A 115,343-nucleotide genomic window follows, 5' to 3' on the forward strand; every position below is an offset into this window, starting at 1 on the left:
TCAAGGGAAGACTGTTGGCTTACAAGCATATGATGATCAACTATTCATTTATTATAACACGGAGTTAATTGTCCAACACCAAATTAGTCAATTAAAAATCAATTACAAGGATGAGCACTACAAAGCTGAGCTCAGCAGAGCTCTTCCATACTATCCTGATATTGATCATCTGGCAAAGAAAAATTTAGAGACAATTGGAGATGTGTATAAAAATGAATAACACCTATCAACAGTTAGTACGAAATTTAGAATATTTAAAGTTAAAGCAAATGATCCAGCATCTAAGTGAAACCATCGATTTTAGTGTTGGAAATCAAGTATCTTTTGTAGAAACACTTGTAAAACTCACAAATTATGAAATTGATGTTCGAGAGAAAAATATGATTCATTCAATGGTAAAAGTGGGGGCATTTCCCCACTTAAAAGAACTAAACCAATTTGACTTTGAATTTCAGCCGTCGATTAATAAACAACAAATTCTTGATTTTATCACTTTACGATTTATTGAGAGAAAGGAAAATATTATATTTTTAGGCCCTAGTGGTGTGGGGAAAACTCATTTAGCCACTGCTATCGGCATAGCAGCTGCTAAAAAGAGAACCAGCACTTATTTTATTAAGTGCCATGATTTACTCCAGCAGTTAAAGAGAGCTAAAATTGAAAATCGTTTAGAAGCAAGATTAAAGCATTATACCAAATATAAACTGCTTATTATTGATGAAATTGGCTATTTACCTATTGATCCAGAAGATGCGAAATTGTTCTTTCAACTCATTGATCTAAGGTATGAAAAGAGAAGTACAATTCTAACAACTAATATCAATTTCAAGTCATGGGATGAAGTCTTTCAAGATTCTAAACTGGCCAATGCGATTTTAGACCGGGTTTTACATCACGCAACAGTAGTAAGTATTGTTGGAGAATCTTACCGAATCAAAGATCATCTTGCGAAAGAAAATGAGTAGAATTTGTACATACTTAAACGATCAAAAGTGTACATACTTAGGTTGACATTTATACTGAAACTATCTCACCAATACTCCTGCATGCGTCATAGTAGACAGAACTATGGGGTGTGAAGCCAGGTAGATTCGGCAGAACAATGCTAACCCTCCTTCTCTCAAGTAGGTATTCTACGGATATGCCGCGTGGCTGAAAAACTAGATATGGTGAGAATATCTAATAGAAAAGAACTGACGAACTTCCGAAGGTACGGGTCTAAAGTTAGAACATAAGGAAACTTATGGCTCATCTAGCGATGAGGTGAGTGGTGTGGAGTAAAAATCTACCCTATGAAATACACTATATCGGACTACGGCGATATCCAGCTCACAGGCTTAGAGGAAGCACCTATGTTTAGAATAGATAGCTATATTGTAAGGAACTTGGAAAGCAAGAAACGTTGAATTAATGGCTGTCACCACAACGGTTGCTATAAGGCGCAAGCCGAAAAGTATTTATTCTTGTGAGGGTAGGGGCATGACTGATGAACATCTTGTAATGAGATATGAGGAACAGCCCCAAGTCTAACAATACACAACGATTATTTTTCAAAAGTGAGTTGCACCGATCGGGTAAGAATGTGGGAACATCACCTCAAAGAGGAGGATGCCACAGTGCAAGCGATAAGGTATTGGGATTACTACGACATGACAGAGACTTTTTCAGACTTATATACTAAATCGTCTAAACAGGAATCATTCCATCATTTATACGATATTATTACTTCTCGAAAAAACATCTTGTTGGCATATCGAACCCTTAAATCAAACAAAGGTTCAAAGACTCCAGGAACCGACAAGAAAACCATCGACGATGTGAAGAAACTTTCAGAGGACCAAATAGTTAAGGAAATCCAAACTAGGTTGAGAAACTACCGACCTAAAAAGGTAAGACGAAAGCTAATTGAAAAAGAGAATGGAAAATGGAGACCGCTAGGTATTCCTTGTATCATGGATAGGCTAATACAACAATGCTTCAGACAAGTGCTTGAACCAATAATGGAAGCTAGATTTTACAAACATAGTTATGGATTTAGACCTCTTCGGTCAACTCATCATGCGATGGCAAGAGTACAATTTCTGATAAATCAAGCCTCTCTTCATTACGTAGTGGATATGGATATTAAAGGATTCTTTGATAATATCAACCACTCACTACTAATTAAGCAATTATGGAATATAGGTGTCAAAGACCGTAGGGTCTTAGCCTGTATTTCCAAAATGTTAAAGGCGGAAATCGATGGGGAAGGTAGACCTTCAAAGGGTGCACCACAAGGCGGACTGTTATCTCCATTACTTTCAAACATCGTACTCAATGATTTAGACCAATGGGTAGGTGAATCAATGGGAATTCTTTCCCCTCAATAAACCATACAAAACGCGTGAAGGGGAAAGGTACGTGAAAAAGCGAACCAATCTCAAAGAAGGGTACCTCGTCCGCTACGCGGACGACTTTAAGATTCTCTGTCGAGATTGGAAAACAGCGCAAAAGTGGTATCATGCCGTAAGGTCATATCTTAAAGAACGTCTGAAACTAGACATCTCCCCAGAGAAATCACAGATAATTAATCTGAGAAAAAGGGAATCTGAGTTTCTTGGTTTCACCATCCGTGCAAACATTAAAGGAAAGAAGCCAGTAGCACATACTGGCATTAAAACAAGTAAAAGCCGAAAAATTAAAGCTGATATCAAGAGATATGTACAAAAAATCAAAACATCTCCAACTGCTCAAAATGCACTTCTTTTTAATAGCTTTGTTTTAGGAATCCATAACTATTTCAGTCGAGCAACACACGTCAACATTGAGTTCTCACGTCTTGCTTACGATGTACGCACGTTTATCTATAACTGTCTAAAGTCTGTTGGGAAATATGAACACCCTCTAAACCCACCACCAGCTTATAAAAACTTTTATAAATCGGGTTATAGAACGTTTAAAGTAGCGAATGTATACCTCTTTCCAATTGCTGATGTAAAAACTAAAAATGCAATGAACTTTAGCCAGTACATGTCACCATTTACAATTGAAGGCAGAGAACATATACATAAACAACTACGAGTAGACATACAGTTTCAAATTTCACTTTTAATGAAGTCAACCATTCCAACACGAAGTGTTGAATACATGGATAATCGAATTAGTCGATACAGTATGAAGATGGGACAATGTGAAATCACAGGTATCTTTCTCCAAGCAAGTGACGTACATTGTCATCATTACATCCCTCTCCATCTTGGCGGAGACGACTCTTTCAATAACCTTAGAATTATCCATAGAGATATACATATGGCGATTCATCAAACAGACAAACAAGCAATTAAATCACGTTTAATGGATTTTGCGAATGACAAATCGGTTATAAATAAACTAAACAAGTACCGTGAAAAATGCGGTTTGGAAACCATCAAGTAATCCAAATCTTGAAGTAACATGGAACTTATAATCTAGTAAGTAATGTTAAATGGAACGCGGAATGATAGGAAACTATCACGTTCCGTGTGGCGCAGGGGAAAAGCTGGAGATTACTTCAAATGCTTACCTATTGCAACCATTAGTGAAAGAGGGAAATAAATGATTTTATGATATAGAGCATATTTTAGTTATTCCATAATAGGGTGCAATCCTTGAATAAAAGGGATAGTGCTCTTTTACTTTTAAAGGGTAAAATAATGAATAAGAAGTGATATTAAGGGGCCAACATAAGGTGCAATTTAAGTGAGGTGATACTAATGATACTAGTAAGTTCTTGTTTAGCAGGATTAAAGGTAAGATATAACAGTACACATTGTTTAGATCATAAGATCAGTCAACTATTACAAGAGAATAAAGTTATACCTATATGCCCGGAATTGCTAGGGGGTTTTTCGACCCCTAGAGAACCTGCTGAAATTATCGGTGGTAACGGGGAAGATGTATTGGATGGGAAAGCTAAAGTTGTTGAAAAAACAGGTAGGGACGTTACGGAACAATATATAAAAGGAGCTTATACAACATTAAAAACGGCTATAGAGCTTGGAGCAACAATAGTTGTTCTTAAAGAATATAGTCCATCCTGTGGTAGTTCAATGATTTATAATGGTGAATTTAAAGGAAAAAAAATTGTTGGAAACGGAGTTACAACTGCTTTACTTAAAAGAAATGGATTACAAGTAATTTCAGAAGAACAGTTCTTTGATCTTCAATTATAGGGCCCGTTTATTGAGCAACGCGTCTTTTTGTATAGGGTCATTTAATTGGATAAAACGCAGATTAAATTGGAAGGTAAATGGAAAGGTACGAAGAATATTTACCATAATGAAGGCTATAAAGGAAACAAAAAAGACAGTAAGGTTTAAATTAACTACTGTCTGCTTAATCTTTCTATTTCTGATTCTACTTTGAAAACTCTCTTATTTAAAACTTCAGTTTTATCGTCAACATGGTCAACGATTTTTTCTGTTTAAACACCTAAACTATCAATTAGGTTTTTTTGCAGTCTTTCTTGGCCCTCTTCTAGTCTTTTTTGTCTCTGTTTTAGCTCATTTATATCTGTACGCATTTCTTTTATTTCATTAAGTATTTGTTTTAAAGTTTCTTCTATCATTATTTTCTCCTTTTCCAGAATTCATTCTAATTATAATATCGATTTGTGTGTGAATGAATCTAAAAATAGGATGAACTTTTTAGAGGTTTTGTACTATTCATAAAAGGTTTAATTAATTATCTAAAAAGTCATATTCTCCTTAGCGTGGTGAAATATAAAATGGGTCAATTTTGTCCTTAATGGTGTTCTGAAGAATATTATCCCCTTTTATGGAGATTTTTTTCATCAAATGTTCGAAAGGTAGTTGAAAGCACAAGATTAAAGTAGAAAAATAGATGAAGATCTTATAGAACATAATAAAAACTGAATATTGGAACTATTCACAATACATAAAATTTGTTATTATTTTTACCAATAAGACTCCCTTACTAATATTTAGCAATGCGAATTAGAAGTTAAATTAGTCCTAATATCCTAAGGATGAAGTCTATAAATAAAAATAATAAGTTCAAAGTTGTTTTCATTATCTGGCTGTTCTTGAGGGCCCGCCAACATTTTAGCGTAAACCCACGTAAAAAAAGTTAACTCATTCGTATAGTATAGGAAATATTATTTATAAATTTTAACATTCTGAAATTGGACTCAGTCCTCCCAAAATAACCAAAGGATTTTTATTTGTATTTTAAATATACAGAATATGCAGAATATTCCATTTCGAGAAATTTCGATGTAAAAAGAATCTGCAACTACAATTATATCTTTGGAGGGATAGCTATTGAATAACCTAATAGCTCTGGACCAGTATTCTTGCCCGAAAGTAGAAAAGCTAAAGCTTGAACATGAATGGGAAAAGTTTATTTCTGATTATAATTCAACTCCGATAATCCGCCCTATAATGTATGAATCATGGCAGCGTAGCTTGGAGCAAGGAATTAGTCCACTTCAAAGTAAGACTTCCATTAACCTCAGTGAAGAAGAAGTTAAGGAATATGTGTCAAGTAATCCTCTTTTTCGTACGATAAAACCAGTACTAACGAAATTAAAAGATATGTATATGGATTCCGGCTATTTGACAGCGTTTTGTAATTCTTCTGGTGATGTTGTTTATTTAGACGGAGATTTGTCTTTAATGCTCAAGGCTGAGGATATGAATTTTGTCCACGGCTCATCTTGGGCAGAACATAACGCAGGTACGAATGCCATTGGAACAGCAATTGTCACCGGTTCTCCGATTCAAGTGTTTGCTGGAGAACACTTTTGTCAAGAGTTACAAAAGTGGACATGTACAGCTTATCCTATCTGTGATCCGGCATCCCAAAAAATTTTGGGAGTCATTAACATGGCAGGGCTATGGATCGTCAACCATCCTCATGTTTTATCAGTAGTCACTTCATCGGGACAAGAAGTAAATGGGATGCTGCGCAAGCAGATAAAGTGGGAACGGTATAAGCTGCTAGAATATTACCAAAGCAAAAGTATTTCTTGGCAGTCAAAGACCTATTTAGCCGTATTAGATCGAGGAGGGAAGGTGATGAAAGCATCGCCTTTATTATATGAACAAGGGTTGATTGATTCGAACCATTCCTTGGTGGGCACACCTTCTCTATCGTTATCATTAACGTCAAAGACATATTGGGAATTTGAACATCCAAAAGGAATTTGGTGTTTTGAGCTAATCCCTTATATCTACGGAGGAATGCCTATTGGTGCCGTTGTTCATGTTATTCCTCCATCTATATCTAGTTTTAGGGACATATCCATTGCCTCAATATCTTCCTCCCCTACTGTTAAAGATGGAAGGCTTCCATTTTTAACAAGTAAACATGGATTAACCAGGAGGGCTATAATCCATAATCATAATGACAAGAAACAAGTTGTAGAGAAAAAATCGATTAAAATACCCGATTCTTATAAATCTCTTTTTGATCACAATCCTGATGGTATGTATTCTTGTGATTTACAGGGGAATTTATTAGATGCGAATCCGGCTTTGGAAAGAATAGTTGGATATAGGGTTGAGGAACTTCGAAAGATAGCACTTGAATCACTAGTTCTCCCAGAATATCTAGAAGAAAAATTGAAAAAATTAGAAAAAATAATGAATGGAAAGCCGCAAGAATATGAGGTGGCGATTAAGCACAAAAATGGATACCGAGTAGATTTAAAAGTAAAAAATTTCCCAATTATCATAGACAATGACATTGTAGGAGTTCATGGAATTGTAAAAGATATTACCAAAAATAAGCAAATGGAAGAAGATCTGCAATCGACCAAACAACAATTAGACTTATTTCTTAAAAATACAGTAGATTCTATTATTATTTCTGACTTAAAACATAACGTCATAAAAGTGAATAAAGCGTTTGAAGAAGTATTTGGTTGGACGGAACAAGAAATAATAGGAAGAAAAAAACCTATTATCCCAAACTTTTTAGTTGAAAAGTATACTGAAACCCTTCAAAAAATATTGAGTAACAGGCATGTAATGTCGTTTGAAACGATTAGGCAACGAAAAGATGGAAGTTTCATTGATGTAAGTAGCTTCGTCTCCCCAATTGTAAATGCGAAGGGCAATGTGACAGCTTTTGTATCCATCTTAAGGGATATTACGGAACAAAAACGAATGGAAGAAGCATTGAAAGAAAGCGAAATGAAATACCGTGTTCTTTTTGAACAAATACCTGATGCGGTATTCTTGGTAGAAATGAATGAAGATGGAACTCCATCTCGATACATTGAAGTAAACCCAGTTGGATGTGAAAGATTGGGGTACAGCAGGGAAGAACTTCTCTCGGTACCTTTTACCGATATTGTTTCTCAAGATTCAACAATATACCGGAAAATCATGGGGGGAATTGGAGAAGGAAAACGCTCTTTCACTATACAAAACGAATCAGTTTTTAGAACAGGAAAAAAAATGAATGTTGAGCTTAGTCTCCAAGTTTTTAACTTAAGCGGGAAGGAGGTTTTCCTAGCTATCTCTCGAGATATCACGGAACGGTTAAAAACAGAAGAATTATTACGAAAATCGGAGAAGCTTGCTGTTGTAGGACATTTAGCTACTGCTATCGCCCATGAAGTTAACAATCCTCTAACCGCAATGAAAGGTTTTATTCAATTACTTAAATCAACCGAAAATGAGAACAACCAGCAGTATATAGATGTGGTGTTAACAGAAATTGATCGAATAGAAGGCATTACAAATGAATTTATGGCGGCAGCCAAGCCACAGGCAGTAAAGGTTCAACCTAATGATATGTATATGTTAATTAAACAGGTTACACACTTATTCCAATCTCAAATGATTAACAACGTTCAAATTAGAACTGAGTTTGAATTGGGCATCCCTTTAATCCTATTTGAACGGAACCAATTAAAACAAGTATTTATCAATATTTTGAAAAATGCCATTGAATCGATGCCGCTGGGAGGAGAAGTTTTAATTCAAGTCAAAAAATCTGATGATCGCCATGTATGCATTAGCATAATAGATCAAGGGTGCGGGATCCCAAAAGAACGTATGCCATATCTTGGGGAACCTTTTTATAGTATTAAAGAAGAAGGAATCGGCCTAGGATTAATGATTTGTTACAAAATTATTGAAGCGTATGGAGGAGAAATATGTATAGAAAGTGAAGTGGGTAAAGGAACGATAGTTAATGTCATTCTTCCTATATATCCTTTTAAATATAGTTTTTAATCGATTCAGCAAGGTGACGCGGGGAAATTATCTTGTTCAAGTCGAGTAATCTACTAGATTGGACCCTTCATGCTTTCATTTATCAAGCAAAATTTGAAGAAAATACTCTTTTAGAAAGCCCAGATTTATTTCGTCTAGGCAATAAGGATGTATTACTCTTCTCAATCATGCCTTTACTGCTTTTTTACTGTCAATGTAAAATGGATACCATATAAAGTCACCTATTGGGAGCTTATCTTTAAAATGGATTAAGTGGCTTTTGGAGTAAGAGGTCATAAGATTATTAATTTGGAGCGAATATTAAATGAAGAAGTACACTTGTCCTTGTTGTGGTTATAAGACTCTTGCTAAGATAGTTATGAAATATGTAAAGTTTGCTATTGGGAAGATGATTCCGTACAGAATGAAGACCCCGACTTTGAAGGCGGAGCTAATGAAGTATTTCTGAGACAAGCACAAAGGAATTTCAAAATTTATGGAGCAAGTGAAAAAAGGTTTAAAGACAATGTTGAAGACCCATTCCTAAGAGGGTACGAAAAAGATGAGGATTTCAAACCTCTCTAAGTATTTTTCAGGGGATTACCACTAGTAATTAAATCTTTATTCTTATTAATGGGTAGCAAGAACATTATTAATTATTATCTTGAAATAAAGTCTTTAATGAAAAGGGCGCAATCCTTGAATAAAAGGGATAGTGCTCTTTTACTTTTGGGCCAGATTATTGAATAAAGTTTTTTAGCTTAAAAACGTCTTAAATCTCTGATAATATGGTGTTGAGACGTTTTTTTATTAGAGAATGAACGAAAGATAAGTGTTATTAACACGTATAGAGGGATGGAACCTAAGATAACTTATCTCTTTCTTCAGCAAACGGGCCATTTGTGGAAAAAGTATTAAAACTAATGATTTAATGTTTCGACGAATAATAGGGTGTATTGATATATGGCTTAAAAATATAGAAATGCTTGAAAAGATAATTGACAAATAAAATAGAAAAGTATACGATGTATATATCAGTTGTGAGCGCTTTCCTGAAAATAGTTTTAATAACACTAGTAATCTTAAAGTTTTGTAAATTTATAATAAATATATAAGATGTCAATTTTATTTAGAAGACATTTATGTATAATATCGAAAAAGGTGTATATATACGGTAGTATTTTCAAAAATTTGAAGAGAACGCAAACGTTTGCTAAGGTGAGATCAAAATCTTTTTTTGAAGAGAACGCAAACGTTTGCTAAGGTGAGATCAAAATCTTTTTTTGAAGAGAACGCAAACGTTTGCTAAGGTGAGATCAAAATCTTTTTTTGGAGAGAACGCAAATGTTTGCTAAGGTGAGATCAAAATCTTTTTTTTGGAGAGAACGCAAACGTTTGCTAAGGTGAGATCAAAATCTTTTTTTTGGAGAGAACGCAAATGTTTGCTAAGGTGAGATCAAAATCTATTTTTGAAGAGAACGCAAACGTTTGCTAAGAGAAAATAAAATATTGTTTTTGAAAAGAAAACACAAAGCGTATGCTATACCTCCTTAGAATTCAACGATTTTATTAAACAGTAAGTAAGGCTCAATTGTTTATTTGGGTAATCGCAAGAGTACTTAAATAAACATTGACATAAATTCAAAAAATACTAAAGGGTGGGAAATATGTTAAAAAAGCTTATTAATCTTTCTATAGTTGCATTGTTAACTTTCGTATTAGCAGCATGCAATAAGCCAGGACAAACTCAATCAACTAGTAAAGGTAAAGAATCTGGTAGTGAAGGTAAAGAGGTTATTACAGAAGAAATTGAACCAGAAGAGGGTGCTGAACTTGTAGTATGGGGTAACGGAAATGCCGAAGGTGAATGGATGAAATCAGTAGCTGAACAATTTACCGCAAAATATGATGTTCCCGTTAAATTTGAGGAAGTAGGACACGGAGATGCAGTAGGGAAGTTACAAACAGATGGGCCAGCAGGTTTAGGTGGTGATGTATTTATTGGTCCACATGATCGCCTGGGGGAAATGCTTTCATCGGGTCTAATATATGAAAATCCCTTTGTCGATGAATATAAAGAACGATTAGTAGATGGAGTAGCTGAGGCAGTATCTTATAAAGAAGAAAATGAAATTAAGTTGTACGGGTATCCTCTTGCAACTGAAACACTTGCAATGGCTTACAATAAAGATTTATTGGATAAAATGGGATTTAAACCGGCGGAAACATGGGACGAGTTAATTGAACAATCTAGGGAATTTATGAATCAAAACCCTGGAACTTATGGTTTTATGCTTGAACCTGGCAATTTATATGCTCTTTACTCTCTAATTGGTGGCTATGGAGGATATATTTTTGGAGATAATAATACAAATCCTAATGACATTGGGCTTAACAAGGAACCTTCTTTGAAAGCTGCTGCATTATTAGAAAAAATTCGTGATGAAATTGTTCCACTTAAAAAAGAGGATCTTACTGCCGATGTCATTAGCTCTTATTTTAATGAAGGTAAACAATTGTATACCATTGAGGGTCCTTGGGGTGTACAAGGTCGCCTTGATGCAGGTATCAATTTAGGTATTATGCCAATGCCAAAGCTTGATAATGGTGAAGTACCTACAACATTCTTAGGGGTTAAAGCTCTTTATGTAAATTCTTATAGTAAATATCCACAAGCAGCTGCATTGTTTGCGAAGTTTGCTACAAGTGATGAAATGTTATTAATACATTTTGAACAAACTGGTGATCTTCCTGTAACTAAAGCACTGCTTGAAAATGAAAAATTTAAATCTGATCAATTAAAAGTTGGTTTCATGGAACAAGTTAAATATGCAATTCCAATGCCTAATATTACAGAAATGGGATCTGTATGGGATGGTATTAATGCAGCATTTACAGCAATTTGGAACAATGATGCAGAACCTCAAGAAGCATTTGATAAGGGTGTTCAACTAGTTGAGGAGGCAATTAATTCTCAAACGAAATAGTTAGGGATGTATGGATGACACAAGTGTAGCTATTGTTCAAATGACTATAAATGAGTGGCTGACTCTTAGTGTCATCCTTAATAAAAATGGAGGTGTTTAAATGGGACTTGCTATCAAGGTTAAGAATGAAAAAGTTGATAAAGGTTACGGTTCTCCAAAAAAAGGATATAAACCACCTACTTCTTCATCCAATACTTCTTTAACTAACCCAAGAATAGCTGCTCTTTTATCGTTTATTTTTATGGGAATAGGTCAATTATATAACCGCCAATATTTTAAAGGGGTAAGTTTTTTATTACTAGAATTATATCTATTAATCTTTTGGACGGTACCATTTCAATGGGCAATGTGGGGATTAACAACATTAGGTGATACGCCACAGAAAAGAGACGGATTTACAATTGTTCAAGGTGACCATTCTATATTTTTGATGGTTGAGGGAATACTATTCTTGATTTCATTCCTTCTATTTCTCTGGTTTTATTACTTGAATATACGTGATGCATATAAAGTTGCAAATAAGAAAGAAAAAGGAATTAAACCAAATAGTGCTAAACAAATGTTTGTGAATATTTGGGAAAACGGCTTTCCGTATATTTTACTAACACCATCTGTGATGTTTACATCTTTCTTAACGATATTTCCACTACTATTTGGTATTTTAATAGCTTTTACTAACTATTCTGCACCAAATCACCTACCACCTAAGCATTTAGTAGATTGGGTAGGATTTGATACATTTTTACAGCTCTTTCAAATGAAAGCATGGAGCGCTACCTTTTATGGAGTGTTCTCATGGACAGTTATATGGGCTATTTTATCTACAATTACAACGTTTTTTTTAGGACTGATTTTCGCGGTATTAATTAATCAAAAGGGTATAAAATTCAAGAAGTTTTGGAGAAGTGTATTTATTTTACCTTGGGCAATACCTCAGTTTGTTTCGATTTTAATCATGAGAAATATCTTTAATGGACAATTCGGCCCGATAAATAGGTATTTAACAGACCTAGGATTAAATACAATTCCATGGTTATCTGACCCATTTATGGCTAAAATTACATTAGTAATTGTGAATATGTGGTTTGGCTTTCCATTTTGGATGGTATTAATGAGTGGAGTATTAACGAGTATTGACAAGGAAATGTACGAAGCAGCTGATGTAGATGGTGCTTCTTCATTACAGAAGTTCCGTAAAATAACATTTCCATTAATCATGTTTGCTACAGCGCCACTTGCAATCATGTCTTTTGCAGGAAACTTTAATAACTTTAATATTATTTACCTAATGACAGAGGGTGGACCGACCAATATTAATTATAGTTATGCAGGTTCAACAGATATTTTAATAAGTTGGATATATAAATTAACGTTGGATAATAGCCAGTTTGCTGTGGCTTCCGTTGTCTCTATTTTAATTTTTGTCGTTATTGCTTTCTTCTCTGTTTGGAACTTTAGAAAGACAAGAGCCTTTAAAGAGGAGGATATGATGTCATGATGAGTGCAAGTTTAAAAAATAAAATGGGCAGTGCAATTACTTATCTAATTTTAGTTATGACCACAATTGTTGTATTATATCCTGTTTTTTGGGTTGTTACAGGGTCTATGAATCCAGGAGACTCATTGTTCTCAACCAAACTAATACCCAAGTCATTATCATTTAAACATTATGTGTATTTGTTTCAAGAAACTGACTATTTATTATGGTATAAAAATACGTTAAAAATTGCATTTTGGAATATGATTTTCTCTACATTTTTAGTAGTAACTGCTGCTTACGCATTTTCACGCTTCCGGTTCCCAGGTAGAAAGCAAGGACTTATGGGAATGCTTATATTACAAATGTTCCCTGGATTCATGGGAATGATAGCAATCTATATTTTATTGTTACAGTTGAATTTATTAGATAATCATTGGGGCTTAATTTTAGTTTATGCTGGTGGATCAATACCATTTGGTGCATGGTTAGTGAAAGGATACTTTGATGGTTTACCAAGAAGTCTTGAAGAAGCTGCAAAAATCGATGGAGCAAATCATATTCAAATCTTTTATAAAATTATGATGCCACTTTCTAGACCAATGTTAGTATTTATTGCAGTAAACAATTTTATCGGGCCATGGATGGACTTTATCTTTGCTCGCTTAGTATTAAGATCCCAAGAAAACAAAACGCTAGCTATTGGTTTGTTTGAGATGGTAACAGGACGTACAAATACCGAATTTACCACTTTTGCTGCAGGTGCTGTTTTAGTTGCGATACCTATTACGATCCTATTCTTCCTATTTCAGAATCAAATGGTTGAAGGCTTAAAGGCTGGAGCAAATAAAGGATAACATTAGTTTTTTTGTCATAATAATGATTGGACGGGATTTAAACAACAATATATATTATATTTAAATTAACTAGCTTTAAAAGTTTTAAGGGTAGATAGAGTTTTAAAAAAATGTTTATTTATGAGGTTGGATAAATATGGCGGTAACTATTAAAGATGTGGCAAAAAAAGCAAATGTGTCTTACTCGACAGTTTCTCGTATTTTAAATAACTTACCAGGCTATTCGGAAGAAACAAAAAGGAAAGTAGAAAAAGTAATCGAAGAACTTGGATATCAGCCTAATGAGATAGCACGAGGTTTAATTAATCGGAAAACAAAAACAATTGGCGTGCTTGTTCCTGGTGTATCGGATTTATTTGTAAGTGAAATTTTAGATGGGATTGAGGAGCAGGCACGTAAGTCGGGTTATAGTGTAATGATTTGTAAAACAAAATATCGTACTAAAGATTATTTACAAACTCTTTATGAAAAACGTGTGGACGGAATCATTATGATTAGTGGATCGATTGATCAAGAGTCATATAAAGAGATTGAAATTAAGGATGTTCCAGTTGTAATTGTTGCAGGTAAATCAAAATATCCAAAGATTCCATATATAAATATAAACGAATATCAAGCTTCATATGATGCTGTAAAATATTTAGTAGAAAAAGGCCATTCCCATATAGGGATGATTGCAGGGACAAAAAACGATGACAGAGAAAAAGGGTTTAAGGATGCGTTAAATGACAATGGAATAAACGTTTCTAATCACATGATAACCTATGGAAACTATCATTTTGATAGCGGTGTTAGAGCAATGGAAGAATTAATAATTAATTATCCTTCCATTACCGGGGTTTTTTGTGCAAGTGATGAAATGGCTGTTGGTGCATTATCATGTTTATATAAACAGGGAATAAAAGTTCCAGAACAGATATCAATCATTGGTTTTGATAATACCGCAACGGCAAAAAAAGCAATTCCACCACTGACAACAGTAGCCCAACCTTTATACGAAATGGGGGAATCTGCAGTTAAGTTATTAATAGATCCTTCTTTAAAAGAAAACAAGAATTATCCTTATTTTATTGCGGAAAGGGATACGGTACATTCTTTTAATGAATAAGACTTAATTAGAATCTTAAATTCTTATAAAAGATGACTACAATGGACAATAAGTTGAAGGGAAAATTACTATGTCTTCTTTTACTTTTTGCTATTTCTACTATCTCAATGTGGTTAATATTTAAAATAAGTGGAGAGGAAAAACCTAAAGTTTTTGTGGTTTTAAAAGACCTAGACTCACAGTATTGGAATATTATAAAAGCGGGTGCAGAAAAGGGCTTTCGAGATTTTGAATTAGACGGAAAAGTAGTCGCACCTAGTTATAAATCAAAAAAAGATGTACAGGAATATATGTTAGAAAATATTTTCAATGAAAATCCAGATGTATTAATTGTTGCTCCAGAGGAAGCATCTTTACCTATATTAGATAAATATGCTGAAAAAAATATTCCTGTACTGTTTGTAGATACAGATTACTCTTGGAATAATAAAACAATTTTTATAGGTACAAATAATTATGAATTAGGTATAAAAGGAGGAATGTTAGGTTCGGAGTTATAGCCTGGTGATAAAGTGGCTTTTCCTATGAGTTTCGGTGAAATAAATCATCCAGTTTTAGGCGAACGTATAAAAGGAGCTAAAATTAGTTTAGAAGCTATAGGCATCAAAGTTGTAACAGAAACAGCAAAACAAAATGAACCTGACCAAGTTAAAAAAGCAATGAAATTGATTCTGAAGAATCATCCAGATGTTAAAGGTGCATATACAACAACTGATATTAATGCACTTAATGTTATAGTGATACTCGAGGAACAAGGTTATAAAATACCAGTTATTGGTGCTGATGGAATAACTGAATTGATTAAGTTAGTAGAAGAGTGAAAGATATCAGGAACAGTAGCTCAAAATCCTTATGATATGGGGTATTTAGGTGCTAAAACTGCAAAAGATATAGTAAATGGAAAAAAAGTTAATAATGCCATAGATACTGATGTAGATATCATTTTAAAAGGTAACAGTAATCTCAGATTAACTTTCATTAAAAGGATATTAAAGTAAACTATTTTTAAACTCAACCCAAAATATTATTCATCCTATTTTAGTTGATTATTTGGATTTGAAGTTTACGCAAACGTTTGCGTTAAAATAATTATTTCTTCCTAAAGTAACACACTATCCGGACGGGCAGTAAAGTTCAATTATAATTTCACATATTGGGGGGGAACACATTGAGGAATAACTTTGGGAGCCTTGAAATAACAACAGAGTATAAGCAAGTTCAACCAAGATTTAAGGATTTAAAAAGGGAGTTGAGCTTACGTGAAATTTTCTCTCCTCATTCACGTCTCCAACGATATTTGGATGTAGAAGCAGCCTTGGCATTAACACAGGCTGAACTTGGGTTAATTCCCAAAGCAGCTGGCGACAAAATTGCAATGGCGGCAAAAATTGAATTAATAGATGAAAAACGCTTGGATAGTGAACAGTCTATTACTGGTCATTTTTTGATGACACTAGTCTCAGAGTTGTCTCGAGTTGTCGGTGAGCCTGAAGGAGGATATGTTCATTGGGGGGCAACGACGCAAAATATTGAGCAAACCGGCGATGTTCTTGGCATTCGATCTGCTACACGTATTTTATCAAATCAGCTTTGCGACGTAATAGAAGCTCTGGCTGTTTTATGTGAAAAGTATGCTGATACTCTAATGGCAGGACGTACTCATTGGCAGCAAGCTGTACCTATTACTCTCGGTTTTAAAGTTGCTACTTGGACGGATGTAATGATACGACATTTAGAACGTTTTGAGCAGATTAAGCCACGCCTTTTTACCTCTATGACTGGGGGAGCAGCTGGTACTTTTGCCAGCTTGGGCAATATAGGACCAACTGTACAAGAAGGCGTTGCTCGAAGGTTAGGGTTAACTCCGATGAATGTACCTGCAAGAAATATTGTTGACCACTTTGCAGAGTATGTGATGCTGCTAGGAATGATTTCAGCCACATTAACTTCGATTGCAGAAGAAGTCTCACGTTTAATGTCCGTTGAATTTGGAGAAGTCAGCGAAAGCTTACCTGAAGGAGACATTGGCAGTTCAACAATGCCACAAAAAAGAAACGCTAAAAGTGCGGTGAGGTAGTTATCAAATCTGCTCAAATCAGAGCCTTGGTCCCTATCGCACTTGAGGCTATGATTCAGTCACATGAAGTTGATGGCACTCGATCGGCGATGATGAAGGATGCAGTAGAGAAGAGCTCGGTTTTAGCAAACGATATACTTAATGCTATTCATAAAGTGCTCACTGGTTTAGAAGTTTATCCTGAACGTATGAAAAGTAACTTAGAGCTTACTGGTGGTCTCATTAATGCCGAGGCAGTTATGATGAAACTTGCTAATATGATTGGTCGCCAAGTCGCTCATGAAGTGGTACATGATGCGGCACATCAAGTGGGGCAAAATGGATCTAAGATAACATTTTTTGACGTACTTTCTAAAGATCCTCGCGTTGTAGAACACCTTAGTTCAACCGAGATAAAAATGTTCCTCGACCCATCAACTTATAATGGTTTAAGTGCCGAGATTGCTCGAAAGGTTAGTTCTCGTGCCTATGCAGTAGCTAACGTTAATCGATGTTAATGGATTGAAAGCTGGTGCGAATAAAGAGTTATATCTTAAGGTTAGTAGAAGAAATAGAGATTAGAAAGTGCTCTGTTTCTTATTTAACATATATTTTTAGGAGGAAAGACAATGCAAGATACAAGCTTTGCGATACACCCAGGAAATAAAAAGTCGATAGTGGGTGTTCCATACCATGATATAGGGGATTTGAATCATTTTACACAGTTAGATCATACATTTTCATTTGTATGTGAACAAGGGTTTGTAAATATCATCTTCTACCGGGAAGAAATTGCAAGGGTGGTGATGAACCCATTTTCACCACCGACAATGGAAAGTAGCTTTGCACTTGTGGCGGAGCCAGAAAATGTAGACATTGTTGTTGTTGAATCTGAACAAATGATTGTACTTAATTCTTCGAAATTATCAATCAACATTTCTCGTAGTCCATTCCGTATAGCTGTCTATGATAAAGACAAAAATCTCCTTGTTCAAGAGACGAATCGTGGAATGGGCTATAACGAGAAAAAAGAAGTGATTTGTTATAAAGACATGGAAAAGGATGATCATTTTTATGGGTTCGGTGAAAAAACAAGCTTTTTAGATAAGCGTGGCGAGAAAATGACGATGTGGAATAGTGATGTCTATGCTCCACATAATCCAGAAACTAATGCGCTTTATGAGTCGATTCCATTTTTTATGACGATGCGTGGTGGAAATGCTCATGGAATATTCTTTGATAATACGTTTAAAACAGTGTTTGATATGAAGTCTGAAACAGAAGTATATTCGTTTTCTGCTGGGGGTGGGGAGCTTGATTACTTTGTGATGGCAGGTCCATCTCCCAAGGATGTGTTAACACAATATACGACACTAACTGGTCGAATGCAAATTCCTCCAAAATGGGCATTAGGATATCATCAATCTAGATATAGCTATGAAACAGAAGCTGAAGTTCGTGAGCTTGTTCAGACTTTCATAGATAAGGAGATTCCTGTCGATGCAATATATTTAGACATCCATTATATGGATGGATATCGTGTATTTACATTTGATCGTGACCGTTTTCCAAATCCGGATAAATTAATTAAGGATTTGATAGAGGCTGGAATTCATGTTGTCCCAATTGTTGACCCGGGAGTAAAAGAGGACCCAGAATATTCGATTTACCAAGAAGGAATTTATGATGACCATTTTTGTAAATATATAGATGGGGAAATTTATCACGGAGATGTTTGGCCAGGAAATAGTGCATTTCCTGACTTTACGAATAGTGAGGTTAGAAAATGGTGGGGAGAAAAGCACAAGTTTTATACTGATTTAGGAATTGAAGGAATCTGGAATGATATGAATGAGCCAGCCGTTTTTAATAAAACAAAAACGATGGATGTAAAGGTTATGCATAACCAGGATGGGAAGTTTAAAACACATCGAGAAATGCATAATCTATATGGATTTTATATGGGTGAAGCGACCTATAACGGTATGAAAAAGCTAATAAACGGAAAACGTCCATTTTTATTAACTCGCGCTGGTTATGCAGGTGTACAACGTTATGGAGCTGTTTGGACAGGTGATAATCGAAGCTTCTGGGAGCACCTGCAAATGGCCATTCCGATGTGTATGAATCTTGGAATATCTGGAGTACCATTAACAGGACCTGATGTAGGTGGCTTTGCACATGATACAACAGGTGAGTTATTAGCGCGATGGACTCAGTTTGGTGCATTTACCCCGTATTTCCGAAATCATAGTGCGATTGATGTGGTACGCCAAGAGCCATGGTCTTTTGGTGAAGAAATCGAGTCGATTGTAAAAAAATATATCCAGCTACGTTACGTATGGATGCCACACATATATACATTGTTCCATGAAGCAAGTCAAACAGGGGTACCAGTAATGCGCCCATTATTAATGGAATACCCTGAGGATGTTCACACAGTTAATTTATCAGATCAATTTTTAATCGGGAAGAATGTCCTTGTTGCACCTATTACGAAACCGTCTACATTCCATCGAGTCGTCTATCTTCCTGAAGGCAAATGGGTGAATTATTGGACAGGTGAGGTAAAAGAAGGTAGTCAGCATATTTTAGTAGAGGCCGATCTTGAAACATTACCTATTTTTATTAAGGCAGGATCGTTTGTAGCACAGGGTTCTGTAAAGCAATCTACTGAACAACCAGAGGATGATTTGCAAATTCATCTATATCCTGCTACCGAGGGTGAAGCGAACTATGTTTTATATGAAGATGACGGAAAAACGTTCTCCTATGAGCAGGGTGACTATTTAGAGAAGCATATTCGCTGTGAATTTAAAGAGGACAAAATTAAGTTTACAATTAAGAATCAAGGAAATTACCAACCAGAGTGGAAAGATTGGACATTAATGATTCATGGAATCGATCAAGAGAAGGTAATTATGGTTAATGGTAAATTGATTTCATCTGGAAGTCATATCAATAAGGTTGAGAATACGTTAAGTATAAAGCTAGAGGTATAGAAATAAGAATAAGCGGAATCTACGAGGAGGATTTCGCTTATTTTAATAGATAGTAGGTTTATATTTCACCGAGCTCGATAACAACGAGTTTGTAGTAGATAATAAATTGAGTCTAGTATTTGTTTAAGAAAGGTAAAATTATTGAACTATAGTTATAGTGGAATGAAATTATGTAGAGGAAAATAAACAATAGGAGGTATTATAGTGGAAACGAAATGGTGGCAAACTGCGGTGATTTATCAGATTTATCCGAGAAGTTTTCAAGACAGTAATGGCGATGGGATTGGAGATTTGAAAGGAATTATTAATAGATTAGATTATTTAGAGAAATTGGGTATTACAGCTATTTGGCTAAGTCCAGTATACAAATCACCGAATGATGATAATGGCTATGATATAAGTGATTATCAAGATATTATGACAGAATTTGGCACAATGGATGATATGGATGATCTAATTATACAGGCTGATAAACGAAATATTAAAATAATTATGGATTTAGTGGTTAATCATACATCAGATGAACACAAATGGTTTATTGAATCTCGTAAAAGTAAAGATAATCCTTACCGTGACTATTACGTATGGCGAGATCCTGTAAATGGCGGAGTACCAAATTCACTACGATCTACTTTCAGTGGTTCAGCCTGGGAGTATGATAAAAAAAGTGGTCAATACTATTTACATCTTTTTAGCAAAAAACAGCCAGACTTGAATTGGGAAAATAAAAAAGTGAGAAAAGAAGTCTGGGATATGATGAATTTCTGGTTAGAAAAGGGTATCGGCGGGTTTCGGATGGATGTGATTGATTTAGTAGGAAAGATTCCAGATCAAGAAGTAACAGGGAACGGACCGAAACTGCACGAATACCTGCAAGAAATGAATCGGGAAACCTTTGGTAAATACGATGTGTTAACGGTTGGAGAAACGTGGGGAGCAACGCCTGAAATTGCCAAACTATATTCGGATCCTAAACGCAATGAATTATCCATGGTCTTTCAGTTTGAACATATTGGTTTGGATCAGCAACCAGGTAAGGGGAAATGGGATACCAAACCGTTAGAGGTTAATGAGTTAAAACAAGTCCTTAGTAAATGGCAAACTGAGTTAGGTAATGAAGGATGGAATAGTTTATTTTGGAACAATCACGACTTACCAAGAATCGTATCTCGTTGGGGCGATGATACGACGTACCTAGTGGAAAGTGCAAAGATGTTTGCTATTTTACTACATCTTATGAAGGGTACACCGTATATCTATCAGGGTGAAGAAATTGGTATGACCAATTACCCTATAAAAGATATAAGCGAGGTTGAAGACATTGAAAGTATAAATATGTACCACGAACGGTTGGCAAACGGATATAAAAAAGAAGAAATTATTGCTTCTATCAATGCTAAGGGCCGTGATAACGCTCGAACACCGATGCAATGGGATGAAACAGAAAATGCTGGTTTTACAACAGGGACTCCTTGGTTACATGTAAATTCTAACTATACAGAGATTAATGTGGCAGCAAATCTAGAAGATTCAAACTCTATTTTCTTTTGCTATCAAAAATTAATTCAACTAAGAAAGGAAAATCCAATTGTTGTTTGGGGAGATTATGAACTAGTAGAGGATGTACCGGAACAAGTCTTTATGTACCAACGACATTATCAAGGGCAAACTTGGGTTGTGGTTGCAAATATTAATAAAGAGAACACAACATTACAACTACCTAATTTTGGTCAAAGTAATGAAGTAATTATTAATAACTACAAACGCCCCTCGGTTGACTTTAATCAAATTGATTTAATGCCATATGAAGCGTTCGCTGTAAAAATATGATTTGAAAAACTGGGAAAGTCAATCAAGTTTAAAAAAGAATAAAATAAGTTTGTTCTTTAAACCTGAAATTTGAATCTTCTCTTTTTGATGAAAGGGGGGGTGCCATGAAGGGATTTTAAGGGAGTATTTGGTTAGGAGTTTAGGTGTTGGTTTATCTTAGATTTTGGTTTGCTGCTTGTTTAAGTTCAAGTACAAAGGAAAGATCATTAAGTTCAAGTTCAAGATGTAAGAGCAAGAAAGTAGATCCATTATGGTCTTAGAAGATTTTGAGTTTTACTATTTTTATGTTTGATATTCTTAGTTTTGCATTTTTATAAGTAAAAGATGTTTGGTTTAAGGTGCATTTAGTGGTTAATGTAGTTAATGTATGAACTTTGTTTCAGGTAATTGGTTTTGAATTCGTGTCTGATTTGATTAGAATGGCTACACTATTGTTTTTACATCCTGGATCATTAATGCTTCTTTGTTTATGCCATCTTATACTGCCATGGTATATTGCTAAAGAGGAGAGCTATTTTTCTATTATCGCTGTAAAGATGAAGCTTTTGTCAATGTTTGAGAAAACGTTTACTAAATTAGGGTAGTTAAAACCATTGGTGTAGTTATTTGTTACAAAATTGGTAAGAAAGATTTTTGGAAGAACTAAGAAGTAAGATTCTCTGACTTAATATATCAAAAAATTATTAAATGTGAAAGCGTTTTAAATTGCGGGGGGTATGGGAGGTTTTTTATGTGAGTAAACAATTAAGTAAGAAAAATAAGAGTTTGCTAAGTAAGGTGAATAAGAGTTTGTTAAGTAAGGTTGGTGCTTTCTCTGTTCTTTCAACTCTGGCATTCACAACAGCAATTACAGGAACGGCTTCTGCTCAAGACAGCCAATTTACAAGGCAGGGAGCGGGGCCAATGTATTTTATGACTTATGAACATCAGTGGACGAAAAATACGTACATGCCAGAGAAACGATATAAGGAAAATATTGACTGGATGGTGAAAAATTTTCTACCATATGGTTATAACATGGTTTCACTGGATGGATGGATAGAGGGCGCCACTTTGCTGAATAAAAATGGCTATGTTGTGAGCCATAATGATAAATGGATGACCAATCCTTTAGGTTCTGAAGAAGAAGTCAAGCTCGGTCAGTTACAGAATGGTGATTTTGAAGAAGGCCTTGAGAGCGGGTGGAAAGTAGAAACGAATGCCATGTTTGGTGTCGATGAAAACGATGCAAATGAAGGTTCAAAATTGTGGGTGTATGACCCTAAGCCACATACGGCCAAAGTTTCTCAAACCGTCAAAGGGCTCGAAAACGGTAACTATACGGTGACAGCACGTGTGAAATTCCCAAATGGGGATGTTAAAGATTTTGTTAATGGAACAAGCAAGGCTAATATGAAGCTGAAGGACTATGAAGATGTAAAAGAAGGAGAAGACGCGCCTGAACAAGTAGTCGAGTTGAAGGATGGTTTGACCGATGAATATGGAAAAGCCCGCTATGGACTTTTTGAACTCCAAGCAGAGGTGAAAAATGGCACACTTACTGTTGAGTTTAATGTGGATGCCAAAGCGAACTATAGCTCCTTCCAGCTTGATAATGTCGAGCTTTATAAGACGGGAGAAAAGCCGCAGGAAGGTGGCGAGAATAACGAGCCGTTCCAGTATCCATCTGAAAAATATCCAGACGGACACACTTGGAAATTCTGGGGGGACTATCTTAAAGAACAAGGTATGGAATTCGGCATCTATTATAACCCTCTTTGGATAAGTCCTGAGGTTGTTAAAAATCCTGATAAATATATTGTCAAAGGTACGGAAGACAATCCAGGTGGTCCAACGTATGTAGTGGACTTGATTGATCAAGGTGATCCAATTGATCCGAAAGATGGAGATCGATTTAGCGGTGGACAACCTAATGCCCGTTCACTTTATTGGCTGAACGTGAATCATCCAGATGCTGAAAAGTATTTAAAAGGTTACATCGAATTTTTTGCAGAGCAAGGGGCAGAATTTCTCCGTGTCGATTTCTTGTCATGGTATGAAAATGGAAAAGAACGAGATAGAACTGTAGGACAAGGACATGAAGAACAATATGAAACAGCACTAAAGTGGATGTCAGAAGCGTCTAAGGAAAACAATATCTTCCTGAGTCTTGTCATGCCGAACCTATTTAATCATGGAGATCTCGAACAGAAATATGGTGATATGATTAGAATTAATGAAGACGTCTGGTCAGGCAGCTGGGATCATATCAGTGGCAGACGTCAAGAGTGGCAACCAAGTTGGTCGCAGTGGGCGAATTCATTCCAGGGGTTTACCGGATTCTCTGATATTGGTGGCCGTTCAAGCTTGATTTTAGATGGGGATTTTCTCAGACTTAATACGTTCTCAGGTGCTTTTAAGGAAAATGAGAAGAAAACAACCCTGGGTCTATATACACTGGCAGGATCTCCAATCGCAATTTCGGATCAGTACGATACAATTGGTGACAATTATAAGTACTATCAAAATACTGAACTGATTGAGTTTAATAAAATGGGGCTGGTTGGAAAGCCAATCTATGAAAGTGCCACTCATTATGCTGAGTCAAACGATAGCCGTGACAGCCAGCGCTGGGTAGGTCAGTTGCCAGACGGTTCATGGGTAGTCGGTTTGTTCAACCGCAATGATGAAAGCAAAACCTTCGATTTCAATTTTAAAGAAGAACTGGGTATTGATAAAGGGAAGGTCCGCGATGTATGGGCCCATAAAGACCTTGGCATCAAGTCCTCTCATTCAGTGACACTCGAGCCCCATGACAGTGTTGTCTTGAAAGTCGTGCCGACAACACCGGATAAAACATTTGAAGCAGAAGTCGCTTCTTATACTAAAGGTGTTGAATTCGCAAAGGCGACTAGAGGTCATGATGGATTTGGCTATCTAAATGGATTTAATAAGATGGGAGAAAGTGTCACGTATGCGATCAGTGCCCCAACAGAAGGAGTCTACCACCTGGATTTAAAATATTCTGCGGATGAATCTAGCGGAGCAACCCTTAATGTAAGAGATGTGAAAAGTGGTGAAACCACTTATTCAGAGTCGGTTTCAATGAAAGCGACTCATGGTAAATGGAAAAAAGCGAATGAAAAAGTGAAGCTTAAGGAAGGAACGAACCTTGTAACGGTTAATGTTGCTTCTGGTAACTTTGATCTTGACTCCATTACATTAGAAAATGCACAGGGTGATAAAACAATCATACAAAATGGTGATTTCAAAGAAGGGTTCGATAACTGGAGCCGTAGCAACATGGTTAATCAGTCCATTGTTGATGGGGTTGTCCAAATTGGTGGTACTGGTGATGAAGCGTTTAAATCTGATCTCTGGCAATATGTTGTTCCAAAAGCAGGCATCTATACTCTAATTGCTGATGTCAAACGAAAGGGCAATTTTGATGAAGCTTACCTTTATGTTGTAAACGGTAAAGATAAGCAAATAGTAGAGGTTCCTAAATGTAACGTCATGAAAACTGTTACGATTTCTGATATAGAAGTTTCCAAAGGTGAGGTTCTGAAAATCGGTAATATTGCCAATGCACAAGTGGGTGGTACGCTGTCAATTGATAATGTCCGACTCACCCTTCAGGATGATCAAGATTGAGCAAAAGAATAAAATGGAAATTACCCGTGACCTGGAAGTTCAAAAAAATGATGATACAGAGCTTGCTTCTTATATATTGAACTCTCTAATCAAACGAAACCAGGATTAATCCAAGCTACAAGCAGCAAGTATAAGGAATAAGTGGTTTCGGCGAATTGAGGGCCAATCGGGAAACGTATTTCTTTGATGAAAAAAACGGTATTCTGTATGTGAATGTTCCTGTTGACGAGGAGAAAATGGTAGAAATAAAATTCTAGTTCAACAGATAAACATGGTACCTATAGAAAGGTATTTGAAAATTCAGTCCAATGCAGAGTATTGCAACCGGTTTTCTGTTATGTGATAAAGCGTTAAACAGAAGAATGAAAAGGAGTTAATAGCTTATGAATACTTCAGCGATTTATCATCGTCCAGAAAGCGAATTTGCTTATCTTTACGACCAAGAAACATTGCATGTCCGTTTGAGAACAGCTCGAGGAGATGTAAGGGAAATTGCTTTACTTCACGGCGATCCATATTTATTACGAAAAGAAGAGTGGTACAACAAACCGCTTCGAATGATCAAAACTCTGACTACTGACTTGTATGATTTCTGGTTGGTTGAAGTGACAGCGCCTTTTAAACGATTATCATATGCGTTTACATTGGAAGGATATGATGGGATTTCAGTTTTTTATGGTGATCATGGTGTCTATCCTTTAAAAGAAGAATTTTTACAGAAGCCTAATAACTATTTTAGAATGCCTTATTTCCAAGAAGTCGATCGTTTCAAGGCACCTGAGTGGGTCAAGCAAACTGTTTGGTATCAAATTTTCCCAGAACGTTTTGCCAATGGTGATTCGAGCAACGACCCAGATGAAACACTTCCATGGGGATCAAAAGACCCAGATTGGCAAGACTTTTTTGGCGGTGACTTGCAAGGAGTAATCGATCACTTAGATTATTTAGAGGATTTAGGGGTTAATGGTATTTATCTCTGTCCAATTTTTGAAGCCTACTCTAATCATAAATACGACACAATTGATTATTTGAAGATCGATCCAGCATTTGGTGATGCAGCGACATTTAAAAAACTTGTAGATGAATGCCATAAACGCGGCATAAAAATCATGTTGGATGCTGTTTTTAACCATATGGGAGATACTTCTCCGCAATGGAAAGATGTTCTTGAACATGGTGAAAATTCGAAATATGCTGATTGGTTCCATGTCAATGAATTTCCTGCTTCTTATAAAGAAGCAGGAAATTTTGAAGATGCCTACGATATCACTTACGATGTTTTTGCTTTTACGCCGCATATGCCAAAATTAAATACAGCGAATCCTGAAGTACAAGAATATTTATTGAACATCACTCGTTATTGGATCGAAGAATTTGATATTGATGCTTGGCGATTGGATGTCGCAAACGAAGTAGATCATGCTTTTTGGAAAAAATTCCGTCAAGTTTGTGATACAGCCAAAAAAGATTTCTATATTCTTGGTGAAATTTGGCATTCTTCTCAAAGTTGGCTGCAAGGTGATGAATTCCACGCGGTAATGAACTACGCTTTTACGGATGCGATTATGGGGTATTTTGTAAAAAAAGAGTTGCCGATGAGTAAAATGGTTTCAGAAATGAATAACCAACTGATGCTTTATAGAAATCAAACCAATCAAATGCAATTAAACGTTTTGGATTCTCATGATACACCGCGTTTACTGACTGAAGCCAAAGAAGACAAGGACTTGATGAAGCAAGTCATGGCGTTTACTTACATTCAGCCAGGTGTTCCATGTTTGTATTATGGAGATGAAATCGGAATGACTGGGGGGATGGATCCAGATTGCCGAAAATGTATGGTTTGGGAAGAAGAAAATCAAGATCGCGATCTACATCAATTTGTTAAAAAACTAATTGGTTTTCGGAAAGAACATCAACAAATTTTTTCTGAAGGAACGGTCAATTGGCGACAAGTATCAGAAGAATCTGGTGTCATTATTTTTGAACGTATATTAGACGGGAAAGTCATTCGCGGTGCATTCAACACTGGCGAGTAGAGAACATGTTTCCTAAATGATCTCCAATTCTTTTTGAAACGAATAGGGAGATCAACCCAAGAATAAGAAGAAGAACACCAATAAAGAGGGAGTTTATTTCAATAAAGGCCAATAAGAATAAATAAAAACTAAAGGTTAAAAATAGCCACCCCACAATAAAGAAGATGTTTGAATAAACCTCACGCATAGGGTTCAACCTTTCTATTAAACTTTTATTATATTTTAATAAACTTTCCAAATTTTGTAAATGTTTTGTTGTGTTGTAATTGTTGTTCAACATATGTGTTAACTTTACTGAAGCTATTCAATCAGTTTAAACCTGATTTCAACTTGAGTTTGTAAATAAAAAGGCCACTCATGTAAGAGCAGCCATTTGCTGAGTTGATACTTTGGACAAAAGTAACATAATCTATTTAAGATACTTTTAAATATGCAAATTTGTCATACTTATCTATTGTATTAAGTATTAAATGAAGTGATTTCTTTGTTTCTTGTATTTCTTTTTCGATCCTCTCTAACATTTGGATCATTTTGTCTATTTCACGAAGATCCATTGTTCACACTCCCTTAAAAGCAGCAATTCACCGACAAGAAATTTAACCAGGAACAATCCCAACTTCAATTAAAATATTATACTCTAGACCTACTCTAAATTCATTTACCATGTTAGACAAGAATAATTTAAAAATTGTAACACTATTGTGAAAGTATTGTAATAAACAAATAATAAAGGCTAAGTGCCAACTTTGATCTGCCCCGTAAATGTTAGACACCGAACTCTAACATTTACGGGGCAGATCACTTCCGTTTAAGTTATTACTTAGCTTTTCAAATATGCTATCAAATACGTTTTTTCTTTTGACAAAAAAAGTGACCCTAATAGGTTTTTTAATATAGACGTCTGTATCACGATTACATTAAAAGAAACGGTCAAAATTCTTAATGAGTATTTTATGTCTATACAGAAGGGAGAATATTACACATAAGGTGGATTTTTAACAGCCTTAATGATGTTTTGAGGACAATAGGTGTTTTATTTGACTGGTTTAATCCATATAACGCATTTGTTGTATCGGTATCTGCCTTTGATGCATTTGGCAATTAATTATTGTAATTTGGAGAAATACATAAAAAAATTGAAAGAAAATGCTCTTAAATCACAAAAAGTAATAAAGCTGCCTAAATGGTGGCTTTTTATTTTCTGGCCAGGGTAAATATGTATGTGGACGACATTATTTATTAATAAAGTTACAGAAGCTAGAAGAATAGTTAGTAAGGTTGATGATTAATTAAAAGAATTGAATTGGACAGTATATGAATTTCAAGATAATACACAGGAAACAAACTGAAAACATCTATACTATTGTAAAATATCATAACAGTAAGAGTCGCGATTTAGATAATTCGATCGATCTACCTTAATGCAGCAAGTAAAATTTCCTCACCTGTATTCTTTGATAAACGTATTTAAAGTAACTTCTTGGCTTAACCCACCATATAATGGACAATTTATTTGAAGGTATTATTAAACTAATAATTCTTATTAAGTAACAATGGCAAATGTCATCTTTCCCTTTACTCAAGACACTTTATAGCGGGTAAGTATAAAATCGGAAATAATGTAAAAAAATAGAGTAAAAATAAAGGGGATAATATCTGATATGTTTAAGAAAAAACTTTTAAAAAATAAAAAAAAGAGCTCTTTAAATAGTCAGATCGATTCCCACTTTAGTGAAGGGCAAATCAATATCGATTTAAATGAGAATTTACATATCCTTAAAGATGAATTAGTAAACACTGATGACTTAATCATTCGGAAGTTCGCAATCAGCACTCAAATGCCAATTGAAGTAGCAGCGATTTACATAGAAGGTTTAGCAGATGATAAACTTGTCAACAAATTCATTTCTCATTCATTAATTATTGAATTAAATGAATCAACTGAATGCTTTGAAATAGAAAACGATTGTACACTTGATATCAAAAATATTTTTTATTTGACAAAAGAAATGGCTTCAACTGCTGGGAAGACAAAAGTTGTTAGTCATTGGGGAGATGTTATCTCAGCCATATTGGACGGAAATACAATTGTATTATTTAACGGTTATAATGATGCATTGAACATTAGTACAGTTGCGGGGGATTATAGAGCTATATCGGAACCCACCACACAGACTGTGGTTAGGGGTTCTAAAGAAGGTTTTATTGAATCTATTAGCTCCAATACGGTTATGGTTCGCCGGAGGATTAAAAATGGAAAACTAAGAGTAGAAAAAATGAAAATGGGTGACATATCTAATACGGATGTAGCCATTATGTATATAGATGGCATCGTAAAAAAGCGTACCATAGATGAAGTTAAGCAACGGCTGGCGGGAATTGATACCAATGCTATTTTAGAATCAAATCATATTGAAGAATTGCTTAAGGAAAAAACGTTGACTCCATTTCCTACTGTACTTAGTACGGAAAGGCCAGATCTGTTGTCTAGGAGTTTATTGGCTGGCAAAGTAGCGATTTTTGTAGAAGGAACGCCATTTGCCCTCCTTGTCCCTAGCGTATTTTCTGAGTTCTTCAAAACATCCGAAGATTACACTTTATTTTATGGGATCAGCAGTTTAATAAGGATATTACGTTACATCGCTTTTCATTTTTCTATTTTTAGTTCGCCAATTTATATTGCATTGATAACTTATCATCAAGAAATTATTCCGACAGATTTTTTAATCAGTTTAATTGCCCAACGGGAAGGAGTTCCTTATCCGGCTATGGTTGAGGCGATGTTATTAGAGTTCACATTTGAAATTTTGAGAGAAGCTGGAATTCGTATACCCCGTGCCATTGGACCAACGATTTCAATTGCCGGTGCACTAGTAATTGGTGAAGCAGCTGTATCTGCAGGCCTTGTATCTCCTACTATGACCATTGTTGTAGCACTAACGGCTATTTCAAATTTCGCTATACCTTCATACAGTTTGGCGAGTGCTGCTAGAATTCTTCGATTTATATTCATGATAGTGGCTGCCTTTTCTGGACTATATGGGCTCGCTTTAGGATATTTGATCATGATTGCCCATTTATGCAGCATGAGTTCATTCGGGATTCAATATTTATCACCGTTTGCCCCTTTTTATTTAACAAGGCATAAGGATGCAATTCTTCGTTTTCCATTTTCACTTCTTGATCAAGATAACAAGAAGAACGGCTAGGAGGAATGCTTACTAGATTTAATAAAAAGGGAACTCAATGATTAGGATACTGAGTATTTGCAAAGGGATGATTGATATGAAATATAATTGTTTAAAATTGATGTCCATATTTTTATGTTCCTTATTTCTTATCGTATTCCTAACAGGGTGTTGGAATCAAAAAGAATTAGATGACATTGCCATGGTTACTAGTGTAGGAGTTGATAAAGTACCAGACGAAGATACTTATCTTTTTACATTCCAAATTATTATCCCGCGTCAGATATCTTCTGTACAAGGAGGAGGGGGAGGTGACCAAGCTTCTGTAACAGTTATTTCCCAAAAAGGAAAAACATTATTTGAAGCTCTACGTAGAGCTGCTGAAAAAATTCCAGATCAATTATATTTCCCTCATACTCGTTTGTTTGTTTTTAGTGAAGATGTAGCAAAAGATGGTCTAAAGGATTTCTGGGATTTTTTTGAAAGAGATCACGAAATGCGTCCTCTATCTACTATTTTAATTGCAAAAGAAATTGAGGCAAAGACTGTTCTTACTATTATGACGCCAATCGAAAAAAATCCGTCTGATAGTTTGTTAGATAAAAGTAAAATGACTGAAAAAAGGTCGGCTTACACTATACGAGCTGATATTGACGATATAATAAAAGCTATCGGAACACCAGGAAAAGAGCCGTTTATCGGTGGTGTAAAAGTGATTGGAAATTCTCAAGAGGCACAGTCCGATAATATTAAACAAATTGAACCGAAAGCTATTATTTCAACTAATAATATTGGTCTTTTCCGTGGTGGAAAACTACAAGGATGGCTGAATGGGAATTCAGCCAGAGGGTTACTCTGGGTGCTAGGAAAAGTTAAAAGCACTGTTGTGAATGTTAAATGTAACAATAAAGAAGGAAGTATTAATGTTGAAATACTTCGTTCAAAAGCTCAGATTCATCCTCAAATAATTAATGGAAGACCAAGAATTCAAGTTACGATTAGGAGTGAAGCAAACATAGGAGAAACGGGATGTTTCATTAATATTGTTGATCCTAATGAAATTGTTCAGATTCAAGAGAAAGTAGAAAAAAGGATTAAAAAAGAGGCTGATGAGGCTATCCATGTTGCCAAAGAGTACCAAAGCGATGTTTTTGGTTTTGGTGCTGCTATTTATCGTTCTTATCCAGGCAAATGGGGAAAATGGGAAAAAGATTGGAAAGACTATTTTAGTGAAATTGAAGTTGAAGTATTAACAGATGTGTCTATTCGTCGTTCCGGCTTACGAAACCAACCGCTTAAGAACAGATAGTTTATATATTCTAGAACCTATGAACAGTGGGCAAACTAGCAAATGTGAGAGTCAAAAAGGGAGGTGGTTTTATGGGAAATGTAAAGATTAACGCTTTGCAAATGTTTTGTCTTATCGTTTTATTTGACCTTGGTACATCTATTGTAGTCAGTTATGGTTCGGAAGCAAAACAAGATGCCTGGCTTGCGATTCTATTAGGTGGGTTCTTTGGAGGAACTTTGATTTTTATAATCTATAGTTCCTTGTATCGGCTCTATCCCACTCTCTCCCTTATCCTTTATACTCAAAAAATATTAGGAAAATGGATTGGTGGGTTATTGGGTGTAGTCTTCATTATATATCTTATTCACGGGGCTGCGAGAGATATTCGTGATTATGGAGATTTGCTTACTTCATCCATGTTTATTGAGACGCCTATATTTATCATACATGTCATGATGATTCTTACAATGATTTATGTCTTGCGTCTTGGAATTGAAGTCCTAGGGAGAGTTGCTGAACTTTCTATTGTTATAATTTTTGCGCTAGGTATTATGGGGGTTATTTCAGTTTTATTGTCAAACAAGGTAGCTATCAATCAGTTATTTCCTATTATGGAACATGGATTGAGAGGAGTACTCTCCGATTCGTTCCCACCTTTGTTTGTGGTCCCATGGGGGGAAATGCTGGCTTTTACCTTTATTTTGCCTTACTTAAATAATCCACACTCAGTAATGAAAGTTGGATTGTCGGCAATTCTTTTTAGTACAATTACCTTAAGTTTTACAAATATGTTAAATATTTCAGTTCTTGGTGTTGATGTTTACACCCGTTCTAATTTTGCCCTATATGAGACCATTAGAAGAGTAAGCCTTATAGAATTTATTGAACGTTTAGATCCAATTGTTCTTTTGACGCTTATTATTGGAGATTTCTTTAAGGTGGGTATCTTTTTCTACGCAGCTGTCATCGGCACAGCAGACCTTTTCAAAGTAAAGAATCATAAAATTCTTATTTTCCCTATTGGAATAATTATACTATTAGCTTCACTAACAGTAGCAGGAAACTTTGCTGAACATGTCAAGATTGGGGGAGAATTTCTTCCATCTAATGTTCATATTCCAATATCAGTCATTATCCCATTTCTTTTATTGGTAGTAGCATTAATTCGAAAGCGCTATAGTTCGAGCAGATTTTAAGATGTTTTTTTATAAAAAGAATAAATGACACTCAATAAGAAAATTAAGAGTAAGCAAATTAGAATAATATATTCTGCTATACTCATCATCCCGTAGTGATTAACAATAGTTTCAATGGCAGTATTCGCGTTCATGCCAATTAATAGCTGAAAAATAAAGTCAATAAGATGAATAAGTGACATTAATAAAAGAAAGATCCATAGTACTTTCAAAGTAATCATACTCCTAAAGGAACGATATCAAGTTATACTTTTAATCTTAATATAGGATAATTAATATACCTAAGTAAGAATACAAAAGAACGTTTTCTAACATAATTTAGCCATAATTCTAAGGTTTTATGTGGACTGGTATCGTATTCAAGAAATTGTTCCATCTCTTTCTTACTTAATTCTGCAGGTCTGGAACAAGGAATAGCGCTCATTTTGTATAATAGGACCATTTAGTTGTAGAAGAAATAAGTTACATAATAAAATGGAGAAAAAAACAAGGTAGAGGAGAAATTTGCAATGATTGAACTGAAATATTTTGAACGTTCAGATTTCAAACAATTGATTAATTGGATTGATTCACCTCAGTTCTTACTTCAATGGGGAGGTCCTGCATTCGAATATCCTCTAACTGCTGATCAGTTAGAAAAATACATTGAGAATGCTAATAATGATTACTCCGATACTTTGGTTTATAAAGTAATGGATAGCGAAACTGGAGATGTTATTGGTCATATTTCTTTGGGGAAAATTGATAGAAAAAACAAATCTGCCAGAGTAGGAAAAGTATTAGTAGGTGATAAAAATGTAAGGGGAAAAGGAATAGGTCAACTAATGATAAAAGAGATTCTCAAAATTGCTTTTGAAAAACATAAATTACATAGAGTTGGTCTTGGTGTATTTGATTTCAATGTATCTGCAATCGCTTGTTATGAAAAAGCCGGCTTTATAAAAGAAGGATTGTTAAGGGATACAGGAAAAAATGGTGAAGAATATTGGAACCAGTGGGAAATGAGTATTTTAGAAAATGAATGGTTGGAAACAAGAAACATTTGATGCCTAAACCATCTTATAGAAGCTCCTCTGTTACTCCATTATAGGTCTCGAAAATTGAAAAAAGGTGGCCTGTTTAGCAGTCCATTTTTTAGTTCTCAATTAAAGGGCAGTTAGTTTATCAGGAAGAAGTTTAAACCATATTTCACTAAAGCAGGCAATAGTGGAAGACCATTGTCATTTAAGATTATCTTGAAATCGAGTCTTCCACACAAGGGCGCGATTGTGGAATAAAACTTAGATTTTTAAACGACTGAGGTATATTGTAGAGTTGATAAAGGCGATTGGATACCTATGACTTACATGGACACACTATATAAGTGAAAATGACCATGCGGAGGTTTGTCTATTGGAAAATCTGCAAAATATTTTAAAGTATTATATTGAAGGAATCATGAATGACTACGAGATTAAAGACAGAGAAAAAGCCGAGTCAATTTTAGCGAATGCACTGCTGACTGAAGAGGCTGATGTCGCCATTACTGAACGGATCATTATTGCGATGCAAGGGAAGTAGTGTGCCTTTCAAAAAAGAAAAGAGGAGTAGATTTTGCCGAACAAAGTCACTACTATTAACGCTATTTTACGAGATCATTCAGTAATGATTCTAGACGGTGCTTTAGCTACAGAGCTTGAGCGGCACGGGTGTGATTTGGATGATCCCCTTTTGGTCTGCGCAAGTATTACTTGAAAATCCAGAAATGATTTACCAAGTTCATTCTGACTATTTTCGGGCTAGAGCTGATTGTGCAATAACAGCAAGCTACCAATCTACTATTGATGGTTTTTCTATGCGTGGAATACAAGAAAAAAAGGCTTTGAAGTTAATAAAGAATATAACGGTTTTTAGATTATTCAAATATTTCTTTTTTCTATTAGTGCATTAAATGTCTCATCTCTGTAATAACAGAGGTGTTTTTTCAATTTCGCTAATGAAATGAAATCTAATTTTAAAAATTAAGACTCTTTTCATTGCAATTATTATCCAACAATCTTTTAAAAATTTTTACCTTTACATTGAGATTCACAAAAATAAGTTTTTTATAAAATATTTTTTGAAAACGATAGAATGAAAGTTTAATAAGTTTAAAAACGCTAAGGGATTTAAAAAAGTAATTAGTTATAAATAGGGAGAATAGTTAACCTTTAACATTTTTAATATAATTTACTCAATTCCTCCAATATATTGACAGTCTTCGAGAAGCATAATATAATCAAAGTCAATCAAGAAAATTCAAATTTAATCAGATTTAACAGAGTATTCAACCACAAAAAATCACCATTTCTACTTACCACTTCATTGAAACCACTAACTAATAGAAACTCCTATCAACAAGATTAATCAGAATGATTCACTCACATCTTTAAGGAAAATGACTCATAATAGAACGTCCTAAGGGGGTGATCAGTAACATTTTTGTAAGCGTTAACAATTACATCCTTCAATATTTGTCTTGCTATGAAAATCGTTCTTATTAATTAAATTCCAGTAGTGTCAAAAGTTCTATGAAAACTAAATAAGTATCAAGAACTTATCCACTATTTAGGTGGTGATCCCACTCAATCACTCCGCAATGGTTTAAGAGAAGGATATCAAAGGCGAAGGGAACAAAAAGAAGACATGCCAAATAAGCCTTTGGAGTTCTGTTTGTCTAGAGTTCGCTAACGCCGATTGCTGATTTAGTTCAAGAGGTTTGCTAAACAAGTAGTTAGTCTACCCGTTGCTCGATCATCCATTGTTGGGATAACTCTATAAGCTTTGTCCAACGTGCTGGCATGGTAGGAAGCCCTTGTAATTTGGGGTTTACTACGGGTACTTTTCCTTCAAGGGATGCATGTGGCAGGGGGTGGCAATTTTTTTGCTTATAAAAGCCCTCTATCAAGTATTTTATAGCCTATTTCTTATAAAAGTTTTGAAAATACGTAAATTCCTTAGGGGGGAGATAATATGGAAACAAATATATCTATTGAAAAGTCATATTCAAAAGAACGACGGAACATTGTAGTAGGACTATCTGTTTTTTTCTTAACATTTTTAAGCGGTTTTCCTTTTAAGGCAACAAAGGTAAGCGCTGCCAACGAAACGATCTATTACCCAGTAGATTATGGAGCACAGTTAAATAACCCCAATTTTGACAACGCACCAATTATTAATAATCTTATTAATAATATGCCTCCATCTGGAGGAGTCATTGAATTACCAGCAGGAGAAATGTGGATTCATTCTCCAATTAAAATTAATCGCTCTTATGTGACAATCAGAGGCGTTAATGCAGGTACACGTTCGAATATCGACCCCGAAGAACAAACAGGTCTAACTCATCCAGGTGGAGGAAGTAAACTTGTATTAGGTAATAACTGTCAAACAGCTATCGTTTCTGAAAGACGCGTTGGAGCACCACGAGTATCTTCGATTCAACTGGAAAGCTTTTTGATTCAAGGTCGTGGAACAGATAAAGGTCAAATTGCTGTTAATATTGAACAAGATAATGATGCAGTTCGTATTATTGGTGTTTCAACAATCAACGTAGATACTGGTTTACGATTAAATGGAGCTGACGCATGCACAGTAAGAGGCTGTTGGATTTCAGAAGTTCGTAATGGACTTCTTTCGGTCGGTGCTTCTCAGCAATTATTAGTAGCTAATAACTACTTTGGAACACAACCGTTAGGAAAAAGTGTGTTTTTAGAAAATCCTAACTGGGCAAATATTGTAGGTAACAACATCTATCCTGATGGACATGTATGTTTAGAAGCTATAGGAGCCAATGACTGTACGTTTACAGGAAATAATATCCAAAGCTACTACACTGGTGCTGTTATTATTAAAGGAAATGGAAATTTATTTTCTGGAAAAGTGCAAGCGCTTAGAGATGGTGCAGGTAACTGGAAAAGTGACCCTATTGGGCGTGATGGTCTTTATGGACTGATTCATGTTAATGGAAATGATAATCATATCACAGCTTCAACTATCAATTCTGCTCAACCAGAAAATAACACTCGTATCCTAATTATGGGTGGTAATGGAAACTGGGTGACTAATACCAAGATTTATGGTATTTCTTCGAATCGAAAAGTTGTAGTCAATGGTTCATGTTTAGATACACGTATTGTTCATTCTGCGTCATCGTTAGAGGTAGATAAAGCTAATTCGAATACAACAATCGTTTGGTAATTTATTGTTCTGCTATTACTCTATTTGGGGTACGGCAACGATTCGCCCGAGATTCTCAACTGTAATTAAAATTAATCAAGGATTTAAAAAACTCGGTAAGAATATTGATTTAAACGCCTTTTTTTGCTGAAGCTATTCTAAAAATGATGATAAGCGTCTAAAAAAAATTCAAAAAAATTAGGAGGGGAAATTATGCTTCAAAATATTGGCGGACCAGGATTAATACTAATTTTAATCATCGCCCTTATTATTTTCGGACCTTCAAAGTTACCGGAAATCGGAAGAGCATTTGGCTCAACATTAAGGGAATTTAAAAAGTCTACCAGAGATCTTGTAACAGATGACTCAAATTCAGAAACATCTAATAAGAAAGAATAACTAACCAAAAAATAATAGGAGATGTAGGTTCTGTCTTACATCTTCTTTTTCATGGAGTGATTAGGTTGGAAGATCAAAACATGCGCTTAGTTCAGCACTTTGAGGAATTACGTAAACGCATTATTATCACTTTAGTTGTCTTTCTTCTGTCTTTAGTCCTAGCATTTATATATGTCCAAGATATTTATCATGTGTTAGTTAAAGACTTGCCATTTAAGCTGGCTCTGTTAGGACCGAGTGATATCTTACTCGTTTATTTAATGATTGCAAGCGTTGTTGCTATTACAGCTACTATACCAGTTGCTGCGCACCAAGCTTGGTTGTATGTACGTCCAGCTTTAACACCAAAAGAACGCAGAGTTACCATCGCTTATATTCCTGGACTATTTATTCTATTCATATTAGGAATTAGTTTTGGTTACTTTATTCTATTTCCTCTTGTACTAAATTTTTTAATGTCACTATCCAATGATATGTTTACTACTTTCTTTACAACGGAGAAATATTTTCAATTTTTGCTTCACATGACTTTGCCTTTTGGAGTTCTGTTTGAACTTCCCGTTGTCATTATGTTTTTAACAAGTTTAGGAATTATAAATCCATACCGTTTGCAAAAAATTAGGAAATATGCATACTTTCTGTTATTCTTCGTTTCAATTTTGATTACGCCTCCAGATTTTCTATCAGATATCCTTGTGGTTATACCTTTATTACTCTTATATGAAAGTAGTATCAGCTTATCTAAATTTGTTTATAAAAGACAGCAAAGGACTAAAGAAGAAAAAAATGAGGTATACGAATCTGTTTAATAAATATAAAAAGCTGATTCCTTAAAATAAGGTGAGGAATCAGCTTTTTTTAAGTCCTTAACTTTGCTTAACATACAAAACGCTTAGTGAATAATTTTTTCATTATTGTTGTTTTCCTCCTTTAATTGTCAGAATATTTAATTGTCTAAATAATATGCTTGTTCTGTACGTGAGGCAGACGGATAACTTGATCAACGGAAATTTTACAGGCTTTGATTGGTGAAGTGAAATGTAAAAAAATGGTGATTTTAAAGATTCATAGTCATCCAACTGGATTTTCAGTTTTTCATCTTTTGATGATGAATCGGATGAAGATCTATTCAAGGGATTTTCTGTTGGTTAGATACTGATTTTCCGGGAATCAGTGCTATTATGCTCCTTGATGGTCGCATAATAGCAAGAGGGGTTAATGGGGATGGAAACTTCACTGAAGTTATGTCCGTCAGCGTTGCCGGTCCTGATATATAGGTTTGGGATGCTAACATATCAGAGAACGAGGAAATTCCGGAATATAAGATGAGGACTGAACAGACTTTCGGTAAAGCGACCACGGAGAAACTCTCTAGTCTCTCGATTGGAGTCGTAGGTGTCTCCGGAACGGAATTCCTGTTGAGGAACAATTACTTCGATTGAGTGTAGGTGAATAAGTTCTTGTAGATGGAGATAGAGTTGAGGAAAAAAATGTAGGTGTCATATTTACAATTCTACTCTTAGTGATGCGGCAGAGGGTCGGCAAAAGGTTCAAAATAACATATCCGATAGGGAAAATGGTTGAGGAGGTATATCCTCTACCATTTTTTAAATATTAATTTAAAAAACCGTTGAAACGTTTCCAAACTAGTGATATCATAAATTTATGAAATCGCTTTAATATTGGAGGTAGTTGTAGTGCCAAGTTTAAAAGATGTTGCAGACCTGGCAGGAGTTGGAGTTGGCACTGTTTCACGAGTCATTAACAATCATCCGAATGTAAGGAACGAAACACGGGAGAAAGTGAATGCTGCGATCAAACAATTAAATTACACACCTAATGAAGTTGCAAGAAACTTTAAAATGCAAAAATCAACAATGGTTGCGTTATTACTCCCTAGTATTTGGCATCCTTTTTTCTCGGAACTGGCCTATTATATCGAAGATGAGCTTGATCGGGAAGGTTATAAATTAATGCTTTGCAATAGTGGAGGAAGACCTGATAAAGAGCTTCATTATTTCGATATGCTCAACCAGAATAAGGTAGCAGGGATTATTGGAATTACTTATAATGACATCGAGGATAGCGTGAACACCGATATTCCGATTATCAGCATTGACCGTCACTTTGGGAAAAAAATCACATGTGTAACTTCAGATAACTATATTGGCGGCCGCATTGCCTTAAAAGAACTTGTAAAGGCAGGAGCAAAAAAAGCGGCGTATCTGGGAATCACTAGTTCTGTCTACAGTGAGGTCGAACTCAGGAAAAAAGGATTTATTAAGGAAGCAAATGCTCAAGGGATTGAATATATCATTTATGAGGAGAATGATGCTGTTTATAATGATGATAAATTTTTCGGAGATTTCTTTAAAATAAAAGAACATCTTAATGTTTCCGGCGTATTTGCTAATACTGATTTACTAGCCGCCAAATATATTGATAAAGCTAAACAATATGGAATACGAACTCCCGAGGATGTAAAAGTAATTGGTTATGATGGAATTCAAGATAATAAGCTGTTTCACCCGATTCTATCAACGATTCGACAGCCGGTCGAAGAGATGGCCAGAATGTCTGTTAAACTTCTATTAAGAAAGGTTGAAGGAGAGAGGTTAGAACATGAGATTTATCGAATCCCGGTCATGTACAGAGAAGGAGAAACGACATAACTGTTCAAATCTTTCTCCTTTAATTGGAAACGTTTCAATTGAAACTGGAAAATTTTTTAGCTTTAATTGGAAACGTTTCAATTGAATTTTTAAAATTTTTTTCTTTAATTGGAAACGTTTCAATTGAAACGCAAACAAGGGATCTATCAAATCTTAGTTATAAATTAACCTAAAGTTAAATGAAAGTGAGGTAAAGATATGGAAGTGACAAGGAAGACAAATCATGTGATCGATTTACCTATCCAAAGTAAAAAAAGAGCAAAGTTAAGAAAAATCTTGAGTAATTATCAGCTTTACTTATTTCTTTTACCTGCATTAATTTATTTTATTGTATTCCATTATGTCCCGATGTATGGAGTATTAATTGCTTTTAAAGATTTTGTAGCAACAAAAGGGATTTTTGGAAGTCCGTGGGTTGGATTTAAACACTTTGATCGATTTTTTGATTCCTATCAATTTTGGATCCTTATCAAAAACACGCTTGGTCTTAGCGTTACTCAATTAATCATTGGTTTCCCGCTTCCGATTTTTCTTGCTCTTATGTTAAACCAAATTAGGAGTGAAAAATACAAACGTTTTGTTCAGACCGTGGTTTATGCACCACATTTTATCTCAGTGGTTGTATTGGCTGGTATGATCTATGTTTTCTTTTCAAACAATGGCCTTATTAATAACTTAATCCTGATCTTCGGCGGAGATCCGATATCATTTATGGCAAAACCGGAATGGTTTAAACCATTATATATTGCTTCTGGTGTTTGGCAAGAGACCGGATGGGCTGCCATTATTTATCTGGCAGCGTTAGCAGGAGTCAGTCCAGAGCTGCATGAAGCTGCAGTGATGGATGGAGCAAATAAGTGGCAGCGGATTTTTCATGTTGATATTCCAGCCATTATGCCAACGGCAGTTATTCTATTAATTTTATCAGTGGGTAACATTATGAATATTGGATTTGAAAAGGCCTACCTTTTGCAAACACCGATGAACCAGCCGGCAGCAGAAATTATCCCAACCTATGTTTATAAGATGGGTTTACAGCAGGCGCAATATAGTTTTGCTGCTGCAGTTGGTTTGTTCAATTCAGTGATTAACTTAATTTTGTTAGTGGCAGTCAATAAGTTCGCTAAGAAATTATCTGGTACAGGCTTATGGTAAGGGAGGTGCAGTAAAAATGAGTTTACTAGCTTTGAAAAATAAGAAAATTACAAGAAGGTCAAAGGAAGATAAAGTGTTTGATATTATTAATTTCTTCCTAGTTGCAATCATCTTAATATTGGTAGTTTATCCTTTGTACTTTATTGTTATTGCTTCCTTTAGTGATCCCAATATGATTTACGAAGGCAAGGTATGGCTGCTGCCGAAAGAAATTACCTTCGAGGGATATGATCGGATCTTTCGAGATAGCAAGATATGGCTGGGTTATAAGAATTCTATCGTCTATACAGTTGGTGGAACAATCGTAAATGTTTCCTTTACCTTAATGGCAGCCTATGCCTTATCCAGAAAAGATTTATATGGAAGAAATGTGATTATGTTCTTGTTTCTAATGACGATGTTTTTCTCAGGCGGGTTAATCCCTACTTATCTAGTAGTAAAAAATTTAGGCTTACTTAATACAATGTGGGCGTTAATCTTACCGAAGGCTATTGCAGTATGGAATGTGATTGTAGCGAAAACCTTTTTTGAGACTTCCATTCCTAACGAGCTGCTTGAAGCTGCCAAAATGGACGGCTGTTCCGATGTCAAGTTTTTCTGGAAGATTGTCCTGCCGCTATCCAAACCAATTGTCGCAGTAATGGTGTTATTCTATGCAGTTGGACACTGGAATTCTTACTTTGATGCATTAATCTACTTAAATAATGAAAATTTATATCCACTTCAATTAATATTACGAAACATTTTAATTCAAAATGAAGCATCCACGATGATGATTAGTGATCTGGAATCATTGGCTGCAAAACAAAGAGTCTCAGAGTTAATTAAATACGGTGTGATTATTGTAGCTTCTATTCCGCTTTTAATCGTATATCCATTTGTCCAAAAGTATTTTGTGAAAGGTGTTATGATCGGCGGAATTAAAGGTTAATAGAAAACTTTTATTAAACGAGGGGGAAAATCAATGCTTAAATCGATGAAGAAAAGAATGAAGGGTAACAAAAAGAAGGTTTCCATGGCATTGGTATTGGGGTTAAGTGCCTCATTAGCATTGACAGGATGCTCTAACAACAAATCCGCTAACACAGATAAAGCAGAAAAGGCTGCTTTTAACGAAACAGGCTTACCGATTGTTGACAAAGAAGTTACGTTAAACATTGTTTCACCAAAGGCACCTTTAGCACCTGACTATTCAGAAATGGTCATTTTTGAAAGACTTCAAGAAGCAACGAACGTAAAAATCAAGTGGAATAATATCCCTGGCGATGGATATCAAGAAAAGAAAAATTTAATGCTGGCAAGCGGGGACCTGCCAGATGCGTTTTATGCTTCTGGATTTAGTGATCACGACCTTGTCCAAAATGGCCAAAACGGAACAATTATACCTTTAGAGGATTTAATTGACAAATATGCTCCTAATTTAAAGAATCTGTTCGAACAAAGACCCGATTTGAAAAAAATTGTAACCGCACCTGATGGACATATTTATTCCTTGCCACGTGCGGAAGAAATGGATCTTATCGGAATGCCTAACATAATGTTCATTAATAAAACATGGTTAGATAAACTTGGCCTTGAAATGCCAACGACATTAGAAGAATACCATGATGTGTTAAAAGCATTTAAGGAAAAAGATCCGAATGGAAATGGAAAGCAAGACGAAATTGGTCTTACTTTCTGGTATAACGGCTGGTGCGGTAATGAAGGGGATTTAATTGGATTATTTGGCCTGCCGGATGCACCTTTTGAAGCAGATCACCGTGTTGTGAGAGATGGAAAAGTAATCTATGCAGCGGTTCAACCAGAGTTTAAAGAAGCGATTATGTATTATAACGGCTGGGTAAAAGAAGGATTAATTGACCCTGAGGTTGTAACGCAAAAGACTGAGCAGCTATTTGCAAAAGGGAAAACACAGGATCCAACACTAGGCTCATTCATTTGGTGGGAAAATACGGAAGTAGTGGGTACTGATCGGGTGAAAGACTACGTCGTAATGCCTCCATTGAAAGGGAAAGATGGAAAAATCGTCATTGGACGTTCCAATTATTCCGAGTATGGTAGAGATGCTTTTGTTATTACCTCGGCGAATAAAAATCCTGAGATTACGATGCGTTGGGTTGACCAATTGTATGAGCCAAAAATGTCTGCTCAAATTAACTGGGGACCAATCGGTGACATTTACGAGGAAGATGCAAATGGCATGTTAGTCAATAAAGAACTCCCTGCTGGCGTGGCTATGGGTGAATTGCGTCAAAAGGTTGCTCCAGGCGGTCCGTTTGCCGTTCTAAAAGACCACTTTGGAAAAGTGGTAGATATGGAGCCAAGAGCAAAGGAAAGATTACAAATTCTTGATCAGTATTACAGACCTCATATGGTACAGGAAAATTACCCATCCATCTTCTTTAGCCCTGAAGAACTGGAAGTGATTAATACGATTGAACCTGAAATTAAGGCATTTGTTAAACAGAAAGAAGCGCAATGGCTGATCGAGGGCGGAATTGAGAAAGAATGGGATGCGTATGTAAAGCAATTAAATGATATGGGACTCGATAAATTAATGAAAGTTTACCAAAAAGGATTAGACCGCTATAACAAACAATAATCCTGATATAAAGCCAGACCTCCCTATCTGTCTGGCTTTTCTTTGAAAAAATAAAAATGGGATGATGTACATGTTTGATGTCACGGCTTTAGGCGAAGTATTAATTGATTTTACCCCCTACGGTTATTCAGAAAAGGGGCATGTATTATTTGAAACCAACCCTGGCGGGGCGCCGGCCAATGTCCTTGTGGCACTTTCCAGATTAAATAAGAAAACGGCGTTTATTGGAAAAGTGGGCAATGATCAATTTGGTCATCTGCTCAAGTGTGTTGTGAAAGACCAAAAGATTGATACAAGCAATCTTTTAGTCTCGGAAACTGTCAATACTACACTGGCTTTTGTTCACCTAGATGAAAAAGGGGATCGTTCCTTTAGTTTTTACCGTAATCCAGGAGCCGATATCATGCTGGAGAAAGATGAGATTGATGTTGATACAATTAAACAATCCCGTATCTTTCATTTCGGTTCCTTATCATTAACGAATGAACCTGCAGCTAAAGCTACTTTTACTGCATTGGAATATGCAAAAAAGCACAAGGTTACTGTTTCCTATGATCCTAATTTGCGAATTCCTTTATGGAGGTCACTTGATGAAGCGAAGCGTCAGATTTTAAAGGGATTTGAATATGCAGACATTGTGAAAATTTCAGAGGAAGAGCTGGAATTTTTAACTGGTTATCGTGATGTGGAAAAAGGAACGGAAGTTTTACAGGAACAATATGGAACAGCTGTTATATTTATAACTCTAGGTCCAGAAGGCTGTTTTTATCGAAGTAGACATGTATATGGCCGAAAAGAAGGATACGAAGTAAACGTTGTTGATACAACAGGAGCAGGGGATGCTTTTGTTGGCGGAGTATTGTATCAAATCCTTGAAAGGAATAAACCTTTAGATGATTTAACGGGAGCAGACTTTGAAGAAATGGTCACTTTCGCTAATGCAGCAGGTGCATTAACGACAGAAGGAAAAGGTGGCATTCCCAGTATTCCAACAAAGGATCAAATTGAAAAGTTTTTAAAAAAAGAATTTCTGAGAAAGGAAGAACGTAAATGAAAAACGTCTTGGAAAAACAAAAATATTATACAGAAAAATACCGTCCGCAGTATCACTTCACCCCAGAGAGAAACTGGATGAATGACCCGAATGGGATGGTGTTTTTTAACGGGGAATATCATTTATTTTATCAATATCATCCCAATGGAAACACATGGGGTCCGATGCATTGGGGACATGCGGTAAGTAAAGATCTTGTTCACTGGGAACACCTCCCGATTGCTTTGGCTCCGGATGAGCATGGGGCAATTTTCTCGGGAAGTGCCGTCGTAGATTGGAACGACACTAGTGGTTTCTTTGAAGGAAAATCAGGGTTAGTAGCGATTTTTACCCATGCGGATACATACCCTGATTCTGATCGTCCAAGACAAAGGCAGAGTGTTGCCTTTAGTAAAGATAACGGACGTACATGGGGAAAATATGAGGGGAACCCCGTTCTCCAGGAAGAAAGTATTACTGATTTTCGTGATCCAAAAGTGTTCTGGCACCATGAAACCAATCAATGGATTATGGTGGTAGCCGCAGGTCAAACAGTTAGAATGTATTCTTCAAAGAATTTAATTTCATGGGAGTTTACGAGTGAGTTTGGAGAAGGGCATGGCTCACATTTAGGAGTTTGGGAGTGTCCCGATCTTTTTCAATTACCAATCAATGGAGATGTTGATCAGAAAAAGTGGGTACTATTTGTCAGTATAGGCAATGATCCAGAATATCCAGAAGGCTCTAGAACTCAATATTTTATTGGAGAGTTTGATGGTAAATCATTTATTAATGATTACACCCCAGAAACAGCTCTATGGATTGACTATGGACGTGATAATTATGCGGGTGTCAGCTGGTCAGATATATCTGCTGAAGACGGTAGAAGAATTTATGTTGGCTGGATGAGTAACTGGCGTTATGCCAATGTTACCCCTACAAAAGAATGGCGAAGTGCGATGACCATTCCCAGAGTATTAGAGTTGAAGAAAACAGAAGAAGGGGTCCGGCTCGTACAAAAGCCGATTCGTGAATTACAGAGTCTTCGTCATGAAAAGATAGTAATAGAAAACGAAATAGTAGTACCGGATCAAAATCTTTTGGCAAATGTAAAAAGTAACACATTCGAAATCATTGCCGGGTTTGAAATTGGAGAGGCCAAGGAATTTGGATTCAAGGTTTGCAAGGGTACCAATGAAGAAACGATTATTGGATATAACCTAGAAAACCAAACCTTATTTGTAGATCGAACCCATTCGGGAGAGGCTGTTTTCCATGAGGACTTCGCCGGAAAACATGAGTGCAAACTACTGCCAGAGAATAATAAGATCACCTTACATGTTTTAGTGGATCAGTCGTCTGTAGAATTATTCGGAAACGATGGAGTGTCGGTTCTTACAGACTTAATCTTCCCAAATCAAGAAAGTAAGCAAATGGAGCTTTATGCAAAAAATGGAAAGGTTAAGTTGGATTCGTTAGAGCTTTATACGTTAAAATCCGCGTGGAGATAAAGCAGTGAAATGGTAAAAGGGAGAGTGACAGGATGAATAGTTTAAATAATAGATTATATTCAGCATTAGATACGATCGTAGATTTATTTCTTTTAAATTTACTATGGGTTATTGCGTCGCTCCCCCTGGTTACCTTTTTTCCTGCAACAGCAGCCATGTCTGGCGTTGTCCGTAACCGAATCTTACAAAAGGAAACGGATGGTATTTTAAAGAGCTTTTTGAAAATGTTTAAGGAGAATTTTAAACAAAGTTTAACGATATCCATATTTTGGATTTTGTTGGCCGTCTTTTTATTTATAGATTATCGTCTTATTTATCCAGGAACTTCTGTTGTACAGCTCATTCTTTCTATCATCTTAGCGATTGGCATTTTGCTTTTTAGTTCTACCTCTATTTATCTATTTCCGATTATGGTCCATTTTGAATTAAGTTGGAAGCACGTGATTCGAAATGCCTTTCTTTTTTCACTTATGAACCCGGTCTTAACTGTTCTATTATTGATCATTGTGGGAGCAGGGATTGCTTTGCTCTATTTTTATCCAGTTACCATTTTATTCATTGGAAGTTTCACAGCCTATACGATTTATTACTTATGTCAAATGTGGTTTAATCAGCTGCTAAATATGAAAGTAACGGATTGAGGAGTTGAATCTATCATTATTAGCCTCAACTTTCATCAGTTTATTTGTGACTGAAGTAAAGTCCTATGTGCCGCTTTTTATGCAGCTGTTTCATGGAGTAATCTTCCTGAGGACGCCGTTTATGGCTCGGGTGGATGAAAAATTGGAAATATGAGCAGGACATTCCAACATCCTTATTCAGAGGAACGATGTCGATGTTAACAAATAGAAGTTCCTATCAACAAGATTAATCAAAATGATTTATTCACATCTTTAAGGAAAATGACTCATAATAGAACGTCTTAAGGGAGGTGATGCAGCACATATTTGTAGACGCTTACAATTGCAACCTCAATATTTTTCATGCTATGAAAATCGTTTTTTATTAATTAAATGAATTCCTGGGGGGCTCACAATGAAAAAGAATGTAAAAACTTTATTTGTGCTAGTTTCAATCCTTGTAATGGCTTTAATGACTGCATGTACCAGTGCAAGTGAAACTTCAAGTGATAGCACTGGACAGGAAACCAGTGACGATAAGTTAACAATTGGATTAACTGTAGGTACTTTAGCAAATCCATTTTTCGTTGCTATGGGAAAGGGTGCTGAAGAAGCAGGGAAGGAATTAGGTGCAGAGGTTCTTGTCGAAAGCGCTGAATATGATCTTGCAAAACAAACCTCTCATATTGAAACCTTTATTACGAAAAAGGTAGATGTCATTTTATTAAATGCTGTTGATTCGAAGGGGATTGCTGCAGCTGTTCAACAAGCAAAGGATGCTGGAATTCCAGTCATTGCAGTTGATACGAATGCCGAGGGTGGTGTTGATGCAACGGTCACATCAGATAACTACCAAGCAGGCAAGCTTGCTGGTGAATATGTTGTTGAACAATTAAACGGAAAAGGAAACATTGTTATTATCGATGGACCGCCAGTTTCAGCCGTAACAGATCGTATTCAAGGCTTTGAGGATGTGATTAAAGAGTCTGGAATTAAAGTAGTTGCTAAGCAAAATGGTGAAGGAAACCGTGAAAAAGCATTATCTGTTATGGAAAGTATTTTGCAAGCGAATCCAGCTGGATCAATTGACGCTGTATTTGCGATTAATGACCCTGAAGCAATCGGAGTAGAAATTGCTTCAGAGCAAGCGGGAAGAAAAGATGAGTTTTTCATTGTAGGTGTTGATGGTGCTCCTGAAGCGACAGAAGCAATGTCTAAAGAAGGAAGCTCAATTATGGCGACTTCAGCTCAATCACCAAGCGAAATGGTGAAAAAGGCAGTTGAAATTGGAATGAAAGTGAAAAATGGTGAAGATGTTGAAGATCTTATTAAAGTACCAGTTGAGCTAGTTACTCAAGATACATTAGATTCTTACAAGGGTTGGTAAGCCTCCTAATGAAAGAGGCTGATCAGGGTCCGTCCCCTTACTCAGCCCCTTTCAAATAAGCAAAAGGTGGGATTGACTTATGGCTGTTAAAGAGTTGTTATCAAAAAATCAATACATGATGAAAATGCCGGTACTGAATATGGAAGGGATAAGTAAAACATTCTCAGGTGTAAAGGTGTTAAAAAATGTGAGAATAGAGCTCTATCCGGGTGAAGTACACGCATTAATGGGAGAAAACGGAGCCGGGAAATCAACCTTTATGAAAATCCTTGCAGGAATCTATTCTCCTGATCATGATGGCGGGACCATCTATTTTAAAGGTCAACCTATAGCATGGAAGGATCCGGTTGATGCAAGGAACAGAGGAATAAGTGTTATCCACCAGGAGTTAAACCTCTCTCCTAATCTTACAATCAGTGAAAATATTTTAATGGGTTCACCTTTTCCAAGAAATCGACTAGGAATGGTCAAATGGGACGATGTCCATGAACGTGCACAGAAAGTACTCGATTCTATGGGATCTAATCTAAATCCCCGTCAACTCGTTTCAACCTTGAGTGTCGCACAACAACAAATGGTCGAGATCGCACGAGCTTTATCCTTTAAGGCAGAGGTTCTGATCATGGATGAACCTACAGCCTCGCTAACAGATAAAGAGATTACGAAGCTGTTTCAAATTATTGAGGATTTGAAAAGGCAGGGAGTTGCGATCGTTTATATTTCACATAGGATGGACGAAATCTTTAAGATTTCAAATCGATTCACTGTATTACGCGATGGTGAGTGGATTGCAAGCGGGCCGATTGAAGAGACAAATCCTAACCATCTCGTAAAGCTAATGGTAGGTCGTGATTTAAAAGATTTATTCAATCGAACGAAAGCAGCTGAGTCAACAAGCACATATCCGGTTGCCCCTGTTCTACAGCTGAAGAATATTTCAGATCATACGATTGTAAAAGGTGTTTCATTTAGCATTTACCCTGGTGAAATTGTTGGTTTAGCAGGGCTTGTAGGTGCAGGTCGAACAGAGCTGGTTAGGGCGCTATTTGGTGCATCGGAGCTTAAAAGCGGAGAAATCTACGTAGATGGCAAGCCCGTCATCATAAAATCGCCTATCGATGCTATTGCAAATGGAATCGCCCATGTGCCCGAAAGCAGGAAAGAACAAGGTTTATTTTTATCGATGTCAGTAAAAGAAAATCTATTAATGGCAGAATTAAAAAAGCATTCAAAGTCAGGAATTGTCCGTTGGAAACAGGTTAATGCGAGTGCTGATCAGTTTATAAAAGACCTTAATATAAAAATTGCCTCACCTGAACAGCAGATTTCGAACCTTAGCGGCGGTAATCAACAAAAGGTCGTTATCGCTAAATGGCTATCCATTGCGCCGAAGGTTTTACTGCTAGATGAACCAACGCGAGGGGTTGATATCGGGGCAAAAACTGAAATACACAAAATTGTCTCAAAGCTTGCTGATGAAGGCTTAGCCGTATTGGTGATTTCATCTGAACTGCCGGAAATATTAGGAATTAGTGATCGGATCCTTGTCATGAGCGAAGGAAGATTAACTGGGGAACTTTCGAGAGAAGAAGCGACACAAGAAAAAATTATGTATTTAGCTACTAGAGGGGAGTAGAGGAAAATGAAGGAAAATATTCAATCAGCTTCACCACCACAAAGCCTGCAAGTAGGAAATATCCTTCATGGTCTATGGAATCGTTTAGGGATGATTATGATTTTATTACTATTATGTGTTGTCCTTTCATTCACAGCACCAAACTTTTTGGATACTGCCAATATGTTAAATGTTTTAAAGCAGGTTTCCATTATTGCCATATTAGCTGCAGGAATGACAATCGTTATTTTAACAGGCGGAATCGATTTATCAGTTGGTTCTACAGTTGCTCTATCTGGTGTTATCTCAGTTATGGTTTCTGCTGCAGGAGTTAACCCAATACTTGCGATGTTATCAGGTGCAGCAGTAGGTTATGCAGTAGGACTTATAAATGGCTTTTTTACAGCAAAAACGAAATTGCCATCATTTATCGTGACATTAGGAAGCTTTACATATGTTCGCGGTCTTGCTTATGTCATAAGTGGCGGCTATCCAATTGTTTTGCAAAATGAAACCTTTAAATTCATTGGCGGCGGAGCTATTTTTGGAGTGCCTACCCCGATCTATATCATGCTTTTGGTATATGGCGTAATGTTTTTTGTCCTTAAGTATACAATGTTTGGACGCCATATTTATGCCATCGGCGGGAACGAAGAAGCAGCCCGCTTAACAGGAATAAGAGTTGAAAAAACATTAATAAATGTATATTCCATTAGCGGCTTGTTAGCTGGTTTAGGCGGCGTTGTTTTAGCAGGAAGATTGTATTCCGGACAGCCAACTGCAGGACAAATGTATGAATTAGATGCGATTGCTGCAGTTATTTTAGGCGGAACAAGCTTAACTGGAGGTAAGGGCAGAATACAAGGAACGATCATAGGGGTATTAATCATGGGGGTGATTAGTAATGGATTAACACTTATGGATGTAAATTATTATTGGCAGCTAGTAGTTAAAGGCGGTGTAATTGTAGCAGCAGTTTTATTAGATCGTTTAAGAGGAAGCAGTGCAGCATGAACTTCACCTTGTTATTAAAATGATAAAGGAGTTTATATGAAAATGTCTATAAAAAGGAAGATTTCTGCGCTTCTAATCAGTTTAACTGTTCTTGGTTGTCCGTTTACAAGTGTTTCTGCTGCAGAGGATTCTGGGTATTATCAAGAACCTTTTCGGAATCAATTTCATTTTTCCCCTGAAGCAAACTGGATGAATGATCCTAATGGAATGGTTTATTATGACGGTGAATATCATTTGTTTTATCAGTATCATCCTTATGGGACGACATGGGGACCGATGCATTGGGGTCATGCAGTAAGTAAAGATCTTGTGCATTGGAAGCATTTGCCGATTGCCTTATCACCTGATGAAAACGGTGACATCTTCTCAGGAAGTGCTGTGATCGATTGGAACAATACAGCAGGATTTGGAAAAGAAGCAATGGTTGCAATCTTTACTCATTCAGGGGAAAAAGGTCAGGTTCAAAGTCTTGCCTATAGCCTTGACAAAGGAAGAACGTGGGAAAAGTATGAAGGGAACCCTGTAATGCCTAATCCACCTATCCCTGATTGGCGTGATCCAAAGGTTTTCTGGCATGAAGATACAAGCAAGTGGGTAATGGCGTTAACAGCTAAGGATAAGGTTATGTTTTATACGTCACCTAATTTAAAAGACTGGGAGTTTGCTAGTGAATTTGGTCCAGATGGCGGGATCCAAGCTAATAGTCTTGATCGCACCTCTTATGCGATGTCTTCGCAAGCAGGCGGATCTTTTAGCTATAATGGCGATATCACCCTTAACGAAAAGAATGGGCGGGAAGGAGCTGGCGGTCTTGTTTTTCGCGCTGACAAGGATGCGAAGAATGGATATGTGGCCAACCTGGATGCAAAAAATGATGTTGTCACATTAAGTAAAAATGTAGATGGTATTTCGAAAGAAATTGCTCGCAAACAATTAACGCTAAAAACCTCAACGACTTATCAAGTAAAGATAGATACCAATGGGGACCAAATCAAAGTTGCTGTTAACGATCAGTTTGTTATTGAAGTAAATGATCCAACTTTTGAAAGCGGTTACTATGGTTTATCTGCATGGAATTCTACAGCAGCTTTTAGAAATGTTGAATTTAATAATAAATCAAATTTTGTTACGAACCTGTCAAAATGGAAGGTTATAGGTGGCACTTGGGAAGATACGTTAGCAGGGAAAAATGGGAGCTCTGCGGACGATGCGTTTATTATGAGCGGTCAAACGGCTGATGACTTATTATATGAAGCAAATCTCATGATTTCTGGAGATAAAGGAGGAAATGGAGCAGGCGCACTCGTTTTCCGCGCAGATGCTGATGCAAAGAATGGTTATGTTGCAAATATCGATGTACTAAATGATACGATCAAACTAATGAAAACGGAAAATGGAAAGATAACAGTCTTAGCTGAAAAAACGAGGAGTCTTGATACAGATAAGGCCTACCATTTGAAAGTTAGTACGTATGGTGAAAACATTAAAGTCTATGTAGATGGTGATCTCGTTCATGACATCAATGATGCGACGTTTTCATCTGGTTATGTAGGCTTGAACATTTGGAATTCCTCAACGAATTTTCAAGATGTTCAACTAAATAAGAATATCATAACAAATGAGAAGGAAATCAAAAACCATGATTTCGAAACAGGTGATTTAACTGGTTGGAGCACAATCGAAGGAAATGCATTTACAAATGATCATGTGACAAATACAGCATCCTATTGGGGCGGTCCATTTGGCCATGAAGGAAACTATCATTTATGGGGATTTTCAGATCTTCAGGGTGGAGACGATGCAACAGGTGAACTGCATTCCTCTTACTTTAAGCTGGGTGGATCTGGTGAAATTAATTTCTTATTAGGCGGTGGCAATGACATTAGCAATCGCTATGTATCATTAGTGAGAGCCTCTGATAATAAAGAATTAATTCGTCAGGCAAATACGAAATTTAATGATGAAAAGTATAACAAATACGTATGGGATGCTTCTGATTATATCGGTGAAGTGCTCTATATGAAAGTGGTTGACCAAGCTGAAGGCGGCTGGGGTCATATAAATTTAGATGATGTTCATGTTTATAATGAGGGCCCTATGCCTACAGAAGTTGACAATGTTGCAAAAGAACCTGTGGAAGCTGAAATTAAGCAGAGCGGAACCCTTACAGACTGGACGGCTGTTTCAGGTGAATGGATTCCTTCTACACAGGGCAGCAACGGCGGTATTTGGGAATGTCCTGCTTTGGTTGAATTGCCAATTGATGGCGATCCGACAAAAACAAAGTGGGTGCTGCAAGTAAGTTTAAATGATGGAGCCCCTGCTGGCGGGTCTGGTATGCAATATTTTGTCGGCAGTTTTGACGGAAAAACATTCAAAAATGAGAATCCGTCTGATCAGGTATTATGGACTGATTACGGAGCAGACTACTATGCTGCAGTCGAATGGAGCGGAATTGAGGGTGAGAATGGCGAGAAATATTGGCTTGGCTGGATGAGCAACTGGCACTACGCCAACAATACACCAACATCATCTTGGAGAAGTTCAATGAGCTTGCCTCGTAAGATGGAGCTTACTCAAACGGAAGATGGTCTGCGTTTAAAACAAACGCCGGTTTCGATCAATTCAATTCGTGACAATAGCAAGAAAGTATCTTATAAAAATAAAGTGATTTCAAATGGGAGCAATCTTTTAGATGATTTTTCGGGAGATGCTTTTGAAATGATTGCTGAATTTGATGTATCTAATACAAAGTCAACTGAATTTGGATTTGAAGTGCGTAAAGGCTCTGCTGATGAGCATACAAAAATAGGCTATGACGTTGCGAACAAGCAATTATTTGTTGACCGAACGAAATCTGATTCATTTGATTACGGCAGCAGTATCGTAGACATGCATGATGGTCCACTATCTGTGTCAGATGGAACAGTGAAAATGCATATTTTTGTCGATCGTTCGGCTGTAGAAGTGTTTGGCAACAATGGAGAAACAGTTATTACTGACCAAATCTTCCCTAGTCCAACAAGTAAAGGAGTTAAGATTTATAGTAAGGATGGCAATGTTACATTGAAATCCTTAAATATTTATCCTATAAAAAGCATCTGGAAAAAAAGCGGCTTTAAATCAACCATAAAAAGTTGGAAATCAGTAAATGGCAGCTGGGCAGATACGATTGCTGGAAAACAGGGACAAAGCAGCGGGGATGCCTTCACTTTATCAAAGGAAGCAGGAAGCGATTTTAAGTATGAAGCAGACATAAAAATTCTTGATACGGACTCACATCCAAATGATCCTAATAAGGATAGAGTTGGTAACCTAGTCGGTGCAGGTGCATTAGTTTTTCGTTCCGATTCAGAAGGGAAAAATGCGTATGCTGTCAATGTTGATGTAAAACATAATGTTGTCAAATTAATCAAGTTTGTTAATGGTGTTGGTCATGACCTTGGCACCTATAACAATGATGGAAAGCTTAAACTGGAAGTAAATAAAAGCTATCATCTCAAAGTAGTAACCGTAGGTGAAAGCATTAAGGCCTATTTAGATGGCAAGCTTGTCATTGACAAAAACGACCAAACCTATAAAGAGGGATACTTTGGACTAAATGTTTGGGATTCAACTGTTGTGTTTAATCATGTGAAAAAATAAAAGATGCCCCTAACTATGGGGGATTCCATCAGGACATGTAGAAGAGGGAAACAGTATCTGAAGCAGTTATTAAGGAAATGAAGGAGGAAACGAACTTAGATATACGTATTACCAAGTTAAGGCCTATTTTTATAGCCTGTTCTTCCAGACTTTTCTGACCTTAGCTTTATTGATCATTTTAACTTACAAGGTATTCCGATTCTGGAAGTTGGTTTACTTTCGCCTGAATTCCAATTCGCTCACTTTGGCGGCATGCTAGCTCCTACCTTGCTATTAGAAGTTACGGGTAGAACTACTCGGATTGTAAATGAGTTGGAATATGGGTTAATAATGGTATCTGATATGGAAAGTCCGAAATGTGACAGACATTGTGATAGGGACAAGGATGATTGTCACCATCATAAAAAACGTGGCAATAAGTGCGAAAAAGACCACCATAATGATGATTGTGATGAACACAGGCATAATAATCACCACCACAAATAGCGTTGCAACAAATGTGGAAATACCACGACTAAGTGTCACAACTAATCACCTAGAGACTGACTCGCAAATATAAGTCAGTCTCTTTCTAAAATATCGGTGTTATTTTAGGAGCGATTGCTTTTTATTCGTAAGATCTCTTCTTGTTTACCAATTTTTTTATTTCCCTGTTGCTAATGAAAGAAATCACATAACTCCTTACACTTCCTAGAACCAAAATTAGGTGCAATAACATCGTAGCTGTCATAGACCGCAATAAGGTTGGCATCGCCGATTTCCAATGAGTTATTTACGGAACAGGTCCAGCTCCATTGTCTCGATTACTATACAAAGAAGCTCCACATGGCTTTAGCCAGTATTATTGAGTGCTTTAGTTGTTCGTATCATTGATGCGGCACGTTCCTTTGATATTATTTGGGTAATGACACAAGGTGGATAAGAATTGAGTGAGTTCATAAAGTCTTATGAAAAATCTGAACGTCTTTAGGAAAATACTGATTTTTCTTGTCAAGTAATAATCCTTCTGAGCGAAAATAATCATAAAAGCTGCAGGAAAAGCACGAATTCGTAAGGCTTTCCTTCCAGCTATATCAAGGAAAAAGTAGTTTATGAACAAACACACTAAATTGATAGGAGAATTTATTTATGGCTAGTAAAAATTATTACGACGTAACAGAGTGGCCTGTCGGTAATCCGTATGAGGATATTGGTGAGGTAATCAATAGCATTATAGCAGATATTAAAAGTAGGCAAACGGACACTGATGTGAATAAAGGCGGAAAGCCGGGTGCGGTTATCTATATCCCACCGGGAGATTATCATCTTGGCAGTCAAGTAGTTATAGATATCAGTTATCTTAAAATTATGGGTTCTGGACACGGGTTTACATCTTCGAGTATTCGTTTTAATACTTCTGAGAATGAATGGGCGGATTTGCATGAATTGTGGCCGGGAGGAAGTCGCATACTCGTAGATATTCCCCTAGAAGTAAATGACGAGGAATATAAAGGAGCTGCATTTTATATTGAACGAAGTGGAAATCCCCGAATAAGTTCGGTAGAGTTTTCTGACTTTTGTATTGATGGTTTGCATTTTATTGAAGATGGTTCAGGAGAAACAAATCCGGAAAACACATACACTAACGGGAAAACGGGTATTTATGTTGCAAGTGCTTGTGACTCATTTCGGATTACAGGCATGGGGTTTGTGTATTTAGAGCATGGAATTACTATTTATCATGCAGATGCACTGACTATACATGATAATTTCATAGCTGAATGTGGTAACTGTATTGAACTACGAGGTTGGGGACAGGCTTCAAAAATAACCGATAACTTGATAGGAGCCGGTTTTAAAGGATATTCAATTTACGCTCAAAATTTTGGTGGACTTTTGATTACAGCGAATAATGTTTTTCCACGAGGTGCGAGCAGTATCTATTTTGATGGTGTGACACGTTCCAGTATCACAAATAATAGACTTCATTCATTTTATCCAGGAATGGTGGTATTCAGGGAAAATTGTTCGGAAAACTTGGTTTCTTCAAATCACTTTTTACGTGACCATGAACCTTGGACTCCTTTTCTGGGAATAGACAATGGTTTAGATGATTTGTATGGTCTTCTCTATATCAGTGGCAATAATAATTCTGTAATTGCTAATCACTTTTCTGAAGTTATTAATACTCAAAACATCATGCCGGTAGGTGCAACACCTGTAATCATACGTATTGTTTCGGGTAATGGAAATTATATTTCTAATAATCATGTTGTTGCCACGGAGGTTCATGCTAAGATAAGTGATTCTTGTTTCTCTGCGCAAGTAGACGCTTTGTTGACTACCGAAGCATCAAAGCCGCTTACCGTAACAACAGTATTGGTAGAAAAAGAATCGCTTCAAAATACGATTCTTGATTCGGGAAGTGATGCACAGGTTGTTATGGACAAGACTGTAAATGCATTCAGAGCCACTCCAACGCTAGGAGCATAAATAATATATTCAACTATGTTTTTTTGTGGTAGTTTTTATTCCAAAGTTTCAATAAGTCGGACACTTGAATTATTTCGTTTGTCATTTAATTTTTGGGGTGCTTCCTAGCGATGGAAGTGCCTCTTTTTATAGTGTTTCCCATATTTGGATAAGTGCCAATAAAGTAGACAGAAAAAAGGAATCATAGGTATATGTACCGTAACAATCCGTTGTTGATGGACAAACATGTAGGGATAGGCTAAGAAAAAAACTTTTATAATTATCATGAAGTTGAATTTGTAGGTTTGGATTCTAATCATTGATAGGTTTTTAGTATTAATCAAAAAAAATTTTTAATCTTAATTAAATATTAATAAGTGTCCATACGTAATTATTTTACTGGTGACTATACAAAATGAAACATAATATATTAATAGACATTATTTTTCGACCATTTAGACCAAAAAATTACTATGTTAGAAAATATTACAAATAAATAGATGTTTTTATTTTTAAAGATTACTATAATAAAAACTTATTTAATTGGAGAAAGGGAACACATATGGGCTATTATATTACAAAAAAACAATTAGCTACCCTTTATAATGAGATTAGCAAAGAAATCTTTAGTATAGGTGTACATGATCAAAAGATAGATATTATTGAAAATAAAGTATTTATCATTGCAAGTTCAAAGCGTATGCCTGCATTGGATGCACTAAAAGATGAATATAGTGAACTCGTCTTTTCACTTGATTCCGCTTTATCATCAAGGTATAAAAAGCTGTTAAAAGAGAGATTAGAAAAATCATTAAATGTAAATATAAGTTCTGTTTTTAGAGATTACGATCCAGTTCAGGGGACAGCGTGTACGGTTATTTGTTTTGAGAATTCGATAAATAGATAAATAGAATAATTGAAGAAAACACATTAATATGTTTTTTCTTTAATCATTAAAATAAAGTTACGGGTGCTTAACCTCTGTTTACGGAAGGAAAGAGTCGTGAAAACAAAAGATGAATAATTCATCCTTTGTTTTCACGGCTCTTTTTCTTTAAATCATGCTTTAGAGAGGGGGATATTCTGAAAAATAACTAATAAATAATTTCTGAAGGAAGGATGAAATGTTATGAAAGAAAGTACAAAAATACAAAAAAATAAAAAATACTCCGAGTATCCTAGAGACTGCACCTTTACATTGGAAGATTGGAATGTTTTAAGTAAATATTGGTTCCCTATTGCAAGATCGGAGGAAGTTACCGATAAACCATTAGCTATTAAGCTCCTTGATGTAAACTTGGTAACTTATCGAACCAAAAATAAAATTGTTGTTGCACGTGACCTTTGTGTACATCGTGGCGTTCCTCTTAGTATGGGGTGGGTAGATGGAGAAGAAATTGTTTGTCCTTATCATGGGTTTCGATATGCAACAGATGGGAAATGCACTGCTATTCCAGCTCATCCAGATGCAAAGATATCCCCACGTTTATGCATGAAGGTTTATCCAGTAGTAGAACGCTTCGGATTAGTCTGGACCTCAATTACAGGAGAGATTAATAATCTTCCATCATTCTCTGCGTGGGATGATACAAGCTTTCAACAGATTGTCTGCCCATCTTTTGATATTAAAGGTTCATCTGGAAGGCAAGTGGAAGGATTTTTAGATGTCGCTCACTTTGCATGGGTGCATACAGACTCATTTGCAGATCGTAATAATACTATCGTTCCAAGATATCAAGTAGACACTATGGAGTATGGTTTGCATGTGGAATATATAAGCTCTGTAAGTAATTATCCAAAGGCGTTTCAGCATCGTAATCCAGAAGGTTTTGAATGGCTGCGTGTCTTTGATGTTTATCCTCCTTTTACAGCTACCTTAAAGGTTTACTTTCCGAACGGTGGAGAATTATGGATTATGAATGCAGTAAGTCCAATCTCTGCTAGAGAAACAAGATTATTTGCACCAATAGCACGTAATTTTGATAAGGAATCTCCAATAGAAGATGTGTATGCATTTAATCTTCAAATTTTTATGGAAGATAGAGAAATGGTTGAAAATCAAAAGCCTGAAGATTTACCATTGGACCTTCAAATGGAGGCTCATATTAATGCAGATAAAACATCAATTGCTTATAGGAAACTTCTAAAACAAATAGGTCTTGGAGATCTATATACAAGTTAAGGTGTATCTTTTTATAAACTAAATTTTTAATAATAAAAATTGGTATATTGGAGGATTTAGATTGAAAAAAGATTCGAAGATATATGACATTACAATTATTGGAGGAGGTCCAACAGGGCTCTTTGCATCCTTCTACGGAGGAATGCGAAATTCATCTGTGAAAATTATCGAAAGTTTACCTCAGCTTGGGGGCCAGCTTTCAACTCTTTATCCTGAAAAATATATTTATGATGTAGCTGGTTTTCCAAAAATAAGGGCACAAGAGTTAGTTAATAGACTTAAAGAACAAACGAAACAATTCAGTCCAACGATTTGTTTAGAACAAGTCGCGAAAGATCTTGAGATTCAGGAAAATGGTCTAATTAAACTTACTACCGATATAGAAGAACATATAACAAAAACCATAATTATTACTGCTGGAAATGGTGCATTTCAACCAAGAAAGATGGAGCTTGAGGGAGTCGAACAATATGAAGGAAAAAACCTTCATTATTTTATTAATAATATGGAAATATTTAGAAACAAAAAAGTTGTTGTTTTTGGGGGAGGGGATTCTGCTGTTGATTGGGCACTGATGCTTGAATCAATCGCGGAAAAAGTAACTCTCGTTCATCGAAGGGACAAATTTCGAGCACATGAACATAGTGTTGAGCAACTTCAGGATTCAAACGTTACAATAAAAACTCCCTATGTACCACTAGAAATAATAGGGGACAACAATCGAATCAACGCTGTAGTGCTTGAAAAGGTCAAAGGGCACACGACAGAAATAATTGAAGTAGATGATGTGATTGTTAATTTTGGTTTTGTATCTTCACTTGGCTCTATAAAAGACTGGGGATTAGAGATTGATAGAAATTCAATTGTGGTCAATTCAAAAATGGAAACGAATATTCCAGGAGTTTATGCTGCTGGTGATGTCTGTACATTTAATGGAAAAGTAAAATTGATTGCAACAGGCTTTGGAGAAGCACCAACTGCAGTAAATAATGCAAAATCTTATTTGGATCCAAAAGCAAAAGTACAACCGCTACATAGTACATCTGTTTTTTCTTAGTGTAGAAAGGAGATAAGATATATTAAATGGTTAAATTTACGATTGTTGATAAAGAAACTTGTATCGCTTGTGGAGCATGCGGCGCAGCTGCTCCTGATGTTTTTGATTATGATGATGAAGGATTAGCTGAAGTTATACATGATAACAATACAGGGATAGTAGCTGTAGATGAAGGTTTATATGAGGATTTATTAGACGCATGTGATGGTTGTCCAACAGAGTCAATTAAGGTGGCAGACACACCTTTTCACACAAATCTACTATTAAAGCAACTCAATCTATGAAAGTACTTTTTACTGTTATCGGAGAATTAGTTTTATTACATTCTTCATTTCCTTCTATTTTATCTTGGGTATGTTAGATAACATTACAATGATTCTGAATTTTTGGTTAATTCAAACAAATGTATTTATCTTTTTTTACAAATGTGTCAATGATTATTCAAATGTTTTATATTAAAATTGGTTCAAGTGTTACATCTTTTAACATCAGATAGATGGATTTATGTAGGTATAGTATTAATGCCGTGAGATAATCTAACATTGTTTGGAGTGTATAAATCCATTAGGAAAGGTTGATAGATATGCTAAACGAAAGGTACAAGGGTATTGCATTTGAAAAAAGATTTTTTCCTCGTCTGACGACAGAAGAGGTGAAAGAATTAAGAAAGGATGATGCATTAATTATTCTCCCCATTGGAGCGATTGAACAGCATGGTCCTCATTTACCTATTTATACTGATACTTTAATTGGAGAAGGATTGTTGATTCAGGCATTTGAACTGCTTGATGAAGATGAGAATATTTGGATTTTACCACCTTTACCATATGGGAAAAGCACCGAACACGTTGGCATGCCGGGTACGATTACCCTATCGGCCTCAACGTTACAATCAGTTGTGATGGATATTGCAAAAAGTGTTCATGTAAGTGGATTTAAAAGACTTCTCTTGTTTAATACGCATGGGGGCAACCATGATTTATTAAATATGATTTCAAGAGAAATTAGAATCGAAACAGGAATAATGGTATTTCGATTAAATCCTGGCTCATCAAAAACAAATTCACTGATCACTGAACAAGAGCAAAAGTATGGCATACATGGGGGAGACGTAGAAACCTCTATGGTACTTCATTATAAAAACAACTGGGTTCATCCTGAAAAATGCCCAACTGAATTTATAAGTTTACCAGAGAATACTAAGCATCTTTATTTAAAAGGAACTAGCTATTTTGCATGGGTAATCAATGATATTTCTACGTCAGGTGTAGCTGGTGATGCTAAAAAAGCTACTTTAGAGAAAGGAATAGAAATTAATAGATTTGTTTCTGAATCACTAGCTGAAGCATTAAGAGAAATGCGTCGTTTTGATATAGATGAAATAAATAACAAAATGGTCAAACAGTAAAGGAGGCAATTAGATTTGAGTCAAACTATACCAATAATAACTGAAGAGAAACAGTTAGCTTTAGTACATCCAGTCGTTTATATGAAAAATGTGAGTAAAGTGTATCCTAATGGAAAAACAGCTGTTCAGAATGTCAGCTTAGACATCAATCAGGGAGAGTTTATTTCGTTCGTTGGACCTTCAGGATGTGGAAAATCTACAATCTTTAATATGATATCTGGAATTATTACTCACTCTGCAGGAGAACTAGAAATTCTAGGTACAACACCTACGCTTGCTCAACAACAAAGTACCGATGTGTCTTTCGTCTTCCAAGAACCAACTCTACTTCCATGGCGTACTGTTTTAGATAATGTCATGCTTCCTTTAGAATTCCGTCATTTTACTAAACAAGAAAAAATTGAAAAAACTCATCACATCCTTGACATGGTCGGATTGTCAGATTATACAAAGGCGCTCCCACGAGAACTTTCAGGCGGGATGAAAATGCGTGTATCCATTGCACGGGCACTTGTTGCAAAACCGAAATTACTCTTAATGGATGAACCGTTTGGTGCACTAGATGAGATTACAAGACAGAATTTACAATCAGAGCTCCTAAGCATTTGGAAAGCGGAAAAAATGACGGTTTTGTTCATTACCCATAATGTGTTTGAAGCAGTTTATTTGTCAACAAAGATAGCAGTTATGACACCTAGTCCAGGGAAAATTGAATCAATTGTTGAGGTTCCGCTTCCATTTCCTCGGCAAGAAGATCTTAGAACATCCTATGAATTTAGTGATATCGCTGCAAAAGTATCACAAGATTTAAAGTTTTAATAGGCGTAAATAGGAGGAGATCACATGTGGATTAAACATTTTATAGAATTATTAGGTGAAGAAAAGGTATTAATCTCAGAATCTGTGATAGAACGATTATCAAAAGATTATTATTGGTATTCCCCAGTACTATATAAACATCTTAAAGATAAGGTAGCTGATTGCGCTGTTCAGCCAGAAACAATTGACGAATTAAAGACGATTGTTGCCTTTGCTGTTAATAATCGTGTTCCAATTACAGTAAGAGGAGCTGGAACAGGGAATTACGGCCAAGCAATCCCTTTAGATGGTGGAATTATTTTAGATGTAACTAAGCTTGACAGTATTATCGAAATAAATGAAACAACCGCCCATGTTCAAGCTGGTGTAAAACTTGGTGTATTAGAAAAAAATTTACGTCAGCAAGGAAAGGAATTAAGAATCTACCCAAGCACCTATATGAAAGCTACCGTTGGAGGGTTTTTATGCGGTGGATCAGGCGGGATTGGTTCTATACGCTGGGGGAATTTATGGGATGGAAACATTCAATCGATTACGGTTATGACAATGGAAGAGGAGCCTCAAATATTAACGGTAAGTGGGGAAGACATGGAGGCTTATATACATAACTACGGAACAACTGGCATTGTAATAGAAGTAACTTTATTCATTGAACCAAAAGTTGATTGGGTTCAGCACATTGTATCTTTTGATACATTTCAGCTCGCTGTTAAATTCAGTGATGCTCTTGCTCACAATGAAGGAATCTTTAAACGCTTAGTTTCAGTATGCGAATGGCCAATTCCTACTCACTTTCAAGGGTTAAAAAAATTCCTCAAGGATGGCAAATCTATTGTTATGTTAGAAATAGAGGAAGAAGCCGAAGAAAAGCTTATGCAACTTGCCTATGAATATGAGGGGGAACTTTCCTTTAAAATCCCAGCAGAACAGTATCAAAAAGGATTAAAGCTATCTGATTTTACTTGGAATCATGCAACGTTATGGGCACATAAGCACGGTGAAAATTTGACGTATTTGCAAGCTAGGTTTGACAAGCAAAGAGTTTTTGAGCAAATGAATGCTATTCGTACAAAATACGGTTTTGAAGTTCAATTTCATTTTGAATTTATAAAAATAAAAGGAGAAGTAACACCTGCGTCCCTGCCAGTATTAACTTATCATTCAGAGGAACGATTAAATGAGATCATTGATTTCTTCGAAAGTGTGGGTGTACAAATTAATAATCCGCATACCTATCTGTTAGGGTTTGGTGGATATAACCTAAGAATGCGTGAAATAGAAAAACTGAAGCGGAAAAACGATCCTTATGGTTTATTGAATCCTGGAAAAATCCCTATCAATAAAGAGATATTTCAATAAAATAGAGGAGGTTATTTTATGGAGCATACTCATTTAGAGGTGGCAAAGGTGCCAATAAAAAAGAGTAGGAATAAGAGTTTGAAAATTCCGAATAGCATTATCCCACCTATTGTGGTTTTTATTTTATTTCTCTCTTTTTGGCAGTTTGGCGCACAAATTTTTCAAATCCCTAATTACTTATTACCTAAGCCAACGGATATTTTTCAAGCAGCGGTAAGCAATTGGGAAAACCTTAGTGCAGCTGTTTTTACGACAATTACAGAAGCGGTTATAGGATTTGTTTTTAGTGTCATTGGAGGGGTTTTAGGAGCAATCTTAATGGCGAGTTCTAAGTTATTGGAAAAAAGCCTATATCCTTATGCGATCCTTTTACAAACCATTCCTATCGTTGCAATTGCTCCAATAATTGTCATTTGGTTTGGTTCAGGTATGAATGCCATTGTTATTATTGCCTTTACGATAGGATTTTTCCCAATGCTATCCAATACATTAATCGGCCTAAATTCAACTAGTGGTGGAATGATTCACTTATTAAAACTGTATCAGGCTTCTAAGTGGCAAATCATGTGGAAGGTTAGAATTCCAGCAGCACTACCATACATTATGGCAGGGTTAAAGATATCCTGTACATTAGCTGTTATTGGTGCAATTGTAGGTGAATATATCGCTGGTATTGGAGGCGGTGCAGGTGGAATTGGATATGCAATCACAGTTGCTTCATCAAAGTTGGAAACAGCTTACCTCTTTGCTTGTGGTATTTCAGCAGCCATTCTAGGCATCGTATTTTTCCTTATTGTTAACTTGATTTCCAAGCTATTATTAGGATCTTGGCATGAATCAGAAATGAAAAAACAATATTAAATGATGCAGGGTAGGGGATTAAAAGATGAAACGAAGATTCATAACTAAATTTGGTGTGTTACTTAGTATTCTGTTTTTAATCATTCTAACAGCTTGTGGAAGTACAGAATCGTCTAGTTCTAATAGTGAAGGAAATGGAACAGATGAAAGCAAAGAACTAAGCAAAGCAAAACTTGTAACAAACTGGTTTGCACAACCAGAGCATGGAGGAAATTACGCAGCTTTACAACAAGGTTTTTATGAAGAAGAAGGGTTGGATATGACCGTTGAGCCTGGTGGACCTAAAGTCTCTGCTACCCAAATTGTTGCATCGGGAGAAGCTCAATTTGGTTATACACAAGCGGAGGATTTATTAATCGCTCGAGATAAAGGAATTCCATTAGTAGCTATAGGTGCTATATTTCAAAAAAGCCCTCAAGTTTTAATTACTCATGAAGGTACCGTAACAGATTTTGAGGATCTAAATGGTAAAACAGTTTATACTGCTCCAGGTAGTGGGTATTGGGAATATATTAAATCTGCTTATAATCTTACAGAAGTAAAAGAAATGTCATATACAGGTTCTCTTGCCACATTTATTGAAGATGAAAATGCAGTGACTCAAGGTTATGTTACATCTGAGCCATATTCATTGGATGAGCAGGGAGTAAAAAATGATTACCTCTTTATCCATGATTCGGGATTTGAAACTTATGGAAACATTATTTTTACAACTGATAAGGTTATTAAAGAAAATCCAGAGCTTGTTCAGGCTTTTATGAACGCTACTATAAAAGGATGGAATTATTATCGAGAAAAATGGGATGAGGTCAATCCGTATATTCAGGAGTCTAACCCAGAATTAACGTTAGAGAAAATGGAGTATGGAGCTAAAACTGAGGAAGAGCTCATTTTTGGTGGTGATGCACAAGAGCATGGCTTCGGTTATATGTTAGAAGAACGTTGGTCAATGCTTCAAGACAAACTTTTAAAATTAGAAATTATAAAAAATAAAGAAGATATTACAAATGCCTTTACTGTAGAATTTTTGGAGAATTAGTATGAGGGAAAATAAAATAGTACATCTTTATAATGTTCGTCTTCTGGAGTCTGTACCTAGACAATTGTTTCAAATAACTATTAAAAATGGGGTATATGAAACAATTAAAAAACAGAATGAATCTACTAATTCTAAAGGGACAGCTTTATCAAAAATCATGATGAATCAACTATCTGAACATCATGTTATTGATGGAGAAGGAAGATACCTGCTTCCTTCTTTTGTTGATATCCACACACATCTTGATAAGGCATTTTCATTAGCTTCAGTACCTAATAAGTCTGGAACATTACAAGAAGCGATTAAAAATTATAGTAAGAAAGCATCCTCTTTCTCTACTAATGAAATAAAAGAAAGGGTTAGACGAGCTGCGCTTCAGTCCCTAAGCTATGGAACCACTCATGTTCGAACACATGTTAACTTTGAAATAGATGTTGATGTGAACCTTGCTCTCCGTCAGTTACAAGCTGTCCTTGAAGTAAGGGAAGAGTTGAGTTCACTTATCTCAATACAAATTGTCCCTATGTTTTCTAATATATCATCTCGTCCAAAAAAACAGCTTGATATTATAGAAGAAGCTATTTCATATAGTATTGATGGAATAGGTGGAGCACCGCATTTATCCTTAAATCCAAAGGAAGACATTAATTGTTTATTTCAACTCGCTGTAAAAAATAGAAAGTTTATCGACCTACATGTTGATGAACAAGACGATCCAAATGTATGTACGATTGAACATATTATAAAAAAAACAAAGGATTACAATTACCAAGGAAAAGTGATAGCAGGCCATCTTTGTTCTCTTTCCGCAATGGAGGAAAGAAAGGCTGCATCGATTATAGAAGGGATGGCAACTTTAAAAATAGGTGCCGTTACACTGCCGGGAGCAAATTTGTATCTGCAAGGGAGAGGGGACAAAGGGATTGTACGAAGAGGGATTACTAGAGTTAAAGAGTTAATAAATCAAGGAGTTGACATTGCAACAGCATCAGATAATGTAAATGATCCATTTCATCCATTCGGTAGATGTGATTTATTACAAATGGGTCTATTAACAGCTTATTCAGCACATTTAGGAAGTGAAAATGATCTACATCATCTTCTAAAAATGATAACAGTGATTCCTGCTGCATTTTATGGATTGGAGAACCATTGTGTCCAGGAAAAAGCAAAGGCAAGCTTTATTCTTGTGGAAGGATTAAACATTTACCAGTTATTTTCAAACATTTCACCATCAAGATTTGTCTACAATAACAATCAATGGGTGAGTACGATGAAATCAGAGACACAACTGCTTTTTCCACAAAAAGCAGTAGGTGTAGAGTAAATGATGTATTGGAGGGGAGTCGGTGTATCAAGCAGTTGTTAAACATGTAAAACTTATAGAAAAAGATTCCATGTTTCATATAGGAATAAATAATGGGAGAATATCAACCATTACAACAGAAGACATCCGCGGTGAAATAGAATGGGAAGCAAATGGGGGAATTGCTCTCCCTCCATTTGTTGAAATGCATACACATTTAGATACTGTATTAACAGCTGGTAAATCTCTGAAGAATCGATCTGGTACATTGATGGAAGGAATTGAACGTTGGAAAGCGCGAAAAGCAAGGCTAACATGTGAAGATGTTATGGAACGAGCGGAAAAGGCCATTTATCTCCTTATACAGCATGGAGTGCTTTATGTTCGTGCAGCAGTAGATATATCTGACCCCGAATTAACAGCATTAAAAGCAATAGTAAAACTGCGCGATAAGTTACAGCACTTTATTGATATTCAAATCATTGCTTTTCCACAAGATGGAATTATCTCATGCGAAGAAAACAAAGAACGATTAGTTAAGGCAATTGAACTGGGAGCAGATGCAGTCAGTGCCGTTCCACATCTTGAACATACCCGAGAAAATGGAATTCTGTCATTGAAAGAATGTTTTTCTATAGCGAAAGAATCCAATTCTTTTGTCCACATCTTTTCAGATGAAATAGACGATGAGCAATCTCGCTATTTGGAAGTGATTGCGGATTTAACGTTAAGCCAAAGGATGGAAGGAAAGGTCACAGTCAGCCATGCAAATGCATTGGCATATTATGCTGATAGCTATGCAGCGAAGGTGATTGCTCTAGTAAAACAAGCGAAATTATCTGTTGTGTCATGTCCATTAATAAATTGTACAATGCAAGGACGTTTTGATCATTATCCAATAGGAAGAGGGATAACGAGGATAAAAGAGTTGAATGCTTCAAAGGTGAATGTATGTATTGCTCATGATGATATCCAAACACCTTTTTATCCATTCGGTAATGGAAATATTCTACAGGCAGCTCATATGGGGGCACATCTATCTCATATGACTGGAGAACATGAAATAGCTCAAATCATTCAAATGATAACCTATAATGGAGCAAAAGCTTTTGGGATACATGAAGAATATGGAATTGAAGTTGGTTATAAAGCTAATTTTATTGTATTACCTGTAGATAACATCGTTGACATGGTAAGCAAGCAGCCTGCTTGTCGCTTTGTTTTTAAGGAAGGAAAATTGGTTGTGGAAAATAAGCCAACTGAACCAATATGGTATTCCGATTTATTAAAACCGGCAAGGTGAAGAGTAGAAAAATTAAAGGCTGCTCTTGAAGTGATCGGCGGGAAATGGAAAGTGGTAATCCTTTGCCACTTAATTAAAGAGAAGCTGAGAACAAGTGAATTAAAACGGTTAATGCCTGGCATTACACAAAAAATGCTCACACAGCAACTGCGTGAGTTAGAAGCAGATGGAGTGGTCAATCGAATCAGAAAATGGAAAACCGGATCCATTGTCTAAAGAAGACAATACCGATTTTGAATCAGTTTGGATGCCGGAAATTGAGAGGTTAAAAAAGGAAAAATTAGAATCAATCATTTGGTTCCATAATGTATTTGGGTCATTATATACTTCAGAATATTATTGAAATAAGTCGTCTGTATGGTATTACGGTTTTTAAGTTCCATTGAAAAACTACATTTTTCAATGCTTACCCTCCCAGTTGGGAGGGATATTTTATTGACTAACCATCTAATAGAAGAGCTGATATTCAATTAAAGGGCGCATTTCCGGAATAAGGATCTGCGCTTATTTTGCATGAAAAGGGCCAGATTCTTGAAGAAAGATATTAATTGTCTAAGGTCAATTAATATAAATATTTTTAATTCACAGGAGGATAAAAATGAATCTTAAATTGAGGGAATTAATAATAACTGACGATAAATCACTTTTAAACATTGATACAATTTATGATTTTATGCAACGTCTATTTGTTTTTGTTCTTGCTTTATCAGTGAGTAAATGTGTTTGCATTTAGACGTAAAACGAATAGAGATGAAAAGGCAAATTAGAAATGAGATTGAACAGCCTTATGCATATTGTCTATGCTTTTCAGTGAAAGTCAAAGTGCTTACTTCCTTCAAGTAAAGTGTAGTACAGACAAATTGTACTAATCAAACTCAATTGTACCTTGACGAGTTAGTCTTATTAAATGGAATGTAAAGATGGTTTTTTATTCTGCTATTCTCATGTTTATCAGAGCTGTTCTTGGAAGGACTTGTTTACGTAGGAAAATTAAATTTTTCCAGAATTGTACTAACATTATTTAATTGTACCTATTAAGTAGATCAATCACATGTTACATTCTAATCACCTTGTTAATTGCTTATTTTTGATAACGTTTACAAATGATTGGAGTGGTTGATTTGAAAGTCGAGATAGCGAACAAGACTTCACCTAGTTCAAATTCAATAGAGGTTAAGTCAACGATTTTGAGAACTGCGATAAAGTCGGTCAGGAGGCATTGGCAACTTTATCTACTGGTTATACCGCCAGTTTTTTATTTTATAGTCTTTAAGTATATACCTATGGTCAATTCTGTCATTGCTTTTAAAGATTATAGTGTGGTGAAAGGAATATGGGGGAGTGAATGGGTAGGATTTAAGCATTTTGAGCTGTTTTTTAGCAATCCCCAATTTTGGAACCTTATAAAGAATACTTTTTACCTTAGTTTATATGCGTTAGCTGTTGGATTTCCAATCCCGATTATTTTGGCTCTTTGTTTAAATGAAATTCGCAATGGTCTATTTAAAAAAACTGTACAGATGGTTACGTATGCACCATATTTTATTTCAACTGTTATCATTGTTTCGATGTTAACGTTAATGTTCTCTCCTAGGCTAGGGATTTTGAATCAATTGTTAGGATACTTAGGCTTTGGGTCAATTGATTTTCTAGGTATGCCAGAAATGTTTAGAGACATTTATGTATGGTCAGATGTTTGGCAGCATGCAGGTTATTCAGCCATCATTTATTTAGCAGCACTCTCTGGTGTTGACCCATCCCAATATGAAGCTGCCAGGGTTGACGGAGCGACGAGACTTCAAAAAATCATTTATATTGATTTGCCGAGTATTATGCCTGTAGCAACCATCATTCTCATTCTTAGTGTAGGAAACATCATGGCTCTAGGATTTGAAAAAGTCTTTTTATTACAAAATCCTCTTAACCTTTCTACATCTGAAGTGATTTCGACTTATGTTTATAAAATTGGCTTGCTAAATGCAAACTTTAGCTTTGCAACTGCAGTTGGTTTGTTCAATTCCGTCATTAATTTAATTTTACTTGTTGCGGTTAATGCAACCTCTAAGAAAATATCCAAAAGTGGCTTGTGGTAAAAAGGGGGCTTAAAAAATGTTTGGTAATAAAAATAAAATAAAAGAATCATTTGCAGATCGATTTTTTCTTACATGTGTCTACCTTTTTCTAACGGTTATATTAATAGTGGTTCTTTATCCACTTATTTATATAGTTAGTGCATCAATAAGTAGTCCTCAAGCAGTTTCAGGTGGAAAGGTGTGGTTATGGCCAGTTGACCTGTCTTTTAAGGGGTATGAAGTGATCTTTAGCAATGCTCAGGTATTAACTGGTTATTTAAATTCACTCTTTTATACCACTTTCGGTACTTTAATTAGTGTGACATTGACAGTGTTAATTGCCTATCCTCTTTCAAGAAAAACATTCTTTGGTCGTAATTTTCTAATGTTTTTTATCGTGTTCACAATGCTATTTTATGGCGGTTTGATTCCTACTTATCTAGTTGTGAAATCGTTAGGAATGGTGGATACAAGATGGGCGCTCTTAATTCCTAATGCAATTGCAGTATGGCAAGTTATTATTGCACGAACATTTTTTCAGACTACCATACCAGATGAATTAGTTGAAGCAAGTGAAATGGATGGGTGTAGTGATTTGCGTTTTCTATGGTCAGTTGTGCTACCATTGGCCAAGCCTATTATAGCTGTCCTTGTATTAATGTATGCAGTTGGGCAGTGGAACTCATACTTTGACGCATTAATTTATTTAAAGAACCCAGATCTACAGCCGCTTCAATTGGTACTTAGAAATATAATTATTTTGAATACAAGTACTGCAGGAATGGAAGCTTCGGAAATGTTGGAACGACAGCAGCTGGCTGATTTAATGAAATATGCCTTAATCGTTGCTGCGAGTTTACCTGTTATGCTCATCTATCCTTTTGTACAGCGACACTTTGTTAAGGGTATGATGATTGGTTCAGTTAAAGGATAATGCTACTACTAATTATCTAACATTGAAAGGAGTGATGCTAAAGTAGGTTGCACCCAGACCAATCTTTATGGTCATTTGCTAGATTGTTAATCCCATGATTTTAATGAAAGGGGAAGGTTACATTGAAAAAGAGTTTAATGTATTATTTATCAATTTTACTTATTGTAAGTTTTACTTTAGTAGGCTGTAGCTCGAATGAAAAAACAGAGTCTCAACAAGATGGTGATGGCCCTATTAAGATAAAGGTTTTTGGCCCCCAAAATGCTGATACTAATTTAGAGACAAACTCCTTTACGAAACTAGTTGAGGAGAAGTTTAATATCGATTTAGAATGGCAAGTAACGACTTATGATGCAACTTCTGCAAGTGAAGTAAGAAATATTGCGCTTGCAAGTGGTGATTACCCTGATCTCTTTCTTCTAGTTCCTTGGGTTGATCAGTTTTCACAAACAGACTTATTACGTTATGGGAAACAAGGTGTAGTACTTCCATTAAATGATTTAATAGATCAGTATGCACCAAATATTAAAGAAGTGTTAGAAAACCACCCTTATTATGCATCGATGGTAACCGCTCCAGACGGAAATATTTATGGATTGCCACATTTAAATGAGTGTTTCCATTGTTCATACGGAAACAAACTATGGATCAATACAGACTGGCTAGAAAAATTAAAACTAGATATGCCGCAAACAACAGAAGACCTAAAAACTGTCCTAACAAAGTTTAAAACCCAAGATCCAAATGGAAATGGAAAACAAGATGAAGTTCCTTTGAGTGGTTCTCCAGCTCTTGTTGAATCTTCTATTATTCCTTATTTAATGAATGGTTTCATTTATGATGATTCTAGGTCAAGACTGATAATGAAAAATGGCAAGGTTGATTTGGCAGCTAATAAAGAGGAATGGAAGGAAGGTTTATCTTATATACGTTCTTTATATGAAGAAGGATTAATTTATAAAGGCGCTTTTTCTCAAAATACGGAGGCGCAACAAAAATTAGGTAATAATGCAGAAGCTCAAATTGTAGGGGCGTCAACTGCGATGCATCCAGGGGTATTTGTAACGGAAGAAAAGTATTCAAAATTTTATGATGCAGCTCCCCCACTTAAAGGGCCACATTCTGCATATACAACGTATAACTTTCCGAGTACTCCTGGAGGAGCATTTGTTCTAACGAATAATGCAAGCGAAGAAGCCCAGATTGCAGCTATTAAACTAGTAGACTATATGTTTACAGGTGAAGGAAGGATTCTCAGTCACCATGGTGAAAAAGATGTAAGCTGGAGGGAACCTAAAGAAGGTGAAGTCGCTATCGAGGAAGGAGTTGAACCTAATTTAGCACAAATTCCTTTAGGAGATGGTGAAAAACCACGTAACGATAATTGGGGAGCACAATCACAATATTATCATTCAAGAGAATTTAGAGATGGGTTAGTCCAAGCGACCGATATTTATACAGCAGAAGGGTATGAGCGGAGATTGCAGGAAGCAACACATTTATATGAAGGAAAAGAAGCTTCTGAAGTTTTCCCACATTGGGCTATTTGGATTGACCCTGCTGTTGCAGATGAAACAGCCATGATTAAAACTAATATTGAGGAATACATTGAGCAGAATGCACTTCAATTTATAACAGGTTCAAAGGATTTAGATAAGGACTGGGATTCCTATGTTAAAGGATTTGAGCAGTTAGATCTTAAACGTTATCTAGAAATTATGCAGGAAGCATATGACAATTCTAGTTTATAAAAAAGAAAGTTCTGCTAGGATTAGCTGATCAATTGAATAAACAGCCGATGAAGACCACTTCATCGGTTCTGTCTTGTTATTTTAATTTCACTATAATGCAAAATTTTTTTATGGAGGGAACACATGAAATATAGAAAACTAGGAAAAACAGGCTTAGAAGTTTCTATTCTCAGTTATGGTGCTTCATCTTTAGGTTCTGTGTTTAGAAATATTAATGAAGAAGAGGGAATTAGAACGGTTCATACAGGGATTGAATTGGGAATTAACTTAATTGATGTTTCACCCTACTATGGGCTAACGAAAGCTGAGACTATACTTGGTAAGGCGTTAAAAGATATTCAGCGTGAGAAAATTATTCTTTCAACGAAGGCAGGCAGATACGGAGAGGATAAATTTGATTTTTCAAAAAGTAGAATCCTGACAAGTATAGATGAAAGCTTAAAAAGGTTATCGACAGATTATATAGATATTTTGCTTCTACATGACATTGAATTTGCTTCCTTTGGTCAGGTCATGGAGGAGGCTATTCCAGCCCTTCAACAACTAAAAAAAGATGGGAAGATTCGTTATTTTGGGGTTTCTGGTTTACCTTTAACTGTATTTGAAAAAGTCCTTAAAGAAACAGATCTTGATGTTATCCTGTCGTATTGTCATTATTCTTTGAATGATAATTCTTTGTTGAACATTATTCCTCTTCTAGAAGAAAAACATGTTGGTTTGATCAATGCATCCCCATTATCAATGGGGCTCCTTAGCAGTCGGGAGGTACCAGATTGGCATCCAGCATCAAATGAAATCAAAGAGGCGTGCAACAGAGCAGCTGAATTTTGTAAACAACAGGGTGAAGATATTTCAAAGCTTGCTATTCAATATTCAGTTGCGAATGAAAAAGTACCAACTACTTTAGTTAGTACGGCAAATGTAGAAAATGTTAAGAATAATATCGAGTGGGCAAATAAACCAATGGATTTAGAGCTGCTAAAAGAAGTTCTTTCTATTTTAGAACCAATCCACAACAAAACTTGGCCAAGTGGAAACAACGAGTATTGGTAATATTTTTACAATACATATGAAGGATGGCGTACCTTTTTTAAAAAAGACGAGAGTTCATTAAAGGACTTAAATAATTAGGCATTAGATCCATTTACTACTACCGTAGCAAAAATCATGTTAGCTTGTATGCACGGTTAGTAAACCCTATTATTCTGCTATATGGGGATAGTCTTAGATCATATCATACAAATTGTAACTGTAACGGTATCAGATATTTGTAGAAAACTCTTCTCGATTTTATTCAATAAAATAATATGGAGGAAAGCAGAATTGAATAATAATATAATTTTATTTAATAAGCCTGCAGAAACATGGAATGAGGCATTGCCTATTGGAAATGGACGATTAGGAGCAATGATTTTTGGAAAAACTTCAGTAGAACAAATCCAATTAAATGAAGAATCAATCTGGTATGGAGGATTTAGGGATAGAAATAATCCAGATGCATTGGAAAATCTACCAAAGATTAGGGAGTTGCTAAAGGAAGGAAGATTAAGGGAAGCTGAACAATTAGCAACCTATGCTCTATCGGGAACACCTGATACACAAAGGCATTATATGACACTTGGTGATTTGTTTCTGAATTTTGGACATGAAAGAGTTGAAGAATATACAAGGAAACTTGATCTAGAAAATGCAATTTCTTCAGTTGACTATTCTTTGAAACAAACTAAATTTAAAAGAGAAATTTTCGCCAGTTTTCCAGATCAAGTAACAGTTATTCACCTTACATCAAGTGAAACTGGATCAATATCATTTACTGCTAGACTTTCAAGAGAGCAGAATCGATATACTGAAAGCTTGTACTCAAGAAGAAAAAATAGTCTCATAATGAAAGGTAATTGCGGTGGGAAAGATGGATCTGATTATTCAGTTGTCTTATCTGCCTTTGCAGAGGGGGGAAAGGTTGATACAATTGGTGAGCATCTTATCGTACGAGATGCGGATTCGGTCATGTTGTTTTTGGCAGCTGAAACGACATTTCGTCAAGCAGATCCAGAAGGAGAATGCTTTAAAAAAATTGATCAAGCAGCAGTCAAATCATTTGAACAATTGAAACAACGACATATAGAGGATTATGCCCAATTCTTCAAACGAATGGAAATTGGTTTAACTGATGAAGTAAATGAAGATATTCTAAAATTACCAATAGATGAAAGAATAAAAAGAATCAAAAATGGTTTAGAAGATCATAAACTGATAGAGTTGTATTTTCAGTTTGGTCGTTATTTACTCATATCAAGTAGTAGACCCGGTACACTTCCAGCAAACTTGCAGGGAATTTGGAACGACAAAATGAGGCCCCCATGGGATAGTAAATATACAATTAATATTAATGCACAAATGAACTATTGGCCTGCTGAAGTATGTAATCTATCAGAATGTCATGAGCCATTATTCGATTTAATCGAACGAATGCGCGCAAACGGTAGACATACAGCAAAGGTAATGTATGGATGCAGGGGCTTTGTTGCACATCATAATACGGATATTTGGGGAGATACAGCTCCACAGGATATCTATCCTCCATCAACCTACTGGCAGATGGGTGCAGCCTGGCTATGCCTTCACTTATGGGAACATTATCAATTTACTTATGATAAAAACTTCCTTAAAAAAAGTTACGAGACGATGAAAGAGTCTGCAGAGTTCTTTTTGGACTTTTTAATAGAAACAAAAGATGGATATTTGGTCACTAGTCCCTCTGTTTCACCAGAAAACACTTATATTCTTCCAAATGGTGAAAAAGGAACATTGTGTATTGGACCATCGATGGACAGCCAGATCTTGAACGAACTATTTCAATCATGTATTGAGGCAAGTGAAATCCTTGGTAAGGATGTAAAATTTAGAGAACAGCTCACAAGGATGATAAAGCGTTTACCTAAAACAAAAATAGGCAAATATGGTCAAATTCAAGAATGGATGGAGGATTATGAGGAGGCAGAACCAGGGCATCGTCATATATCACATTTATTTGCCCTCCATCCTGGGAAGCAAATTACCCTTACAAAAACTCCTGATCTTGCAAAGGCAGCAAGAACAACTTTAGAAAGAAGGCTTGCAAATGGCGGGGGTCATACAGGATGGAGTCGTGCTTGGATTATTAATATGTGGGCAAGGCTATGGGACGGAGAACTTGCTTATTCAAATATTTTGGAAATGCTGAAGCATTCAACCCTACCAAACCTTTTAGATAATCATCCGCCTTTTCAGATTGATGGGAATTTTGGCGGTACTGCCGGTATTGCTGAAATGCTCGTGCAAAGTCATACGGGATCAATACAGTTCCTTCCTGCTATTCCTAGAACATGGAATAAAGGATTTGTAAAGGGAATAAGGGCACGAGGTGGATTTGAAATTGATTTATATTGGGAGAATGGTTCAGTAGTAACAGCAGCAGTTCACTCATTATGTGGTAATGAGTGCAAAATAAATTGGATAGGACCCTTTCAGTTAACTGATGAAAATAGTAGAGAAGTAAATGAGTTTCTTTATGATAATGAAATCATATGTTTTCCTACGAAAAGAGACGGAATTTATACCCTTAATGTAAAATAATCCCGAAAGAGGTGAAGGTAAGTAAAGGAAAATTTGTTATAAAAATTATCACGATTAAAAAGTTATCAAAGCCAAACAACTCGTCGATGTGTTCATACACATCGACGAGTTGTTTTCCTGAAATTGATTGGAAACTGATAGTAGATCATTATGAAGATATGCTTCGATTGGCGATGTCGATTAATACAGGGAAAAAGGGGGCATTATAAAAAAGTTCCCCCCTTTTCGGGTTTCTCCGTGTTGAAAAACTACCCTTTAACACCTGTAAGAGTAATCCCTTCAATAAAATATCGTTGGGCGAATAAAAATATGATAATGATCGGTAGTAATGTAAATACGGATGCTGCCATTAATAAATCATAGTTCGTTGTGTATACTCCATTGAATGCAGATAAACCCAATTGAACGGTAAATTTGTCACTACTATTAATGTAAACAAGTGGCCCCATAAAATCATTGTATACCCCTTGAAATGTAAACACTGTTATTGTTGCAATAGCAGGCTTCGATAAAGGCAAGAACATTTGCCACCAGATTCGAAATCGACTACAACCGTCAATCATTGCTGCTTCTTCTATGTCAGCAGGAAGGGTTAGGAAAAATTGTCTGAGCAAAAAGATCGCAAAAGCGTTACCAAACAATCCTGGTATAATTAATGGTTTTAAAGAATCTAACCAGCTCAGTTTACTAAATATTATAAACTGTGGGATGAGTGTTACTGTCGCTGGAATCATTAATGAGGCGAGCAACATCATAAAAATGAAATTCCTTCCAAAAAACTGAATTCTGGCAAATGCATAGGCAGCAAGGGAGGATACAATGATTGTAAAAACTGTGACTGGAATTACTACGAGCATCGTGTTATAAAACATTAAGCCGAAATTTAATCCACCGGCATGCCAGGCCTCAACATAATTGTTCCAATCAAACGCTTCGGGAATCCAAACCGGAGGCATTACAAATATTTCATTCGGTTTTTTAAGAGATGTGGAAACCATCCAAATAAATGGCAATATACAAAGAATTGACATAATTGAGAGTATAATATAAGCGATCAGTTTCCTTACTTGACCCTTCTTTTCCATATTTATTCACCATCCTATCCTACATATCATATTGAACTTTCCTTCCTAATAATCGATTTTGAACTAAAGTTGTAATTAAAATTAAGATAAACATGAGGACAGATATCGCACACGCATAGCCCATTTTGTTATACTTGAAAGCATTGGACCATAGATAATAGGTTAGCGTATGGGTAGAGAACCCTGGACCACCACTTGTCATCACATAAATTTCTCCAAAAACCTGGAAAGCACCAATAACAGACATAATGGTAATAAAAAATGTTGCAGGTGTTAAAAGAGGGAATGTAATCTTCCAAAACTTTTGCAGTTTTGTCGCTCCGTCTAGATCGGCAGCCTCGTAAAGATGCTTTGGAATTCCTTGCAATGCCGCTAAATAAATGAGCATATTATAACCTGCACTTTTCCAAATAGCCATAAGGGCAATACTGGGTAACGCAAGTGTTTCACTTGTTAACCAGCCTAACGGTTCAACACCTACTTTAGAGAGAATGTAATTGATTAGGCCGAAATCTGGATTGTATAACCAAACAAATAATAGAGCTACCGCTAGCAAGGGACTAATGACCGGAATATAAAGGAGTGTTCTGTAAATTGTAATACCTTTTAGAGGAAGATTCATAGCTAGAGCTAAAATTAGTGAAACCGCAATGGAAGCCGGCACGAAATAAATTACCCATAAAATCGTGTTTTTTAAACTGATCAAAAATATTTTGTCTTGAAACAACGTGATATAATTTTCTAATCCAACCCACTTCGCAGGTGATATGACATTCCACTCCGTACTGCCAATGACAAATACTGCGATAACAGGAATTAGGGTAAACGATAAAAATCCAATAAGCGCAGGAGCAATAAATAAGTAACCTTCAATATTATCCCTTACTCTTTTTTTATTATTGATTTTTCTTCTCTGTTGTATCCTTAAGGTTGTGCTCTCTTGCGGAACTTGATTCACTTAAGACACCTCCGTCATACAAGGAGGAAATAGAACAATTCCCTCCTTGTTTAAAATTATTTAAATAATACCGTGTTCGCCTGTTCGTCGATATTTTCAACCGCTTCTTCAATCGACTGCTTGCCATTGAAAGCTGCATCCAATTCAGGTGTTACATATTTCTCCATATATTCAGAGAAATGACCGCTTCTTGCTGCCTCCAATTGTACTTCAGTGTCTAAATATTCGGCCATTGCTTTATAAGGTTCGACTTCAGGAGGAGCAGTTACAATATCGGGATCATCGAAAAATTGTGTATTAGTAGGCATGGCAAGACCTAGACCCAAAATGCCTTTAAGTCCTTCTTTACTCAATACATGTCTTAGCAGTTTTACAGCTGCCTCTTTATGATCACTTTCATTGCTCACGGCTAACTGCCCTGAACTAACCGGTGTAACCCTCGTTACTCCCTTTGGCATTTCAACAGCTGTCCATTCAAAATTTAATGCCTGCCGATAAGTGGGAACCATCCAGCGTCCAGTAGGGAACATAGCCACCTTACCGGTTTCGAACATTTGGGATTGTCCCATTCCAGCTTGTTTTGTTGCGGCGGGAGATGGTGCAGCTTTGTATGTTTGAAATAAATCATACATCCTTTTTAACCCTTTAATAACCTTTGGATCGTTTAAATTTGATTTCCCATTGTTAAACCATTTGCCGCCTTCATTTCCCACAAAAATGCTCCAGGGCGCCCACCATGTTTCAAGAGCAGCACCGTATTGTGTAATTTTTCCCTTCTCGGTGATCGTTAATTTTTGAGCTAAATCCATAAATTCTTCCATCGTCCAATCACTGGTTGGGATTGGAATTCCGGCTTCTTTAAATAAATCTTTGTTGATATACATAGCGTAAGGTGACCAGTCTTTTGGTATGGCGTATTGTTTGCCCTGATATTTTCCATACTCTAATAGACCCGGTACAAAATTTGCGACTAATTCTGGATACTTTTCGATATAAGGATCGAGTACTGCTAGTTTTCCACTTTTTGCATACTCAGTTGCTAGATTTTCACCAATATAAAATACATCGGGCATCGTATTACCTATGATCATTGTCTTTAATTTTGTATCATAGTCTTTTGGAACATAAATATAGTTCACTTTATAACCGGGATTCCTAGTCTCAAATTCTTTAAACACTTTTGTATATAGTTCCCGTTCTTGTTCATTTCCCCATCCCATGAAACTAATTTCAATTTTTCCTTCCCTAGAGGTCGTTTTCATTTCATTACAACCTGCCATAGAGATAATTAGGGTAAGGCAAAACAACATGATTGTAGACGCTTTCAAAACCTTGTACAATGATTTCATCCTCCCTCCATATTTTGAATAATTGTTATAGCACATTTATAATACATGTTGTTTTTTGTAATATTATTTGAAATATTCAAAATTGTATATACACTTTATTATCCTATTTTCATACAATATTATCTTTTGGGAAAATCTTGTTATTGCCATTTTTTGATTTGATCGTTTCTGACTTCTGTTGGGGAGACACTTTTAATCTTTTTAAACACCCTTCCAAAGTACGTAATACTCTCGAATCCAACTTTCTCAGCAATTTCTGTAACTTGCCAATTTGTCTCGATGAGCATTCTTTCCGCCTCATTAATCCTTAGAAGATGAATATACTCAATCAACGTTTTTCCAGTTACCTTTTTAAACACTCTGCAGAAATAATTCGGACTGAGGTTCACCATTTGTGCGGCATCTTTCACACTGATTTCTTTTTCGTAATTCTCGCGCAAGTAATTAAGCAAAGTGGTAAGATTGTAATTTTGATAACAGTTAACTTGTCTCTTTTCCATTTGACAATAATAACGGAAGATCAACCCGAATATACGAAAAAGTTCTGCTTTAATCAACAATTCAAAGCCTGTTTCTTCTCGTTTGAATTCATCGATCAAATTGTAAATTGGAGTACTGATTTCTTTAGAATAGGGTTCATCGTTATGCAAAAAATTCGGGAGTTTTAACTGCTGATTTAAATAAGGAGAGAAATATAGGTTTTCAGTGTTATCTAAACCGTTATTCCGAACTAGTGCTTCGTTAAACACAATTGCAATAAGCTCGGTGTTGTTATCAAGAGGCCATGCTGCATGAAGCTGTTTTGAATTTACGAATGCCAGTTCGTCCTTTTGCAATTGAACAAAGGTGTCATCAATTTGGATTCGAGCACTTCCTTCTTTTACAATGATCCACTCCATATGGTCATGCCAATGCAGAGGAATATCTAAAGTGAAGAACACATTGATAGGAAACGACTTATCCGGAATATATGTAGATTCTTTCAACTTATTTACCATCATAATGCCCCCTTTTTAATAGGATTTTAACTTTATCTCTTAAACTATCAAGTTCTTATATTAACGTCAACGTCAAAAGAATAATATCGTACGATTTCTGCGTAATATTATGTATAGCCAACCACACTCTTTTCCATTACGATAGAGATGAGAAATTTTAGAATTTACTACAGATTTCCTGAGATATAAAGACTATATTGATTGATAAGGAGGTACATAAGATGTAGCAAATTCGAATTGGAACTCTTGTAAATGGCCCGAATGCCGTGCATACTCTCCCGCAAATTATTCCACACGGATTCGAATCGTTCAGTCTTACCTTTTGGCAATCGACAAATCAGACTGATTTGTCTGAACTGGCGAAGCAGGTAAAAGAAGTTTTAGCAGGTAAGGATATTGTGATTTCTAGCCTTGGCATTTTTGGAAATCCTTTGACCGGGGAAGGTGCGAATGCTGATACTTTAGCTAGTTGGGAGAGGCTTATCGACCATGCCCATGATTTTGGGACAGATCTCATATCAGGTTTTACAGGGCGCATGCCTGGAGCAATCGATCAATCGATGTCACGCTTCAAAGAAGTTTTTGGCGAACTGGCAAGGAGAGCTGAAGATCGAGGAGTCAGAATTGCCTTTGAAAATTGTGATATGGGAGGAACCTGGAAGGATGGTGATTGGAACATTGCCCATAACCCTACAGCCTGGGAGATGATGTTTAATGCAGTTCCATTCGATCATATCGGGCTTCAATGGGAACCATGCCATCAAATGGTTAGTCTGATTGATCCCATTCCGCAGCTGAGAAAGTGGGTCGGAAAGATTTTCAATGTGCATGGAAAAGACGCCACAATTGCCTGGGATATTGTCCGAGAATACGGCATCCATGGGCCGAAAGAGTTTGTATGGCATCGTACACCGGGCTTTGGAGATTCCAATTGGACAGATATTATTTCTATTTTAAGACAAGGCGGTTATGAAGGAAGCATTGATATAGAGGGATTCCATGATCCCGTATATCGCGATGAATGGGAAATGACTGGACAAGTCCATGGGCTTAATTATTTAAAAAGATGCCGTGGCGGGAACTTCATTCCTAACCCTGTTTAAACAAATAATAAGAAGGAGAATCTTTATGAAGAAACATAGAATAATAGTAGCGGGATGCGGTGGTATGGCGAATACTTGGTTAGATTATGTCGCCGAGCGTGAAAATGCTGATATTACTGCACTTGTCGATGTAAATCTCGAGGCTGCCCAATCTATGAATGAGCGGCGGGGATTGAATGTACCCGTATTCTCCGATTTATCTAAAGCGCTTTCGAATACGGATGCAAATCTAGTATTTGATGTGACCATTCCTGCCAGTCATAAACAAATTACAACGACTGCGCTAGAAGCAGGATGCAATGTATTAGGAGAAAAACCGATGGCCGAATCGATGAGTGATGCAGAAGAGGTTTTGAAGGTTGTGCAAAAAACAGGAAAGAAATATGCAGTCATGCAGAACCGCAGATATTTACAAGGAATTCGTGCATTTCGAGATTTGTTGTCTAACGGAGCAATCGGAACTGTCGGTTCCATACATGCAGATTTCTTCCTTGGGCCCCACTTTGGCGGTTTCCGTGATGTAATGGAAAGTCCGTTAATTGTCGACATGGCCATACATACCTTTGACCAAGCACGGTTTATTACCGGTGCCGACGCTGTATCCGTTTACTGTCATGAATTTAACCCGCCAGGATCATGGTACAAAGGAAATGCATCAGCCATTTGTATTTTTGAGATGAGTAATGGGTCTGTTTTTTCTTACCGCGGCTCTTGGTGTGCTGAGGGATTAAATACTTCATGGGAGTCCGATTGGCGTGTAACAGGCAATCGGGGAAGTGCCCTATGGGACGGAACAAATCCGCCTGTATGTGAAGTAGTCGATGATTCACAGCCCACAAAGTTTATGAGAGTAATGAATTCGTTGGAAGTACCAAGCGTTTGGGAAGGCAGGGAAGGACACTTTGGCTGTCTTGATGAAATGTTTGCATCTATCGAAGGAAACCGATTAGCTGAAACAGATTGCAGCGATAACATTAAAAGTTTAGCTATGGTATTTGGAGCGTTAGAAAGTGCAAAAACAGGGAAGAAGATTGCACTATAAGCTTTAGTTGTTAGATTAATATTAGAAAAAGTTGGTTGATAAGTTCCTCTACATTACGGCAGGAGGGACATGTCCATAAGCCTATCCTTTAACTTAAGCTTTTCAGAGTCTTGAGTTGGTTAAGCGATAATATCGGCATTAAAAAAGATATTCGACTGAAGATCCTTTTAGTTATCACAACAATGACAACATGGTCAACGATTTTTTCTTTGTAAACATCTAAACTATCAATTATTTTTTTGCAATCTCCCCTGGCCCTCTTTTAGTTTTTTTTGTCCTTTGTTTTAGCTTATTTATGAACTCATTTCTTTATTTCATTTAGAATCTGTTTCAAAGTTAGTTAAAGAAGGACAAAAGGTAGAAAAAGGTCAACCTATGATTCAAGTAGCTTTGCCTTATATTAAGCAAATGAGTCCGTAATTGGCCTCGTTTGTTTTTTTTATAAATAACATTGTACAGTTTCATTAGATGTACCACTTATTTTAGAGAAAAAACCAAAAGACTTTCTTTGAAAGATTAGAGGTAGAAGATACGAAAAGCTTTTTTATGGTATGAAATGGAAGACCATGACGTTCCTATCTGACAATAATCATTTCAGTAGTTATTGAACAACAAAGATTGTTGAGTTGGTTGTTGAAGGGAACATGTTATGCTCGTTTTCTTTCAGCAGTATTAATTAAATGTTTTAAGTACTTTGTTTGGTCTAGAGTACATTCTAATTCTAAAAATTGAATAGGACATCAATGATATTTAGGTAATATACTCTTTTTAAATAACGATCTTCAGCAATCGTCCGCACTTTTAGTGTAAGTGCTCTTTTTAAATTTGGAGTTTAGATTTATAAGAATTTTAGTAATTCATTCGGGGAAAATACCTACAATTTAGCATCGATTAAAACAGTATTGACAAAGAAAAGAAGAATGAATATACTGAAAATAAAAACTGGCATGCCACATACCAGAAGGTAAGGAGGGATAAAAAAGTATGAGTCTATTCAAAGTTCAGCAGCCCCTTTCTCTGAAACAACAGGCTTATGAAGGAATCAAAAATGCTATCATTTTACATAAGATTCCTCCTGGCAGTACTTTGTTTGAAAGGGATTTGAGCGAAAGTTTAGGAATTAGTCGGACTCCTGTGAGAGAAGCGATTCCACTATTAGAGTTGGAAGGATGGGTGAAATCCATACCCAGAAAAGGCACATTTGTTAGTCAAATAACAGCTGTAGATGTTGAAGAAGTGATTCAAATTCGAAGAGCGCTTGAGATTTTGGTTATCGAACTACTAATCCCTAAAATTACAGAACGAGAAATCGAGCAACTCAATGAAATTTATGTAAAACAGCGTGGATATGTAGAAGACAGTGGACAATTCATCTCAACGGATAAAGATTTCCATATTTATTTAGCTCAATTGAGTGGAAATCACCGCCTGATAAATTTAATGGGCACTATAAGCGATCAAATTAGATGGTTTGGTGTCAGTGCATTAAATTTGCCGAATCGGACGGAACAAACATTAAAAGAGCATGCTTGGTTAATTGAGTGTTTAAAAAATAAAGAAGTAGAAAAAGCGAAAGAAGCTGTTTTAGAGCATATCGAGCACACTCGAGTAGCTATTTTATCGAGTCTCAACTTAGGTGATTAAATAGTAACCTTTATTCTTATTGTCTTATGCAATAAGGATAAGATTTGATTGTGATGTAAGCCTTTACATTCAAAAGGGAGGGATATATATGTCCGAAGCGCTATTGAAGAATTTAAAAACAGAAAGTGAAGAATTAGAAAAACCATCACGTATCCGATGGTGGTTAGCTTTTCTCTTTTTCCTTATTGGATTGATCGCTTATATGGATCGGTCCAACATCTCGATTATTGCGAAGCCGATGATGGAAGATTTAAATATGAGTAAGGTTCAATTCGGTATGCTGGCATCGTTATTCTCTTTGGGATATGCCCTTGCTCAAATTCCTGCGGGGATTATTGCGGAGCGAATTGGCGCGAGGAAGATTGTATTATTTGCATTAATTTGGTGGTCGATTTTCACAGGGTTAACAGCAGTTGTAAAATCTCATGGATTAATGGGGCTTGTACGTTTTTTATTTGGGGTAGGAGAAGGACCTATGTATCCCGGGAATGCAGTGTTTAACACGTATTGGTTTCCAAAACAAGAAAAAGGTCGTGCAGCCAGTGCGCTGTTGGCGGGATCTTATTTTGGACCGGTGATTGCGCCGGTATTAACAGTGGCTATTTTTCAAGTCTGGGGATGGGAAGCAGTTTTTTATATCTTTGGTGGATTAGGCTTAGTAGCTGCATTGCTCTGGTATGTGCTTGGCCGCGATAAACCGGAAGATCATCCTTTTGTAAACAAACAAGAATTAAAAGTGATAATGGAGAATAGAACGGTTAAAGAAGAGAAAAAGTCATTGGCTCCATGGAAACAATTTTTGAAAAGTGGCCGCTTCTGGGCGTTGGGTCTTCAATATTTTGTCATTTTGTATATCATTACTTTTTTTCTTGTGTGGCTGCCAACTTATTTGTTGGAAGCAAGAAGTTTTTCGTTGAGTGGCATGGGGTTCGCAGCTAGTTTTCCATGGTTATGTATATTTATCACGGTTATGACTGGCGGAACGATTTCGGATTGGTTAGTGAAAAAAGGGAAATCAAAAATGATTGCTCGAGGTTCGTTGGCGATATCAGGATTGGTCATTTTTGCCGGCACTATGTATTTATCGGCATATGCTTCGAGCCAATGGATGAATGTACTATGGTTGACGATTTCTTTAGGTGCATTAGGATTTCCAGTAGTGACTTCATGGGCAGCAGTGACAGATTTAGGGAATGAATATTCAGGTTCTGTGTCAGGGTGGATGAATCTCTGGGGAAATCTTGGAGCTTTTGTATCACCTATATTATGTGGCTGGTTAGCAGAAAATATCGGTTGGGAAGCCACTTTGTTAGTAAGTATTGTTCCCATTTTGTTTGCTATTCTTCTCTGGTTCGGTATTCGTCCAGATCGATCATTAACATAATTATTTATTTTTAATGCTCTTGGCATGCCACATGCCACAAATATAAAATTAGAGAGGAGTAAATAAAATTGAATTATGCAATTTATCAAATGGATATTATAGCCGGGAATCCGTCTGAAAACAGAAAAAAAGTAAAAGATTGGGTTGAAAATACAATGACGGTATCGTCTCCTGATATCCTTGTTCTTCCAGAAATGTGGACTACAGGTTATACCTTATCTGTTTTAGAGGAATTAGCGGAGAATGAGGGACAGGATACAATTCCTTTTTTGACTGAGCTTGCAGAGCGTTTCAGTGTGAATATTATTGGCGGATCGGTTGCAAATAAAAAGAATGGTGGCATTTTTAATTCTTCTTTTGTAGTGAATCGAGTGGGTGAAATGATATATGAATATGACAAAATTCACCTTGTTCCTATGTTGGATGAACACCTTTACTTGGAAGGAGGAAAGGAAAAAGCAAATGTATTTGAGCTGGACGGCATCAAAATGGGCCTAATTATTTGTTACGATTTACGCTTTCCGGAGCTTTCCAGAGCACTGGCGCTTAAAGGAGCTGAAGTGCTTCATGTTGTCGCCGAATGGCCCTCAGCCAGACGAGAGCACTGGTGTGCATTACAAAAAGCGAGAGCAATTGAAAATCAAATGTTTGTAGTTTCATGTAATCGTGTTGGGTGTTACGACAAAGTCGAATTTGCCGGAATGTCCATGATTATTGATCCGTGGGGAAATGAACTATCAATTGGATCAGGTCAAAGTGAAGAAACTATAGTAAATAATGTTACGTTGGAGTTAGCTGCAAAAGTACGCAAGGATGTCCCTGTTTTTTCAAGTAGAGTACCAGAATTATATTAAGTTGATAGAGGTGTGAAGAGAAATGGAAAATAAATTGATAATGGACATTCAAGGTAGCAGTCAAAAACTAGAACTTTGTGTGAAAAGAATATTTAATGCGGGTTATGCCGGAGTGGATCAGGAAAAAGTACAAGAGCATATTGATGAACTGGCGAAGTTGGGTGTTGAAACACCTGCTACGATTCCGACTTTATATCCTGTAGCTAATCAGTTGGCTACGTATTCTGATTCTTTTCAAGTGCAGCATAATGAAACAAGCGGTGAAATCGAATATGTATTAATTTGGTCTGATAACGAAATGTACGTCACAGTGGGCAGTGACCATACAGATCGTAAACTGGAAGCCTTCAGTGTCCCAATGTCTAAGCAAGCATGCCCGAATATTTTGGCGCAAGAAGTTTGGAAATATGAAGAAGTAAAGGATCACTGGGATCAAATTGAATTATCGTGTTGGATACGATCAAACGGCAAAGAAGAGCTCTATCAAAAAGGTACTTGCGGTGACCTCATGTCGCCAAAAGATTTAATTGAGAACTTTAAAGAAATGAAAATTGATCAGGATGGACATGTTTTTTATTCGGGAACAATCGGAACAGTTGGAAGTTCTTTGGCGTACGGCGATGAATATGTAATCGAAATGAATGATCCGATACTAAATCGAGTGATTACACATCAATATAAACTGGAATTTTTGCCAAAAGAGATTGGATGAAGAGAGTGGAAGTAAAAAATTAGAGGCGTTGTTCAACAGGCAAGTTAGTTGCACAGGATTGAGGTAAAAATAAATGGTACAAAAACTTTGCACTAAGAGTATACAAAGTAGAAAGAGATAAAACTTTTTCGAAATGTAATATATTTTGATCTTCTTCAACTATTGGGCGCTTTACTTCAATAAGGAGTAAGGCTTTTTTCTTGCATTAACTGGCAGAATAGTTTAAGTACACTTTTTCACAAAGTAATAAAAAAGCAGATCAGCCTAGTTAGGAATAGGAAAATAGGCTTTTTCTATAATTGTTTTTTAATAAATAAGTCTGTAGTAACGCAAAAATTTAAGGAGTTAAAGAACTGTACGTTTCGTACTTTAAATAAATTAACAATAAATTAACATTGATTGGTTAATCAACATCTGTTAATAATTATATAAAGAAAAAGGATGCTTTCAATCGTTAAATGAAAGCAATTTGTTGATTTTCTAAGGGAAAGATTGGTGATTTCAAATGTCTAAAGTGGATAGAAGAGTTCTTAAAACGCAAGAATCCTTAAAAAAAGCGGTTATTGAACTGATGGCTGAAAAAAGTTTTGATGATATTACCATACAGGATCTTGCCGACAGGGCAAATGTTAACCGAGGAACCATTTATCTTCATTACTTGGATAAATATGATTTACTAGATAGACTCATTGATGAACATATTAATGTACTAAGAGTAATGTGCGAGGAAGCAGCTGAAATGGAATTAGACTTTGTAGAATCGAATGTAGGCTGGTTTGAGTATTTTGAGAGCAATTATTCATTCTTTTCAACAATGTTAGCAAGTAGTCAAGCCTTTTATTTTCGTAGTCGGTTCCTAGAGCTTCTCATGGAGGAAATCAAAAATGATATTGACACAACAAAAGGGATAAATCGAGAATTGAATGAAGAGGTTATACTTCAATTTGTTGTGACATCTTTTGTAGGAACGGTGGAATGGTGGATCACAAAAGAAATGCCTTTTCCGCCTAGTGTTATATCAGAACAGCTAGGGATGTTGTTAGATAGGATATACTAAAGCTCATACGGTATGGTTTACCTTTATCTAAAAATGCTTGGACCTGACTTTCACCCTTTGAAACATCGGGACCAATGACTGGATTCATATTCATATTTTACCCCAAGGTTAGCCAGATTTTTCTGGTTGACCTTTTTTTATTTATTTGACTTCCCGAAAGATAATCAACAATTTTATTGATTTGTTTGAATAAACAACGAATCAGTTTCTTTTAACCATTGAATGTATTTTGGTTCCATTTATAATTACAAACAGATGCTGATTAATCGCGAAGAGTTGATTTATGGTGCCGAAACACAAGTCTGGGAGCACATACTACTCAAATGTCCGTGGGAGACTTATTTACAAAGAAAAAGTTTTCCATCAGCCTCTTTTTAGTTGACTTTAAATTGTAAGGTTTATTTATAACATAATCAGGAGGAATCGTTATGACAACCATGAAAGATAAAGTAGTAATTGTAACTGGAGCAAAAGGCGGTATTGGGCTGGCAACAGCACAATTATTTGCTAAAGAAGGTGCTAGTGTAGCTTTAGTTGATAGGAATGAACCTAAACAAGAAGCACAGGACTTGATAGACGCAGGCTATCAGGCGATATCCATCCAATGTGATGTTTCAGATGAGAAATCTGTTGAAGCTATGGTACAAAAAACAGTTGATACATTTGGAAAATTAGATTATGCATATAATAATGCTGGTATTCAAAACCCTATGACAGACACGGTTGAATTAGAGGAAGAAGTTTTCGATGATGTAATGAATGTTAATACGAAGGGTGTTTGGCTTTGTATGAAGTATGAGTTGCTTCAATTAAGAAAGCAGGGTACAGAAGGGGCTATCGTTAATTGTTCTTCAATAGGAGGATTAACTGGTGTTCCTGGACGTTCTGTATACCATGCTTCTAAACATGGTGTATTGGGATTAACTAAAAGCACTGCTTTAGAGTATGCTTCGAAAGGAATTCGTATTAATGCAGTTTGTCCAGGGATCATCGTAACGCCAATGGTTGAAAATATGTTAGCTACGGAAGCTGATGCAATGGACGAATTAATGAAAGCAGTCCCAATTGGTCGTCTAGCTAAAGCAGAGGAAGTTGCTTCAGTAGTTCATTGGTTATGTAGTTCTGCTGCAAGTTATGTAATCGGTCAAGCAATAGCAGTTGATGGTGGCTATACGGTTCAATAGTTGTTTAGTCCGGTGATGGTAAGAGCATTAGGTTTAAAAAAAGGAGAACGCAAATAGATAGCGCTTATTTTTAGAAACTGTCTCTCTATAAAATAAACTAAAGTTTTAAAGGTGGAGAATTAATATGAAAGCAAATATTATGTACGCTGCTGGTGATGTACGCGTAGAAGAATTGCCAGTACCAACATTACAATTACCAACTGATGCAGTATTAAAAGTGGTTGCTGCCTGCATTTGCGGTAGTGACTTGCATCCTTATCGTAGCATGCATTCTCATGATCACCCTGAAGGCGAAGCAATGGGGCACGAAGTTATTGGAAGAATAGAAGAAATGGGTTCAGAAGTATCTGGATTTGAGAAAGGCGATTTGGTTATTGTACCTTTCGCTTTTGGAGATAACACATGCCCTTATTGCCAAGAAGGATTGATGACTTCTTGTGTGCATGGAGGCTTTATGACAGGCTGCCAAGCTGAATACGTTCGTGTTCCTCAAGCACAAGGAAGCATGTTTAAATTACCAAAAGAGATTGATGAAAACTCTCCTCTTCTACCATCCTTATTAACATTGTCTGATGTTTATGGTACTGGGTATCATGCAGCTGTAATGGGAGGCGTAAATGAGAACACAACAGTAGCAGTTATCGGTGACGGTGCAGTTGGTCTTCTTGCTGTTATGTCCGCAAAGAAACTGGGCGCGGAGAAAATAATTCTTATGGGTCGTCATAAAGAACGTACTGATCTTGGAATTGAATTTGGTGCTACACATGTTATTCCAGAACGTGGAGAAGAAGGTGTGGCAAAAGTTCGTGAGCTTACAAATGGTGAAGGAGTACATGTAGTTTTAGAATGTGTTGGTCTGAAGCCAGCATACGAAATGAGTATTGGAGCTGTGCGCGCTGGGGGAGTAATTAGTCGCGTCGGAGTTCCGCAGTATGAAGAAGCAGCTGTTGGCTTTCAGAGTTTATTTGGACGCAACATTACACTAACAGGAGGACCAGCACCTACGCGTGCTTATATGGAAGAACTACTACCAGATATTTTAGACGGTACACTGGAACCTGGTCGAGTGTTTGATGTAACAGTTGACTTTGACGGAGTTCCGGAAGGTTATCGACTTATGAACAACCGAGAAGCACTTAAGGTATTGGTTAAACCGTAATTTATTCTAATAGTGCTAAACTTTTATAAAGAAGCTACTCTTTTCGGAGTAGCTTCTTTATATTGAACGAATAGAAAACTGGGCTTTCCTTTAAATTATGGAAAGCCCTTTTCTATGGGTGGAAATGGCAAAACTGTTGTAAAAATGAACTGTTTGAAAGAAGGATAGTTTGTGAATAAACACACTTAAACTACCATGAAAATTAACTTCTGTTAGATCCGAAAAATGGCAATACTTAAATAGACGCAGCTCATTCATCTTTTTAAAAGGGGAGAGCGTCTGATCATTGGTGTTTATTTACTTGTTTAATGGATTAGGAAGCTTCTGTTATTGTAACCGTATAGCCTAAGTTTTCTAGTCTTCGAACCGAATGGCGTACAATAGATACCTGTCTTTGTTTATCAAAGTAGTCTTCGCCTAAGTCTACATACATTTCTTTTCTAGTTAACAGGTAATATGCGATCCGTAATATCGCATGGGCAACTACTATAGCTGCTCTTTTGTTGCCTTTTCGTCCTGCTGTTCGTCGATACAATGCACCAAGATAGTTTTTTGAACCTCTGACCGATTGAGCTGCTTCAGTTAATGCTGATCTTAAATACTTATTTCCTTTTTTAGATTTAGTTGATTTTCTTTTCCCAGCACTTTCGTTATGTCCAGGTACGAGAGCTGCCCATGAACAAAGATGTGCCGCAGTTGGAAATTGATTTTTAACATCAGTACCGATTTCAGCTAGGATTTGTTCAGCCATTCTTCTGGCGATTCCAGGAATCGAATCTAGTCTTTCAATATCTTCTTCATACGAGTTTACTCGTTGGGCTATCTCTTGATCTAACATTTCAATTTGTTCAGTTAGAAAATCAATGTGAGTTAAAATCGTTTTGAGCATTAAGCGTTGATGTGGGTTAACATAGCCCTGAAGTGCTAATTCAAGTTCTGCTTTTTTCTTTTTCATTGTACGACGAGCGAAGTTTGCTAGTTTCTGTAAAGTACTTCAAGAAAAATATGCAAAAGTATTTGAAAGCCAAGGAAAGAAATGCCTTAGAATTTGGGTAGGCAGGGATATTGATGGAGATGAAGAAATAGACTTAACGTCGGATCATTGTCTAGAAAAAGAGTATCGGTCTGAAATAATAATCGATTATGATGACTATTATGCAGATACATTTGAATTATGGTATTACTTTGGAGGATATAATGAAGGTTCGGGAACATTATATGATTTATCAAAAAATGATTTAGAAACGGATATTGAAGAAGCTTTAAAAACGTTACTTAAATGATTACTATTATCTAGTTCTTGTTCAACCAATAGGTGAAAGAGTTAAAGATAGGATCACTGCGGCGATCTTTTTTCTTGTGGAGCTAACTTGCAGATTAGTTTAAGAAATATGGTAAAATTGTCCAGTGGTAAATTTTAGTGGGGGATAATGATGAATTCGAAAACTGTAATTAATGTAATTGTATTTATAATAAATATTCTATTCACAACAATTATTGCTATTTGGGCTTTATGGAGTGGTTTACCTAAATTGATATACTTCTTATGGTTGTTTATTGGGATAATAAGTACAATCTTTTTTGCTTTTTACTTCATAAGATTTTCAAACTGGAAGGAATTTATGTATAAAAGCCTTTTTCACGGATGTTTAATATATAGCATTTTATGGATACTTACTGTAAGTCAGGGAATTGGTACAATGATATTAAAGTTCTTCAACTAAGGGTGTGTTGATCCAAGAAGGATTAACGCTTCTTTTTAACTTTATAGAAGTAACGGTACAGGATAGTTAAACAAGAATTCATTAGCAAATCAAACAAACAGTACCATTTTAGGTACTGTTCTTGATTGATTAAGTAACACCTTTATGAAACGGCTAAAATCTATTGTTTGTGGAATGTTACTCTTGTGATAGTTGGAACTACCTTATTTTCTTTTGCTATTTCACTAACAATTCTCGAAATATTTTCGATCGTTTCAATCTTACTTTCGTCAGGTTTTTGATCAACCTTTATGTCCACTATTTGATAATTAATATTAAATTCTCCTGTATGAGTATACCTCTTATAACCATTTTCTTTTAGTTTTTGATCAACCTTATTAGAGAAATCAGTCTTAACCAGTTGTTCCCAAACCTCATCCTGCCTTTTTTGTAGTTCTGGATCAGCTACATTGAGAGTTTCTCCGTCTTTTAATTTTACGATTTTATCTTTTGGATTTTCTTCTTTCGCTTGGACAATTCCATTATTAAAAGAGCACAGTAGGACAGCAATAAAGCATACAATAAGCCATTTTTTATAACTTGTCATTTCGCCATCTCCTATCCAAAAATCTTCTTATCGATTCAAGGTTTATTTCTTTTATTATTCATCAGAAATTAAAAAGAAATCTTGGTAAATAATGTTTTTACTTCAACTTATGGGTGCTATACTTCAATAACGGAAGATCGCTTTTTTCCTTCTTCAAGTAACGGGCAGGTTAGTGTAAGAAGGAATTCATTTTACATGTTGGGAATTACTTTTTCGGGGGTGCACATTATGGAAATTGATTATTTATCAAACTATCCAGAACAGGTAAAAGTAGTATCACAGATAATTTTCAGGGAATTTGTAGTGAAAAATGGTAGTAATATGAATTATGAGGAAGTATACGAATTTTTCTCTAATACGGAAGGGGCAGGGTAGTGTAAGCACAGTTTTTTACAAAATAAAAAATGCTGATTCACCAAAAAAGGAAATCAGCTTAAATTATATTGTTTATTTAATATCTTTCATTAGTTTACCATAGGCCTACAGGATTTAAATTCATAAAACACTTGCACTGGATATAGTTTTTACATGTATATTAATTGCTGTTTGAGAGCGAATATAAATATTCAAATTTTTATAATGTCCAGTGTACAATGGATTTGTCTTTTTTATTTATATCACCTATTAAAGGCAAGCGCTGTAACATATTTTGCAATGCCATTGCATCCCACGGGAAATGTTCTGTAATCCCTAGCCCTACAACATCATGGGCTTTTGCTACATCTTGAAGGACCCGTATAATGGTTTCCATACTAGAGGCTTGTGGAATTTGCTCCTTCATTTTCTCATAAGTAGCTGGATTAGCTACTAATAGGGAGCGAAATTCACGTAAATCGAGAACATCTAAATCAAAATGAACGATAACCTTAGAAGGTTTACGTGAATCCAGCCATTGAAGTACCTTAGAACTGTCTTCTTTAATATCATTTGGAGTTGCGATATCCATTTTTAGATCTTGTAACGGTTTAGAGTTAAGTGCTTCCATCATATCGTTCAATCCTACAAATAATACTTGTTCTGGTTTAAATGGACGAGGTACCTCTGCGACGAATTCCTTATCTCCAATCCCCAACAAATTAGCAAGTACGTGAGCATGATGGTTTGGAAAATCCTCAGGAATTGAAACATCAGGGTGTAAATCAACCCACAACAAAGCAGTATCCCCATCATATTTCTCGTTTAAGTAGGCAAAAGGAGCAAGTTCTACACCACAATCCCCACCAAGAACAATGATATTATCAGGACTGTGCTTTTGAATTAAACTTTTGGCAGAACGTGCTTGATTTAATAAGACACTCTTAGCGACAATACCCTGCTCTACTTCAAGGCTTGAATCTAAATCGACAGGTACTTCTTCAAAGGGACCATTCGTTTTAGGAGCAAGCCAGTTTAATAAATGAGCTCCAAGTACATATGGAGGATTGTTTCCACCTTGCCATTGTGGCATTAGTAATCGAAGGGTTTGACTTTTCGTTTCTTTGTTATTTTTCACCATATATCACCTTTCCTTCCTATTTCTCAATTCTCTTAAAAGTCATATAAAGAACCGTAAATCTTATCGTAACGATAAGGTCAATTTCTTTCAGGTTTTTTTACATTTTTTCTTTTTGCTTTTCAATCTTTGCAATCTATTCTGAGTGACGATAAATTAAACATTAATCTCACTCGTAAACCTATAAAAACTTTATGATAAAAAAGAACATCCCTTCAGTGACAAAGGAGTTAAGTAACAGTACAAACTTAACGTCTGAAGGGAATACTCCTATATAACTAATATAACAACAAAATTTTGAGTGTAATTACTGAATAAAGTCCGCCATTAATTCCTTGACGATTTCTTCACAACTCTTTACTTCTGTAATAACATCGATAGCTGTGTTCACAGAAACGATTCCTTCATCTAGCTTTCCTTCTAGCATTCCCGGTCGAAGACTCATTTCCTCTTCAAGGGGTGTTCCATTTTTATATCTACGCTCTAATTCTTGAGCTAATTTATGTGGTGTGGAACGTTGAAGGGACGACACAAAAACCAGGTCCTTCGCTTTTGAACGAATAATATCTTGTTTCGTAATGTCTGAAGCAGGACACTCTTCTGATACAATAAAACGGGTTCCTACATAAACCCCTTCTGCGCCAAGAGCAAATGCAGCTCTTACACCACGAATATCATTAATTCCACCAGTAGCCATTACCGGAATATTCACGGCGTCTACAATCGTTGGGACGATGGAGAAGGTTCCAATTTGGTTCTGAGGAATCCATCCACCTTCATCATAGCCCGTCGCAATAATTATATCCGCACCTGCATCCTCTGCGTTTTTTGCTGCTTCAGGTGTAGGCGTCAATTCACGGTGAATTAACGTGGCATTATGATTTTTAATTTGTTTAAATAATTTTTTGTTAACAAAGCCAACACTTAGGAATGCTTTAACTCCTTCTTCTAAAGATATCTTTAGAACGGTTTGTGTATACGCATCATCCGTACCCTCTTCTGGAGAGAAAATATTCACAGCAAATGGTTTATCCGTTAATGATTTAATTTTGCGTAATTCATTACGAAGTCTTTCTTCTGAACTAATCTTTTTAGATCCCTCAAATTTTGCCCCAGCATTAGGTCCTAAAACTCCCATTCCTCCTGCATTAGATACGGCGGCCACCATGTTCGCATCCGTAATCCAGCTCATAGCTGCTTGTATAATAGGGTATTGAATGCCCAGTATATCGCATATTCTGTTGTTGTTTTCCATAATAATCCCCTTTCTTTTCTATCTTTCATTTGGAAATCTACGTCACAAATCATAAACCCTATAGTAGGAACAGGGTCAACTCTTTTGTTTTTTTATTCTTAATGTAAATTTTTTACTATTAGTGAGCAATTGTTATCAGATATAAAGATCCTGTATACCAATATGGTATAAAAAGTGCTGCAACCATAAAAGGGTGTAGCACTTTTTTATTATTTAAATAGGTTAAGCATCAGTTTTCTTCATTTGAGCGTTTGTTTCCTTTATAAATGAAATAAAGTGCAACGAGTATAAACACTAGGGCAATAGCTCGGTTTAAGTCTAAAGGTATAACCATGCTATTAAACCAACCAAAATGATCTATAATCAAACTAATGATAAGCTGTCCAGCAATTGCTGCTATATTGGTTGCGATAACCCCAATTTTTGGGACAGCTGCAATAACTAAAAGCATATATAGGGCACCCAGGAACGCGGCGCTTAGCTGCCATTTAGGAGCATCAAATATATTTAAAAGTTTTCCAGAACCGAAGAATATAATGACGACCGCAAGAAACATGGAGCCCGTTATTAAAGTCAAAAGCGTAGTTTCAATCGCACCAGCTTTACGGCTGAGTGTACCATTTATTGAAGATTGAGCACTTAATAAAATACCGCCTATTAAATTTAATACAATCATTATCATACCCATGTTTTGTTTCCCCCTCCTAGTTAATTAGAATTAAGGCTATTAACATTGTCACGATCGCAAAGATTTTTTCTTTATTAACCCTTGCCTTCTTACTTCCGAGCCAACCGAAATGTTCAAGCACCATACTCATGAGTAATTGACCAATCATTACAGAAACCATCGTAATTCCAATACCAACGAATGGCACACTGATAACAATGACAGTTAAATAAATACCACCTAAAAGTCCTCCAAGAAGGGACCACTTTGGTGCCTGCATCGTATAGGAAAGTTTGCCTTTTCCCCAAAAAAGCCACATTAATCCTATAAGAATTGTGCCCATAAAAAAGTTATAAAAACTCGTTTCCAATTTTCCTATGTGCTTTCCCAGTTCAGCATATATACCTCCCTCAAAACTAAGGGCTGCTCCTGCTAATAAGGCAAATAGATAAGAAATATAACGCATTACATAAAGCCTCCTTTTTTTATGAACTATGGAACAAACAATAGACCCTATAGCAACTATAGGGTCAAGGGTGAATTATTTTTTTAGTACTCTTAATTCTGTGAGGAACTGTTCTTCTTTTGATGAACTGTAGTTGATAGGAAGGGAAACTTGATATACCTTTCCATCGGTTTGTATGCTATGAGATTCAATATAGTGGTAAAGTTTTTGATAATATGAAGCATAATGTTTGGTAGACCAATCAAAGGCAATACATACATATTCACCAGGTGGGAGTGTATCTAGCTTTATGTTTTCTCCTTTTATACTTACCTTTTCTCCTTTACAAATAGTTGTATAAATACTATCGAAATAAATATCATGAGAATCCTTATAAGACTTTAAATCATAAATGAAACCATAATAGTTATCCACCATATCTCCTCTTTCTTCGAGAACGTCAGCCAACTTTCGGACATATAAGTCTGGTGGATCATGAGGGGTAACTTGGGGCGTCTCCACTTTTAAAATGGTTTGTTCTTCTATATGGCGAAAATATATTAAGCCCTCTTCCTTTTTATCACATATATCTAATTGTTCGTTAAGCTGCCTCTTTCTTCTTTGAAGTAATCGCCGAGCACGTTCAAGGTTCTCCATTTCCTGCTCAATCACGCTTTCTTGTTCCTCAAGAAAGCTTTGCATATGTTCAGGGGTACATTTACTTGAAATGATACGATTGATTTCTTCTAATGGTGTTCGGATATATTTTAGATACTTGATAATATCTAAATAAAAGAACTGTTTAACATGGTAATAACGATATCCATTATCCGGATCTGTATAAGAAGGCTTGAAAATGCCAATCTTATCATAATAGCGTAATGTTTGAATGGAGATGTTGTTTAGACGAGCTGTTTCTCCAATGGAGTAATATTGCTTCATAAATCTTATCCTTTCTTCTCTGTTTCTTCTTAAAAATCTTTCTTTTACTATACACAATTACAAATGAAATGCTGTATAAACTGACTTGGGAAAATAGACAAGCTGTTGAAAATGAGTTTTATCCCTATGATTATGAAGGGATTACTTTTGTAAGAGTTAATATAAGAATATTTAATCTTCATCATACAAATCTTATGGTATATAGAATTTACCTATCTGATATTGATAATCCAGCATCAGTAAAAAATTAACATTAAAAATAACGGAATAAAAGAGTTGACCCTATTCTTACTATAGAGTTTATGATTTGTGTCGTAGAGAGCTACTACTAATTAAGCAAAAAATATTTAAAGTGATTTTAGGAGGAACTATTTTGAATAAACTAGAGAATAACAAAGAAATTGTTCGAAAATTTATTACAGAGGCTTTACCAACTAACGATGTAGATTACGTTCGTCAAGTAGTCTCGAAAGATGCTGTTACACATAGAGCTGGTTTTGCGGCTCTTTATGAAGCTACTGGCGATGCAATTCCGAAAAAAGGGAATTTTTTAGAGTGGATGAAGGAAGGTTGGGCTGTACTTCACGGTGCATTAAGTGATCAAAAAGTTGAAATGAAATATGTTGTTGCAGAAGGAAATAAGGTAATTGCACAGTTTCATTATTATGTAACACACAAGGGTACATTTGTTGGAATGCCTGCTACTAATAAGCGTATAGAGTGGGATGAAGTTGGTATTTTTGAATTTAATGATGATGGACAAATTACTGATATGTGGTACATGTGTGAAGAAATCAAATTGGCAATGGAAATAGGTTTTAAACTAGACAAATAAAAATTGGTTGATGTTGTCAAAAAAAACATTAGTAACCCCGAATGCTAAATATTCTTAAATACAGAAAAGATAATAACAACATAGATTCATTATAAAAGATATTTGTGTTTAAATTTAAGATCAATTTCTCTACCTAAAAACCCTGCTAAGAAAAATTCTTGGCAGGGTTTTTGGCAGGAAACGAGTTAGCTTGTTTATCTGTAGGGAGCGTTAATCCTAGAAGTAGTAATGCTCTTTTTTTGTTTAATTTCGTCAGGTACTATCATGGCAGCATTCCTGTAATAAAAGTGTGAAAAAGAACGAGTTTGTGAAAAAATGTACTTAAAGTAACGGGTGCTTTAGTTGAAGAAGGAGAGTTTATCTAAAAAGGCATAAAATGGAGGAGAAGTTCTTTCTCCTCTTTAATACGAAAAAATTAGAAACGCCCCATTGATTGCTGAGCCATTGCAACTAGGCGTTTAGTAATTTCTCCACCTACAGAACCGTTAGCTCTTGAAGATGTTTCAGCACCAAGGTTAACACCAAACTCTGATGCGATTTCCAACTTCATTTGTTCAATAGCTTGTTTAGCACCTGGAACAACTAATTGATTACTGTTATTATTTTGTGCCATTCAAATCATCTCCTTAAAAGATTGTAAGAATTAGATTTTGCATTTGCTTAATTAGTTTGATGTTTTAAACAAAATCTATACATAACTATCCTCGTAATAGCAACAGGGGAAGAATAAAATAAAATTTAACTTCGTGTATAATCTTATTTTACGAAGAAATTAATTCTCTATTAGCTAAATAAATAACCATTTTAGCTATCTTCAACAATCGGGCGTTACCCTTGAATAAGGGTAGTGCTCTTTTACATTAAAGATTTTTATTAGTTTGGTTATCAATGTTGTCGGTAATAATAATTGGTTTTGTTGTGTTACGATTTAGAAGTGCATTAACCTTCCTTTGGAATGTTCCAAAAGAAGTCTTCCATCAAAGGGAGCAAGAGTTGAGGAACAAGGGTTGGTGCAGCCCTTTTTCTTTGCTGTTGTTGGCTAACGGGGCGGTTGAATAAGATTCTGGATTCAAGGAATCCATCCTACAATTTCTAATATCGTCAAGACAATCTCAAAAACAATGAGAATCACAATGATCCATTCAACGAATAGTCCCCTGATTGAATGGCTGATGTTAGAAAACCCATCCATAATGTTATATAAAATCTCGGTTTTACTTTTCAAGATTTTATACCGATCATTCAATTCAAAAAAATCCAGCATACTGTCATAAAATTCGCCGGCAATGCTGCTTGTCCATGTAATATCAGGTTTATCCAGAATCATGATATACGCAAGGGTGTTATACTCGTGACGTAGGATTTTTGCCGTCGTTCTCGCTAGTTCCTTGTTGCCGATTCTCAGATTGCCCTTTTCCAGTCGGTCTATCATGGTTTCGAGCTTGTCGTGGATTCTTCCGAGTTGTTCCTCTGTTTTTTCGAGGGCCACCGATTTTGCGAGAACAGTGGAAATTAATTCAGGGTAGAAAAATTCATATTTAGGCACCACTACATATTCGTCGGTCAACTTGATGTTTTCAGTTTCTTTAAAGTGAAGGCTGTAATCGTCCGTATATCTATCTACATAGACGAGATCAATGTCCGGCTCGAAAGAATGGATATAGGTTAAAAACCCCTTTATCTCATCGGCGTGTGAGTAATTAATGAAGACAATGCTGCCAAAGGAAAAAATCAGCACCTGTTGCGATTCGTTCACATTTTTATTAATAATGGAATTTAGAATATCGCCTTTTAGGATTAAAGGCTCTTCCCAGGTGAATTTTTTGGGAATGCCGCAATGAATGGCGATTTTGTTCAAATCAATTTCATTAGTGATTGCAAATGCTTTAAAGGTAATTGGGTTCATTTATATCACTCTCTTCAACAAATTGGTCTTTTTTCGATTTTATTCTATCTTTACAAAAACATGCTTAAAGAATAAAATTTGGTTCAAAGAGAGTGTTAGCCCAAGGACGTCGGGCTAACAATTTTTTGATATATACCATGGTTTTTAAGGAATGGTAGTGTTTAGATTAGTATAAAGATTGTGAAATTTTTCAATAGAAGCTTTAGTGATCTTCAGCAAAATGGCGCTTTTCTGAAATAAGGAAAGCGTCTTTCTTTATGAAAAGGGGCATTTTGTTGAAGAAGGTATTTTAAATTTTCTATAGAATACTGATTATTTAGAGCTTAGTTGAGTTGAGATTAGAGAAGGGTGAGATGAGTTGAAATGTTCTTAATTAAAGTAGTAGTATCAGCTATTATTATTGCTTTGGTTAGTGGTTTAGCAAGAAAAAATCCTTTACTTGCAGGGTTTATTGCTGCATTTCCGATAACAAGTATGCTTTCAATTGCTTGGTTATCATATGAAAAAAGAAGTGAATTAGAAATCTCAAAATTTCTTATAAATGTACTATGGGGAATAATTCCAACAGTATTATTTTTAGGAATTACCGTGTTGTGTTTAAAGAAAGGAATAACACTTGTATTTTCTTTAGGTATTGGATTTGGATTATGGTTAGTGTTTACTATGATTTTTCAACGGATTGAAATAAGTTAATTTTATTCCACAAAACCAGCTAATAGTTGTCAACATTTTTCAATAAAAAAATGAAAAATTAGATGATATACTAAAAATGAGTATGCCAAATAACCTTTCTGATTTTCATTATTGGAAGGTTTTGTTTTATGTTGTTAAATATAGCTTTTAAGCTAATTCTTGGAAAGTGGTTTTGTTCTTTAAAAGCGCATAAATCAAGTGTAAAAGCTTATTAACACAAGCAATTATCGCTACTCTATAGGGTTTACCTTCATCGCGTTTTTTATCGTAAAACTCTCTTAATTTTTTGTTTCGAGGTATAACGGTATCGCTCGTCTTTTGTTTACGGGCATCTCGAATTCCACAGTACACAGCCATATATAATGCTTGCCTTAACCTTCTAGATCCTCTCTTCGTTATGCGATTGTTGGTCGCTGTAAACCTTCCAGAAGAGTAAACACTAGGATCTATTCCTGCAAAGGCAACTAACTTCTTTGGATGATTAAACCGATCTATCTCTCCAATTTCTGAAATGATTGTTGCCGCAATCTTTTCTCCGATACCAGGGATAGACTGGATAATCTTATATTCTACTATTTCTTTAGCGAGGGCATCTATTTCTGCTCCTAGTTGCGATAGGTGCTCTTGATATTGAAGAACGATAGTAATTAACATCTTTAGATTAAAAATATGGCTTTGATACAAGTTGTTTTGAAATGGGTTACGTAATGCAGCTTCAATAAGTTTTTGTGCTTTTTCTTTCGCCCACTTTTCTGAACGTCTCGTACATAACGACGCAATATAAGATGAAGTATATACCCCTTAATAATCAAGTCTACAATGGAATATTCGCATTTTCGCCCTTTGGATGAATTTACGGATATTAGAGAATGGGTATTTTGAATACGATTGAACGTTAAATATGAATTCCGGAATTAACCTGTAGGTTCTAGAGGACTATAAAAACTTTTTCTCCATTAGGGAACACCGGTTATATGGAAAGATAACACACCTATTGAAATTTAGCTGAGAGAGCGTTGATCATTCCTAAGGGAGAAGTGATAGACATAAAAGTTAAAGGGATTGGTCAAGTTCCAATGAAGTATAGTAAAAGTTTTTAATATTTATAATAGAGAGGGCTGTCTTTAAGTATAGACAGCCCTCTCTTTCTTTGGAAAGAGGGGATTAGAGGGAATGATAAAGTTGAACTAAAGTTTTTCAGGTTAGTCAATATCTTCAAAAAAGAATGTAAAAATTTTGCACATATAGGTCAGAATCGTTTTTTAGAGGTAGGGAAATTGTGTATTATAGTAAGTTTATAAATGAACAGGGGGGGCGCAAATGAAGGGCACTGTTGAGATAAAAAAAGAAAATTCGAACCTTTTGGTTAAAAAAACAAAATGGTCAAACTCCCGCAAGGAGGCACTTGTAGGATGGCTATTTTTATTACCTGAACTTGTTGGAATGTTATATTTGTATGTCTTTCCAATTATATTTTCATTGGTTATTAGCTTTTCAGAATGGAATTTAGTCGGTGGTTTTTCCACTATTAAATTTGTTGGGTTAGATAACTTTCAGAAAATGTTCCAGGATGAAACGGTTTTTATCGCTTTAAAAAATAATCTTATTTTTACGTTTCTATCCGTTCCAACTGGTATGGCATTGGCATTAATTCTTGCCGTCATTATCCATACAAAAGTATATATGAAGGAATACTTTAAGGTTGCATTTTTTATTCCGTATATTTCGTCTATTATTGCTATTGGGGCTGTATGGAGTGCATTGTATCATCCTTCAAGTGGACCAATCAATATGTTTTTAAAAAGTATTGGATTTGAAAAAACACCGTTATGGTTAGCAGATCCGAAGTATTCACTGATTGCCATTATTATTATTTCTGTATGGGCAATCATTGGATATAACATCATCATTTATATAGCTGGTCTATCTAATATTCCTGATGAGTTATATGAGGCAGCAAGCATTGATGGGGCTTCTTCCATACAAAAGTTTTTTAACATTACATTACCTATGCTTGGACCGACAAATGTATTTTTATTTATTACTTTATTAATTGGATCTTTTAAGGTATTTGACTTAATTGCCTTCCTTACAGATGGTGGTCCTAATAACTCATCAACAGTTATTGTATTTAGAATCTATGAAGAAGGATTCCGGAATTTTAATATGGGATATGCTTCTGCTATATCTTGGTTATTGTTTATTGTTGTAGCTCTGATTACGCTCATTAGCTGGAAAATTCAAAAGAACAAGGTACATTATTAAAGGAAGGGGGACTATGAATGATTCAGAGAAAAATAGATATACAAAAGGCTATTACAACTATCATACTACTTGCTGTATCAATCTTTTTCCTATTACCATTATTTTGGATGACTTCAGCAGCATTTAAATTTGAAAAGGATGTTATGGTTTTTCCAATAGAATGGATACCAAGTTCTTGGAATGTCATTGAAAACTTTAAAGCTGTATGGATGGCGAAAATTCCTTTCTCTCTATTTTATCTTAACTCCTTAAAGCTTTCGATCATTATGACGGTGGCCACACTTCTCTTTTCTTCTATGGCAGCGTTTGCTTTAACGAAGTTACAATTTAAGGGAAGAAATTTAATGTTTGGCTTACTACTGAGTTTTATGATTATTCCTGAGCAAGCCACACTTGTTCCGAGATTTCTATTATTAAAGTGGTTAGGACTATATAATACACATGAAGGTCTTATCTTAATGGGGATGTTCTCAATCTACTTTACATTTCTTATGAGACAGTTTATGCTAGGAGTCTCTAATGAGCTGATAGAGGCAGCAAAGCTTGATGGGGCAGGGTATTTCACGATCTTTTGGAAAATTATTCTACCTTTGTGCAAACCGATTATTGCAACAGTTGGGATTATTAAATTTATTTGGACGTGGAATGATTACCAAAATCCACTTATCTTCTTAATCGAGAAAAACTTGTATCCAATCACATTAGGTATGCAATTATTTAAGGATGATTATGCAGATAACTATGCAATTCTAATGATGGCTTCACTTTCAGCTATCATACCTTTAGTGATTATCTTTATCATTTTACAAAAACATGTAATTAAAGGAATCGCCCTTGGAGGAGTAAAAGGATAACGAGATGACATCAAAAAAAGAGTAAAAATTATACACGCATAATGCTAAATAATTCACGTTCTTTTATTTGAAATAGATTTATAATTCAAAATGTAAGCGGTTAATAGAGAAGGGGGAAGAAAGATGAAGTTTAAGAGAAAAGCTGGTTTGGTAGTTAGTAGTACCATTCTTGCCGTGTCGGTTTTAGCTGGATGTGCTTCTAATAAGGGAAGTGAACAAGCTACTTCTGGCGATAAAGATGAGGTTGTAACGATCAAGTATTACAACTGGGATAATGAGATACAGGCTGCTACTACTGAGCAGTATATTGAGCAGTTTGAGAAAGAAAATCCAAATATTAATGTAGAATCTGTATCATTAGTACCAGGGAACTCACTAGAAACACTTAAAAAGTTAGACGTTCTAATGGCTTCTGGTGAAAAGGTAGACCTGGTAATGCTACCACATGCGGATGCTGTATTCGAACGTACAGCTCAAGGTGTATTAGCTCCTTTAGATGAGTTTTATGAAAAAAGTAATTTAAATCCGGAAGAAGAATACTATGTGAATCCGCAATATGAAGGGAAATATTACGGAATTCAAAATAATGTTGTTCAAAACTATGTTCTTCTTAATAAAAATGCATTAGATGAAGCGGGGTTACCAGTACCTAAACTGGGATGGACATGGGATGACTTTGCAGAGTATGCGAGAAAACTAACAAAAGGTGAAGGCGAAGAAAAACAATATGGTGCATACTTCCACAATTGGTCTCTATATGCAAATCCTATGGCACAAATCCAATTTAAACATCCGTTTTTAACGGAAGAAGGTAAAACAAACTTTGATGACCCTACATTTGAATACTTCTTTAATCTTCGTCGTACAATGGAGAAAGAAGATCAATCGATTAAGCCTTATTCAGATGTAATTGGAGCAAAGCTTAATTATCGTACTGAATTCTTTAATGGGGATGCAGCAATGCTGTTAACTGGGACTTTCACAATTAATGATCCAGGCGATCTTGAAAATTACCCACATGATTTTAAAACAGCGTTTGCACCAGTTCCATTATATTCAAAAGATGATAAACCGGAAATATTTATGGGAGGAAACTTCCTATCAATCGGTGCTAACTCAGACAACAAGGAAGAAGCATTTAAATTTGCACGTTTTATGTCAACCAACTTAACTGAAGCAAGAACGGAATTACCAGGTTGGAAAAAGGGTGATGTAAAACCATTAGTTGAACGTTTTATTAGTGGAAAAGAAGATATGTATGATGTTGAATCCTTAATGTACACGCTATTTGAAAGTGGAGTTGAACCATTACCGACTTCAAAGGTTTCAATTACTTATGGAAGTCAACTAGATCAAATTTTAACAGATGGGTTTAGTCAATTCATTTTAGAAGATAAGTCAGCTAAAGAGGTTCAGGACTGGATGGTTAAAGAAGCAAATAATGTAATTGAAGAAAATTCAAAATAGTAGTTACGTCTTAGAAAGGGCACCCATAATGGTGTCCTTTTAGCTATACGTACCATACTATTGGGAAATTCAGGTGACTATTGCACGATTTCAATATATGATATATTTTTAGAAAAGAATCTTACGTAAAAAGTAATAGAAATGAGATGAATAATGATGTTTAAAAATAGTTACTACTGGAAACTTCAGCTTTCCTTTCTTGTATTAATCTTATTACCGATTGTGGCACTTTCATTTCTTTCCTATTCTAATACGAGAGATTCCGTTATGCATGAAATTCGACTTACGAATCAATCAGTTTTAAATATAATGGAAAAAGATATTTCCAAAAATCTGGACGATATTGCCTATGCATCCCACTTGTTTTCAAATAATAGTAGGATTAATGATAATCTTCGAGATTTCTCTACTATGAATGATATTAAATCTTATGAGGATTATAAAACTTATTTGAGTGTACGGGAATCCTTTGAGTTAGTATCAATAAAGATCTTAAGTACTGATATTACGATGTTCGTTGTGAATAAAAACAATTTTATCATACCATATATGGATATTGTGAATGGAAAAACTGGAGCTTTTCAAGAATTGAACGGCCATTGGGAGATGGTCAATTCCCGTGTTAATTTTTCAATTCCGAATAAGCTACAATGGCTCGGAGTTATAAACCCTGAAAATGAAAACGATTCCTTTTATTATTTTGCAAGAGTTATACGTGATAAAAACGACGGTGATTTATTATCTACACTCTATATTGGAATCTCGAGTAAATACTATGATAAGATTTTTAGCAACTCTAAAACGGGTAGTTTTGCACTTTTTGATAAGAGTGGAAATAGGATTGCAGGGAATACATCCTTAAAGATGAATCTTCCTGCTTCGAATAACAATATTCGAAATGAAATCATGATCCCAAAAACAGAGTGGAAACTTATACATGAAACGAAAAATGAAGCAATAACAGGACAATTATCCAAAACTTTCAATATTAGTATCCTGATTTTCACCATCTTTTTTCTGATTTTTTTGTTTATTTCATTCATTATCGCAATAAGACTCCATAAACCAATTAGAAACTTGACGAATGTTGCAAAAAAATATGGAAAAGGAAATAGAGAGGTAAGATATCATGTTGAAGGTAAAGATGAAATAAACCAGTTGGGTCAAACCCTGAATATCATGTTAGATCAAATAAATGATTTAATTAATGATATTAAGCTAAAACAAGAGGAAAAACGAGTATTAGAACTCCAAGCGTTATTCGCACAAATTCGGCCTCATTTTTTACTAAATACACTTAACTCAATTAAAATTAGCTTAATTTTGTCAAATGACAATTTTCATAGCCAAAAGATCGACTCACTAATGGGATTGCTTAGGGCTTATATGAAAATTAATGACCCGTGGACCATACAGGATGAGTGTCATATGCTTCATCATTATATTGAAATTATGAAAATGAGAACCGATTTACAGTTGGATTTATATGTATCTATTGATCATGAAATTAGAGATTTTGAGTTACCTAGACTTATGCTTCAACCGATTGTTGAAAATGCCATTATACATGGGTTTATTGAAGTAGAAGAATCGAATGGTGAAATTAGGATTGATGCAAAATTGGTTGAAGGGTTCATTGTCATTTCTATCCAAGATAACGGAATAGGACTTGAGGAATATGAAATGAAGAAATTAAGATCCCTGTTACAAAATGAAAATCAAGACACGTATAAAAGAATTGGAATCGTAAATGTATTAAATAGATTACAGCTAACCTTTGGCGAAGATGCTTTTATTCATATTAAGTCAAATAAACTAGGTGGATTGGCTGTTGATCTTCACATTCCAAAAAGAAATAATTTTTCATAAAGGTGGCGATAAACTTGTATAAAGTAATGTTAATTGATGATGATGTTCTCATGATTAAATATTTGAAGCAATTAATAAAATGGGAAGATTATGGTGTACGAGTTGCTGCCTCCTCATATTCAAGTGTAAAAGCGCTAGAATTATTTGAGGAAGTTATGCCTAATATTGTGATAACAGATATTGGACTTCCTCAAATCAATGGGTTAGAACTCGTAGAAAAATTTAGGAGTATGAAACCGGATATTCGAGTCATTTTTTTAACCTGCCATGAAGATTTTTCGTATGCGCAGAGGGCAATTAACCTAGATGCTGATAATTACTTGATAAAGGATTCACTGACTGCATCTCAATTAGAAGAATGCCTTCGCAAGTCTGTAAAAATGGCAGATGAAAATTCTAAGAGTTCTGAAAAAAATGCATATAACGTGATTTTAACAAGGAATAATGATCTCATCAAGCTAACACTATTAGAACGATTATTAAATGTGGAAAATAAAGGAACGTTACTTACGTATGCGAAAAGTATAGGGATACACTGGGAGCATAGTTCTTTCCTAATAGGAATTGGCCATATTTCTTATTCATCACTTGTAGAAAAGTACAATTATCATGATTATAAGGTGATTATGTATAGCATTTATAATATTGCGGAGGAGCTGGCGAAAAAATTCACCGGAATCACTGTATTTAATAATCAGGAAAACCTAGTTTATCTGATTAATTATCAACAAACTATCAAGTATAATATCCAGAAATACCTTCGCCAGTATCTTACCGAATTATATGAAAAATGTAATGAAATACTAAAAATACAAATTCGGTTTATCTATAACCAAGCATCATTAGAACTAGATCAAATAGGTGCTTCGTATAAAAAAATGATAGATTCTAAATATAACTTCTACTATTCAGAATCAACAATAGAGAGCTGGAACCTAAAAAGTGATAACGCTTTTTTCCATTCTCCTGTTGACAAATTACTAGAACATGAAATGAAAAACCTCTTTTTCTCTGTTAAAGAAAAGGATGAAGACCTATTAGAAAAATCTATTATTGTAATTTCAACAGAAGCAAAGAAACGATATTTACTCCCAATTGAAGTGATTGAGCTTTGTTCCCAGCATATTCGAAAAATTGAATTGCAATTCGGATCTTCCAAGATGGATGAGGATTTTTATACGTGCTTAAGATCTACATTGAGCTTATGTGATACATTAAAGCTTATAAAAGGTAAAATGAAGAAACTTATTAAGGAAAATGAGATTGTGAACCAATCTGTAGAGGCTGAGCCAAAGCTTAAGGCTATTAATAGTTTTATCGCTGATCACCTTTCAGAAAACATTAGTTCAGTAGATGTGGCAGCATTTCTATATATGAATTCAAGTTATTTTTCACGTTATTTTAAACGACTAACTGGTGAAAATTTCACGGATTATGTTCATCGCTATAAAATAGAAGCTGCAAGAAAAATGCTAGAATACACGGAGGAAACCATTGAAGAGGTAGCACTAAAATGCGGGTATTCCGAGCGCACATATTTTTCAAAGGTTTTCAAAAAATATATGGGGATGACACCACGAGATTTTAGATTAAAGGCAAATTAGAATATTTTAATGACCTCCAAAGTTACAAACGAAGGGTTTAGTGAAAATGGTAAAAATCTTACACGTTTTACAAAAAATCAAACGTGTTTACGGATCATTTTTCACTTTACACTTTATGTATGGTTTACACTTTAGGAGGTTTTTTTATAGGGAAAGATTATGCAACTGATACAAGATTTTTTTTTACATCAAAGACCTCAAGTTAAAAAAACGATCAGTTTTTTGCGCTAATGGAGGCCGGATGCGAGTAGGTAATGCCATTAATAGTTTTATATACAATACAGTATAAAATGGTTGATGTTAGCTTAGGAGAGTGATAAATATGTGGAAAATAGCAATCGAAGATGCGATTCAAAAAACGAGGGATAACATGACAAGGTTCGGTGATTTATTTCCCCATGTTAGTACGAATAATAAATATGAATTGAATAATAATGATGATTGGACAAATGGATTTTGGTCAGGGATTCTTTGGCTGTGTTATGAATACACAAATGATGATATCTATCGAAATGCAGCGAGGAAATCTGTTGAGAGTTTTTTTAAGCGGTTTCAGAATGATGTAGTTCTCCAACATCATGATATCGGATTTTTATATTCTTTATCCTCAAAAGCTCAGTGGATCATAGAAAAAGATTCAAATGCAAAAGAACTGACGCTCAAAGCTGCTACCAAATTAATGGATCGCTGGAGAGAAAAAGGGCAATATATACAAGCGTGGGGACCGATAGGAGACGATGTTGAAGGCGGTCGTATTATTATAGATTGCTTACTGAATCTACCACTCCTTTATTGGGCTTCGGAACAAACAGGTGATGAAAGGTTTCGAGATGCAGCAATAATTCAAGCGGACAAATCGCTGCGCTACCTCGTTCGAGGTGATGATAGTTCTTATCATACTTTCCATTTTAATCAGGAAACAGGAGAGCCAATTGGCGGCTCTACCCATCAAGGATATACAAACGGCTCTACATGGAGTCGTGGTCAAGCATGGGGTGTATATGGATTTGCTTTATCATATCGTTATACGAAAAATCCCGTGTATTTGGAAGCATCAAAACGAATGGCACATTTTTTCCTGAAGAACTTACCTGAAGATTATGTATCGTATTGGGACTTTAATGCACCTATTACGAAAGATACGCCCCGTGATAGCTCAGCAACAGCCATTGTAACTGCCGGTATCCAAGAGCTAGTAAGTCATTTAGAACCAAGTGATAGTGAACGCATATATTTTGAAAATTCCAATTTAAAAATGATGAATTCACTTGTAACTAACTATTCAACAATACATGAGACCGGTGCTGAAGGATTGTTAAAGCATGGCTCTTATCATGTTAGAGGAAATCTTTCAAAGGATGATTATATGATTTGGGGAGATTACTTCTACCTTGAATCACTTATGCGTCTTGAAAAAGGAGTGACCGGGTATTGGTATGAAAGATAGAACATTCAATCGAACAAACTGTCATAATAGGTGTTTATATGGATAGTACGAAAATATTTCACATCCTTGATTTAGATTATCCGGACTTAGAGCAAGTAAAAATTGCGTATACTGAAGACCGTGAGAGGGACGCATTCATTGAGATAAAAAAGTGTTTCTTAGAACGAAAAAGACTTAGCCTATTTGTGGAAGATACAACAAAGATGATTTTTGCTGCCTATAAAGACGGTGACGAAACTGCTGAAAAGTTGATTAACTGATTACACCATTAGCACATGGCGTTTATATGATTAATATCCTATTGGATCCACATTTGATCACTTTTGGTGGGAGTGTAGCAACGAATAATCTATTTTTGTTGAATCTATTAAAAGATAAGCTAGCTGAATTCGTAATAGATGAACAGAAACATATTTTAGAAAAAATGCAGATCAGTCAATTGGGTAATGAGCAAGGCATTATCGGTACAGGTTTGCGAGTGTTTCATCATTAACATAGTTTTTTTAAGAGGGAGATGTTCAGATTGTCAAATTTAACTGTAAGAGAGAAAAAACTCTATTTAAACGATGATCCTATTCAACTTATTTCAGGGGCCATTCATTATTTTCGAATAGTACCGGAATATTGGGAAGATAGGCTGTTGAAATTAAAGGCTTGCGGATTTAACTGTGTGGAAACGTATATTCCATGGAATTTGCATGAGCCAAAGGAAGGGCAGTTTAACTTTACTGGCATAGCAGATGTTGAGAAGTTTATTCGCATTGCTGAGAAAATTGGATTATATGTGATTGTTCGACCAAGCCCGTATATATGTGCTGAATGGGAATTTGGCGGACTCCCTGCCTGGTTGCTCGCTGACCGTAATATGAGACTAAGATCTTATTACGAACCATACTTAGATAAAATAGATGCTTATTATGATGTGTTAATGGAAAAATTAAAGCCCTTACAAATGACTAATGATGGCCCAATTATTGCCATGCAAGTGGAAAACGAGTATGGAAGTTACGGGAATGATAAAAAATACCTTCATTATATAAAGGATGGAATGATTTCTAGAGGAATTGATGTATTACTATTTACTTCAGACGGTCCAACGGATTTGATGCTCCAAGGGGGGACGTTGCCTGATTTACTAGCTACAGCTAATTTTGGTTCGAAGCCAAAAGAATCGTTTGATAAATTAAATGAGTATTTTCCTAATTCCCCCGATATTTGTATGGAATTTTGGAATGGCTGGTTTGATCATTGGGGAGAAGAGCATCATCAAAGAGATCCATATGATGCTGCTAACACATTTGCCGAAATGTTAAAAGGGGGAGCATCAGTTAATTTTTATATGTTTCATGGAGGTACGAATTTTGGTTTTTATAATGGAGCAAATTACGATGACAAATATGCCCCAACTGTCACGAGCTATGATTATGATTGTCCATTAAGTGAATCGGGAGATTTAACTCCTAAATTTTATGCAGTCCGTGAGGCTATTGGAAAATATAAAAATATTGAGGAACTAAAATTACCTGAACCTATTCCTAAAATCAATTATGGAAAAATTGATATGGTGGAATCTATAAAATTATTTGATTCATTAGAAGTAATTAGTGAACCAGTAAGAAGAACTCATCCACAAACAATGGAGGAACTGGGTCAGGATTATGGTTTCATTCTTTATCGAACTACAATAGAGGGGCCAAAACCAGAGGCCCAATTAACGATACAAGATGTTCGCGATCGTGCACTTGTATTTATAGACCGAGAATTTATTGGTGTAATAGATCGTTGGGACAATAATACCATTTCCTTTGAAGTACCGGAAAAAGGGGTTCAGCTTGATATATTAGTAGAGAATTTGGGGCGTATAAACTATGGTCCCCTTTTAAAAGATCCAAAAGGAATTACAGAAGGGGTAAGATTTGAACGTCAATTTTTATATGACTGGACAATTTTCCCTCTACCGATGAATAATCTTGATTCTTTAACTTTTAAGAAGGCAAATAATCTTGATAACTCAGGACCTTCTTTCTACAGGGGCGTATTTAATGTAGAAGAAATCGGGGATACATTTGTTGAATTACCCGGTTGGAAAAAAGGGGTCGTTTTTATTAACGGTTTTAACCTAGGTAGATATTGGGAAATTGGACCTCAAGAAACCTTATATTTGCCAGGGCCATTATTAAAAAAAGGCGAGAATGAAATCATTATTTTCGAAATGCATTCGATCGATCGCTTAGAAATATTTTTAATAGACACGCCTAAATTAGGATGAAATTTATTCTAGGCTTGATAAATCCTGACTGTCTTCAATTGGACCTGCAATAAGTTGCAGGTCTTTTTTAAATTCATAAGGATGTTTAGTTAGATTCATCTCCTATGTCATAAGAATCTATGAAATTAGTGGCTCTATATTAAAGGTAAAAATTGAACACATAATAGTCAGAATCGTTATCAAGGTCAAGGATTATTTTAAAATATAATAATTTAAAATCAACCTAAAATATCGAAGGGCTAATCTCTGTTAAAAACCAAAAAAATGTAAGCGTTATCTATCGATCTCATTCTCCATATGGAGCCCCTGTTCCTGTTTTTTGAAGTAACAAATTTGTTTTTTTATATCCTTTGGAAACTTTGAGGGGGGTGATATTTATAAGAAAGTTTTCGTTCGCTTCGTCCATCTAAGTTTTTAGGTCTAACAACATTAGAATAATCGTTAAGTTGTGAGAAGTTACCTTTTTTGGCCCAGTTTTTTCATGATCAATCAGGACTAAATGACAAAGTGGAGGGGGAAAAGAAGTGCAAAAAGCAATGAGTATTTGTCTAGCAATATTCTTTATTTTAAGTTCAGCCCTACCTGTGTATAAAGTTTCAGCAGAAGAAATACCAAAAATGAATTTAATACAAAACGGTGGGTTTGAGACAACAACTAGTAACAGTAAATGGTCGAATAATATAGGACCTGAGAATTGGGATGTTTGGATTCCAAGTGGTAATCCAGAGTTAACAATTGACTCTAATGAATATCATGAGGGAAATCATTCTATCTCTATCAATGCAACTGAGACAAGCAGAGCGGATGTTCTACAAGATGTGGCGGTCAACCCGGATCAAAACTATCAATTATCATTTTGGTTTAAAACAGAAAATATTGAAGCATCTTGGGGAGGACTGTTTGTTCGAACACAGTACTTAGATAGTAATGGAAAAAAAGTTAGTGATGGACCATCCACAGAAAAAATAAAAGGATCACATGACTGGAGCTTACAAGAAATTAATTTAGCAATCCCCAAAAGTGCAAGTAAGCTACGGGTAGAGCTATTTTTTGAAACGGCAACAGGGAAAGCGTGGTTAGATAATGTGACACTTAAGGAAACTGATAAAACAGTGACTAATTTTATATTAGAGCAAAATGCCGTTACGTTAAATATAGGGGAAGCTATGTCCTTGACTCCTGTATTTACACCTTCAGATGTTACTGACAAAACCGTTTATTGGACATCCTCCAACCCTGATATCGCAGTGATTGACGATACAGGCCTTGTTACAGGAGTAGCCCCAGGGGTTGCAACAATTAAGGCAACAACCAAGGATGGTGGATTTACGGCAGAGAGTCTAGTTAGTGTAGATTCTGCTGAGGCTATAGAATATTATGAACAGCTTAGAGTCAATTGGTTCAATAAACTAACAGGCAATGATCAATATGATCCAAACGATAAGAATGTGGCCAACTCTATCAATACTTTAACAGAAAAAGTTACAAACGATGATGGAACGGGTTTATGGGATTCGATGAATAAATCAGAAAATCGCACGTCCTTGTGGAACGATAGAGCAAGTACAACTGATTCATCTCATATAACGAATTCCTACCAGCGTTTAAAAGATATGGCA

General features: G+C 35.8%; 90 protein-coding genes and 9 pseudogenes (1 of these 99 running past the window's edge). 81 read left to right on the top strand and 18 right to left on the bottom strand.

Features of this window, described 5'->3' with window-relative positions:
* From WQ54_RS34230 to WQ54_RS07250, 4 genes and pseudogenes are all read left to right on the top strand, one after another.
* Window positions 1-220 (top strand): annotated as a pseudogene (locus WQ54_RS34230) (IS21 family transposase); the annotation flags it as partial.
* The gene (istB, locus tag WQ54_RS07240) at window positions 213-965 is read left to right on the top strand and encodes an IS21-like element helper ATPase IstB (RefSeq protein ID WP_046514187.1); all 753 of its coding nucleotides are present in this window, start codon (window positions 213-215) and stop codon (window positions 963-965) included. The pseudogene WQ54_RS34230 and the gene istB, both read left to right, overlap by 8 nt.
* 651 nt (window positions 966-1,616) lie before the next feature.
* Window positions 1,617-3,414: pseudogene (gene ltrA / locus WQ54_RS07245) on the top strand (group II intron reverse transcriptase/maturase).
* Window positions 3,415-3,731: 317 nt separating this feature from the next.
* On the top strand, window positions 3,732-4,190 hold the full coding sequence (locus tag WQ54_RS07250; RefSeq protein ID WP_046514190.1) for a DUF523 domain-containing protein: 459 nt from the start codon (window positions 3,732-3,734) through the stop codon (window positions 4,188-4,190).
* A 251-nt stretch (window positions 4,191-4,441) separates the two neighbouring features.
* On the opposite strand, the gene WQ54_RS34600 is transcribed toward WQ54_RS07250, so the two are convergent.
* A complete protein-coding gene (locus WQ54_RS34600) occupies window positions 4,442-4,585 on the bottom strand; it encodes a hypothetical protein (protein ID WP_231597466.1) in 144 nt (47 codons plus the stop codon).
* A 715-nt stretch (window positions 4,586-5,300) separates the two neighbouring features.
* On the opposite strand from WQ54_RS34600, the gene WQ54_RS31790 reads away from it, so the two are divergent.
* The 14 genes and pseudogenes from WQ54_RS31790 to WQ54_RS07315 all read left to right on the top strand — a co-directional run bounded on the left by WQ54_RS31790 (window position 5,301) and on the right by WQ54_RS07315 (window position 27,193).
* Complete coding sequence (locus WQ54_RS31790; RefSeq protein ID WP_052737695.1) at window positions 5,301-8,225, top strand: PAS domain S-box protein; 2,925 nt, start codon at window positions 5,301-5,303, stop codon at window positions 8,223-8,225.
* Between the two features lie 32 nt (window positions 8,226-8,257).
* Window positions 8,258-8,440, top strand: a complete 183-nt coding sequence (locus WQ54_RS35600; RefSeq protein ID WP_197089560.1) for a hypothetical protein — start codon at window positions 8,258-8,260, stop codon at window positions 8,438-8,440.
* An 89-nt stretch (window positions 8,441-8,529) separates the two neighbouring features.
* Window positions 8,530-8,789: pseudogene (locus tag WQ54_RS32475) on the top strand (CPCC family cysteine-rich protein).
* 1,082 nt (window positions 8,790-9,871) lie between these two features.
* Entirely contained in the window at window positions 9,872-11,191 is a 1,320-nt protein-coding gene (locus WQ54_RS07265) for a maltose ABC transporter substrate-binding protein (RefSeq protein WP_046514193.1), read from the top strand.
* A 100-nt stretch (window positions 11,192-11,291) separates the two neighbouring features.
* Window positions 11,292-12,689 carry a carbohydrate ABC transporter permease gene (locus WQ54_RS07270; RefSeq protein ID WP_084821870.1) on the top strand — a complete coding sequence of 466 codons (1,398 nt, stop codon included), beginning with the start codon at window positions 11,292-11,294 and terminating at the stop codon, window positions 12,687-12,689.
* Complete coding sequence (locus WQ54_RS07275) at window positions 12,689-13,525, top strand: sugar ABC transporter permease (RefSeq protein ID WP_046514507.1); 837 nt, start codon at window positions 12,689-12,691, stop codon at window positions 13,523-13,525. The genes WQ54_RS07270 and WQ54_RS07275 overlap by 1 nt, the downstream gene beginning before the upstream one ends.
* Before the next feature lie 136 nt (window positions 13,526-13,661).
* A complete protein-coding gene (locus WQ54_RS07280; protein ID WP_046514195.1) occupies window positions 13,662-14,633 on the top strand; it encodes a LacI family DNA-binding transcriptional regulator in 972 nt (323 codons plus the stop codon).
* Window positions 14,634-14,740: 107 nt separating this feature from the next.
* Window positions 14,741-15,454, top strand: a pseudogene (locus WQ54_RS35425) (sugar ABC transporter substrate-binding protein).
* Window positions 15,455-15,801: 347 nt separating this feature from the next.
* Entirely contained in the window at window positions 15,802-16,710 is a 909-nt protein-coding gene (locus WQ54_RS31795) for a lyase family protein (protein ID WP_052737696.1), read from the top strand.
* Window positions 16,711-16,760: 50 nt separating this feature from the next.
* Entirely contained in the window at window positions 16,761-17,207 is a 447-nt protein-coding gene (locus WQ54_RS31800; RefSeq protein ID WP_156177789.1) for a hypothetical protein, read from the top strand.
* A gap of 111 nt (window positions 17,208-17,318) precedes the next feature.
* Entirely contained in the window at window positions 17,319-19,691 is a 2,373-nt protein-coding gene (locus tag WQ54_RS07300) for a glycoside hydrolase family 31 protein (RefSeq protein WP_046514203.1), read from the top strand.
* Between the two features lie 204 nt (window positions 19,692-19,895).
* A complete protein-coding gene (locus WQ54_RS07305) occupies window positions 19,896-21,521 on the top strand; it encodes an alpha-glucosidase (RefSeq protein ID WP_197089561.1) in 1,626 nt (541 codons plus the stop codon).
* A gap of 732 nt (window positions 21,522-22,253) precedes the next feature.
* Window positions 22,254-25,154, top strand: coding sequence for a CBM35 domain-containing protein (locus WQ54_RS31805; RefSeq protein WP_156177791.1), 2,901 nt, complete (start codon window positions 22,254-22,256; stop codon window positions 25,152-25,154).
* A 383-nt stretch (window positions 25,155-25,537) separates the two neighbouring features.
* Entirely contained in the window at window positions 25,538-27,193 is a 1,656-nt protein-coding gene (locus WQ54_RS07315) for a glycoside hydrolase family 13 protein (RefSeq protein WP_084821873.1), read from the top strand.
* Window positions 27,194-27,606: 413 nt separating this feature from the next.
* Here WQ54_RS07315 and WQ54_RS07320 read toward each other — a convergent pair whose 3' ends face one another.
* A complete protein-coding gene (locus WQ54_RS07320; protein ID WP_046514209.1) occupies window positions 27,607-27,747 on the bottom strand; it encodes a DegQ family regulator in 141 nt (46 codons plus the stop codon).
* A 1,107-nt stretch (window positions 27,748-28,854) separates the two neighbouring features.
* On the opposite strand from WQ54_RS07320, the gene WQ54_RS07325 reads away from it, so the two are divergent.
* The 3 genes from WQ54_RS07325 to WQ54_RS07335 all read left to right on the top strand — a co-directional run bounded on the left by WQ54_RS07325 (window position 28,855) and on the right by WQ54_RS07335 (window position 32,868).
* Window positions 28,855-30,402: a spore germination protein gene (locus WQ54_RS07325; RefSeq protein ID WP_046514212.1), complete on the top strand. Its 1,548-nt coding sequence runs from the start codon at window positions 28,855-28,857 to the stop codon at window positions 30,400-30,402.
* Window positions 30,403-30,478: 76 nt separating this feature from the next.
* The gene (locus tag WQ54_RS07330; protein ID WP_197089562.1) at window positions 30,479-31,690 is read left to right on the top strand and encodes a Ger(x)C family spore germination protein; all 1,212 of its coding nucleotides are present in this window, start codon (window positions 30,479-30,481) and stop codon (window positions 31,688-31,690) included.
* A gap of 71 nt (window positions 31,691-31,761) precedes the next feature.
* On the top strand, window positions 31,762-32,868 hold the full coding sequence (locus WQ54_RS07335; RefSeq protein ID WP_046514218.1) for a GerAB/ArcD/ProY family transporter: 1,107 nt from the start codon (window positions 31,762-31,764) through the stop codon (window positions 32,866-32,868).
* Here WQ54_RS07335 and WQ54_RS07340 read toward each other — a convergent pair.
* A complete protein-coding gene (locus WQ54_RS07340; RefSeq protein WP_046514221.1) occupies window positions 32,865-33,080 on the bottom strand; it encodes a hypothetical protein in 216 nt (71 codons plus the stop codon). The two genes, WQ54_RS07335 and WQ54_RS07340, sit on opposite strands and share 4 nt — an antisense overlap.
* 297 nt (window positions 33,081-33,377) lie before the next feature.
* Here WQ54_RS07340 and WQ54_RS07345 point away from each other — a divergent pair, with 297 nt between their 5' ends.
* The 18 genes and pseudogenes from WQ54_RS07345 to WQ54_RS34605 all read left to right on the top strand — a co-directional run.
* Entirely contained in the window at window positions 33,378-33,914 is a 537-nt protein-coding gene (locus WQ54_RS07345) for a GNAT family N-acetyltransferase (RefSeq protein ID WP_046514226.1), read from the top strand.
* Between the two features lie 346 nt (window positions 33,915-34,260).
* Window positions 34,261-34,428: a hypothetical protein gene (locus tag WQ54_RS33435; RefSeq protein WP_156177793.1), complete on the top strand. Its 168-nt coding sequence runs from the start codon at window positions 34,261-34,263 to the stop codon at window positions 34,426-34,428.
* A gap of 84 nt (window positions 34,429-34,512) precedes the next feature.
* A pseudogene (locus WQ54_RS32480) lies at window positions 34,513-34,744 on the top strand (homocysteine S-methyltransferase family protein); the annotation flags it as partial.
* 1,115 nt (window positions 34,745-35,859) lie between these two features.
* Window positions 35,860-37,086: a NosD domain-containing protein gene (locus WQ54_RS07355; protein WP_046514230.1), complete on the top strand. Its 1,227-nt coding sequence runs from the start codon at window positions 35,860-35,862 to the stop codon at window positions 37,084-37,086.
* A 192-nt stretch (window positions 37,087-37,278) separates the two neighbouring features.
* Window positions 37,279-37,464, top strand: a complete 186-nt coding sequence (gene tatA / locus WQ54_RS07360; RefSeq protein ID WP_046514233.1) for a twin-arginine translocase TatA/TatE family subunit — start codon at window positions 37,279-37,281, stop codon at window positions 37,462-37,464.
* 65 nt (window positions 37,465-37,529) lie between these two features.
* Window positions 37,530-38,273: a twin-arginine translocase subunit TatC gene (gene tatC, locus WQ54_RS07365; protein ID WP_084821874.1), complete on the top strand. Its 744-nt coding sequence runs from the start codon at window positions 37,530-37,532 to the stop codon at window positions 38,271-38,273.
* Window positions 38,274-39,161: 888 nt separating this feature from the next.
* Entirely contained in the window at window positions 39,162-40,136 is a 975-nt protein-coding gene (locus WQ54_RS07370; RefSeq protein ID WP_046514235.1) for a LacI family DNA-binding transcriptional regulator, read from the top strand.
* A gap of 198 nt (window positions 40,137-40,334) precedes the next feature.
* Window positions 40,335-41,291: a sugar ABC transporter permease gene (locus WQ54_RS07375; protein WP_052737699.1), complete on the top strand. Its 957-nt coding sequence runs from the start codon at window positions 40,335-40,337 to the stop codon at window positions 41,289-41,291.
* A gap of 16 nt (window positions 41,292-41,307) precedes the next feature.
* Window positions 41,308-42,222, top strand: a complete 915-nt coding sequence (locus WQ54_RS07380) for a carbohydrate ABC transporter permease (RefSeq protein WP_046514238.1) — start codon at window positions 41,308-41,310, stop codon at window positions 42,220-42,222.
* Between the two features lie 33 nt (window positions 42,223-42,255).
* Window positions 42,256-43,893: an ABC transporter substrate-binding protein gene (locus WQ54_RS07385; protein WP_231597467.1), complete on the top strand. Its 1,638-nt coding sequence runs from the start codon at window positions 42,256-42,258 to the stop codon at window positions 43,891-43,893.
* A 70-nt stretch (window positions 43,894-43,963) separates the two neighbouring features.
* The gene (locus tag WQ54_RS07390; RefSeq protein WP_046514241.1) at window positions 43,964-44,947 is read left to right on the top strand and encodes a PfkB family carbohydrate kinase; all 984 of its coding nucleotides are present in this window, start codon (window positions 43,964-43,966) and stop codon (window positions 44,945-44,947) included.
* Entirely contained in the window at window positions 44,944-46,437 is a 1,494-nt protein-coding gene (locus tag WQ54_RS07395) for a glycoside hydrolase family 32 protein (RefSeq protein WP_046514243.1), read from the top strand. The genes WQ54_RS07390 and WQ54_RS07395 overlap by 4 nt, the downstream gene beginning before the upstream one ends.
* A 32-nt stretch (window positions 46,438-46,469) precedes the next feature.
* On the top strand, window positions 46,470-47,078 hold the full coding sequence (locus WQ54_RS07400) for a YesL family protein (RefSeq protein WP_046514246.1): 609 nt from the start codon (window positions 46,470-46,472) through the stop codon (window positions 47,076-47,078).
* Between the two features lie 394 nt (window positions 47,079-47,472).
* A complete protein-coding gene (locus WQ54_RS07405) occupies window positions 47,473-48,444 on the top strand; it encodes an ABC transporter substrate-binding protein (RefSeq protein ID WP_052737700.1) in 972 nt (323 codons plus the stop codon).
* A gap of 79 nt (window positions 48,445-48,523) precedes the next feature.
* A complete protein-coding gene (locus WQ54_RS07410) occupies window positions 48,524-50,080 on the top strand; it encodes a sugar ABC transporter ATP-binding protein (RefSeq protein ID WP_046514248.1) in 1,557 nt (518 codons plus the stop codon).
* Window positions 50,081-50,086: 6 nt separating this feature from the next.
* Window positions 50,087-51,073, top strand: a complete 987-nt coding sequence (locus WQ54_RS07415) for an ABC transporter permease (RefSeq protein WP_046514251.1) — start codon at window positions 50,087-50,089, stop codon at window positions 51,071-51,073.
* A gap of 42 nt (window positions 51,074-51,115) precedes the next feature.
* Window positions 51,116-54,718 (top strand): glycoside hydrolase family 32 protein, encoded by a 3,603-nt coding sequence (locus WQ54_RS07420; protein WP_084821875.1) that lies wholly within the window; start codon window positions 51,116-51,118, stop codon window positions 54,716-54,718.
* Window positions 54,719-54,740: 22 nt separating this feature from the next.
* Window positions 54,741-54,873 (top strand): annotated as a pseudogene (locus WQ54_RS34605) (NUDIX domain-containing protein); the annotation flags it as partial.
* A gap of 169 nt (window positions 54,874-55,042) precedes the next feature.
* Here the strand turns inward: WQ54_RS34605 and WQ54_RS33440 are convergent.
* Window positions 55,043-55,243, bottom strand: coding sequence for a hypothetical protein (locus WQ54_RS33440; RefSeq protein WP_156177797.1), 201 nt, complete (start codon window positions 55,241-55,243; stop codon window positions 55,043-55,045).
* Between the two features lie 603 nt (window positions 55,244-55,846).
* Here WQ54_RS33440 and WQ54_RS07425 point away from each other — a divergent pair.
* From WQ54_RS07425 to WQ54_RS35605, 20 genes and pseudogenes are all read left to right on the top strand, one after another.
* Entirely contained in the window at window positions 55,847-57,190 is a 1,344-nt protein-coding gene (locus WQ54_RS07425; RefSeq protein WP_046514254.1) for a NosD domain-containing protein, read from the top strand.
* Between the two features lie 541 nt (window positions 57,191-57,731).
* Window positions 57,732-58,076: a Na-translocating system protein MpsC family protein gene (locus WQ54_RS07430; protein ID WP_046514256.1), complete on the top strand. Its 345-nt coding sequence runs from the start codon at window positions 57,732-57,734 to the stop codon at window positions 58,074-58,076.
* Between the two features lie 222 nt (window positions 58,077-58,298).
* Window positions 58,299-59,351 carry an aromatic ring-hydroxylating dioxygenase subunit alpha gene (locus WQ54_RS07435; protein ID WP_046514259.1) on the top strand — a complete coding sequence of 351 codons (1,053 nt, stop codon included), beginning with the start codon at window positions 58,299-58,301 and terminating at the stop codon, window positions 59,349-59,351.
* A 61-nt stretch (window positions 59,352-59,412) separates the two neighbouring features.
* Complete coding sequence (locus tag WQ54_RS07440; protein WP_046514261.1) at window positions 59,413-60,408, top strand: NAD(P)/FAD-dependent oxidoreductase; 996 nt, start codon at window positions 59,413-59,415, stop codon at window positions 60,406-60,408.
* A 26-nt stretch (window positions 60,409-60,434) separates the two neighbouring features.
* A complete protein-coding gene (locus WQ54_RS07445; RefSeq protein ID WP_046514263.1) occupies window positions 60,435-60,692 on the top strand; it encodes a ferredoxin in 258 nt (85 codons plus the stop codon).
* Window positions 60,668-60,760 (top strand): annotated as a pseudogene (locus WQ54_RS32485) (multidrug resistance efflux transporter family protein); the annotation flags it as partial. The gene WQ54_RS07445 and the pseudogene WQ54_RS32485, both read left to right, overlap by 25 nt.
* Before the next feature lie 231 nt (window positions 60,761-60,991).
* Window positions 60,992-61,816: a creatininase family protein gene (locus WQ54_RS07450; RefSeq protein ID WP_046514266.1), complete on the top strand. Its 825-nt coding sequence runs from the start codon at window positions 60,992-60,994 to the stop codon at window positions 61,814-61,816.
* Window positions 61,817-61,897: 81 nt separating this feature from the next.
* The gene (locus WQ54_RS07455) at window positions 61,898-62,635 is read left to right on the top strand and encodes an ABC transporter ATP-binding protein (protein ID WP_046514535.1); all 738 of its coding nucleotides are present in this window, start codon (window positions 61,898-61,900) and stop codon (window positions 62,633-62,635) included.
* Window positions 62,636-62,659: 24 nt separating this feature from the next.
* The gene (locus tag WQ54_RS07460; RefSeq protein WP_046514269.1) at window positions 62,660-63,994 is read left to right on the top strand and encodes an FAD-binding oxidoreductase; all 1,335 of its coding nucleotides are present in this window, start codon (window positions 62,660-62,662) and stop codon (window positions 63,992-63,994) included.
* Window positions 63,995-64,012: 18 nt separating this feature from the next.
* Window positions 64,013-64,855 (top strand): ABC transporter permease, encoded by an 843-nt coding sequence (locus WQ54_RS07465; RefSeq protein WP_046514272.1) that lies wholly within the window; start codon window positions 64,013-64,015, stop codon window positions 64,853-64,855.
* Between the two features lie 25 nt (window positions 64,856-64,880).
* Entirely contained in the window at window positions 64,881-65,894 is a 1,014-nt protein-coding gene (locus WQ54_RS07470) for an ABC transporter substrate-binding protein (protein ID WP_046514275.1), read from the top strand.
* Window position 65,895: 1 nt separating this feature from the next.
* Window positions 65,896-67,221 carry an amidohydrolase family protein gene (locus WQ54_RS07475; RefSeq protein ID WP_046514278.1) on the top strand — a complete coding sequence of 442 codons (1,326 nt, stop codon included), beginning with the start codon at window positions 65,896-65,898 and terminating at the stop codon, window positions 67,219-67,221.
* A gap of 22 nt (window positions 67,222-67,243) precedes the next feature.
* Window positions 67,244-68,503: an amidohydrolase family protein gene (locus WQ54_RS07480; RefSeq protein ID WP_052737701.1), complete on the top strand. Its 1,260-nt coding sequence runs from the start codon at window positions 67,244-67,246 to the stop codon at window positions 68,501-68,503.
* A gap of 30 nt (window positions 68,504-68,533) precedes the next feature.
* Window positions 68,534-68,689, top strand: a pseudogene (locus WQ54_RS07485) (winged helix-turn-helix transcriptional regulator); the annotation flags it as partial.
* A 980-nt stretch (window positions 68,690-69,669) separates the two neighbouring features.
* Window positions 69,670-70,596 (top strand): ABC transporter permease subunit, encoded by a 927-nt coding sequence (locus WQ54_RS07490; protein WP_331435084.1) that lies wholly within the window; start codon window positions 69,670-69,672, stop codon window positions 70,594-70,596.
* A gap of 16 nt (window positions 70,597-70,612) precedes the next feature.
* Window positions 70,613-71,509, top strand: a complete 897-nt coding sequence (locus tag WQ54_RS07495; RefSeq protein ID WP_046514287.1) for a carbohydrate ABC transporter permease — start codon at window positions 70,613-70,615, stop codon at window positions 71,507-71,509.
* 122 nt (window positions 71,510-71,631) lie between these two features.
* Window positions 71,632-73,260: an extracellular solute-binding protein gene (locus WQ54_RS07500; RefSeq protein ID WP_046514291.1), complete on the top strand. Its 1,629-nt coding sequence runs from the start codon at window positions 71,632-71,634 to the stop codon at window positions 73,258-73,260.
* Between the two features lie 123 nt (window positions 73,261-73,383).
* On the top strand, window positions 73,384-74,313 hold the full coding sequence (locus tag WQ54_RS07505) for an aldo/keto reductase (protein WP_046514294.1): 930 nt from the start codon (window positions 73,384-73,386) through the stop codon (window positions 74,311-74,313).
* 270 nt (window positions 74,314-74,583) lie between these two features.
* Entirely contained in the window at window positions 74,584-76,875 is a 2,292-nt protein-coding gene (locus tag WQ54_RS07510) for a glycoside hydrolase N-terminal domain-containing protein (RefSeq protein ID WP_052737702.1), read from the top strand.
* 11 nt (window positions 76,876-76,886) lie between these two features.
* Entirely contained in the window at window positions 76,887-77,084 is a 198-nt protein-coding gene (locus WQ54_RS35605) for a Tn3 family transposase (protein WP_156177799.1), read from the top strand.
* Window positions 77,085-77,123: 39 nt separating this feature from the next.
* On the opposite strand, the gene WQ54_RS07515 is transcribed toward WQ54_RS35605, so the two are convergent.
* From WQ54_RS07515 to WQ54_RS07530, 4 genes are all read right to left on the bottom strand, one after another.
* Window positions 77,124-77,960, bottom strand: a complete 837-nt coding sequence (locus WQ54_RS07515; protein ID WP_046514297.1) for a carbohydrate ABC transporter permease — start codon at window positions 77,958-77,960, stop codon at window positions 77,124-77,126.
* 19 nt (window positions 77,961-77,979) lie between these two features.
* Window positions 77,980-78,918 (bottom strand): carbohydrate ABC transporter permease, encoded by a 939-nt coding sequence (locus WQ54_RS07520; protein ID WP_052737703.1) that lies wholly within the window; start codon window positions 78,916-78,918, stop codon window positions 77,980-77,982.
* A gap of 56 nt (window positions 78,919-78,974) precedes the next feature.
* Complete coding sequence (locus WQ54_RS07525) at window positions 78,975-80,180, bottom strand: sugar ABC transporter substrate-binding protein (RefSeq protein WP_197089563.1); 1,206 nt, start codon at window positions 80,178-80,180, stop codon at window positions 78,975-78,977.
* A 227-nt stretch (window positions 80,181-80,407) separates the two neighbouring features.
* Complete coding sequence (locus WQ54_RS07530; RefSeq protein ID WP_084821883.1) at window positions 80,408-81,268, bottom strand: AraC family transcriptional regulator; 861 nt, start codon at window positions 81,266-81,268, stop codon at window positions 80,408-80,410.
* Window positions 81,269-81,531: 263 nt separating this feature from the next.
* Here WQ54_RS07530 and WQ54_RS07535 point away from each other — a divergent pair, with 263 nt between their 5' ends.
* From WQ54_RS07535 to WQ54_RS07575, 9 genes are all read left to right on the top strand, one after another.
* Complete coding sequence (locus WQ54_RS07535; RefSeq protein WP_231597468.1) at window positions 81,532-82,368, top strand: sugar phosphate isomerase/epimerase; 837 nt, start codon at window positions 81,532-81,534, stop codon at window positions 82,366-82,368.
* 25 nt (window positions 82,369-82,393) lie between these two features.
* A complete protein-coding gene (locus tag WQ54_RS07540) occupies window positions 82,394-83,410 on the top strand; it encodes a Gfo/Idh/MocA family protein (protein ID WP_046514309.1) in 1,017 nt (338 codons plus the stop codon).
* A 984-nt stretch (window positions 83,411-84,394) separates the two neighbouring features.
* Window positions 84,395-85,054 carry a GntR family transcriptional regulator gene (locus tag WQ54_RS07545; protein ID WP_046514312.1) on the top strand — a complete coding sequence of 220 codons (660 nt, stop codon included), beginning with the start codon at window positions 84,395-84,397 and terminating at the stop codon, window positions 85,052-85,054.
* Between the two features lie 88 nt (window positions 85,055-85,142).
* A complete protein-coding gene (locus WQ54_RS07550; protein ID WP_046514315.1) occupies window positions 85,143-86,438 on the top strand; it encodes an MFS transporter in 1,296 nt (431 codons plus the stop codon).
* A gap of 68 nt (window positions 86,439-86,506) precedes the next feature.
* The gene (locus WQ54_RS07555) at window positions 86,507-87,292 is read left to right on the top strand and encodes a carbon-nitrogen family hydrolase (protein WP_084821885.1); all 786 of its coding nucleotides are present in this window, start codon (window positions 86,507-86,509) and stop codon (window positions 87,290-87,292) included.
* A gap of 22 nt (window positions 87,293-87,314) precedes the next feature.
* Window positions 87,315-88,004, top strand: a complete 690-nt coding sequence (locus WQ54_RS07560) for a DUF2848 family protein (RefSeq protein WP_046514317.1) — start codon at window positions 87,315-87,317, stop codon at window positions 88,002-88,004.
* A 505-nt stretch (window positions 88,005-88,509) separates the two neighbouring features.
* Entirely contained in the window at window positions 88,510-89,061 is a 552-nt protein-coding gene (locus tag WQ54_RS07565) for a TetR/AcrR family transcriptional regulator (protein ID WP_046514320.1), read from the top strand.
* 428 nt (window positions 89,062-89,489) lie between these two features.
* Window positions 89,490-90,245 carry an SDR family NAD(P)-dependent oxidoreductase gene (locus tag WQ54_RS07570; protein WP_046514323.1) on the top strand — a complete coding sequence of 252 codons (756 nt, stop codon included), beginning with the start codon at window positions 89,490-89,492 and terminating at the stop codon, window positions 90,243-90,245.
* Between the two features lie 124 nt (window positions 90,246-90,369).
* Window positions 90,370-91,404, top strand: a complete 1,035-nt coding sequence (locus tag WQ54_RS07575; RefSeq protein ID WP_046514326.1) for a zinc-binding dehydrogenase — start codon at window positions 90,370-90,372, stop codon at window positions 91,402-91,404.
* A gap of 313 nt (window positions 91,405-91,717) precedes the next feature.
* On the opposite strand, the gene WQ54_RS07580 is transcribed toward WQ54_RS07575, so the two are convergent.
* Window positions 91,718-92,359 carry a transposase gene (locus WQ54_RS07580; protein ID WP_231597469.1) on the bottom strand — a complete coding sequence of 214 codons (642 nt, stop codon included), beginning with the start codon at window positions 92,357-92,359 and terminating at the stop codon, window positions 91,718-91,720.
* A gap of 929 nt (window positions 92,360-93,288) precedes the next feature.
* Window positions 93,289-93,714, bottom strand: coding sequence for a hypothetical protein (locus WQ54_RS07590; protein ID WP_046514342.1), 426 nt, complete (start codon window positions 93,712-93,714; stop codon window positions 93,289-93,291).
* Window positions 93,715-93,942: 228 nt separating this feature from the next.
* Between WQ54_RS07590 and WQ54_RS33460 the strand changes: the two genes are divergently transcribed.
* Window positions 93,943-94,089, top strand: a complete 147-nt coding sequence (locus WQ54_RS33460; protein ID WP_156177803.1) for a hypothetical protein — start codon at window positions 93,943-93,945, stop codon at window positions 94,087-94,089.
* 199 nt (window positions 94,090-94,288) lie between these two features.
* Here WQ54_RS33460 and WQ54_RS07595 read toward each other — a convergent pair whose 3' ends face one another.
* The 5 genes from WQ54_RS07595 to WQ54_RS07615 all read right to left on the bottom strand — a co-directional run bounded on the left by WQ54_RS07595 (window position 94,289) and on the right by WQ54_RS07615 (window position 98,515).
* On the bottom strand, window positions 94,289-95,209 hold the full coding sequence (locus WQ54_RS07595) for an arginase family protein (RefSeq protein ID WP_046514344.1): 921 nt from the start codon (window positions 95,207-95,209) through the stop codon (window positions 94,289-94,291).
* Window positions 95,210-95,513: 304 nt separating this feature from the next.
* Window positions 95,514-96,461, bottom strand: coding sequence for a nitronate monooxygenase family protein (locus WQ54_RS07600; protein WP_046514347.1), 948 nt, complete (start codon window positions 96,459-96,461; stop codon window positions 95,514-95,516).
* 229 nt (window positions 96,462-96,690) lie between these two features.
* On the bottom strand, window positions 96,691-97,149 hold the full coding sequence (locus WQ54_RS07605; protein ID WP_046514349.1) for a DMT family transporter: 459 nt from the start codon (window positions 97,147-97,149) through the stop codon (window positions 96,691-96,693).
* 16 nt (window positions 97,150-97,165) lie between these two features.
* Window positions 97,166-97,594, bottom strand: coding sequence for a DMT family transporter (locus WQ54_RS07610; RefSeq protein ID WP_046514352.1), 429 nt, complete (start codon window positions 97,592-97,594; stop codon window positions 97,166-97,168).
* Between the two features lie 75 nt (window positions 97,595-97,669).
* Window positions 97,670-98,515 carry a MerR family transcriptional regulator gene (locus tag WQ54_RS07615; protein ID WP_046514355.1) on the bottom strand — a complete coding sequence of 282 codons (846 nt, stop codon included), beginning with the start codon at window positions 98,513-98,515 and terminating at the stop codon, window positions 97,670-97,672.
* Window positions 98,516-98,888: 373 nt separating this feature from the next.
* Between WQ54_RS07615 and WQ54_RS07620 the strand changes: the two genes are divergently transcribed.
* On the top strand, window positions 98,889-99,350 hold the full coding sequence (locus WQ54_RS07620) for an ester cyclase (protein ID WP_046514358.1): 462 nt from the start codon (window positions 98,889-98,891) through the stop codon (window positions 99,348-99,350).
* Between the two features lie 415 nt (window positions 99,351-99,765).
* Here WQ54_RS07620 and WQ54_RS07625 read toward each other — a convergent pair whose 3' ends face one another.
* Together WQ54_RS07625 and WQ54_RS07630 are read right to left on the bottom strand one after the other, a co-directional pair.
* Window positions 99,766-99,963: an alpha/beta-type small acid-soluble spore protein gene (locus WQ54_RS07625; RefSeq protein ID WP_046514360.1), complete on the bottom strand. Its 198-nt coding sequence runs from the start codon at window positions 99,961-99,963 to the stop codon at window positions 99,766-99,768.
* 456 nt (window positions 99,964-100,419) lie between these two features.
* Window positions 100,420-101,256: an RMD1 family protein gene (locus tag WQ54_RS07630; protein WP_046514362.1), complete on the bottom strand. Its 837-nt coding sequence runs from the start codon at window positions 101,254-101,256 to the stop codon at window positions 100,420-100,422.
* Window positions 101,257-101,619: 363 nt separating this feature from the next.
* Here WQ54_RS07630 and WQ54_RS07635 point away from each other — a divergent pair, with 363 nt between their 5' ends.
* The gene (locus WQ54_RS07635; protein ID WP_046514365.1) at window positions 101,620-101,949 is read left to right on the top strand and encodes a DUF3147 family protein; all 330 of its coding nucleotides are present in this window, start codon (window positions 101,620-101,622) and stop codon (window positions 101,947-101,949) included.
* 147 nt (window positions 101,950-102,096) lie between these two features.
* On the opposite strand, the pseudogene WQ54_RS07640 reads toward WQ54_RS07635, so the two are convergent.
* Window positions 102,097-102,708, bottom strand: a pseudogene (locus tag WQ54_RS07640) (IS110 family transposase); the annotation flags it as partial.
* A 561-nt stretch (window positions 102,709-103,269) separates the two neighbouring features.
* Between WQ54_RS07640 and WQ54_RS07645 the strand changes: the two are divergent.
* The 10 genes from WQ54_RS07645 to WQ54_RS31810 form a co-directional block, all read left to right on the top strand.
* Complete coding sequence (locus WQ54_RS07645; protein WP_156177805.1) at window positions 103,270-104,214, top strand: carbohydrate ABC transporter permease; 945 nt, start codon at window positions 103,270-103,272, stop codon at window positions 104,212-104,214.
* Window positions 104,215-104,231: 17 nt separating this feature from the next.
* Window positions 104,232-105,068, top strand: coding sequence for a carbohydrate ABC transporter permease (locus WQ54_RS07650; RefSeq protein WP_046514368.1), 837 nt, complete (start codon window positions 104,232-104,234; stop codon window positions 105,066-105,068).
* Window positions 105,069-105,191: 123 nt separating this feature from the next.
* The gene (locus WQ54_RS07655) at window positions 105,192-106,535 is read left to right on the top strand and encodes an ABC transporter substrate-binding protein (RefSeq protein ID WP_046514371.1); all 1,344 of its coding nucleotides are present in this window, start codon (window positions 105,192-105,194) and stop codon (window positions 106,533-106,535) included.
* A gap of 153 nt (window positions 106,536-106,688) precedes the next feature.
* Window positions 106,689-108,404 carry a sensor histidine kinase gene (locus tag WQ54_RS07660; protein ID WP_052737704.1) on the top strand — a complete coding sequence of 572 codons (1,716 nt, stop codon included), beginning with the start codon at window positions 106,689-106,691 and terminating at the stop codon, window positions 108,402-108,404.
* A gap of 14 nt (window positions 108,405-108,418) precedes the next feature.
* A complete protein-coding gene (locus tag WQ54_RS07665) occupies window positions 108,419-110,008 on the top strand; it encodes a helix-turn-helix domain-containing protein (RefSeq protein ID WP_046514374.1) in 1,590 nt (529 codons plus the stop codon).
* 322 nt (window positions 110,009-110,330) lie between these two features.
* Window positions 110,331-111,455, top strand: a complete 1,125-nt coding sequence (locus WQ54_RS07670) for a glycoside hydrolase family 88 protein (RefSeq protein ID WP_084821886.1) — start codon at window positions 110,331-110,333, stop codon at window positions 111,453-111,455.
* Between the two features lie 38 nt (window positions 111,456-111,493).
* On the top strand, window positions 111,494-111,715 hold the full coding sequence (locus WQ54_RS07675; protein ID WP_046514377.1) for a hypothetical protein: 222 nt from the start codon (window positions 111,494-111,496) through the stop codon (window positions 111,713-111,715).
* Complete coding sequence (locus tag WQ54_RS07680) at window positions 111,715-111,948, top strand: ROK family protein (protein WP_269431555.1); 234 nt, start codon at window positions 111,715-111,717, stop codon at window positions 111,946-111,948. The genes WQ54_RS07675 and WQ54_RS07680 overlap by 1 nt, the downstream gene beginning before the upstream one ends.
* Window positions 111,949-111,978: 30 nt before the next feature.
* Window positions 111,979-113,724, top strand: coding sequence for a beta-galactosidase (locus tag WQ54_RS07685; protein ID WP_231597471.1), 1,746 nt, complete (start codon window positions 111,979-111,981; stop codon window positions 113,722-113,724).
* A 524-nt stretch (window positions 113,725-114,248) separates the two neighbouring features.
* On the top strand, window positions 114,249-115,343 hold the 5' portion of the coding sequence (locus WQ54_RS31810; RefSeq protein WP_052737705.1) for a polysaccharide lyase family 8 super-sandwich domain-containing protein. It continues 2,547 nt past the right edge of the window; only the first 1,095 of its 3,642 coding nucleotides appear in the window; the start codon lies at window positions 114,249-114,251; its stop codon lies off the right edge, out of view.

The organism is Bacillus sp. SA1-12, from assembly GCF_000981385.1.
In the GTDB taxonomy this organism is placed as follows: domain Bacteria; phylum Bacillota; class Bacilli; order Bacillales; family Bacillaceae; genus Metabacillus.

Excerpts from the sequence above, each read along its gene's own strand:
- istB (WP_046514187.1), top strand. The coding sequence starts at position 213 with ATGAATAACACCTATCAACAGTTAGTACGAAATTTAGAATATTTAAAG.
- WQ54_RS07250 (WP_046514190.1), top strand. The coding sequence starts at position 3,732 with ATGATACTAGTAAGTTCTTGTTTAGCAGGATTAAAGGTAAGATATAAC.
- WQ54_RS34600 (WP_231597466.1), bottom strand. The coding sequence starts at position 4,585 with ATGATAGAAGAAACTTTAAAACAAATACTTAATGAAATAAAAGAAATG.
- WQ54_RS07265 (WP_046514193.1), top strand. The coding sequence starts at position 9,872 with ATGTTAAAAAAGCTTATTAATCTTTCTATAGTTGCATTGTTAACTTTC.
- WQ54_RS07270 (WP_084821870.1), top strand. The coding sequence starts at position 11,292 with ATGGGACTTGCTATCAAGGTTAAGAATGAAAAAGTTGATAAAGGTTAC.
- WQ54_RS07275 (WP_046514507.1), top strand. The coding sequence starts at position 12,689 with ATGAGTGCAAGTTTAAAAAATAAAATGGGCAGTGCAATTACTTATCTA.
- WQ54_RS07280 (WP_046514195.1), top strand. The coding sequence starts at position 13,662 with ATGGCGGTAACTATTAAAGATGTGGCAAAAAAAGCAAATGTGTCTTAC.
- WQ54_RS31800 (WP_156177789.1), top strand. The coding sequence starts at position 16,761 with ATGATTCAGTCACATGAAGTTGATGGCACTCGATCGGCGATGATGAAG.
- WQ54_RS07300 (WP_046514203.1), top strand. The coding sequence starts at position 17,319 with ATGCAAGATACAAGCTTTGCGATACACCCAGGAAATAAAAAGTCGATA.
- WQ54_RS07315 (WP_084821873.1), top strand. The coding sequence starts at position 25,538 with ATGAATACTTCAGCGATTTATCATCGTCCAGAAAGCGAATTTGCTTAT.
- WQ54_RS07320 (WP_046514209.1), bottom strand. The coding sequence starts at position 27,747 with ATGGATCTTCGTGAAATAGACAAAATGATCCAAATGTTAGAGAGGATC.
- WQ54_RS07325 (WP_046514212.1), top strand. The coding sequence starts at position 28,855 with ATGTTTAAGAAAAAACTTTTAAAAAATAAAAAAAAGAGCTCTTTAAAT.
- WQ54_RS07330 (WP_197089562.1), top strand. The coding sequence starts at position 30,479 with ATGAAATATAATTGTTTAAAATTGATGTCCATATTTTTATGTTCCTTA.
- WQ54_RS07335 (WP_046514218.1), top strand. The coding sequence starts at position 31,762 with ATGGGAAATGTAAAGATTAACGCTTTGCAAATGTTTTGTCTTATCGTT.
- WQ54_RS07345 (WP_046514226.1), top strand. The coding sequence starts at position 33,378 with ATGATTGAACTGAAATATTTTGAACGTTCAGATTTCAAACAATTGATT.
- WQ54_RS07355 (WP_046514230.1), top strand. The coding sequence starts at position 35,860 with ATGGAAACAAATATATCTATTGAAAAGTCATATTCAAAAGAACGACGG.
- tatA (WP_046514233.1), top strand. The coding sequence starts at position 37,279 with ATGCTTCAAAATATTGGCGGACCAGGATTAATACTAATTTTAATCATC.
- WQ54_RS07375 (WP_052737699.1), top strand. The coding sequence starts at position 40,335 with ATGGAAGTGACAAGGAAGACAAATCATGTGATCGATTTACCTATCCAA.
- WQ54_RS07380 (WP_046514238.1), top strand. The coding sequence starts at position 41,308 with ATGAGTTTACTAGCTTTGAAAAATAAGAAAATTACAAGAAGGTCAAAG.
- WQ54_RS07385 (WP_231597467.1), top strand. The coding sequence starts at position 42,256 with ATGCTTAAATCGATGAAGAAAAGAATGAAGGGTAACAAAAAGAAGGTT.
- WQ54_RS07390 (WP_046514241.1), top strand. The coding sequence starts at position 43,964 with ATGTTTGATGTCACGGCTTTAGGCGAAGTATTAATTGATTTTACCCCC.
- WQ54_RS07395 (WP_046514243.1), top strand. The coding sequence starts at position 44,944 with ATGAAAAACGTCTTGGAAAAACAAAAATATTATACAGAAAAATACCGT.
- WQ54_RS07400 (WP_046514246.1), top strand. The coding sequence starts at position 46,470 with ATGAATAGTTTAAATAATAGATTATATTCAGCATTAGATACGATCGTA.
- WQ54_RS07405 (WP_052737700.1), top strand. The coding sequence starts at position 47,473 with ATGAAAAAGAATGTAAAAACTTTATTTGTGCTAGTTTCAATCCTTGTA.
- WQ54_RS07410 (WP_046514248.1), top strand. The coding sequence starts at position 48,524 with ATGGCTGTTAAAGAGTTGTTATCAAAAAATCAATACATGATGAAAATG.
- WQ54_RS07415 (WP_046514251.1), top strand. The coding sequence starts at position 50,087 with ATGAAGGAAAATATTCAATCAGCTTCACCACCACAAAGCCTGCAAGTA.
- WQ54_RS07420 (WP_084821875.1), top strand. The coding sequence starts at position 51,116 with ATGTCTATAAAAAGGAAGATTTCTGCGCTTCTAATCAGTTTAACTGTT.
- WQ54_RS07425 (WP_046514254.1), top strand. The coding sequence starts at position 55,847 with ATGGCTAGTAAAAATTATTACGACGTAACAGAGTGGCCTGTCGGTAAT.
- WQ54_RS07430 (WP_046514256.1), top strand. The coding sequence starts at position 57,732 with ATGGGCTATTATATTACAAAAAAACAATTAGCTACCCTTTATAATGAG.
- WQ54_RS07435 (WP_046514259.1), top strand. The coding sequence starts at position 58,299 with ATGAAAGAAAGTACAAAAATACAAAAAAATAAAAAATACTCCGAGTAT.
- WQ54_RS07445 (WP_046514263.1), top strand. The coding sequence starts at position 60,435 with ATGGTTAAATTTACGATTGTTGATAAAGAAACTTGTATCGCTTGTGGA.
- WQ54_RS07450 (WP_046514266.1), top strand. The coding sequence starts at position 60,992 with ATGCTAAACGAAAGGTACAAGGGTATTGCATTTGAAAAAAGATTTTTT.
- WQ54_RS07455 (WP_046514535.1), top strand. The coding sequence starts at position 61,898 with ATGAAAAATGTGAGTAAAGTGTATCCTAATGGAAAAACAGCTGTTCAG.
- WQ54_RS07460 (WP_046514269.1), top strand. The coding sequence starts at position 62,660 with ATGTGGATTAAACATTTTATAGAATTATTAGGTGAAGAAAAGGTATTA.
- WQ54_RS07465 (WP_046514272.1), top strand. The coding sequence starts at position 64,013 with ATGGAGCATACTCATTTAGAGGTGGCAAAGGTGCCAATAAAAAAGAGT.
- WQ54_RS07470 (WP_046514275.1), top strand. The coding sequence starts at position 64,881 with ATGAAACGAAGATTCATAACTAAATTTGGTGTGTTACTTAGTATTCTG.
- WQ54_RS07475 (WP_046514278.1), top strand. The coding sequence starts at position 65,896 with ATGAGGGAAAATAAAATAGTACATCTTTATAATGTTCGTCTTCTGGAG.
- WQ54_RS07495 (WP_046514287.1), top strand. The coding sequence starts at position 70,613 with ATGTTTGGTAATAAAAATAAAATAAAAGAATCATTTGCAGATCGATTT.
- WQ54_RS07505 (WP_046514294.1), top strand. The coding sequence starts at position 73,384 with ATGAAATATAGAAAACTAGGAAAAACAGGCTTAGAAGTTTCTATTCTC.
- WQ54_RS07515 (WP_046514297.1), bottom strand. The coding sequence starts at position 77,960 with ATGGAAAAGAAGGGTCAAGTAAGGAAACTGATCGCTTATATTATACTC.
- WQ54_RS07525 (WP_197089563.1), bottom strand. The coding sequence starts at position 80,180 with ATGAAAACGACCTCTAGGGAAGGAAAAATTGAAATTAGTTTCATGGGA.
- WQ54_RS07530 (WP_084821883.1), bottom strand. The coding sequence starts at position 81,268 with ATGATGGTAAATAAGTTGAAAGAATCTACATATATTCCGGATAAGTCG.
- WQ54_RS07540 (WP_046514309.1), top strand. The coding sequence starts at position 82,394 with ATGAAGAAACATAGAATAATAGTAGCGGGATGCGGTGGTATGGCGAAT.
- WQ54_RS07545 (WP_046514312.1), top strand. The coding sequence starts at position 84,395 with ATGAGTCTATTCAAAGTTCAGCAGCCCCTTTCTCTGAAACAACAGGCT.
- WQ54_RS07550 (WP_046514315.1), top strand. The coding sequence starts at position 85,143 with ATGTCCGAAGCGCTATTGAAGAATTTAAAAACAGAAAGTGAAGAATTA.
- WQ54_RS07560 (WP_046514317.1), top strand. The coding sequence starts at position 87,315 with ATGGAAAATAAATTGATAATGGACATTCAAGGTAGCAGTCAAAAACTA.
- WQ54_RS07565 (WP_046514320.1), top strand. The coding sequence starts at position 88,510 with ATGTCTAAAGTGGATAGAAGAGTTCTTAAAACGCAAGAATCCTTAAAA.
- WQ54_RS07570 (WP_046514323.1), top strand. The coding sequence starts at position 89,490 with ATGACAACCATGAAAGATAAAGTAGTAATTGTAACTGGAGCAAAAGGC.
- WQ54_RS07575 (WP_046514326.1), top strand. The coding sequence starts at position 90,370 with ATGAAAGCAAATATTATGTACGCTGCTGGTGATGTACGCGTAGAAGAA.
- WQ54_RS07580 (WP_231597469.1), bottom strand. The coding sequence starts at position 92,359 with ATGAAAAAGAAAAAAGCAGAACTTGAATTAGCACTTCAGGGCTATGTT.
- WQ54_RS07590 (WP_046514342.1), bottom strand. The coding sequence starts at position 93,714 with ATGACAAGTTATAAAAAATGGCTTATTGTATGCTTTATTGCTGTCCTA.
- WQ54_RS33460 (WP_156177803.1), top strand. The coding sequence starts at position 93,943 with ATGGAAATTGATTATTTATCAAACTATCCAGAACAGGTAAAAGTAGTA.
- WQ54_RS07595 (WP_046514344.1), bottom strand. The coding sequence starts at position 95,209 with ATGGTGAAAAATAACAAAGAAACGAAAAGTCAAACCCTTCGATTACTA.
- WQ54_RS07600 (WP_046514347.1), bottom strand. The coding sequence starts at position 96,461 with ATGGAAAACAACAACAGAATATGCGATATACTGGGCATTCAATACCCT.
- WQ54_RS07605 (WP_046514349.1), bottom strand. The coding sequence starts at position 97,149 with ATGGGTATGATAATGATTGTATTAAATTTAATAGGCGGTATTTTATTA.
- WQ54_RS07610 (WP_046514352.1), bottom strand. The coding sequence starts at position 97,594 with ATGCGTTATATTTCTTATCTATTTGCCTTATTAGCAGGAGCAGCCCTT.
- WQ54_RS07615 (WP_046514355.1), bottom strand. The coding sequence starts at position 98,515 with ATGAAGCAATATTACTCCATTGGAGAAACAGCTCGTCTAAACAACATC.
- WQ54_RS07625 (WP_046514360.1), bottom strand. The coding sequence starts at position 99,963 with ATGGCACAAAATAATAACAGTAATCAATTAGTTGTTCCAGGTGCTAAA.
- WQ54_RS07630 (WP_046514362.1), bottom strand. The coding sequence starts at position 101,256 with ATGAACCCAATTACCTTTAAAGCATTTGCAATCACTAATGAAATTGAT.
- WQ54_RS07635 (WP_046514365.1), top strand. The coding sequence starts at position 101,620 with ATGTTCTTAATTAAAGTAGTAGTATCAGCTATTATTATTGCTTTGGTT.
- WQ54_RS07645 (WP_156177805.1), top strand. The coding sequence starts at position 103,270 with ATGAAGGGCACTGTTGAGATAAAAAAAGAAAATTCGAACCTTTTGGTT.
- WQ54_RS07650 (WP_046514368.1), top strand. The coding sequence starts at position 104,232 with ATGATTCAGAGAAAAATAGATATACAAAAGGCTATTACAACTATCATA.
- WQ54_RS07655 (WP_046514371.1), top strand. The coding sequence starts at position 105,192 with ATGAAGTTTAAGAGAAAAGCTGGTTTGGTAGTTAGTAGTACCATTCTT.
- WQ54_RS07660 (WP_052737704.1), top strand. The coding sequence starts at position 106,689 with ATGATGTTTAAAAATAGTTACTACTGGAAACTTCAGCTTTCCTTTCTT.
- WQ54_RS07670 (WP_084821886.1), top strand. The coding sequence starts at position 110,331 with ATGTGGAAAATAGCAATCGAAGATGCGATTCAAAAAACGAGGGATAAC.
- WQ54_RS07675 (WP_046514377.1), top strand. The coding sequence starts at position 111,494 with ATGGATAGTACGAAAATATTTCACATCCTTGATTTAGATTATCCGGAC.